General features: G+C 71.1%; 106 protein-coding genes (1 of these 106 only partly in view). 46 read left to right on the top strand and 60 right to left on the bottom strand.

Going from position 1 to position 112,333, the window contains the following annotated elements; genetic code table 11:
* From AB0C46_RS16350 to AB0C46_RS16310, 9 genes are all read right to left on the bottom strand, one after another.
* On the bottom strand, positions 1-622 hold the beginning of the coding sequence (locus AB0C46_RS16350; protein ID WP_362828475.1) for an amidase. 911 nt of this gene lie to the left of the window's left edge; 622 of the gene's 1,533 nt are visible here — the first part of the coding sequence; it begins with the start codon at positions 620-622; the stop codon falls past the left edge of the window.
* 73 nt (positions 623-695) lie between these two features.
* The gene (locus tag AB0C46_RS16345) at positions 696-1,706 is read right to left on the bottom strand and encodes an NADP-dependent oxidoreductase (RefSeq protein ID WP_362828474.1); all 1,011 of its coding nucleotides are present in this window, start codon (positions 1,704-1,706) and stop codon (positions 696-698) included.
* A 116-nt stretch (positions 1,707-1,822) separates the two neighbouring features.
* Entirely contained in the window at positions 1,823-3,856 is a 2,034-nt protein-coding gene (locus AB0C46_RS16340; RefSeq protein ID WP_362828473.1) for a thioredoxin domain-containing protein, read from the bottom strand.
* Positions 3,857-3,923: 67 nt separating this feature from the next.
* Complete coding sequence (locus tag AB0C46_RS16335; RefSeq protein ID WP_362828472.1) at positions 3,924-7,382, bottom strand: AAA domain-containing protein; 3,459 nt, start codon at positions 7,380-7,382, stop codon at positions 3,924-3,926.
* Between the two features lie 447 nt (positions 7,383-7,829).
* Positions 7,830-8,261, bottom strand: a complete 432-nt coding sequence (locus AB0C46_RS16330; protein ID WP_362828471.1) for a hypothetical protein — start codon at positions 8,259-8,261, stop codon at positions 7,830-7,832.
* Between the two features lie 143 nt (positions 8,262-8,404).
* Entirely contained in the window at positions 8,405-8,656 is a 252-nt protein-coding gene (locus AB0C46_RS16325) for a hypothetical protein (RefSeq protein ID WP_362828470.1), read from the bottom strand.
* Positions 8,653-9,006 carry a hypothetical protein gene (locus tag AB0C46_RS16320; RefSeq protein WP_362828469.1) on the bottom strand — a complete coding sequence of 118 codons (354 nt, stop codon included), beginning with the start codon at positions 9,004-9,006 and terminating at the stop codon, positions 8,653-8,655. Before AB0C46_RS16320 ends, AB0C46_RS16325 begins: the two co-directional genes overlap by 4 nt.
* Before the next feature lie 140 nt (positions 9,007-9,146).
* Entirely contained in the window at positions 9,147-9,284 is a 138-nt protein-coding gene (locus AB0C46_RS16315) for a hypothetical protein (protein ID WP_362828468.1), read from the bottom strand.
* Between the two features lie 51 nt (positions 9,285-9,335).
* Positions 9,336-9,500 carry a DUF255 domain-containing protein gene (locus AB0C46_RS16310; RefSeq protein WP_362828467.1) on the bottom strand — a complete coding sequence of 55 codons (165 nt, stop codon included), beginning with the start codon at positions 9,498-9,500 and terminating at the stop codon, positions 9,336-9,338.
* A gap of 147 nt (positions 9,501-9,647) precedes the next feature.
* Here AB0C46_RS16310 and AB0C46_RS16305 point away from each other — a divergent pair, with 147 nt between their 5' ends.
* On the top strand, positions 9,648-12,929 hold the full coding sequence (locus tag AB0C46_RS16305) for a tetratricopeptide repeat protein (protein WP_362828466.1): 3,282 nt from the start codon (positions 9,648-9,650) through the stop codon (positions 12,927-12,929).
* Between the two features lie 321 nt (positions 12,930-13,250).
* On the opposite strand, the gene AB0C46_RS16300 is transcribed toward AB0C46_RS16305, so the two are convergent.
* Complete coding sequence (locus tag AB0C46_RS16300; protein WP_362828465.1) at positions 13,251-13,502, bottom strand: hypothetical protein; 252 nt, start codon at positions 13,500-13,502, stop codon at positions 13,251-13,253.
* Positions 13,503-13,506: 4 nt separating this feature from the next.
* The gene (gene mca, locus AB0C46_RS16295) at positions 13,507-14,379 is read right to left on the bottom strand and encodes a mycothiol conjugate amidase Mca (protein ID WP_362828464.1); all 873 of its coding nucleotides are present in this window, start codon (positions 14,377-14,379) and stop codon (positions 13,507-13,509) included.
* A 130-nt stretch (positions 14,380-14,509) separates the two neighbouring features.
* Here mca and AB0C46_RS16290 point away from each other — a divergent pair, with 130 nt between their 5' ends.
* Positions 14,510-14,932 (top strand): DUF4307 domain-containing protein, encoded by a 423-nt coding sequence (locus tag AB0C46_RS16290; RefSeq protein ID WP_362828463.1) that lies wholly within the window; start codon positions 14,510-14,512, stop codon positions 14,930-14,932.
* Between the two features lie 332 nt (positions 14,933-15,264).
* The gene (gene greA / locus AB0C46_RS16285) at positions 15,265-15,762 is read left to right on the top strand and encodes a transcription elongation factor GreA (RefSeq protein WP_362828462.1); all 498 of its coding nucleotides are present in this window, start codon (positions 15,265-15,267) and stop codon (positions 15,760-15,762) included.
* 117 nt (positions 15,763-15,879) lie between these two features.
* Here greA and AB0C46_RS16280 read toward each other — a convergent pair whose 3' ends face one another.
* The 3 genes from AB0C46_RS16280 to ilvA all read right to left on the bottom strand — a co-directional run bounded on the left by AB0C46_RS16280 (position 15,880) and on the right by ilvA (position 19,406).
* Positions 15,880-16,758 carry an ABC transporter permease gene (locus AB0C46_RS16280; RefSeq protein WP_362828461.1) on the bottom strand — a complete coding sequence of 293 codons (879 nt, stop codon included), beginning with the start codon at positions 16,756-16,758 and terminating at the stop codon, positions 15,880-15,882.
* Positions 16,755-17,861: an ATP-binding cassette domain-containing protein gene (locus AB0C46_RS16275; RefSeq protein ID WP_362828460.1), complete on the bottom strand. Its 1,107-nt coding sequence runs from the start codon at positions 17,859-17,861 to the stop codon at positions 16,755-16,757. Before AB0C46_RS16275 ends, AB0C46_RS16280 begins: the two co-directional genes overlap by 4 nt.
* A 273-nt stretch (positions 17,862-18,134) precedes the next feature.
* Positions 18,135-19,406, bottom strand: a complete 1,272-nt coding sequence (gene ilvA, locus AB0C46_RS16270; protein ID WP_362828459.1) for a threonine ammonia-lyase — start codon at positions 19,404-19,406, stop codon at positions 18,135-18,137.
* 209 nt (positions 19,407-19,615) lie between these two features.
* Here ilvA and AB0C46_RS16265 point away from each other — a divergent pair, with 209 nt between their 5' ends.
* Positions 19,616-20,116: a MarR family transcriptional regulator gene (locus tag AB0C46_RS16265; protein WP_362828458.1), complete on the top strand. Its 501-nt coding sequence runs from the start codon at positions 19,616-19,618 to the stop codon at positions 20,114-20,116.
* A 143-nt stretch (positions 20,117-20,259) separates the two neighbouring features.
* Complete coding sequence (locus tag AB0C46_RS16260) at positions 20,260-20,568, top strand: hypothetical protein (protein WP_362828457.1); 309 nt, start codon at positions 20,260-20,262, stop codon at positions 20,566-20,568.
* 24 nt (positions 20,569-20,592) lie between these two features.
* On the opposite strand, the gene AB0C46_RS16255 is transcribed toward AB0C46_RS16260, so the two are convergent.
* Entirely contained in the window at positions 20,593-21,753 is a 1,161-nt protein-coding gene (locus AB0C46_RS16255) for a cystathionine gamma-synthase (protein WP_362828456.1), read from the bottom strand.
* 201 nt (positions 21,754-21,954) lie between these two features.
* Between AB0C46_RS16255 and AB0C46_RS16250 the strand changes: the two genes are divergently transcribed.
* From AB0C46_RS16250 to mgt, 5 genes are all read left to right on the top strand, one after another.
* Positions 21,955-23,115: a hypothetical protein gene (locus AB0C46_RS16250; RefSeq protein WP_362828455.1), complete on the top strand. Its 1,161-nt coding sequence runs from the start codon at positions 21,955-21,957 to the stop codon at positions 23,113-23,115.
* Positions 23,116-23,202: 87 nt separating this feature from the next.
* Positions 23,203-23,916, top strand: coding sequence for a peptide-methionine (S)-S-oxide reductase MsrA (msrA, locus tag AB0C46_RS16245; RefSeq protein WP_362828454.1), 714 nt, complete (start codon positions 23,203-23,205; stop codon positions 23,914-23,916).
* A 130-nt stretch (positions 23,917-24,046) separates the two neighbouring features.
* A complete protein-coding gene (locus AB0C46_RS16240; RefSeq protein WP_362828495.1) occupies positions 24,047-24,400 on the top strand; it encodes a DUF6247 family protein in 354 nt (117 codons plus the stop codon).
* Positions 24,397-24,669 (top strand): hypothetical protein, encoded by a 273-nt coding sequence (locus AB0C46_RS16235; protein ID WP_362828453.1) that lies wholly within the window; start codon positions 24,397-24,399, stop codon positions 24,667-24,669. The genes AB0C46_RS16240 and AB0C46_RS16235 overlap by 4 nt, the downstream gene beginning before the upstream one ends.
* Positions 24,670-24,873: 204 nt before the next feature.
* On the top strand, positions 24,874-26,085 hold the full coding sequence (gene mgt, locus AB0C46_RS16230) for a macrolide-inactivating glycosyltransferase (RefSeq protein WP_362828452.1): 1,212 nt from the start codon (positions 24,874-24,876) through the stop codon (positions 26,083-26,085).
* 277 nt (positions 26,086-26,362) lie between these two features.
* Here mgt and AB0C46_RS16225 read toward each other — a convergent pair whose 3' ends face one another.
* Complete coding sequence (locus tag AB0C46_RS16225; RefSeq protein WP_362828451.1) at positions 26,363-26,587, bottom strand: cold shock domain-containing protein; 225 nt, start codon at positions 26,585-26,587, stop codon at positions 26,363-26,365.
* A 234-nt stretch (positions 26,588-26,821) separates the two neighbouring features.
* On the opposite strand from AB0C46_RS16225, the gene AB0C46_RS16220 reads away from it, so the two are divergent.
* The 4 genes from AB0C46_RS16220 to AB0C46_RS16205 are packed head-to-tail and all read left to right on the top strand — an operon-like array spanning position 26,822 to position 29,983.
* Positions 26,822-27,031 (top strand): hypothetical protein, encoded by a 210-nt coding sequence (locus AB0C46_RS16220; protein WP_362828450.1) that lies wholly within the window; start codon positions 26,822-26,824, stop codon positions 27,029-27,031.
* An 8-nt stretch (positions 27,032-27,039) separates the two neighbouring features.
* Positions 27,040-27,366: a hypothetical protein gene (locus AB0C46_RS16215; protein WP_362828449.1), complete on the top strand. Its 327-nt coding sequence runs from the start codon at positions 27,040-27,042 to the stop codon at positions 27,364-27,366.
* Complete coding sequence (locus tag AB0C46_RS16210) at positions 27,366-28,460, top strand: WXG100 family type VII secretion target (RefSeq protein WP_362828448.1); 1,095 nt, start codon at positions 27,366-27,368, stop codon at positions 28,458-28,460. The genes AB0C46_RS16215 and AB0C46_RS16210 overlap by 1 nt, the downstream gene beginning before the upstream one ends.
* A complete protein-coding gene (locus AB0C46_RS16205) occupies positions 28,457-29,983 on the top strand; it encodes a DUF3592 domain-containing protein (RefSeq protein WP_362828447.1) in 1,527 nt (508 codons plus the stop codon). Before AB0C46_RS16210 ends, AB0C46_RS16205 begins: the two co-directional genes overlap by 4 nt.
* A gap of 159 nt (positions 29,984-30,142) precedes the next feature.
* Here AB0C46_RS16205 and AB0C46_RS16200 read toward each other — a convergent pair whose 3' ends face one another.
* Complete coding sequence (locus AB0C46_RS16200; protein ID WP_362828446.1) at positions 30,143-30,958, bottom strand: helix-turn-helix transcriptional regulator; 816 nt, start codon at positions 30,956-30,958, stop codon at positions 30,143-30,145.
* Between the two features lie 219 nt (positions 30,959-31,177).
* On the opposite strand from AB0C46_RS16200, the gene AB0C46_RS16195 reads away from it, so the two are divergent.
* Positions 31,178-31,915, top strand: a complete 738-nt coding sequence (locus AB0C46_RS16195) for an SDR family oxidoreductase (RefSeq protein ID WP_362828445.1) — start codon at positions 31,178-31,180, stop codon at positions 31,913-31,915.
* A gap of 147 nt (positions 31,916-32,062) precedes the next feature.
* Here AB0C46_RS16195 and AB0C46_RS16190 read toward each other — a convergent pair whose 3' ends face one another.
* From AB0C46_RS16190 to AB0C46_RS16175, 4 genes are all read right to left on the bottom strand, one after another.
* On the bottom strand, positions 32,063-32,485 hold the full coding sequence (locus tag AB0C46_RS16190) for a lasso peptide biosynthesis B2 protein (protein WP_362828444.1): 423 nt from the start codon (positions 32,483-32,485) through the stop codon (positions 32,063-32,065).
* Positions 32,482-32,739 carry a lasso peptide biosynthesis PqqD family chaperone gene (locus AB0C46_RS16185; RefSeq protein ID WP_362828443.1) on the bottom strand — a complete coding sequence of 86 codons (258 nt, stop codon included), beginning with the start codon at positions 32,737-32,739 and terminating at the stop codon, positions 32,482-32,484. The genes AB0C46_RS16190 and AB0C46_RS16185 overlap by 4 nt, the downstream gene beginning before the upstream one ends.
* The gene (locus AB0C46_RS16180) at positions 32,717-34,327 is read right to left on the bottom strand and encodes an asparagine synthase-related protein (RefSeq protein ID WP_362828442.1); all 1,611 of its coding nucleotides are present in this window, start codon (positions 34,325-34,327) and stop codon (positions 32,717-32,719) included. Before AB0C46_RS16180 ends, AB0C46_RS16185 begins: the two co-directional genes overlap by 23 nt.
* A gap of 239 nt (positions 34,328-34,566) precedes the next feature.
* A complete protein-coding gene (locus AB0C46_RS16175; RefSeq protein WP_362828441.1) occupies positions 34,567-34,707 on the bottom strand; it encodes a lasso RiPP family leader peptide-containing protein in 141 nt (46 codons plus the stop codon).
* 590 nt (positions 34,708-35,297) lie between these two features.
* Between AB0C46_RS16175 and AB0C46_RS16170 the strand changes: the two genes are divergently transcribed.
* Entirely contained in the window at positions 35,298-35,453 is a 156-nt protein-coding gene (locus AB0C46_RS16170) for a hypothetical protein (RefSeq protein ID WP_362828440.1), read from the top strand.
* 47 nt (positions 35,454-35,500) lie between these two features.
* Here AB0C46_RS16170 and AB0C46_RS16165 read toward each other — a convergent pair whose 3' ends face one another.
* Together AB0C46_RS16165 and AB0C46_RS16160 are read right to left on the bottom strand one after the other, a co-directional pair.
* Positions 35,501-37,378 carry a sulfatase gene (locus AB0C46_RS16165; RefSeq protein WP_362828439.1) on the bottom strand — a complete coding sequence of 626 codons (1,878 nt, stop codon included), beginning with the start codon at positions 37,376-37,378 and terminating at the stop codon, positions 35,501-35,503.
* Between the two features lie 256 nt (positions 37,379-37,634).
* Positions 37,635-38,189 carry a hypothetical protein gene (locus AB0C46_RS16160; protein WP_362828438.1) on the bottom strand — a complete coding sequence of 185 codons (555 nt, stop codon included), beginning with the start codon at positions 38,187-38,189 and terminating at the stop codon, positions 37,635-37,637.
* A gap of 251 nt (positions 38,190-38,440) precedes the next feature.
* Between AB0C46_RS16160 and AB0C46_RS16155 the strand changes: the two genes are divergently transcribed.
* Both AB0C46_RS16155 and AB0C46_RS16150 read left to right on the top strand, forming a co-directional pair.
* Positions 38,441-39,817, top strand: coding sequence for a sensor histidine kinase (locus AB0C46_RS16155; protein WP_362828437.1), 1,377 nt, complete (start codon positions 38,441-38,443; stop codon positions 39,815-39,817).
* Between the two features lie 12 nt (positions 39,818-39,829).
* Positions 39,830-40,471 (top strand): response regulator transcription factor, encoded by a 642-nt coding sequence (locus AB0C46_RS16150; protein WP_362828436.1) that lies wholly within the window; start codon positions 39,830-39,832, stop codon positions 40,469-40,471.
* A gap of 37 nt (positions 40,472-40,508) precedes the next feature.
* Here AB0C46_RS16150 and AB0C46_RS16145 read toward each other — a convergent pair whose 3' ends face one another.
* A complete protein-coding gene (locus tag AB0C46_RS16145; protein ID WP_362828435.1) occupies positions 40,509-41,078 on the bottom strand; it encodes a class I SAM-dependent methyltransferase in 570 nt (189 codons plus the stop codon).
* A gap of 25 nt (positions 41,079-41,103) precedes the next feature.
* Here AB0C46_RS16145 and AB0C46_RS16140 point away from each other — a divergent pair, with 25 nt between their 5' ends.
* Entirely contained in the window at positions 41,104-41,991 is an 888-nt protein-coding gene (locus AB0C46_RS16140) for a helix-turn-helix transcriptional regulator (protein ID WP_362828434.1), read from the top strand.
* A gap of 174 nt (positions 41,992-42,165) precedes the next feature.
* On the opposite strand, the gene AB0C46_RS16135 is transcribed toward AB0C46_RS16140, so the two are convergent.
* The 3 genes from AB0C46_RS16135 to AB0C46_RS16125 all read right to left on the bottom strand — a co-directional run bounded on the left by AB0C46_RS16135 (position 42,166) and on the right by AB0C46_RS16125 (position 45,522).
* On the bottom strand, positions 42,166-43,473 hold the full coding sequence (locus AB0C46_RS16135; RefSeq protein ID WP_362828433.1) for a DUF2786 domain-containing protein: 1,308 nt from the start codon (positions 43,471-43,473) through the stop codon (positions 42,166-42,168).
* Positions 43,474-43,649: 176 nt separating this feature from the next.
* Entirely contained in the window at positions 43,650-44,915 is a 1,266-nt protein-coding gene (locus AB0C46_RS16130; protein ID WP_362828432.1) for an Ig-like domain-containing protein, read from the bottom strand.
* A 268-nt stretch (positions 44,916-45,183) separates the two neighbouring features.
* Positions 45,184-45,522: a hypothetical protein gene (locus tag AB0C46_RS16125; protein WP_362828431.1), complete on the bottom strand. Its 339-nt coding sequence runs from the start codon at positions 45,520-45,522 to the stop codon at positions 45,184-45,186.
* A gap of 109 nt (positions 45,523-45,631) precedes the next feature.
* On the opposite strand from AB0C46_RS16125, the gene AB0C46_RS16120 reads away from it, so the two are divergent.
* Positions 45,632-46,051: a hypothetical protein gene (locus AB0C46_RS16120; protein ID WP_362828430.1), complete on the top strand. Its 420-nt coding sequence runs from the start codon at positions 45,632-45,634 to the stop codon at positions 46,049-46,051.
* Positions 46,052-46,075: 24 nt separating this feature from the next.
* Here AB0C46_RS16120 and hutH read toward each other — a convergent pair whose 3' ends face one another.
* The 5 genes from hutH to AB0C46_RS16095 all read right to left on the bottom strand — a co-directional run bounded on the left by hutH (position 46,076) and on the right by AB0C46_RS16095 (position 52,439).
* Complete coding sequence (gene hutH, locus AB0C46_RS16115; RefSeq protein ID WP_362828429.1) at positions 46,076-47,620, bottom strand: histidine ammonia-lyase; 1,545 nt, start codon at positions 47,618-47,620, stop codon at positions 46,076-46,078.
* A gap of 106 nt (positions 47,621-47,726) precedes the next feature.
* Positions 47,727-48,854: a GGDEF domain-containing protein gene (locus AB0C46_RS16110; RefSeq protein WP_362828494.1), complete on the bottom strand. Its 1,128-nt coding sequence runs from the start codon at positions 48,852-48,854 to the stop codon at positions 47,727-47,729.
* 282 nt (positions 48,855-49,136) lie between these two features.
* A complete protein-coding gene (locus AB0C46_RS16105) occupies positions 49,137-49,943 on the bottom strand; it encodes an enoyl-CoA hydratase-related protein (RefSeq protein ID WP_362828428.1) in 807 nt (268 codons plus the stop codon).
* Positions 49,944-50,121: 178 nt separating this feature from the next.
* A complete protein-coding gene (locus AB0C46_RS16100) occupies positions 50,122-51,276 on the bottom strand; it encodes an adenylate/guanylate cyclase domain-containing protein (protein WP_362828427.1) in 1,155 nt (384 codons plus the stop codon).
* Between the two features lie 221 nt (positions 51,277-51,497).
* Positions 51,498-52,439, bottom strand: coding sequence for a biotin--[acetyl-CoA-carboxylase] ligase (locus AB0C46_RS16095; protein WP_362828426.1), 942 nt, complete (start codon positions 52,437-52,439; stop codon positions 51,498-51,500).
* 131 nt (positions 52,440-52,570) lie between these two features.
* On the opposite strand from AB0C46_RS16095, the gene AB0C46_RS16090 reads away from it, so the two are divergent.
* From AB0C46_RS16090 to AB0C46_RS16060, 7 genes are all read left to right on the top strand, one after another.
* Positions 52,571-54,160, top strand: a complete 1,590-nt coding sequence (locus tag AB0C46_RS16090; protein WP_362828425.1) for an acyl-CoA carboxylase subunit beta — start codon at positions 52,571-52,573, stop codon at positions 54,158-54,160.
* A 40-nt stretch (positions 54,161-54,200) separates the two neighbouring features.
* On the top strand, positions 54,201-54,413 hold the full coding sequence (locus AB0C46_RS16085) for an acyl-CoA carboxylase epsilon subunit (protein ID WP_362828424.1): 213 nt from the start codon (positions 54,201-54,203) through the stop codon (positions 54,411-54,413).
* Positions 54,414-54,542: 129 nt separating this feature from the next.
* Positions 54,543-54,671, top strand: a complete 129-nt coding sequence (locus AB0C46_RS16080) for a hypothetical protein (RefSeq protein WP_362828423.1) — start codon at positions 54,543-54,545, stop codon at positions 54,669-54,671.
* A gap of 160 nt (positions 54,672-54,831) precedes the next feature.
* Complete coding sequence (locus AB0C46_RS16075) at positions 54,832-56,316, top strand: penicillin-binding protein 2 (RefSeq protein WP_362828422.1); 1,485 nt, start codon at positions 54,832-54,834, stop codon at positions 56,314-56,316.
* 43 nt (positions 56,317-56,359) lie between these two features.
* Positions 56,360-56,971: a nucleoside triphosphate pyrophosphatase gene (locus AB0C46_RS16070; protein WP_362828421.1), complete on the top strand. Its 612-nt coding sequence runs from the start codon at positions 56,360-56,362 to the stop codon at positions 56,969-56,971.
* Between the two features lie 93 nt (positions 56,972-57,064).
* Positions 57,065-57,895 carry an MOSC N-terminal beta barrel domain-containing protein gene (locus AB0C46_RS16065; RefSeq protein WP_362828420.1) on the top strand — a complete coding sequence of 277 codons (831 nt, stop codon included), beginning with the start codon at positions 57,065-57,067 and terminating at the stop codon, positions 57,893-57,895.
* Between the two features lie 51 nt (positions 57,896-57,946).
* Positions 57,947-58,510, top strand: coding sequence for a DJ-1/PfpI family protein (locus AB0C46_RS16060; RefSeq protein ID WP_362828419.1), 564 nt, complete (start codon positions 57,947-57,949; stop codon positions 58,508-58,510).
* A gap of 43 nt (positions 58,511-58,553) precedes the next feature.
* Here AB0C46_RS16060 and AB0C46_RS16055 read toward each other — a convergent pair whose 3' ends face one another.
* From AB0C46_RS16055 to AB0C46_RS16040, 4 genes are all read right to left on the bottom strand, one after another.
* Positions 58,554-60,668 carry a PQQ-binding-like beta-propeller repeat protein gene (locus AB0C46_RS16055; protein WP_362828418.1) on the bottom strand — a complete coding sequence of 705 codons (2,115 nt, stop codon included), beginning with the start codon at positions 60,666-60,668 and terminating at the stop codon, positions 58,554-58,556.
* 81 nt (positions 60,669-60,749) lie between these two features.
* Positions 60,750-62,993 (bottom strand): protein kinase, encoded by a 2,244-nt coding sequence (locus AB0C46_RS16050; RefSeq protein WP_362828417.1) that lies wholly within the window; start codon positions 62,991-62,993, stop codon positions 60,750-60,752.
* 7 nt (positions 62,994-63,000) lie between these two features.
* Positions 63,001-63,975 (bottom strand): serine/threonine protein kinase, encoded by a 975-nt coding sequence (locus AB0C46_RS16045; RefSeq protein WP_362828416.1) that lies wholly within the window; start codon positions 63,973-63,975, stop codon positions 63,001-63,003.
* Between the two features lie 202 nt (positions 63,976-64,177).
* Complete coding sequence (locus AB0C46_RS16040) at positions 64,178-64,642, bottom strand: hypothetical protein (protein WP_362828415.1); 465 nt, start codon at positions 64,640-64,642, stop codon at positions 64,178-64,180.
* Between the two features lie 524 nt (positions 64,643-65,166).
* Here AB0C46_RS16040 and AB0C46_RS16035 point away from each other — a divergent pair.
* The gene (locus tag AB0C46_RS16035) at positions 65,167-66,936 is read left to right on the top strand and encodes a biotin carboxylase N-terminal domain-containing protein (RefSeq protein ID WP_362828414.1); all 1,770 of its coding nucleotides are present in this window, start codon (positions 65,167-65,169) and stop codon (positions 66,934-66,936) included.
* A 74-nt stretch (positions 66,937-67,010) separates the two neighbouring features.
* Here AB0C46_RS16035 and AB0C46_RS16030 read toward each other — a convergent pair whose 3' ends face one another.
* On the bottom strand, positions 67,011-68,195 hold the full coding sequence (locus AB0C46_RS16030) for an alpha/beta hydrolase-fold protein (protein ID WP_362828413.1): 1,185 nt from the start codon (positions 68,193-68,195) through the stop codon (positions 67,011-67,013).
* A 431-nt stretch (positions 68,196-68,626) separates the two neighbouring features.
* Between AB0C46_RS16030 and AB0C46_RS16025 the strand changes: the two genes are divergently transcribed.
* Positions 68,627-69,181 carry a helix-turn-helix domain-containing protein gene (locus AB0C46_RS16025; protein WP_362828493.1) on the top strand — a complete coding sequence of 185 codons (555 nt, stop codon included), beginning with the start codon at positions 68,627-68,629 and terminating at the stop codon, positions 69,179-69,181.
* A 55-nt stretch (positions 69,182-69,236) separates the two neighbouring features.
* Here the strand turns inward: AB0C46_RS16025 and AB0C46_RS16020 are convergent, their stop codons facing one another.
* Positions 69,237-70,223 (bottom strand): DeoR/GlpR family DNA-binding transcription regulator, encoded by a 987-nt coding sequence (locus tag AB0C46_RS16020; RefSeq protein ID WP_362828412.1) that lies wholly within the window; start codon positions 70,221-70,223, stop codon positions 69,237-69,239.
* Positions 70,224-70,515: 292 nt separating this feature from the next.
* Positions 70,516-71,961 (bottom strand): NAD(P)H-quinone dehydrogenase, encoded by a 1,446-nt coding sequence (locus AB0C46_RS16015; protein ID WP_362828411.1) that lies wholly within the window; start codon positions 71,959-71,961, stop codon positions 70,516-70,518.
* 139 nt (positions 71,962-72,100) lie between these two features.
* Here AB0C46_RS16015 and AB0C46_RS16010 point away from each other — a divergent pair, with 139 nt between their 5' ends.
* From AB0C46_RS16010 to AB0C46_RS16000, 3 genes are all read left to right on the top strand, one after another.
* On the top strand, positions 72,101-72,538 hold the full coding sequence (locus AB0C46_RS16010) for a gamma-glutamylcyclotransferase (protein WP_362828410.1): 438 nt from the start codon (positions 72,101-72,103) through the stop codon (positions 72,536-72,538).
* Between the two features lie 155 nt (positions 72,539-72,693).
* On the top strand, positions 72,694-73,515 hold the full coding sequence (locus AB0C46_RS16005) for a purine-nucleoside phosphorylase (RefSeq protein WP_362828409.1): 822 nt from the start codon (positions 72,694-72,696) through the stop codon (positions 73,513-73,515).
* A 298-nt stretch (positions 73,516-73,813) separates the two neighbouring features.
* Positions 73,814-75,508: a phospho-sugar mutase gene (locus tag AB0C46_RS16000; RefSeq protein WP_362828408.1), complete on the top strand. Its 1,695-nt coding sequence runs from the start codon at positions 73,814-73,816 to the stop codon at positions 75,506-75,508.
* 429 nt (positions 75,509-75,937) lie between these two features.
* Here AB0C46_RS16000 and AB0C46_RS15995 read toward each other — a convergent pair whose 3' ends face one another.
* The gene (locus AB0C46_RS15995; protein WP_362828407.1) at positions 75,938-76,564 is read right to left on the bottom strand and encodes a PH domain-containing protein; all 627 of its coding nucleotides are present in this window, start codon (positions 76,562-76,564) and stop codon (positions 75,938-75,940) included.
* 213 nt (positions 76,565-76,777) lie between these two features.
* On the opposite strand from AB0C46_RS15995, the gene deoC reads away from it, so the two are divergent.
* From deoC to AB0C46_RS15980, 3 genes are read left to right on the top strand one after another with little or no spacing between them, the layout of a single operon-like run.
* A complete protein-coding gene (gene deoC / locus AB0C46_RS15990; protein ID WP_362828492.1) occupies positions 76,778-77,773 on the top strand; it encodes a deoxyribose-phosphate aldolase in 996 nt (331 codons plus the stop codon).
* A 7-nt stretch (positions 77,774-77,780) separates the two neighbouring features.
* A complete protein-coding gene (locus tag AB0C46_RS15985; protein ID WP_362828406.1) occupies positions 77,781-79,211 on the top strand; it encodes an aldehyde dehydrogenase family protein in 1,431 nt (476 codons plus the stop codon).
* Positions 79,204-80,073 (top strand): aldehyde dehydrogenase family protein, encoded by an 870-nt coding sequence (locus AB0C46_RS15980; protein WP_362828405.1) that lies wholly within the window; start codon positions 79,204-79,206, stop codon positions 80,071-80,073. Before AB0C46_RS15985 ends, AB0C46_RS15980 begins: the two co-directional genes overlap by 8 nt.
* 251 nt (positions 80,074-80,324) lie before the next feature.
* Here AB0C46_RS15980 and AB0C46_RS15975 read toward each other — a convergent pair whose 3' ends face one another.
* A complete protein-coding gene (locus tag AB0C46_RS15975; protein ID WP_362828404.1) occupies positions 80,325-80,726 on the bottom strand; it encodes a hypothetical protein in 402 nt (133 codons plus the stop codon).
* A 157-nt stretch (positions 80,727-80,883) separates the two neighbouring features.
* Between AB0C46_RS15975 and AB0C46_RS15970 the strand changes: the two genes are divergently transcribed.
* A complete protein-coding gene (locus tag AB0C46_RS15970) occupies positions 80,884-81,528 on the top strand; it encodes an ATP-binding protein (protein ID WP_362828403.1) in 645 nt (214 codons plus the stop codon).
* Between the two features lie 213 nt (positions 81,529-81,741).
* On the opposite strand, the gene AB0C46_RS15965 is transcribed toward AB0C46_RS15970, so the two are convergent.
* Positions 81,742-82,542: a SigE family RNA polymerase sigma factor gene (locus tag AB0C46_RS15965; protein ID WP_362828402.1), complete on the bottom strand. Its 801-nt coding sequence runs from the start codon at positions 82,540-82,542 to the stop codon at positions 81,742-81,744.
* A gap of 226 nt (positions 82,543-82,768) precedes the next feature.
* On the opposite strand from AB0C46_RS15965, the gene afsQ1 reads away from it, so the two are divergent.
* The 5 genes from afsQ1 to AB0C46_RS15940 all read left to right on the top strand — a co-directional run bounded on the left by afsQ1 (position 82,769) and on the right by AB0C46_RS15940 (position 86,801).
* Positions 82,769-83,446, top strand: coding sequence for a two-component system response regulator AfsQ1 (gene afsQ1, locus AB0C46_RS15960; RefSeq protein WP_026169550.1), 678 nt, complete (start codon positions 82,769-82,771; stop codon positions 83,444-83,446).
* An 86-nt stretch (positions 83,447-83,532) separates the two neighbouring features.
* A complete protein-coding gene (locus tag AB0C46_RS15955; RefSeq protein WP_362828491.1) occupies positions 83,533-85,236 on the top strand; it encodes a HAMP domain-containing sensor histidine kinase in 1,704 nt (567 codons plus the stop codon).
* Complete coding sequence (locus tag AB0C46_RS15950; RefSeq protein WP_362828401.1) at positions 85,233-85,859, top strand: hypothetical protein; 627 nt, start codon at positions 85,233-85,235, stop codon at positions 85,857-85,859. The genes AB0C46_RS15955 and AB0C46_RS15950 overlap by 4 nt, the downstream gene beginning before the upstream one ends.
* A gap of 168 nt (positions 85,860-86,027) precedes the next feature.
* Complete coding sequence (locus AB0C46_RS15945) at positions 86,028-86,543, top strand: VanZ family protein (RefSeq protein ID WP_362828400.1); 516 nt, start codon at positions 86,028-86,030, stop codon at positions 86,541-86,543.
* Between the two features lie 45 nt (positions 86,544-86,588).
* Positions 86,589-86,801 carry a PspC domain-containing protein gene (locus AB0C46_RS15940; protein WP_362828399.1) on the top strand — a complete coding sequence of 71 codons (213 nt, stop codon included), beginning with the start codon at positions 86,589-86,591 and terminating at the stop codon, positions 86,799-86,801.
* Between the two features lie 193 nt (positions 86,802-86,994).
* Here the strand turns inward: AB0C46_RS15940 and AB0C46_RS15935 are convergent, their stop codons facing one another.
* Positions 86,995-87,270, bottom strand: a complete 276-nt coding sequence (locus AB0C46_RS15935) for a hypothetical protein (RefSeq protein WP_362828398.1) — start codon at positions 87,268-87,270, stop codon at positions 86,995-86,997.
* A 141-nt stretch (positions 87,271-87,411) separates the two neighbouring features.
* Entirely contained in the window at positions 87,412-88,572 is a 1,161-nt protein-coding gene (locus tag AB0C46_RS15930) for an adenosine deaminase (protein WP_362828397.1), read from the bottom strand.
* 103 nt (positions 88,573-88,675) lie between these two features.
* On the opposite strand from AB0C46_RS15930, the gene AB0C46_RS15925 reads away from it, so the two are divergent.
* Positions 88,676-89,491, top strand: coding sequence for an alpha/beta hydrolase (locus AB0C46_RS15925; RefSeq protein ID WP_362828396.1), 816 nt, complete (start codon positions 88,676-88,678; stop codon positions 89,489-89,491).
* 26 nt (positions 89,492-89,517) lie between these two features.
* Here the strand turns inward: AB0C46_RS15925 and AB0C46_RS15920 are convergent, their stop codons facing one another.
* The gene (locus tag AB0C46_RS15920; protein WP_362828395.1) at positions 89,518-90,501 is read right to left on the bottom strand and encodes a LysR substrate-binding domain-containing protein; all 984 of its coding nucleotides are present in this window, start codon (positions 90,499-90,501) and stop codon (positions 89,518-89,520) included.
* Between the two features lie 95 nt (positions 90,502-90,596).
* Here AB0C46_RS15920 and AB0C46_RS15915 point away from each other — a divergent pair, with 95 nt between their 5' ends.
* A complete protein-coding gene (locus tag AB0C46_RS15915; RefSeq protein WP_362828394.1) occupies positions 90,597-91,910 on the top strand; it encodes an MFS transporter in 1,314 nt (437 codons plus the stop codon).
* Positions 91,911-91,982: 72 nt separating this feature from the next.
* On the opposite strand, the gene AB0C46_RS15910 is transcribed toward AB0C46_RS15915, so the two are convergent.
* The 14 genes from AB0C46_RS15910 to AB0C46_RS15845 all read right to left on the bottom strand — a co-directional run bounded on the left by AB0C46_RS15910 (position 91,983) and on the right by AB0C46_RS15845 (position 107,950).
* Complete coding sequence (locus AB0C46_RS15910; RefSeq protein ID WP_362828393.1) at positions 91,983-92,576, bottom strand: Uma2 family endonuclease; 594 nt, start codon at positions 92,574-92,576, stop codon at positions 91,983-91,985.
* Between the two features lie 98 nt (positions 92,577-92,674).
* Positions 92,675-93,952 (bottom strand): thymidine phosphorylase, encoded by a 1,278-nt coding sequence (locus AB0C46_RS15905; RefSeq protein ID WP_362828392.1) that lies wholly within the window; start codon positions 93,950-93,952, stop codon positions 92,675-92,677.
* 198 nt (positions 93,953-94,150) lie between these two features.
* Positions 94,151-95,014: a hypothetical protein gene (locus AB0C46_RS15900; RefSeq protein WP_362828391.1), complete on the bottom strand. Its 864-nt coding sequence runs from the start codon at positions 95,012-95,014 to the stop codon at positions 94,151-94,153.
* A gap of 12 nt (positions 95,015-95,026) precedes the next feature.
* Positions 95,027-95,149: a hypothetical protein gene (locus AB0C46_RS15895; protein WP_362828390.1), complete on the bottom strand. Its 123-nt coding sequence runs from the start codon at positions 95,147-95,149 to the stop codon at positions 95,027-95,029.
* A 464-nt stretch (positions 95,150-95,613) separates the two neighbouring features.
* Complete coding sequence (locus tag AB0C46_RS15890; RefSeq protein ID WP_362828389.1) at positions 95,614-96,033, bottom strand: cytidine deaminase; 420 nt, start codon at positions 96,031-96,033, stop codon at positions 95,614-95,616.
* The gene (locus AB0C46_RS15885) at positions 96,030-97,310 is read right to left on the bottom strand and encodes an ABC transporter permease (RefSeq protein WP_362828388.1); all 1,281 of its coding nucleotides are present in this window, start codon (positions 97,308-97,310) and stop codon (positions 96,030-96,032) included. The genes AB0C46_RS15890 and AB0C46_RS15885 overlap by 4 nt, the downstream gene beginning before the upstream one ends.
* Entirely contained in the window at positions 97,307-98,449 is a 1,143-nt protein-coding gene (locus tag AB0C46_RS15880; RefSeq protein WP_362828490.1) for an ABC transporter permease, read from the bottom strand. Before AB0C46_RS15880 ends, AB0C46_RS15885 begins: the two co-directional genes overlap by 4 nt.
* 23 nt (positions 98,450-98,472) lie before the next feature.
* Positions 98,473-100,029 (bottom strand): ABC transporter ATP-binding protein, encoded by a 1,557-nt coding sequence (locus tag AB0C46_RS15875; RefSeq protein WP_362828387.1) that lies wholly within the window; start codon positions 100,027-100,029, stop codon positions 98,473-98,475.
* A gap of 217 nt (positions 100,030-100,246) precedes the next feature.
* Positions 100,247-101,278 (bottom strand): BMP family ABC transporter substrate-binding protein, encoded by a 1,032-nt coding sequence (locus AB0C46_RS15870; RefSeq protein ID WP_362828386.1) that lies wholly within the window; start codon positions 101,276-101,278, stop codon positions 100,247-100,249.
* A 349-nt stretch (positions 101,279-101,627) separates the two neighbouring features.
* Positions 101,628-102,902: an amidohydrolase gene (locus AB0C46_RS15865; protein ID WP_362828489.1), complete on the bottom strand. Its 1,275-nt coding sequence runs from the start codon at positions 102,900-102,902 to the stop codon at positions 101,628-101,630.
* 151 nt (positions 102,903-103,053) lie between these two features.
* Positions 103,054-104,262, bottom strand: a complete 1,209-nt coding sequence (locus tag AB0C46_RS15860; protein ID WP_362828385.1) for a hypothetical protein — start codon at positions 104,260-104,262, stop codon at positions 103,054-103,056.
* Positions 104,263-104,293: 31 nt separating this feature from the next.
* The gene (locus AB0C46_RS15855) at positions 104,294-105,220 is read right to left on the bottom strand and encodes an N-acetylneuraminate synthase family protein (RefSeq protein ID WP_362828384.1); all 927 of its coding nucleotides are present in this window, start codon (positions 105,218-105,220) and stop codon (positions 104,294-104,296) included.
* A gap of 55 nt (positions 105,221-105,275) precedes the next feature.
* Positions 105,276-106,577, bottom strand: coding sequence for an acylneuraminate cytidylyltransferase (locus tag AB0C46_RS15850; RefSeq protein WP_362828383.1), 1,302 nt, complete (start codon positions 106,575-106,577; stop codon positions 105,276-105,278).
* 32 nt (positions 106,578-106,609) lie between these two features.
* Positions 106,610-107,950, bottom strand: a complete 1,341-nt coding sequence (locus AB0C46_RS15845) for a DUF6716 putative glycosyltransferase (RefSeq protein ID WP_362828382.1) — start codon at positions 107,948-107,950, stop codon at positions 106,610-106,612.
* A gap of 187 nt (positions 107,951-108,137) precedes the next feature.
* Here AB0C46_RS15845 and AB0C46_RS15840 point away from each other — a divergent pair, with 187 nt between their 5' ends.
* From AB0C46_RS15840 to AB0C46_RS15830, 3 genes are read left to right on the top strand one after another with little or no spacing between them, the layout of a single operon-like run.
* A complete protein-coding gene (locus AB0C46_RS15840) occupies positions 108,138-109,115 on the top strand; it encodes a glycosyltransferase family 2 protein (RefSeq protein WP_362828381.1) in 978 nt (325 codons plus the stop codon).
* Entirely contained in the window at positions 109,115-110,470 is a 1,356-nt protein-coding gene (locus AB0C46_RS15835; RefSeq protein WP_362828380.1) for an alpha-2,8-polysialyltransferase family protein, read from the top strand. The genes AB0C46_RS15840 and AB0C46_RS15835 overlap by 1 nt, the downstream gene beginning before the upstream one ends.
* On the top strand, positions 110,467-111,624 hold the full coding sequence (locus AB0C46_RS15830; protein ID WP_362828379.1) for an acyltransferase: 1,158 nt from the start codon (positions 110,467-110,469) through the stop codon (positions 111,622-111,624). The genes AB0C46_RS15835 and AB0C46_RS15830 overlap by 4 nt, the downstream gene beginning before the upstream one ends.
* 12 nt (positions 111,625-111,636) lie before the next feature.
* On the opposite strand, the gene AB0C46_RS15825 is transcribed toward AB0C46_RS15830, so the two are convergent.
* Positions 111,637-112,320 carry a TetR/AcrR family transcriptional regulator C-terminal domain-containing protein gene (locus AB0C46_RS15825; RefSeq protein ID WP_362828378.1) on the bottom strand — a complete coding sequence of 228 codons (684 nt, stop codon included), beginning with the start codon at positions 112,318-112,320 and terminating at the stop codon, positions 111,637-111,639.
* Positions 112,321-112,333: the final 13 nt, after the last annotated feature.

The following is a 112,333-nucleotide window of genomic DNA, read 5'->3' as shown; positions in this document are numbered from 1 at the left end:
AACTCGCGGCGTTGGGGATCACCCCGTCGACCGGAATCCGCCCGTAGCTCGGCTTGAAGCCGACCACTCCGCAGTACGCGGCGGGCCGGATCATCGAGCCGACGGTCTGCGTCCCGATGGCCAGGGGCACCATCCCGGCGGCGACCGCGGCCGCCGAACCGCTGCTCGAACCGCCGGGCGTATGCGCCGGGTTGTGCGGATTGCGGGTCGGGCCCGGGGCCGTGACCGCGAACTCCGCGGTCACGGTCTTGCCCGCGATCAGCGCACCGGCGGCGCACAGCCGGTCGACGACGGTGGCCTGCAGGCCGCCGAGTACCTCGGGCGGCAGCGCCGAGCCCGCGCGGGTGGGCAGCCCGTCGACCCGCACGATGTCCTTGATGCCCACGGGGACGCCATGGAGGACGGGCCGGCCGGCGGGGTCCCGCACACCGGCGGCCGCCCGTCGCGCCGCCGCCAGGAGCCGCCCCCGCCGCCCGTCCTCGGGAACGAAGGCCCGCAGCCGCGGATCGACGGCGTCGATCCGGTCGCACGAACGGCTGACCGCGTCGACGGGGTCGTCCGTACCGGCCCGTAGCGCCGCGGCTTCCTGGACAAGGGATCGCTTCCCGAGCAAGGTCGTCACGCCGGGAGGCTACAACCGGCCTCTGACAGTGACGGGTTGCCTCAGCTGCCCCACGACGTCCCGGTGTCGCGCCTCACAACTCCACGAGTACGGCGCCCAGATGGCGCCCCTCGGTCAGCTCGCGCAGCGCCCGCGGCGCCTCCTCGATGCCGTTCAGCCGGGCGTGCGGGAAGGTGAGGCTGCCGTCACGCAGCCCCTCGCCGAACCGCTGGTTCCACTCGGGGATCAGATCCATGTGGTCGTACAGGGCGACGCCGCGCAGGGTGATGCTGCGGGCGAGCAGCGCGAGGGTGTCGATCTCGACCGTGTGGGCCGTGCCGTCTGCGGACAGCTGGCTGGACAGCGCGCCTACAAGGGCGAGCCGGGCGCCCCGGTTGGCGACGGCGAGGGCGGCCAGCAGCTGTTCACCGCCCACATTGTCGAAGAGCGCGTCGATGCCTTCCGGAGCCGCCGTCCGCAGCTGCTCCTCGATGGGGCCGGCGCCGCGGATCACCACCGCGTCATAGCCGAATTCCTTGATCAGCCGGTCCGCCTTCTCCTCCGATCCCGTGCTGCCGATCACCCGGGCGGCGCCGCGCAGCCGGGCGATCTGGCCCGCCAGGGAGCCCACGCCGCCGGCCGCCCCGGTGACGAAGACCGTGTCCCCGGGGCGTACTTCGGCGCCGCGCACGATGCCCATCCAGGCGGTGGGCCCCTGGGAGAGGTAGGCGGCCGGGTCGGGCATCAGGCCGGGGTCGTGCCGCTGTACCCGGTCGGCGTCCAGCAGGGCGTATTCGCGCCAGCCGAGATGGTGTTCCACCAGGTCGCCGGGCGTGAGGTCGGTCCCCGGGGCGGCGACGACCTCGCCGACGGCGGGTCCGTTCAGCGGCTCGCCGATCTCATAGGAGGGCATCGGCACGACATGGGTCTCGTCCATCAGCGTGCGCATCACGGCGGCGACGCCCATCACGGTGTTGCGTACCAGCACCTGGCCGGGTCCGGGTTCCGGGACCGGCACCTCCACGATCTCGAAGAGGTCATCGGTGACCGGCCCCTGCTGGGGGCGGGCGGTCAGGCGGACTTCGCGGTGAGTGCGGTGTGTCATGCGCCGAGGCTAGAACTTGACGCGCACGTCAGGGGCAATTCCGTCGCTGGTCCTAGGACCGGCGGCGGGCCCCCTGGGACGGCCGCCGTGCCGGGCGTCCCAGGGGGTCTGCGGACTCATCCCCGGAGTCGCTCCGTCAGCTCCTCCGGGGCGGTCGTCGGCCGCTCGCAGGTGAAGTGGCGGCAGACGTAGGCGGCCGGCTGGCCGTCGACCAGGGGGCGGTCCTGGAGGAGCGGCACCTCGTCGGCCCCGGGGGCGCCCAGCGCGACGACCGCCCCCGGGGCGGTGCCGAGCAGCGCGGCGCGGTGCAGCGCGACGGTGGCCGGATCGCCCTGCGGGCCGACGACCGCGACCTCACGCGGCCCGTCCAGTGCGGCCTCGGCGACGGCCAGGCCCCATCCGATGAAGCGCGGGGCCCGGCTGCCGAGCGCGGTGACGATGCCCAGGGCCCGCTCCGCGGCGTCCCGGTGGAGGTCGCTGCCGGTGAGCGCCGCATACGAGAGCAGGGCACCGGCCGCCGCGGTCCACCCGGAGGGCGTCGCGTTGTCGGTCGGGTCCTGGGGGCGGCGGATCAGCGCCTCGGCGTCGGCCGCGGTGTCGTAGAGCGCGCCGTCCTCGGTGGTGAACTGGAGCAGCACGGTGTCCAGGAAGAAGCCCGCGAACTCCACCCAGACGCCTTCCCCGGTGACCGAGGCCAGGGTGAGGAAGCCCTCCGCGACATCGGCGTAGTCCTCCAGGACACCGGAGTTGGCGCCGGGGGTGCCGTCGCGGGAGGTGCGGTGCAGCCGGGCCTGCCAGTCCATGTGGACGCGGACCAGCAGGTCGGCGGCGTCGGTGGCGGCCTGGATCAGATCCGGCCGGTCAAAGTAGGCACCGGTTTCGGCAAGCGCGGCGATGGCCAGCCCGTTCCAGGAGGCGACGACCTTGTCGTCACGGCCGGGGCGCGGCCGCTCGTCCCGCGCCGCGAGCAGCCGCTGCTTGACGGAGGCCACCCGTTCGGCGTCCACCAGCCCTTCGGTGCCCGGGAGTTGGAGGACCGAGGCGCCCTCCTCGAAAGTGCCCTCCTCGGTGACGCCGAAGTACGTGGCGGCGAACTCCGCGTCCTCGTCGCCCAGTACGGCGCGCAGCTGCTCGGGGGTCCAGACGTAATAGGCGCCCTCGACGTGCTTGCCGGTGCCGTCATCACTGTCCGCGTCCAGTGCGGAGGCGAAGCCGCCCTGGTCGGTACGGAGTTCGCGGACCATGAAGTCGGCGGTCTCGACGGCGATCCGGCGCGCCAGGTCCGAGCCGGTGGACCGCCACAGATGGGCGTAGGTCCGGCACAGCAGGGCGTTGTCGTAGAGCATCTTCTCGAAGTGCGGCACGGTCCAGGTGGCGTCCACCGCGTAGCGCGCGAAACCGCCGCCGAGCTGGTCGTAGATGCCGCCGCGGGCCATCACCGCGCAGGTCGCCTGCACCATTTCCAGGGCCGCGTCGGAGCCGGTGCGCGCGTGGTGGCGGAGCAGGAATTCCAGCACCATGGACGGCGGGAACTTGGGCGCGCCGCCGAATCCGCCATGCACCGCGTCGAATTCGCGGGTCAGCCCCATCAGGGCGCCGTGCAGCTCCTCGGGGCGCGGCGGCCGCCGGTCCGCGGGCAGCGACTCGGTCAGGGAACGTCCGGCGAGGTCCGCGACGATCCGGCCGGCAACCTCGCCGACCTCGTCGCGGCGGTCGGCCCAGGCGTTGCGCACCCCGTCGAGGATCTGCCCGAAGGACGGCATGCCGTGGCGGGGCTCGGGCGGGAAGTACGTACCGAAGTAGAAGGGCTCGGCCTCGGGGGTGAGAAAGACGGTCATGGGCCAGCCGCCCTGGCCGGTGGCGGCCTGCACGGCCTCCATGTAGACGGCGTCGACGTCCGGGCGCTCCTCGCGGTCGACCTTGACGGCCACGAAGTGCTCGTTGAGCTGCGCGGCGGTGGCCGGGTCCTCGAAGCTTTCGTGCGCCATCACATGGCACCAGTGGCACGCAGAGTAGCCAACTGATAGCAGAACGGGTACATCGCGCCGCCGCGCTTCCTCGAACGCCTCCGCCGACCAGGGCCACCAGTCGACCGGATTGTCAGCGTGCTGAAGCAAATAAGGCGAGGTCACACCAGCCAACCGGTTCATGCGATCCAGCCTCTCACAGCACCCCACCCCCGACCGTGGAACCTGGAGGTAGGAGCGAGCTGGTTCGCTACAGCGGCGGCTGGTGTCCCAGGTATCCGGCTTCGTCAGGGCGCAGAGCCTTCCGTCGGTTGCAACCGGCGGTGCTGGTCGTGCCGTCGGGTCCGACCGCGGTTGTGCGCGCGGGACAAGCCCAGACGAAGTAGCGCTGGGCCGGGTGGCTGGTTGTCTGCCGGGACCTTGCAGGGCGCTGCTTGGACGGGATGGTGTACTTGCGCAGTTCGGCCTGGGCTCCGTGGTCGGGGCAGACGGGCGGGTGGAGCAGCAGGTCGGCGTTCTCGTGGTCAAGGATGTGACGGGCGAAGCGACGTCCCCGGAACGGAACCATGATCTCCCGCCGGCCCTGACCGCCGGGTGCGTGGGACAAGGTGTTCAGGCTGCCGAGGAAGCAAAGCTGCTCGTCGATCACCAGGATCTTCTGGTGCATGTCCTTGATCTCCACCACGGTGTCGGCCACCTCCTTGAGCTCAGGCAGCCGACGCACGGCGTCGGCTGCGGTGGCCGGGTTCGCCAGCTGGCTCTGCAGCAGGCTGTCGCTCTCGTTGGTGACGAAGAGGTGGATCCGCACACCGCGACGGCGCGCGTCGTGAAGCCGCGGGAGAACCTCCCACATACGCTTGGTGTACCAGGGGGACCAGAGCCAGATGCTGTGGCGGGCCTGGTCGATGGCATCGAGGGCGTCAGGAAAGTAGGTGTCCTCGTCGTGGATGGCGGTGTACCGGACATGGCCGTCGAATGCCTGCCAAATCTCCTGCTGCAACGGGTTCAGCCCTGGCGACTCTCCTGCGGGCAGCCCGAGGAGTTGATCGGAACGGACGCCGCGCACCAGTGCTTCGGGTTCGGCCTTAGCCATATCTCGCAACTGGGCCAGTACCGTTCCGTTCGCCGCTCTGGCCAAGGCGTCCCAGGCGGCGAGCACGTAGACACGTTGGCGGGCCCGCGTCGCACCCACGTTGAAGAGTCGGGCGCCGTCCTTGGGGAAGGGCAGCGCTTCCTTGAAGTCGCCGGCAGCAGCCCATCCTGGGAGCACACCGTCCTCCACCAGGTCCAGGATGACGACGTCGAACTCCCGGCCCTGGAAGCGGTGCGCCGTACCCACCTCCACCACGGGGGTACGGAAGAGGCGGCCTTGGTCTTGGAGCCAGTCGTGCGTCACCTGGGCCTGCACCTTGTACGGCGTGACGATGCCGACGCTCTCGCCCTCGTCGTGGTGGCGCTCTGCCAACGCGGTCGCCAGCAGGCTGCCGGCCACCCACCAGCGGCCAGTTCCGCCCGGTACCCGTCGCGCGGCGGCGATTCCGCCGTCTCCCTCACCGAGCCCGTCGGTGGTGACCAAGATGATCTCCGGGTCGAGGGCACGGTCCCTCACCGGACGGGCCGACCGGAGTGTGCCGCCGTAGGCGATCCGGTTGACCAGATCGGTGGTGTCGGGTCCGAACCGGTGTGTGGTGAGCAGCGCCGCGCAGCCAGGGTGCGACAGGGCGTCGGCGGGTGTGCGGATGCCCACCAGCTCGAAGCAGTCCATGCGGATCCACCGCTCTAGCTCCGGCTGCTTCGGCACACGCTTGGGCATGACCGGGCCGAGCTGGCAGAAGTCGCCGAACAGGACGACGGTCTCCTTGGCCTTGGCGACCGCGACGATCAGTTCGGGCAGCAAGGCAGCCCCGGCCTCGTCAACCAGTACGACGTCATAAGGCCCTTCGGCAACGGCCCGGTTGAGCCGCAGCCGGGCGAGCGTAGTGGCCACCACGCTCGCCCCGCGGATCAGTTCGGGCTCGGCCTGGGAGCGCCGACGCGCCAGCTCCCGCACGAGCCGCTCGTGTTCGCGCTCCAACCCGCCCTGTCTGGAGAGCAGTCCGGCACAGGAGGTCTGCAGTTCGCGGCGCCGGACAGCCAGCTGGGGGAGGCCGGCGCGATCGGAGGTCGCGACCAGATCGGCGTCCCCAGACTGGAGACGGTGGTCCTGCTGGGCCGTCCGCAGGCGGTGTCTGGCGGCCTGCGCCGTCTGCTGAGTGAGCGTGAGGTCTTGGTCCACCTTGGCCTGGGCCACGGCGGTCGAATCGATCAGGGCCCGTTGCAGGCGCAGCGCGGTCTCATCGACCGGGTGGGCCTCAGCTTGCGCCTGAGCGATGCGCCGACGGAGTACGTCATGGTGGGCGGAGTAAGCTTTGGCGGCTTGGGCGACCTGCTGTTGGAGGGCAGCTCTGCGTTGGGTCTGCTCAGCTCGTTCGCGCTGGATCTCGCCACGCCGCCGTCTGGTCCGCAGGCGGCCCCGCCCGTCGAGTTCGCGTTCCTCCGTATCGAGAGCGGCCAGCGCGGCCTCGGCATCGAACAGCGCGGCCCGCAACTGCTGCTGACTCTGCTCCCCCTTCTCGATCTCGGTCCGCCACTGCGCCACCTGCTCCAGCAGGGCTCGCTGAGGCGCCCAGCTCTCCCAGCGCCCCCGAGCCCTCTGATGCTCGCCGGAGGCATGCTCGCTCCGGCTCCGAGCGTCCGCCTCGCCTGCTTCGGCTGCCTCCCGCTCAGCCGCGAGGCGCTCCACCAGGACGCCGTGGGCAAGACGTGTCTTGGCCTGCTCGTACGTGTCGGGATCGAAGCCAGCGAGTCGGGTCTCCGTCTCACGCAGTTCGGTCAGCGCCGGTTCGCTTGCCAGGGCCGCGAGTTGCTCGGCGATCCCTTCTACTGCCTGCTCGGCCTCCGCCACCCTTGCCCGCACCAGTAGGGGCAGCGAAACCCGCGGGTCCTCGGCTACGTGGCGGAGCGCGGGAGAGCCAACCCGGACCATCAGGCCGGGCAGGAGCGAAGAGCGTTCCTTGAGGACGCCCTCCAACGCGTTGTCCACCGCCACGTTGGTGCCGGAGACCAGCAGGACCCGCTTGCCCCGTAGGGCCAGGTCACTCAACGCCCGGGTCAGCACGGTCGTTTTCCCGGTACCGGGCGGCCCCCAGACCAGCCGCAGACCCGGCGAGGTACAGGCCAGGTACGCCTGTGCCTGACCGCCCTTCAGAACACCACTACAGGCCGAGGTATCCGCGGGCGCAACCGCGTCGATCCGACCGCCGACCAGCCGCTCGGCGAGTCCGGCGTCCGGCAGGGCCGCCAGCGCTTCGCGCAGCGAGCGAAGCAGGAAATCGGGCGGGCGCCGCACCGCCCACAGCGCCAATCCGCTCCGCGGCGCGTGGGCCGCCACCTGAAGGCGGACCCTCTCCGACTCGACCCGCCAGCCAAGGACGGTGAACGATCGACCCCGCCGATCGTCGGGCCCAGCCCCGGTCGCCAGCCGCATGTCCTGAAGGTCGTCCGGGTCGATCCGGCTCGCGTAGGTGGGCAGCCCGTACCAGCCGTCCTCCAGGTAGTGCACGTCCCCAACTCGCGTGTGCCTCGGAGATTCCGCGCGACCGCCGGTACGGCCCTCACCGGCCAGCACCTCGTCCACTGCCTGGAGCAGCTGCTCCATCCACTGCGCCAACGTTCCCCCACCTGGCCCACCTGGACACAACAACGCCACTTCCGACAACTATCCCACGGTGATCACTCCCTGTGTGCGCTCGTTATACAACTCACCTCGCGCCACTACGGCGACCGGGTAGCCGATTCCCGACGGGAGGACAATCTCGGCGTACCGCTCCAGGGTGGCGATACGGTCCGGATGGCGTCGGCGAACGGTGCTGACGGCGGGCCCTCTGTCGCGGGGCGGCTGCGTTCGGGGGCGGAGCGATGCAATGCGGCCGCCCGTATGCGCGGCCAGCCGGCCTCGTGCGGCTCGGCAGCGTTGAGTGAAGCGAGGGACATCCTGCTCAGCACCGGGGTGCCCCGAAGGAGATAAGGCCCATCATGCAGCCGCCTCGCAGGCACACCCGACGACGTCCGCTTGAGGACTCCACCGTGAACGAGGGGCGAGGGTGTGCGGGCGCAGTCAGCAATGCGGCCAGTGGACGCCCTGCCCGCCGCCTCTGATCGCTCGCCACTGAACCACGGGCACGCGGCCTTCAGCAGCGTGAATCCAGCCTCCGTACATGGCCTGGTCGAGGACTTCCTCGAAGGCGTGCCAGTCGGCCTGATGCCCGCAAGCATCACAGCGGTTCGGATTGAAGCTGCGTCCGCGCTGCCACACCGGCCGGTCACTCAACTGCTCACGGAGACCGATCTCGCTGTCCGGCTCTGCGAGGATATTGCGGGCCATCTCAACCGCTTCGGGAAAGTCCGTGGTGGTGAACTCGTCGCCGCGTGGCCGGTGGGAGGGCAGCAACGCGAATACCCACCAAAAGGAGAAGGAGCACCGCTCACACGGCGCCTCGTAGGCCAATACATCTACCCTCAGCGAGTTCACCGCCACCTCCGCGTCCACCCTCGTACAGCCCCTCTGCAGTCCGTTGGCAGAGCACGGCCGCCCACCTCCACGGGCACCTTGTTGACCACCACCGTGCCGGGTTCGCCCTCGTCGCAGCAGGCAGCAACGAAGAACCCCGGGCGTACGATCTTCATCACGGCCTACAGGTACGTGACCTGGACGATGTAGATCTGCTCGTGTCGTACGACGGTCAGGTACTCGAACATGCCCCCCGTGACGTCGGCGGTCCTACTCTTGGGGTTCTCGCCCCGATACGAGGTCCCGTCGAGGTAGACGGCTTCCGCAGCTCGGACCAGCTCGTCAGCCTTCTTCTCGACTTCGGCGGCGAAGGTCGGCGGAGCTCCGCCAATCACCTGTTCCTCGCTGGGGAGATACTCCCAGGACCACGTCATGCTCCCAGCACCCGGTAGGCGGCCCGGACGATCTCGGCGGCGATGAGGGCATGACGCCGGGAGTCATCGGGATCCTCCGCGACCTGCATGAGGTACTCGGCCCGGCGCAGCTTCAAGGCTGTCTCCGGGTGCCGCTCGATCTCGACCACGACCGCCCACCGCAGGAGGAACCCCCGGAGAGGATCAAGGGTGTCGGAGTCGATGGCCTTGGTGATCGCTTCAGCCTGCTCGGTCTGCATCTCCAGCAGACGGTCCGAAGCTACGACGGCAAGAGCGGCCTTGAGGGCGGTGATGGTCCGCTCAGGGCGCGGGATCAGCTCTTCAGCGTGGTGTTCCGGCTGTGCGGTCACGTCTCCTCCGTGCAGTTGGACCAGTACCACGCTACAGGGCGCTGGTCCCACCATTCCCCTGCTGCAGGCAACATAGCGCCGCCCTCACGGTCTTCTCCTGCACCAGCGGCGCAAACGCTTGCGGAGGGACTGGGTGACGCTTACCCCTCCTGGTCGACGGCGGGCAAGTCGCCCTCCAGGTGCTGGCGAATGCTGGCGTACCGCTCGGGCGAGGCGGCCGGCTGGTCTTCGACCCAGGCGTCTATGTCCCTGCCAAGCTGCTCATCGTACGTGTCCATGTCGACACCCATTGGGGACATTCCAGTTCAGAAATACCCGGTTGTGCTCATCTACTGGCACCCGTGGCACGAGCTGTAGCCGACGCTGAGCAGCACCGGCACCCCGCGCCGCCGGGCCTCCTCGAAGGCGGCGGCGGACCACAGCCACCAGTCGACCGGGTTGTCGGCGTGCTGGAGCAGATACGGGGAAGCCTCATGAGCCAGGCGGTTCGGCATGGGTCCCTCCTCTCCCAACGGGGGCCGGTGATCCGGGAGCGGAGGGAGTTGTCCACAGCCCTGCCGGAATTCGTGCGGACGCGGAACACTGTGCGTGCGGCGACGATCACCGCCGGAGACTGCTGGAACTGCTGGAGGGGGATGGGCATGCCGGGCTCACTGGCTGTGCTGCGCGACGGCCACCGGACGGAAGCGGAAGCGCTGTTGACCAGGGCGATCGAGGAAGAGGTGCGGCGCTCGGGCGGGCGGCTCGACGGGGACACGCTGCTCAGCAGGGCGCGCTCGGCGCTGGAGGAGCTGGCGGGCAGCTCCGCCGAGGAGTACACCGCGTATGTCCGGGCGCTGGACGAGGCGGCCGCCGGTCAGCCCTCGCTGGGCCGGCGGCTCTCCCGCAAGGAGCTGGGAACCCCCGCGGTGGCGACGGCCGCGGCGGCGGTGGCGGCCTGCGGTACGGACCTCGCGTACGGCACGGGCGCGGGCGCGGCGCTGGGCGTGGGCGCCGCCGTGGTGGTCGCGGGGGCGGCGGCCACGGTCCTGAAGCTGACCGCGGGCCACTGGCCGGCGGCGCACCAGGAGGCCGGGAAGCGCGGCCAGCCGGGCGGCGCCGAGCAGCTGCGGCTGCAGTGGCTGACGGCACTGGAGGTGCGGGGTATCCGGCCGTTCCTGGACCAGCAGCGGATGCTGACGGCGGCGGCCCGCGGCAGCGGCACGGCGTCCCAGCCGGTCGCCTCGACGACCACCCGTGGGCCGCAGTTGCGCGGCGCGGACCGCAGCGCGGCGGCCCGCCAGCGATCCGTACTGGAGCATTCGTTCGCCCAACTTCCGTGCCCGGAGGGCCCGTTCGCCGGTCGCCGGGCGGAGCTGACCCAGATCGCACAGTGGGTGCACGCGGCCCGTGCGAGCACGGAAACCAAGCCGACGGTGGTGGTGCTGCACGGCGAGCCGGGATCGGGCCGGACGGCGCTGGCCGTGCGGGCCACCCATCAGCTGCGCGATCAGTTCCGTGGCGCATGTGTGGTGGATCTGCGCAGTGACACCCCCGGTGAGGTGCCGCTGCCGACCCGGGACGCGCTGCTGCATCTGCTCAACCGGCTGGGCGCGCCGCGCGAGCAGCTGCTGTTCCGTGAGCGGCCGTCCCAGGAGCAGCACGTCAAGCGGCTCACCGAGCTGTATCACCAGCATCTGACCGGCCTTCCGGTGACGGTGCTGCTGGATGACGCCACGGATCCGGAGCAGGTGCGCACGCTGGTTCCGGAGCGGTCCGACAGCCTGGTGCTGGTCACCTCCCGTACACCGCTGGAGCTGCCCGGGGACCTCCAGGCGTGGGTGCATCAGCTGCCGGTGGGGCCGCTGGACGCCGCGGGCACCGAAGAGCTGCTGCGGGCCACCGCCGCGGGCGGCAACGAGTCCCCGGACGCGGCGGGCCCCTACGACTCACGGACGATCGACGAGATCTCCGAGCTGTGCGCGGGGCTGCCGCTGGCGCTGCGGGTGGCGGGCTCCTCGCTCGGTGCGCGCACCGCCACCGCGCTGGCCACGGACCTGGCGGCCCATGAGCAGCGGTCGCCGGTGGAGCGTGCGCTGTGGCTGCGCTACTCCGACCAGTCGGAGACGGCCCGGCGGCTGCTGCGCCGGCTGGCGCTGGTGGGCCGGGCCAGCCTGGGGGCGGCGGCCTCGGCGGCGCTGCTGGGCGTCGAACAGGCCGAGGCGGAACGGCAGCTGACGACGCTGGCCCGTGCGGGGCTGATCGAGCATGTCCGCGGCGAGCGCTACCGCCTGCATGCCCTGGTGCACCGCTTCGCGCATGACCGGCTGGTGGACGAGGAGGAGCCCGGCGAGCGCGGCGCGGCCCAGGAGCGGCTGATCCGCGGCTATGCGGAGCTGGCCGACTCGGTGATCCGGCTGGTCGACGGCCGTACGTCCACCCGTGCCGACCGCTTCGGATCGCACGGCTTCACCTCCCTGGACGCGGCCCTGCAGTGGCTGGACGACGAGACAAGTTTCATCACCGCCGCGCTGCGCCATGCCGATCAGGGCGTGGACCAGGCGGCGGTCTCGCATCTGCTGGGGGCGCTGGCCGACTACTGCCTGCTGCGCGGCGATCTCTACCGGCTGGGCGAGCTGAGCGAGCTGACCCGGGCCGTCGGGCAGGGGCTGCTGGTCCGCTCGGTGCAGTGGCGCACGGGTGTCGCGGCCCGGCAGCTCGGCGAGCTGGACAAGGCGCGGACGACCCTGTCGTCGGTGGTCGATCTGTATTTCGAGGCCCAGCATCCGGCGGGCGCCGCCCGTGCGCTGCGCGATCTGGGCATCACACTCCAGCAGCAGGGCAATCTCACCGAGGCCTCGGCCAAGCTCCGGGAGGCGCTGGAGCTGCAGTCCGGCGCGGATATGCACGGCGACCGGGCGTGGACGCTGCACGCCCTGGCGGCGGTGGAGCGGGACCGCGCGCAGATCGCCGGGGCCATCACCATGCTGCGTGAGGCGCTGGAGCTCCACGAGGAGAGCGAGAGCCTGCACGGCCAGGCCTGGGCGCACTTCCAGCTCGGCCAGGTGCATCTGCGGAGGGGCGATGTGCCGGGCGCGGAGCGTGCCCTGCAGGCGGCGATGGAGCTCTACGGCCGTACGCACGACGAGCGTGGTGAGGCCTGGGCGATGACGCAGCTGGCGCGCGCCCGGCTGGTGGACGGCGATCCGGGACCCGCGGTGGACCAGCTGCGGCAGGCGCTGCCGCTGCACCACCAGCACGAGGACGCCCGCGGTGAGGCCTGGACGATGTACTACCTGGGCCAGGCGCTGGAGGAGCGCGGCGAACACGATGCGGCGCTGCGGCAGCTGGAGCGGTCACGGACGATGTTCAGCCGGATGCAGGACGCCTACGGTCTCGCCTGCGCCCGGCACCATTCGGGGCGGGTCACCCGTGATCTGCGGGCCGAGCAGACCGGGTCGCTGCGCAACAGCGGCTTCGCCCGGCAGCTGCTGCAGGACGCCCGTAAGGACTTCCAGCGGATCGGGGTGCCGCACGGGGAGGCGTGGTCCTGCCTGGAGTTGCTGATCATCGACGCCGGCAACGGCCGGTCGGCGCAGGCGCTGGAGCTGGCCGACGAGGCGGCGCGGATCTTCGCCGGCTACGGCGACCGGCGCGGCGAGGACTGGGCGCGGTTCCTGCGCTGCACGCTGCTGCCGCTCGCCTCGCCGGGCGGTTCCGTGGTGGGCGCGGCCGTCGCCCAGGAGGAGCTGGCGCAGCTGGTCCGGGAGAGGCATGCGACCCGCGATTCCAAGCTGGAGGACTGCGCGGAGGCGTTCGCGCTGCTGCTGGACCGCGGGGTGGAGCCGGAGTCGGGGTGGCAGGCATGGCGGCTGGGCATGGTGCCGAACCGCCATGCGCGCGAGGTCATGGGGGTGCTGATCGCACCGACCGTCACGGAGTGACGGCAGGGCAGGCCGGAAGCGACACCGGGCACGCCGGGGCTCACCGCCGCGGTGTGCGCCGGTGATGCCCAGGGCGATCGGGCCCGGCTCGCCGGCCGCTCGGACCGACGAGCCGCCGGGCCGGTCAGCCGGCCTTGGCCATCGGCCGGCCGTCGACCGCCACCCGGTCTCCACGGACCGCCTCGTCCGCACGGACGGCCTGGTCTCCACGGACCACCCGGTCCGCACGGACCACCCCGCCTCGTGGGCGAGCGGCCCTCGCGGCGGGGGCGGCCCTCGCGGCGGGGGCAGCCCTCACGGCGGGGCGGTCGGCCCCCGCCCTCAGCTGGTCTTCGGCTCGGGGGCCGGCGCCGCGGCGGAGGCGGTGGTGCCTGCCTCGCCGCCCTCCGGCTGCTCCTCGAAGTCCACCTTCTTCATGTGCTTGTTCATGGACTTCATCAGCAGCCACACGGCGCCGCCGATGACCGCGAAGACGATGAAGCCGAGGACGCCGGGGGTCACCTTGTTCTTGTCGAAGCTGTCGGCAAGGGTGACGAAGTGCGTCAGGGCGAGGGTGCTGGTCGCGCTCATCATGGGGTCAATTGTTGCGGATGCCCGCGAAGAGGTCGTCCTCGGGGAGGGAAGTGTCCACAAGCGACTTCGCGAGCTCGTACTCCTCCGTCGGCCAGACCTCACGCTGAATGTCCATCGGCACCCGGAACCACCCGCCGTCGGGGTCGATCTGGGTGGCGTGGGCGATCAGCGCCTTGTCACGGATCTCGAAGTATTCATCGCACGGGACATAGGTGGTCAGCGTGCGCTCACGCTGCTCGAACTGCTTCCAGCGCTCCAGCCACTCGCCGTAGGGCGAGTCCATCCCGCGCTCCAGCAGCGCCTCGTGCAGCGCGACCGTACGGGGGCGGTTGAAGCCCTGGTTGTAGTAGAGCTTCTGGGGCTGCCAGGGCTCACCGGCCTCCGGGTACTTCTCCGGGTCGCCGGCCGCCTCGAAGGCCACCATCGTGATCTTGTGGGTCATGATGTGGTCCGGGTGCGGATAGCCGCCGTTCTCGTCATAGGTCGTGATGACCTGCGGCTTGAACGTCCGGATCAGACGGACGAGGGGCTCGGCCGCCGCCTCGGCATCCTGCAACGCGAAGCAGCCGTCGGGCAGCGGCGGCAGCGGGTCGCCCTCGGGCAGCCCGGAGTCGACAAAGCCCAGCCACTCCTGCTTGACGCCCAGGATCTCCCGGGCCTCGTCCATTTCCTTCTTCCGTACCTCGTGGATGTTCTCCTCGATGTACGGGTCGCCCTGGAGCTTGGGGTTGAGGATGGATCCTCGCTCACCGCCTGTGCAGGTGGCGACCAGCACGTCCACCCCCTCGGACACGTACTTGGCCATGGTGGCCGCACCCTTGCTCGACTCGTCGTCGGGGTGGGCGTGAACCGCCATCAATCGCAGCTGCTCAGTCAAGACTCGATCCTCAATGAAGGGCCGGAGAAGATGCCTCCTATAGTGACCGAAGCGAGGGGCGCTGTATTCCCAGGGGCGGGGACCCCCTGGGGGGTTCATGGATCAGGTCCCCGTACCAGGAGGACTGATCATGACCACGGTGCGCGAAGGGCTCCCCGACGGACGCTACGGCCGCTCCGCGGATGAGCGCGCGGACCGCAAGCTCAAGATCATCGGCGCGGTGCTCGGCGCCGCGCTGCTGGGCGTGATCGGCTGGTCCGGGATCTCGTACATCGCGGGCCAGGACCTCAGCGGCCGCGTGATCGCCTGGGACGCGGTCTCCGACCACGCCGTCAAGGTCCATCTTGAGGTCGTCAAGGACACCGACACCACGGGTGTGTGCACGCTTCGCTCCCAGGCCGCGGACGGCTCCGAGGTCGGCCGCAAGGACATCACCGTCGACCAGCGCTCGGGCCAGGTGGACACCGAGATCACGGTGCGGACGACGAAGCGGGCGACGAACGCCGTGCTCGTCGGCTGTACGGCGTCCGGCACCGGCACCGGCACCGGCTGACCTCACCGTCACCACCGACCCACCGTCACCACCGCCACCGCCGACCGCCTGGCCCCACCAACCACAGCTCGCGCCCCCGGCCCACACGCCCGCAGGCCCACAGGTCACGTCAACCGCACGCCCCGCCCCACCCGCATCACCGGCCACGGCCGGCACGGGGCGTGTCGTGACCGCCTCTGATCAGGGATGATGCGCTCCTGTGTGGTCGCTGTGAATTTCCTCTTCCCCGTTTTGTGCCGGAATTGTTAGGCTCGTGGTTTCGCCCACCTGTGAAGGCGCAAACCTTCCTGGTAGGGCGTTTGATTTATCCCCAGTACCGACGAGGAGCACCTGTGACCCAGACCAGCGAGAACGTCACCTGGCTGACCCAGGAGGCGTATGACCAGCTCAGGGCCGAGCTGGAGCACCTGTCTGGTCCCGCACGCGCCGAGATCACCGAGAAGATCGCGGCGGCCCGCGAGGAAGGTGACCTGAAGGAGAACGCCGGGTACCACGCGGCCAAGGAAGAGCAGGGCAAGCAGGAGCTGCGCGTCCGCCAGCTCACCCAGCTGCTGCAGACCGCGAAGGTCGGCGAGGCCCCTGCCGCGACCGGCGTCGTCGCTCCCGGCATGGTCGTCACCATCGCGTTCGACGGGGACCCGGACGACACGCTGTCGTTCCTTCTGGCCTCCCGGGAGTACGCGAGCTCGGACATCGAGACCTACTCCCCCCAGTCGCCGCTGGGCACCGGCGTGAACGGCAAGAAGGTCGGCGCCGAGGCGGAGTACGAGCTCCCCAACGGCAAGACGGCGACCGTGAAGATCCTCGACGCCAAGCCGTACACCGGCTGAGTCCGAGACACCGCAGACGTCGAAGCGGCCCGGAGCGTGATGCTCCGGGCCGCTTCGCCGTGTCGTACGCCGCTGGGGCGCTGTGGGCCGTGGGCGGAGAGGGTGTCCCAGGGCCGCTCAGGCCGCGGCCGAGCGGTACTTGCGGACGGCCAGCGTCCGGAAGACCGCGATGATCAGCAGGGACCAGATCACCGAGGCCACCACCGGGTGCTCCATCGGCCAGGCGCCGGTCACCGACTTCGGCACCCGGTCGATGGTGTTGCCGAACAGCTCCCGGGCGGCGGCCACCGTCGCGCTGAACGGGTTCCACTCCGCGACATGCTGCAGAAACGTGGGCATCCCGTTGACCGGCACGAACGCGTTCGAGATGAAGGTCAGCGGGAAGAGCCAGATCAGGCCGCCCGAGGTGGCCGCCTCGGGCGTACGCACCGAGAGGCCGATGAGCGCGCCGATCCAGGAGAAGGCGTAGCCGAGCAGGAGCAGCAGCGCGAAGCCGGCCAGCACCTCGGCGAGGCTCTCGTGGGTGCGCCAGCCGATCAGCAGCGCGACGACGGCCAGCACCACCAGGGTCAGCGCGGTCTGCACGAGGTCGGCGAGGGTCCGGCCGGTGAGCACCGCGCCGCGGGACATCGGCAGCGACCGGAACCGGTCGATGAGGCCCTTGTGCATGTCATCGGCGATACCCGCACCGGCCCCCGCCGTGGCGAAGGTGACCGTCTGCGCGAAGATCCCGGCCATCAGGAACTCGCGATATGCCTGGGCGTCGCCCACCGGGGCGCCGGGGATGTTGATGGAACCGCCGAAGACGTACGTGAACAGCACCACGAACATGATCGGCTGGATGAGTCCGAAGATCACCACTTCGGGGATGCGCATCATCCGGATCAGATTGCGCTTGGCGACCACCAGGGAGTCGCGTACGGAGCGGCTGAATCCGCCGCGCGGCTGCGGGGTCCTGACGGGGGCGCCGCCGGCCGCTTCGGTCACCGTGGTCACTTCACGCCCTCCTTGTCGGTCGTACCCGCGTCCACGGCATCGGCCGCCGCGCCTGTCCCGTCCGGCCCGGCCCTCCTGCCCTTCTTCTGCCTCCCGACACCGCCCCCGCCGCCCCCGCCGCCCTTGCCGGCGTCCGCGCCGCCCGCGCCGTTGGCGTCCGCGGTCTCGGCGGCGTGGCCGGTCAGCGAGATGAACACATCGTCGAGGGTCGGACGGCGCAGCCCGATGTCATCTATCTCCACACCGCGGTGGTCCAGTTCGCGGATGACCTCGGCGAGCAGCTTGGCGCCGCCCGTCACCGGGATCGTGAGCTTGCGGATGTGCGGTTCGACGGTGCCCTCGCCCTTGCCGAAGCGGCGCAGGACCTCGTCGGCGACGGTGAGGTGCTCGGGGGCGTGCACGACGACCTCGACGCGCTCGCCGCCGGTGCGCGCCTTGAGCTGGTCGGAGGTGCCGCGGGCGATGACCTTGCCGTGGTCGACGACGCAGATGTCGTGGGCCAGGCGGTCGGCCTCCTCCAGATACTGCGTGGTGAGCAGCAGGGTCGTGCCGCCGGCGACCAGTTCCTGTATGACGTCCCACAGACCTTGGCGGTTACGGGGGTCCAGTCCGGTGGTCGGCTCGTCCATGAACATCACGGGCGGGCTGACGACCAGCGCGGCCGCGAGGTCGAGGCGACGGCGCATACCGCCGGAGTAGGTCTTGGCGGTGCGGTCCGCGGCGTCGCCGAGATGGAAGCGTTCCAGCAGTTCAGCGGCTCGCCGCTTGGCGTCGCGCCCGCTCATCTGGTAGAGCTGGCCGACCATCATCAGGTTCTCGCGACCGGTCAAGTACTCGTCGACGGCGGCGAATTGACCGGACAGGCCTATCGAGCGCCGCACTTTGTCGGGGTGGGCCAGTACATCGATCCCGGCGACCACCGCTTTGCCCCGGTCGGGCTGGAGCAGGGTCGTCAGGACCCGTACGGCGGTGGTCTTGCCGGCACCGTTGGGGCCGAGCATTCCGAGGACGGTTCCTTCGGGGACGTCGAGGTCGACGCCGTCCAGTGCCCTCACGTCACCGAAGGTCTTCACCAGACCTTCGGCGTAAATGGCGCCTGGCATAGGGGTACTCCCATGACTTGGGTCAGTTCCAGGTCGAATATACGGTTGGCGGACTATGCCTGCTCTGTGGGCATTTGTCCGCAACGGAACGCCATGACGCACCGGCACCCCGCAGCCGCGACACTACGCCCAAACGCGATACATCGCGATACACATTCTCTTTTTTCGCGCACCAGCAGAGGGGAACAGGCGTTCCCTGACGCGCGTGGGGCGCCACGGTATACCCGTGGCGCCCGATAAACCCATCCCTTTTCTGCATATTCCGCGCACACGTCACTCCGCGACGACGTACCCCGCCTCGCGCAGCGCCGCGCGCAGTTCGTCGCAGTGCGCCGGCCCCTTGGTCTCCAGATGCAGCTCCACCTCGACCTCGGTCAGCCCGAGCCGCGGATCCGTGCGCACATGGCCCACATCGAGGACGTTCGCATCGGCCACCGACAGCACCCCCAGCAGCGTCGCGAGTGCCCCCGGCCGGTCCGTCAGCCGCAGCCGCAGCGAGAGATAGCGTCCGCCGGCGGCCATTCCGTGCCGCAGGATGCGCTGCAGCAGCAGCGGATCGACATTGCCTCCGGACAGCACCGCGACCACCGGCCCCTCGAAGGACTCCGGGTCGGCGAGCAGCGCCGCCACCGGGCTCGCCCCGGCCGGCTCCACCACCAGCTTCGCCCGCTCCAGGCACAGCAGCAGCGCACTGGAGAGCTGGTCCTCGGTGACCGTACGGACCTCGTCCACCAGCTCCTCGACCATCCCGAAGGTCACCTCGCCGGGCCGCCCGACCTTGATGCCGTCCGCCATCGTCGACAGCCCCTCGATCGCCACCGGACGCCCGGCCGCCAGCGACGGCGGATAGCAGGCCGCACCCGCCGCCTGCACCCCGACGACCTTCACATCCGGCCGCAGCGCCTTCACCGCGAGCGCGATCCCGGCCACCAGCCCGCCACCGCCGACCCCGACGACGATGGTCCGTACCTCCGGGCACTGTTCGAGGATCTCCAGGCCGACCGTGCCCTGCCCGGCGATGATGTCGTGGTGGTCGAAGGGGTGGATGAAGACCGCGCCGGTCTCGCGCGCGTAGTCCTGGGCGGCGGCGAGCGTCTCGTCCACCACATGGCCCTGCAGCCGCACCTCCGCCCCGTATTCACGGGTCGCGGCAACCTTCGGCAACGGGGCACCGACCGGCATGAACACCGTCGAGCGCACCCCCAGCAGGGACGCCGCGAGCGCCACCCCCTGTGCGTGGTTGCCCGCGCTCGCGGCCACCACACCGGCCGCCCGCTCCTGCGCCGGGAGCCCGGCGATCCGTACGTACGCGCCGCGGATCTTGAAGGAGCCGGTGCGCTGGAGGTTCTCGCACTTGAGGTGCACGGGCGCGCCGATCAGCCCGGACAGATAGCGGCTGCCCTCCATCGCGGTGGCCCGGGAGACACCGGAGAGCATCTTGTGCGCCGCCCGGATGTCATCGACCGTGATCGCGGCCGTCGGACCCTCGGCGGGGAGCGCGGATGCGGCGTTCTCGGGCCGCGTACGCGGCATGTGATCGGCCATGTCGCCAGTCTTGCAGTTCGCCCACCGGGGGGCCTTTTCTGCCCGAATGGCGATCAGGTCCGTGGCGGGCGGTGCGGCGACCGCGCCCTGTACGGCCGCGCGGGGGCTACGGGGCGTTATCGGAATGGACAGCGCAGGTACGCTCCGCGCCGGGTCCGCGTACTCTGTCCTCCATCCATACGCACATCCATCGAAGCGAGCTCCCGGCCATGCCCACCTCTTCGGACATGACGACCCACACCGACCCCGCTCTCCTCGACGCGCTGCAGCACCAAGTGGCCGTCTTCGCCCGCCGCGCAGAACAGAGCCGGCTCGGCGGCGTCGGGCAGGCGCGCAACTCCATGGACCGCGCCGCGTATCTACTGCTCAACCGCCTGGACCAGGAAGGCCCGATGGGCGTCAAGGCCCTGGCCGCCGGTATGGGCATCGACTCCTCGACGGTCACCCGGCAGGTCGCCCCGCTGGTCGACTCCGGTCTGGTCAGCCGCGCCACCCACCCCGAGGACGGCCGCGCCGTGGTGCTCCAGCTGTCCGAGCGCGGGCGCGCGCGTCTGGACGAGGTGCGCACCTCGCGCCGTGCGCTGATGGCCCTGGTGACGGAGCAGTGGTCCGAGGAGGAGCGCACCGCCTTCACCACGCTCCTGACACGGTTCAACGCCTCCCTCTCCGACATCACCGCGTCCTTGACGCCGGCCGGCCCGACGTCCTGACGCCCGCACACCTCGCGTCCTGCCGGGGCCGGCCGAGGCCGCCCCGGCAGGGCTGCTGTGCCCGGCCCGCCTCTTGACCGGCCGGCCGCACTGCCGTGCCAGAGGAGCCCGGGAAGTCGGGTGTCCGTCATCCGGGAGGCGCGGTGCGAGAGCGGCGGTCGGCGCAGGAGCGCCGCCACGCCCGGGAGTTTGCGCGGTTCGCGGCGGGCGCGGCGGCCCGGCTGCTGCCTGCCACCACCCAACTCGGCCTGCCCGCCGAGCAGGTGCACACCCTGTGCCGGCACGCCCTCGGGGAGAGGCGCAGCCGCAGCCTGGTGACCCATCACCGGCGAGCACGGCGCCTCGGCCGACTGCTCGTGCTCCTCGCGCCCGGCGGCCCTGGCCCGGGCCGTCGCGGCCCTGCCATGGATACCGCCCCGGCCCACACCACCCCTCGCGTGGAGGGGTGGTGAACGGCGGGGCCGGCGCCCGTTCTGTCAGCCCAACGCCTGCGTGAGGTCGGCCAGCAGGTCGTCGACGGACTCGATGCCGACCGAGAGGCGCACGAGGTCGGCGGGGACCTCCAGCAGCGAACCGGCCGTCGAGGCGTGCGTCATCAGCCCCGGGTGCTCGATCAGCGACTCGACGCCGCCCAGCGACTCACCGAGGGTGAACAGCTTGGCCCGGTTGCAGACCTCCACGGCCGCCTGCTCGCCGCCCGCGACGCGGAACGACACCATGCCGCCGTAGGACCGCATCTGCTTGGTGGCCACCTCGTGGCCCGGGTGCTCGGCCAGCCCCGGGTAGTAGACGCGGGTCACCTTGTTGTGGGAGCTCAGCAGCTCCGCGATCCGCTCCGCGTTGGCGCTGTGCCGGTCCATACGGACGGCGAGCGTCTTGATACCGCGCATCACCAGCCAGGCGTCGAACGGGCCGGCGACCGCGCCCATCGCGTTCTGGTGGTAGGCGAGTTCCTCACCGAGGGTGTCGTCGTTGACGACCAGGGCGCCGCCGACCACGTCCGAGTGGCCGCCCATGTACTTGGTCGTGGAGTAGACCACCACGTCCGCGCCGAGGGCGAGCGGCTGCTGCAGGTAGGGGCTGGCGAAGGTGTTGTCGACGACGAGCTTGACCCCGGCGTCCCGGGCGACACCGGCGAGCGCCGCGATGTCGCTGATGCCGAGCAGCGGGTTGCTGGGCGTCTCCACCCAGATCGCCTTCGTACGGGGCCGCAGTGCGGCGCGTACGGCCTGCGGGTCGGAGGTGTCGGCAACCGACCACTCCACGCCCCAGCGCTCGACGACCTTCGAGATGAGACGGAACGTGCCGCCGTAGGCGTCATTGGGGATGACGACATGGTCGCCCGGGGTCAGCAGGGTACGCAGCAGGCAGTCCTCGGCGGCGAGGCCGGAGGCGAAGGCGAGACCGCGGCGGCCGCCGTCCAGGGCTGCGAGATTCTCTTCCAGGGCGGTACGGGTCGGGTTGGCGCTGCGGCTGTACTCGTAGCCGCCGCGGAGCCCGCCCACGCCGTCCTGCTTGTACGTGGATACCTGGTAGATGGGAGGTACCACCGCACCGGTCGCCTCATCAGGCTCCTGACCTGCGTGGATGGCAAGGGTTTCGAAATGCTGGTGGCGCTCTTCGCGCTGTTCGCTCATGCCTGCCGAGGGTAGTCGTCCGCGCAACCGAACTTTCCGGAACTTTCTGGTTGGCTGGATAGTGGATACATACGAGGAACCGCACACCGGTTCCCGTCCGCCGCCCGCAGCACACCGCCCACCGACCCCTCCGCCCGCGTCTCCGCCCCGCTCCGGCCCCCAGGCAGCCGTTACAAGAATTTCAGGTACAGGACACCTCTCATGGACGCTCTGCTGCTTCTCTTCGCCGCGCTCGCGCTCGGCGGCCTCGTCTTCCTGCCCTGGATGCGACGTCGCCGGGCCGTGCAGCACACCCGGCAGGGCCTGGTGGTGGCCTCCGACCCGATGGCCGGCTACGGCTTCGTGCCGCTGGAGGAGCTCGACGTACGCCTGCCCGGTCCGGACCAGGAACTGGCCGACGCGCTCGCCGAGATGCGCCGGACGCACGACTGGCGCCCGGCCGCCGAACTGCTGAAGTCCACCGGCGACGACGGGGAGCGCCGCTGGCAGCGGGTGCAGACACTGGCCGGTGCCGCCGCCTTCGAGCTGGCCGCGGAGGAGGCGTCGGAGCAGCAGCGGCGCGGTACGGCCCCCGGGTACGGCGACGGCGGGCGGACCGGCGGGATCTGGCTGCGCACCTGGCGTTCGGAGGCCCCCAAGGACCCCGGCGGCGCCCAGACACACGCCCAGTTCCTCGTCGTCCAGGCACTGCGCGACCCGGGCTCCCAGGACTTCCGCATGATTTTGGAAGAGGCCCGTACGGTCTGCCGGGAAGCGGCGCTGCTGGCCCCCGGCAGCCCCGTCCCGTACATCACCGAGCTGGCGATCGCCCGCGGCCTGCACGACCGCCCCGCCGACTACGAGGAACTCTGGTCCAAGGCCGCCCAGCGCGCCCCGCAGCACATGGGCGCGCATCTCGCCGCCCTCCCCTACTGGTCCCAGAAGTGGCACGGCTCCCGTGAGCAGGCCGAGGCCTTCGCCGAGCGCGCGGCGGCCGCCGCCCCCAAGGGGACCCTGCTCCCGGCCCTCCCCCTCTTCGCGGTCTACGAGCACCTCCCCGAGGCCAACATGGTCCGCAGCCTCTACCAGAGCGCGGTCGTCGAGCGCGCGATCGAGGGCGCCCACTTCGCGCTCCGCGAGGCGCCCGCCGACCACCCCATGGCACCGCACGTCCGCCATCTCCTGGTCTGGTTCCTGGTACGCGCCGAGCGCTACGCCGAGGCCATGGAACAGCTCCGCCTCGTCGACGGCCACGTGGGCGCCGTCCCCTGGTCCTACGGCCGCAGCCCCGCCGCCGAGTACGCCGCCTACCGCGCCCTGGCCATCGCCGGCTGGGAACAGCTCGGCGGGACGTCCGCGGGCTTTCCGCCCCCCGGGAGCTGATCCCGCGGCCGGAATGCCTCCCGGCTCCCCGACGTTGCCGACAGTGCACCCTCAGGTCCGCTCGCCCTCCCCAGGAGACTGATCCGCATGCTGTTCTCCCGCTTCAAGAACCACCTCCCCACCCCGGAGGAGGCGCTCGAAGGCCGCCCCGAGCGGGCTTTCGCCGTCCCCGACCGCCACACCGTCCTCGGCAACCCGCTGCTCGGCCCGTACCCCGAAGGCCTGGAGACCGCCGACTTCGGCCTGGGCTGCTTCTGGGGCGCCGAGCGGAAGTTCTGGCAGACCGAGGGCGTCTGGACCACCCTCGTCGGCTACCAGGGCGGCCACACCCCCAACCCCACCTACGAAGAGGTCTGCAGCGGCCACACCGGCCACACCGAGGCCGTCCGCGTCGTCTACGACCCCGCAGTCGTCCCCTACACATCCCTCCTGAAGCTCTTCTGGGAGTCCCACGACCCCACCCAGGGCTTCCGCCAGGGCAACGACGCCGGCACCCAGTACCGCTCCGCGATCTACACCCACTCCCCCGCCCAGCAACAGGCCGCCGAAGCCTCCCGCGACGCCTACCGCACCGTCCTGCACAACGCCGGCCACAACGACATCACCACCGAAATCCTCCCCGCCACCGGCCGGCCCTTCTACCCGGCGGAGGCCTATCACCAGCAGTACTTGGACAAGAACCCGGCGGGGTACTGCGGGATCGGGGGGACGGGGGTCAAGCTGAGCGCCCCGTCGGAGACGAACTGGGGCAGGTCTTGCCCGACGGGGATCGCGCCGGCGCCGGACGTCACGGAGCGGTAGAACGCTCCCACCAAGCCGGTCCAGGCGCGGGTAGCCACACTGCCTCTCCCTCACTCGTTCGAGCGGAGGGAGAGCACTCGTGCCGGATACGCTGACGCACGGGATCAGAATCACGCCCATGGGAGTAGCCATGACCACCTCCGCCGCTGGGCAGCCACTCATTCCTCAGCCCCCTGCCACAGTTGCCGCACTGCGGCAGGCGATCAGTCAGATCGCGCCCGCAGCGCTGCCGGCCTTCACACGGGAGTTGGACCAAGCGGCCGACCAGTCGCGGCAGGGCTCCGACCTGGCACCGCTCCAGCGGTTCATCGCTCAGTGGGCTGCCTATGTCCACATCCAGCGTCAGCCCGACGCGGCAGCAGACCTCCGCCGATGGGAGAACGCCGCCGAATCGGGCGACGCGGCCGAGGCACGGCAGGCCGCCTCCGAGATCGGCCGGATCCTGGACGAAGCCCACGCCGCCATCGGCCTCTCGGCCCGGTGAGCGCTGACTGGCGCTGGGAGTACGACCCCGACCACCACCATGTGGCGGGCGGCATCCCCGGTCACGTGGTGGCGGAAGTGGAACGTCTGGCCGGCCAGCTCGTAGACCTTGCAAGGACGGGCATCGACGTCAGCGATTTCGGCAATGGCCCCCGGCCGGGAGGCCTGCGCCGCATGGACGCCGCCGGCGGCTGGTTCTACTTCCTCGTGGCACCGCGTGCCCCGCTGATCATCATCGTCCGCATCGTGCCACCGTTCGACGCGCTGTAGCCGTCAGCACTGAAGCACCTTGCGTGCCTGGGATTACTTGGCACGCAAGACCCGTAGGGACAGGGGCAAGCTAAGTGCCCGCAGCACCCGCAGCGAGTCTCCCCCAACAGGCAGCCTGCGCGCCCCGCCAGTGGCTGACGCTCCACCGAGTAGTGGCCCAAAAAGAAGTTGAACGATACGTTTCGTCTCGCTTAGCGTGGAGGCATGACGAACCAAAGGCACGACAAGCGTGCCCATATCGCCATGTTCTCCATCGCCGCCCATGGGCACGTGAACCCGAGCATCGAAGTGATCCGGGAGCTCGTCGCCCGAGGGCACCGTGTCACGTACGCGATTCCTCCCCGCCTGGAGGAGGAGATCGCCGAGACCGGTGCCGAGCCGGTCCTGTACCGCACGACGCTGCCGTCACCCGACAGCGACCCGTCGGCGTGGGGGACCACACTCCTCGACGACGTCGAGCCGTTCCTGGACGACGCGATCCAGGCACTGCCGCAGCTCATCGAGGCGTATCAAGGCGACGAGCCGGACCTCGTGCTGCACGACATCACCTCGTACCCGGCACGCGTCCTCGCTCACCGCTGGGGCGTGCCCGCGATCTCCCTCTCGCCGAACCTCGTCGCCTGGGAGGGATACGAGGAGGAGGTCGCCGAGCCGATGTGGGCGGAGCCCAGGGCGACCGAGCGCGGCAGGGCATACTACGAGAAGTTCACCAACTGGCTTGCGGAGAACGGGATCACGCAGCACCCCGACCCGTTCGTCGGCCGCCCCGGCCGGTCGATTGCGCTCATCCCCAAGGCGCTGCAGCCGCATGCCGACCGGGTCGACGAGAACGTCCACACTTTCGTCGGCGCCTGCCAGGGCGACCGCGCGGCGCAGGGCGAGTGGGAGCGGCCCGCGGACGCCGAACGGGTGCTGCTCGTCTCACTCGGCTCGTCCTTCACCAAGCAGCCCGGTTTCTACCGCGAGTGCATCAAGGCGTTCGGCGACCTGCCGGGCTGGCACGTCGTGCTCCAGGTGGGCAAGCACGTCACCGCCGACGAGCTCGGGGCGGTCCCTGGGAACGTCGAAGTCCGCCACTGGGTACCGCAGTTGGCGATCCTGAGCAAGGCCGATGCCTTCATTACGCACGCCGGCGCAGGAGGCAGCCAGGAGGGCCTGGCCACCGCCACTCCCATGGTGGCCGTCCCGCAGGCCGTCGACCAGTTCGGCAACGCGGACATGCTCCAGGGACTCGGCGTGGCCCGCCACCTCCCGATGGACCAGGCGGACGCCGACACCCTCCGCGCAGCGGTGCTCGCGCTCGTCGCCGACCCGGAAGTGGGACGCCGCCTCACGGCCATCCAGCGCGAGATGGCCACCGAGGGCGGCACCCGGCGCGCGGCCGACCTCATCGAGGCCGAATTGCCCGCTCAATAAGGCACCAGCAGTAAGCAGTACCTCGCCAAGAAACCGGCGGGGTGCTGCGGGATGCGTACCAACCTGGAGACATGCGAGAACTGGCTATGTGGTCGCTGGGCAGTTCGAGCTCGTCACGCCCACTTCAGGAGTTCGATCAACCGGGCGCCGCTGCATGCGACGGTAGAGGCCCGAGGGCACTGCGGGCTGCGGGCTGCGGGCTGCGGGCTGCGGGCTGCGGGCGACCGTGGGCGTGCGCGCTGCCGTTGATGTCAGGTGTTGACGTCAGGCGTTGATGTCAGGCGGAGCGAGGCACGATGGTCACTGCGCGGTAGTCGTACCCATCCTGCTTGAAGCCGGGAGCCTCCCACGTGAGGTCGACTTGCTGGCCGGGCGACAGGGTGCGGAAGTCAGTCATCTGGATGTCGGAGAAGTGGCCGAAGCAGCCCCCGGGTGTCTCCGGGGAGTCGAGCACACCCCACCCTTCCTCGTCGCGCCATTCGCGGACAGTCGCAGTCACCATGGGCGAAACCCTACGGGCCCTGCCTGCCCCTGTCTTCCCCTTTCCGCGCCTGTCCGCGCCTACGTCAGCACCTTCTTCGGCCAGCATTCACTGCGTCACCTACCAGCAAAGTAGTGGGAGTTGGCCGGGCATCGCCGTATTCGGGACATCGACTGCGGCTGCCGGATTTCATGGGTCAGCCGCCATGGCATTCCCCTTCGGGCGCGGTAATGATCAAGAAAGGAGGGACGCTGGGTGATCAATACTCAGCAGTATGTGCCGAGCAGCCCGCCGCGCGGCAGATCAAGCCGACAATTCGCCCAGACGTTGAATTCTCCGCATAATGCGAAGCATTCGATCCGGGGAATGATTCCAGCCTTGCGGCGCCTGAGCCTTGCCTCTACTCTTAGCGCCTGTTATGGGCCAGAAAACCGGCCGGCCGGAGATTTCATCAACGAAGCGTGAGGCATAGCGTGTCCGACGAGGTATTTGTCGACTCCGCGGCACTGCGGAAGCTGGCAAAAAGTTTCGAAACGCATGCCTACGACCTGCAAAGCCATTTGAAAACTTTCTCTCAGAAAACCGGAGAGGAAGCAATCAGCGACGGATTCGGTGTGCTCACCGAATCCGAGGAGGTCACGTCTTCATACGTCGACTATTCGAAAGACGTGACCTCGGCAATGGAGAAGGTCCATCGCCATTTGGATGAAATAGGCGCCGCGCTGGGGCAGGTCACGCGCAACACGGAGACCAACGATGCGGACGTCTCGGCTCTCTTCGGCCATAAGGGAGGCCACTGATGAGTGACGACGAGTCGGTGGCCGAAAAGGTCTTCGAGGTCGGCATCGAGGCGATCAATCCCGGCGGCAGGCCTGATGTGCTGAGGGCGGCGGCTGCGGGGTGGCGGTCGCTGGCGCACGAAGCGGAGGAGATGTTCTCCAAGCTCGACCGCGAGGTGAAGGGGACCGTCGGGGAGACCTGGCGCGGGCCGGCGGCCGAGGCATTCCAGAACCACTGGAAGCAGCTCAAGTCGGCGATCGACGATACGACTGGCGAGTTCGAGGAGTGCGCAAAGGGGCTGGATGAGGCCGCGAAGAGCATCGAAGAGATCAACGATGAGATCCATGGCATCTATGCGGAAATCGGCATTTCGGTAGCCGTGTCCGCCGCGACGTCCCTCTTCAGCTTCGGCCTCTCCACGGCAGCCGGCGCCGCCCGGGTCGCACAGCTGGCATCGAGGGCGGTTGCCGCTGCCGGCCGTTTGGGCGTGCTGCTCCAGCGGGTGGCCTCGGTCTTCCGTACGCTCTACGCGGGCCGAAAAGGGAAGATCGTTCTCGACGCGCTCGCCAACTGGGCCGGAGGCACGGCAGGCGGTGTGGCGACCAGCGTGCTGAGCGGCAAGGGTCCCGAATGGCGGACGAACGCCCTGGGTGGACTCGGCGGCGCCACATTGGGCACCGGCGCCGGCAAGGTCGCGGAAAACCTGATGGGAAATCGCGTGGGCAAGACGTTTGTGACCGGCGCCGCGGGGGGCGCCGCGGGCGGCGTCACCGGTGATGCTCTGGATGCCGCTTTCGACAAGGAGAAGGAATTCGATCCGGCGTCTTCCGCGATCACTGCCGTCACCGGCGCGGCCGCCGGTGGTGGAGCCGCCGAAGGCGTCAGTTTCCAGCGGGCCTTCGATATCCGGCCGACCCATGCCGGGCGCGATCTCGCGCAGGATGTCGCCATGAATTCAGCCGTACCGGTTTTCGGTGGTCCGGCGGGGAACGACGCCAAGGACGGCGTCGAAAACGTTTCCGGGTCCTCGGATAAGGCCCAGGCCGAGGCGAAGAAGCGCACGGACGGCCTGGGAACGTCGGGTACGGACCGGATCGAGGATGTCTTCGGATGACGGCGGACGAAGGGACGGCGAGCACGGGGACGCCGGTGGAAGGCATGGTGCGCGCGGGACGGGCAACCCGCCGGGCGGCCGCGGTGATCGCGGCAGTGGGGTGCCCGGCGATCGTGGCCGTACCGGCGATCTGGATGTTCTGCGCCGATGAGCAGGCGCGGCAGTGGAGCATCGTGGCATGCCTGGCCGTGGTGCTCGGCGCTCTGGCCGCGGTGGCGCTCCGGCAGCGCGGCACCGGACGCCGGGGCGGCGCGGACACCTTTGCCGAGCTGCGGCCGGTGCCCGGCGACGCACCGCACGCCTCCGGTCCGCCTGCCCTCCCCGCCCGGCTCCCCACCCGGCGGCCCGCGCAACTGCGGGGCGCCGCTGCGGTGTTCTGCTGCACGACCGCGCTTCTGGGGTTCGTGGCACTGGCCGCGGGGGATGCCGAGCGGCCGGCTCCGGTCGATGGGATCGCCGCGGCGGGCGGAGTCATCCAGGACGTACGGGTGACGAGCGTACGGAACAGCGAGCGGCACAACCCGAGCCGTGGACACGACTATTACACCGCCACCTCGGTGGTCGCCCTCCCCGATGCGAGGACGGGCGACACTGTCCCGGCCACGGTGTCCACGCATACGCCGGAACCGCTGCGCCCCGGCTCCCGGGTGACGGTCCTGTACGCACCGTCGAAGCCCGGCCTGGGCGCCGTCCAGGGACGGTCTGAACCCCTGCGGTCGGCGCTGGACGGAGCAGCGCTCGCCCCGGGAGCGAGGGCGGCCCTGCTCGTCATCTGGCTCCTGGGCGCCGGGTTCCTGAGCGGACTGCAGATCCGGTACTCCGGTGGGTTCGGCACGCTCACGCGCTGGAGGGAGCGCGACCGTGCGGTACGCGGACGGTGCACGGGAGATGGGGTCTCCCAGCTCGCTCCCCGTACGGAGAAGTCCGGCCGTAAGGAAGCATCGACGAAGCTGGATCAGCTGGTGATCGCGACGGACGACGGGGAAATGCGCTTCGTCCTGTACGGGGACACCGACGGATACGCCGAGCAGCTGGGCGCGGAACCGCTGTGGCTGTGCTGGCGGGCGCGGCGGAAGGCCGGTCAGCAGCTGGGGCCTGCCGTACTGGTCGGCGATTCCGGCTGGGTGCTGCACGGCCAGGTGGTACTCGCGGAGGCCGAGCAGCCGGCCGTGGAGAACGCAGCCAGGACTCCCGGTGGGGCCGGGGCTCCCGGTGGGTCGGGGACTCCCGGTGAGGCCGGCGCTCCGGTCGACGTTCAGCGGGACGTACGGGTCTGGGACCCCCGGGCCGGCTGGCCGCTGCGCGTCGGGCGCGGCGCGATGATCGCCGCAGCCGTCGCCCTTGTCCTGGCGGGGTTGCTGGCCACGACCTCGCTGGGCGGCGGGCGTTGGTGGGCAGCGGCCGCCGGCGTGCTGTGCCTGCTCGGCGCGGTGGCGGCGGATGAGCTGTCGACGGCCTGGCGGGCGACAGCGCCCAACAGCTCAGGCGGAGACGGCTCGTCCTCCTCGGCGAAGGCGCGATAGACGGGATAGGCGGGACAGACGGGATAGGCGGGACAGGCGGGACGGACGGGGGCGCGGCGCGAGGCATCAAGCGCCCCCGGCGTATCCCCGCGTGACGGCCTCTCCTCCCCTGGCCCGTTCGTACACGGTCGTTGCGCCCGAGCGCTCAACGCTCAGCGCTCAGCGCTCGGGCGAGGGCTGCCCGGCTGCCGTTGCGACGTAGACCACCAGCGTCTGGTCCGGCTGTTCGGCCAGGTGGAATGCGGTGTAGGCGTACTCGACCGGTCCGCGTCCCGGGTGCCGTAGCCGTTTGCGTCCGCTGTGCCGGGCCTGCACCTCGTACTGGCGCCACCAGGCCCGCGCTTCCGGGCTGCCCTCGTTCAACTCGTCGATCAGCCGGGTGTAGCGCGGGTCATCGGGATGGCGTCCGGCCTGTGTCCGGAGGCGCGCGAGCAGGCCGCGTGCCTCGGGTTCCCAGTCGACCACGACGTCGCGGGCCACCGGTTCGAGAAACACCCAGCGGACGAAGTTGGCCGACCGCTCCGCCGCGTGGTCGATGAGCCGCGGGAACAGTTCGTCGGCCGCCCGGTTGTGACTGAGCACGTCGTAGTTGCCGCCGATGATGTACGCCGGGTTCGGCTGGAGCAGCGACGGCACGACTGCCACCGCGTCCTTGAGCGGCTCGTGTTCCTCGGGGTCGGCCGCGGCCGGGTGACCGGCGAGCTGGAGCAGATGGGCGCGCTCGTGCCGGTCGAGCCGCAGCGCCTCGGCCAGCGCGGTCAGCACCTGTTCGGAGGCGCGGATCTCCCGCCCCTGCTCCAGATACGTGTACCAGGTGGCACTGATCCCGGCCAGCAGTGCCAGTTCCTCCCGGCGGAGCCCCGGCGTCCGGCGGCGGCCGGTCTGCGGCAGGCCGACCTCGTCCGGAGTGAGGCGCTCCCGCCGGCTGCGCAGGAACGCACCCAGCTGACGGCGTTGGTCCGGCTGCCGTGGCATAGCACTCCCAGTTCCAGAATAAATGCATTCTGGATACCAGGTTAATACTCCTGGAGACTGGAGACTTGTCAGCGAGCACAGGCCGAGACCGTGCCGACGGCCTCAAGGGGTCAGGTCGGCACCCGGGCGCCCGGTGGGCAACGGCTCCGGCACTCGCTCGTCCACGAGCCGCTCCCCCCGGCCCCAGGTCCCGGTGCGGAGAAGAGAAAGGAAATCCTCATGTCCGGAATCAAGGGCAAAGTGGTGGCGATCACGGGAGCCGGCAGCGGAATCGGCGAGGCGACCGCGCTGCTGCTCGCCGAGCGCGGTGCGCGACTCGTTCTCGGCGCGCGCCGGTCCGAGCGGCTGGCGGAGCTGGTGGCCCGGATCGAGAAGGCGGGGGGCACGGCCGTGCAGATCCGCACCGATGTGACCCGGCGGGACGATCTGCAGGCCCTGGTCGCGCTGGCCGCAGAGCGCTTCGGCCGGCTCGACGTCATGGTCAGCAACGCCGGGGTCGGCACGATCTCGCCGCTCGATGATCTGCGCGTCGAGGAGTGGGACCACATGGTCGACGTCAATGTGAAGGGCGTGTTGCACGGCATCGCCGCCGCTCTGCCGGTCTTCCGCGCACAGGGCAGCGGGCACTTCGTCACCACCGCCTCCACGGCCGCCTTCCGCGTCGTCCCCACCTTGGCGGTCTATGCCGCCACCAAGTTCGCGGTCCGGGCGCTGTGCGAAGGGCTGCGTCAGGAGGCCGGGGACTCCCTGCGGGTGACCACCGTCTCGCCCGGTGCGACTGCCACCGGCTTCGCCGAGGCGTCCACCAACAGCCGGGTCAGAGCGGAGATGACGAGGATGCGGGATGACCTCGCCATTCCGCCCGACGCGATCGCCCGCGCCATCGCGTTCGCCATCGAACAGCCCGCCACGGTCGACGTGAGCGAGATCGTTGTCCGTCCCACCGCTCAGAGCTGAGCTGCGGGCCCGGGTCGCGTCCGCTTCGTCAGCGTCTCGTCTTCGTCAGCGTCGCGTCATCGTCAGCGCCGCGCCTTCGTCAACGTCGCGTCATCGTCAGCGCCGCGCCTTCGTCAACGTCGCGTCATTGTCAGCGCCGCGCCTTCGTCAGCGTCCACGTCGCGTCATCGGCCGAACCGCAAGAATGGCGCGGTACGTCGAGCTTTCCACCGGCTCTCCTACCGGGTGTCCGTCGACTTCCACCCAGGCGTGGGCGGCGAAGGGCGGGGTGCGCACGCCGACAATCCATGCGGGCCAAGTGCCTCTGGCGCGGCACAACAGGGTGGTGGCCAGGGACCGTTGCAGGCAATAGCTTCCGGCGCAGCGCGCATTGACCGCCACCACGTCACTGCGGGCGGCCAGCGCTTGGTCATAGGTGGTCGGTTTCGCGCGCCACCGGACGAGGCGCAATACGGCACGGATGCGGCGGGGTGGCAATGTCGCCAGCAGGAATGCCGTCATCACGGCAGCGCGGGCCAGGAGCCGGCGTCTCAGCTCCGGCCGGCCGCCCTTTTCCAGGACTTGGCTCACGAGACCACCAAAGACGCGGCGGTGAGCTCGTCGAGGAGACGCTCGACGTCGTGGGACGCCTCCTCCAGCGTCACCGGACAGGTTCGCGCCAGGTTCCTTGCGACCTGCTCGACGTCGGCCCCGGCGATCAGTTCTTTGAGGATGATCGCGCCGGTGCGATTGAGCTGGAAGTAGCGCCCGGTGCGCTCGTCCAGCAGGACCAGGGCGTCGTCCGTCTCGCAGAGGGCGACATCAGCGCGCATCCGCAGGCTCATCCGCGTGCTCCCTCAGATAGGTGGGGGTGGGACAGGATTCGAGATCACACAACCAGGCTTCCGCTGCCAGGGTGGCTTCCAGCGCGTGCGCTCCCCGGTCCAGCGTGCGAGGACTGAGGAAGGCACGCCTGAGCTCCGGCTCGTCGGCCAGACCGCAGGCGACGAGGCGGGAGTCGGCGGCCCAGCGCGCCAGGTCGGCCTGGTGGAGCGCGAGGCCCGCATACCACTCCGTGGCGGAATGGTCCTTGGAGGTGCGCGCCAGGATGGGTTCGGGTACCAGGCCGCGCATGGCCTCGGCCAGCAACGGCTTATATCTCCACGGGCTCTTGGTGGCGGACGCGGAGACGGCGAGGCAGGCGTTGATGACCGCGTCGTCGCAGAAGGGCGAGGCGGCCCGAAGCCCTCCAGGCGCCGAGGAAAAGAGGTGTCCGGCCAGCCGCCCCGCTGTCTGCGCCTGGTGGATCCAGGCATGCTGCCCGCGCTCGTGGGCAAGGGGCTCTGCGGTGCGGGCTTCCTGCCGCAGCAGGTCGGCGGCCTGTTCGACGGCGAGCGCACCGGCCCATGGCGGGAGCGCCATCGGCGCACCCCAGCCGGTGGGTGCCGACGCCGGGGCGACGGGCCGCTTCAGTGCGTCGGCAGTGCCGGTGAGCCAGGTCCGGTACGAGCCGGTGTCCATCACTGTGCGCGCAGCGGACCGCAAGTCCCAGTGGTGCCTGGCTCGCTGGCCGGCGGCGTGCCGTAGTCCGTGCAGGGGGTGCCGGCGCAGCAGGCGGTGAAGGTACTGGTCCGGCGCCTCCACCACGTGGTCTCCGCCGTGTCCGGTAAGGCGCAGCTCGGCGCCGGCGGCCCGCATGGCGTCGGCGATGTGCTGCTGTTGCGCGCGGTCGCGGAGCAACGCCGTGGGCTCATCGCCCGGTTCGTGCGGATGGGCGAGGCCGGTGAAGCAGGCGGGGAGGTCCGCAGGGCCGTACACCAGCCGCTGGATGCCGGGCAGTTGGGCGGCTGCCCGGTCCGCGTACGCAGCGTCCTCGTTGCCCGTCGCTGCCCACTCCAAGGTGGCCGTGACCAACGAGGCCCCGGCGCGGGCGGCAAGGAAACAGAGCGAGGTGGAGTCCATGCCGCCGGACAGGTCGGCCCCGAGCACCTGTCCGGGGCGTGCCCGCACGCCGACGGCGTTCACGAGGGCCTGCCGCACCGCCGGTGCGCCGACGGCCAGGGGGAGTTCGCCGGGTGGTTCGTCCCACCAGCGTCTGGTGCGGAGCTGCCCGCGGCCGTCGAACAGCACTGCTTCGGCGCCCGGGACTCCGTGGACTCCTCGCCAGAGGGCTCCGCTTGCCAGGGGGTGGGGCACATCAGGGTGGGCCAGGCGGAGCGCGAGATGTTCCAGGTCGATACTGCTTCCGGTCAGCCAGGCCAGTGTTCGCGCACGGTCCGCAGCCACCGTCGCCCCGTCGGCAGAAGCCCAGAACAGGCGTCTGGCTTCGGAGAAACTACCGCGCGCGTATACCTCGTCACCCAAGGACGCCATCAGGTGGAAGCTGCCCGGAACGCCGGACATCGCCGCCTCGATGTCCGCAGTCGAGCGCACTGCCCTCAGGCGTCGGACGAGGTCGTCTTCCGTCAGGGAGAACGTGCCGGCCATCGCGAGCCGCGCCGGCCCGCAAGAGGCTGCGACAAGGGCACTTGGCGGCCAGCATCCGATGATCCACGGCCACCCGGAGTCATGCCGGACCATTCGGCAGGCGCGCCCCCTCAACCGCGCGGCCACTTCCGATGCTGGCTCGCAGTCCGGGAAGACCACGAACCAGCACTCATGGCAGGCGCTCATCACGGCCGGTAGGTGCCGTAGCCTTCCGTGCTTTCACCACCGTGGCCTTGCGTCTTCTCGGCGAAGTCGCCGGCCTCCACCAACACCGGTGGTTCGTAAACCGCAGGGACATCCGTTTCCTGCGGAATCTCATACGTCATGAGACCATCTCCTAGGGTTTGGGGCATATTGCGCCCTAATAGCAGTAGATCAGCGATAAGCCGCATACGCACCCTGAGCCGGGACGGCCATGACGATGCCGGTCAGGCGCCGCTCTCAGCCTTTCAGCGCAACGCCGAGCCTCTCCTTCCCACCTGCGTGCCGACGGGCGAGGGGGGCCGGGGGGGGCGGGGCGATCGGCGATCGGCTACCTGCTACCTGCTACCTGCTACCTGCGGCCGGCGGCCGGCGGCCGCCGGCCTGACAGGAGCGGAGGGCGGCGGGCTCGCTGCCTTCCCTTCCAGGGCGGCTTGCCCAGTCCGGAAAAAGGGCCCCGGCCCCGGCATGGGACGCTCTCGTCCATGTGTATCTCGATGGACCGGGCCGAATTCTCGGGCACGACTCTGTATGGCGGGCGGTTGCACCATCCCGTGCACGGCTTGATTCATGTCCTCGGGTATCAGAACACCTCCGTCAATCTCGCTGACGGGCCGAACGCGATGCTGCTGCATCTGCCCGCCGCGCGCATGTGCTGCTCTCCACCGATCAGGCTCCGGAGGGCTGGGGCGAACCCGTTGAGTATCCGCGGGGCATGCGCCACCAGTTGCGTGCGTTTCTCCCCGGGACGGTCGTGGGCGAGCACTACGGCGGCACGATGGTCAACGGCGACTTCAGCATCACGCACGACGCTCTGATCGCCGATGACCTGGATCGCATGCAGCGCCTTCAGCCGGTCCGGGGCAGGTAGCGGCCCTCCTTCGCGCCCGTGGTCCGGTCAGTGGGCCGCCCCGGCGGTCAGTGGTCCGGCCGGGGCGGGGTCGCGCCCGGCCGGGGGCCGTAGGCGGTCAGAAAGCGGTCGCGGAAGGTGTCCATACGCCAGACCGGGGTCTTCGGGCCGGGCTTCAGGCCCTTCTGCCAGCCCCAGCCGGAGATCCGGTCCAGCACGTCGGGGTCGTGGGCGACGAGTGCGACCGGCACGTCCCGGCTCGCGTTCTCGCCGGTGACGGTCGGGACGGGCTGGTGGTCGCCGAGGAAGACGAGCACGGTGTTCTTGTTGCCGTACTTCTCCATGTACGAGATGAGGCTGTGCAGCGAGTACTCGATGGCGCGGCGGTACTCGGTCCGCACCTGCGCGGGGTCCTTCCACACCTCCTTGGGGTCCTTACCCGCCTTCTTGATGCCGTGGTAGACCGAGCCGTCGCCCAGTTCGTCCCAGCCGATCATCTTGGGGATGGGCGCCCAGGGGTTGTGGCTGGAGACGAGGATGATCTCCGACATCAGCGGCTTGGGGTGCGGCTTGCCGTGCTCCAGGCGTTCAAAGGCCGACAGACTGTATTGGTCGGGCACCCGCGACCAGCTGAACTGCGGTCCCTTGTAGCCGAGATGATGGGTGTCGTAGACGTGGTCGAGGCCGTAGAACTTGCCCTCCGGCCAGGAGCGGGTGACGCCCGGCATGATGCCGGCCGTCCGCCAGGCCTGAGAGCGCTTGAACGCGTCGGTGAGGGTCATCCGGTCGCTGGAGGTGACGGTGCGGTAGCGCTGCTGGTTCTTGATCCACAGGCCGGACATGAAGGTGGAGTGGGCCAGCCAGCTGCCACCGCCCGCCGTCGGTGAGGTGAGCCAGGCGCTCCGGGAGGCGAACCCGGCCTTGCGCAGCCGCTTGGTCCCGTCCTTGAGCACCGCGTCGACCTGCGACGCCATCGCCGGATCCGCGATCGCGCTGCGGCCGTAGCTCTCGATGAAGGTGAAGATGACGTCCTTGCCGCGCAGCCCGGTCAGCAGCTGGTCGGGCGGGGTGTCGCGGAAGGCGTCGACGCCCGCCTCCTTGGCGAACACCTGCTGGTCGGCCAGGCTCACCCGCAGTCGCTGCGCGCTGTCCTGGACGAGGTCGGCCGTGTTCGTGGAAGCGACCGGCACACCGGCGAGCTGCACGCCGAGCGCCGCGCAGGTGATCCAGACGGTCCCGAGCACGAGGGTGGTACGGGTCGCCACGGCGCTGTGGCGGACCATGAGGCGGCTGAGCCGGACGACCGCCAGCGTCATCAGGACGAGCAGGGCGAGGACGAGGACCACGACGCCGATCACGGCAGCGGTCGCGCCCGCCTGGCCTATCGAGTCCTTGAGGAACGACTCGGCGTCGTCGAACAGGATCCAGTCGAGCACCGGGTCGAAGGGCCGGGCGAGCACCGAGTAGAAGCCCATGTCGAGGCAGTTGAGGAGGGTCCGCAGGCCGAGGCCCACCCCGGCGACCACGGCCGCCACCCGCCGCCCCTTCGGCGGCAGGAGCAGCAGCAGGGCCGCACCGAAGATCCCCTCCACCGGGATGCGCAGGAACTCACCGGGTGTGAGGCGGGTGAGCTGGTTCGGCAGCAGCAGCGCGCAGAGCACTAGCACGGCGGCCAGGACCGTGACCGCCGATGCCACGGTCCGCGCCACGGCCGGGTGCCGGTCCCGCCAGCCGCCGCCCGCGACGGGGTCGGCCGGGGGGTCGGAGGCGGGGTCGGCCGGGGGGTCGGAGGCGGCATCGTCCGGCGTCTCCTCCGGCGTCTCCTCCGGAGGGCCGTCCGGAGGGCCGTCCGGAGGGCCGTCCGGAGGGCCGTCCGGCGGCGGGGCCTCCGTCGTGGTTGCCTTCTTCGTGTTCGGCGGCTGGCGAAAGCGCGTGGAGTGCGGCAACCCGAAGGTCCTTCCGTGCGAGGCGCGGTGGTGGCACGGCGGACCGGAATCGGGGATTCGGCCGCCGTCATCTATACGGCCGCACGGCGGCTCCCGTTCAATCGTCACCGCATCAGGCTCGCCCGCGAACCGGCGGAGCCGGCACCGCGCAACCGCCGCCCGGCGATCGAGCGGCGGCGCGCAGCCGAGCCGCGCGGACAGGTACGGCGGACAGGTACGGCGGACAGGTGCGGGTGGCCCGCGGTGCGGGCGGCCGTCAGACCGCGGCCGGCTGCTCGTCCGTCCGGGCCGGTTCGGCGGGCGAAAGGCGAATACGGCGACGCTTGGCCACCAGCACCGCAGTGCGGGTGATCACCATGGCAAGTGACATGAAGACAAAGGCATTTGCATAGACGTCCGGACCACTGAGTTCATTTTCGATGCTGAAGCGGATCAGGCCCTCGGCAAACCAGTGCTCGGCACCGTAGGCGAAAAGAACGCGGGCGCTGGAGAGGACGATCCAGACGAGGGCGTATCCGAATCCGCCGGTGGTGTAGATCTGCCCGTCGGTGCCGCGGTGGGCGGGGAGCAGGGCGCCGGCGATCAGACCGCAGATCACGCCCACTCCGACGCCGATGAGCTGGAACGACGGGGCGTTGCCCGAGGTCGGGAAGGAATGCACGAAGAGCGCGATAATGACGGCGACCGCGATCACGGAGCGCAGCATGCGCATATTGGTGACCCGGCGGCGGCCCAGGTCGGTCGCCAGAATGATGGTGAGAATGGAGGCGCTGGCAATCAGCGCAATGACGAACTGACTCAGGTGATTCATGGAAATCCGGGGCCTTTCCGCAATGCTGCGAGGTCTGTTGCTCCGGCGGTTTCTGCGCTGTCCGTTCACCGCCGTCAACGACGTTATGGCGGCGCACTGTTACGGGGGTACGACCGGCCGGTGGATTCGGCTGTCCACCGGTCGGTGGACAGCGCGGCGGAAGGCGTAAGGGGAAGGTGATAGGACTGTGCCGCGGTGGCACGGCGGCACCTGCGCCCCGGTGCGGGGCCGTTCGGATTCAGGGGGACACGGTGACGCGTGAGGCGCGGCGCGCACCCGAGGCACGGGTGCGTTGGTTCGGGCTGTGGGACAGCTACTTCGTGATCTGCTACCTGGTCACCACGGGGCTGGTCTTCACCTCCGCCGTGCCGCAGACCGGGCGGCTGATCGCCATCGGCGCGCTGACGCTGATCGTGCCCTGGTACGCGGGCATCGGACGGCCGTTGATGCTCCGTCATGAGAGTGACCGGCGCAACGGGGTCTTCGCCAGCGGGCTGTTCGGGCTGTTCGGGCTCGCCACCGCGGTCGATCTGACCAGCGCGTTCGCGCTGTTCGCGATCGTCCCGATGCTGATGATGAGCCTGGCGACCCGGCCGGCCGTCGTGGCCGGTGTACTCGGCAATCTCGTCCCCGTGACGATGCTGTGGCTGCGGGGCGGCGCCACGGCCCCGCTGATGCTGTTCGTGCTGCTGTCGTCGCTGCTGGGGATCGCCCTGTCCGTGCTCCTCGGGCTGTGGATCAAGCGGGTGGTACGGCAGAACAAGGAGCACGCCGAACTGATCGAGGAGCTGCGGCGGAACCGCGAGCAGGTGGCCCGGCTGTCGCACCAGGCCGGGATCTCCGCCGAGCGCGAGCGGCTCGCGCGGGAGATCCACGACACCCTGGCGCAGAGCCTGACCGGCATCATCAGCCTGGTGCAGGTCGCCGATGCGGAGGTGGAGAGCGCCCCCGCCGTCGCCCGGAAGCACCTCGCGCTGGTCGGGCGGATGGCCAAGGAGAGCCTGGCGGAGGCCCGTGCCTTTGTCGCCGACCGGACGCCCGCCTCGCTGCAGGAGAGTTCCCTGGCGCAGGCGCTGCGGCGGCAGGCGGACGGCCTGGCCGCGCAGACCGGGCTGCTGGCGCGGTTCGCCGTCGAGGGGGACGAGCGTCCGCTGCCGATGGCCGTCAATGTCGTACTGCTGCGGGCCGCGCAGGAAGCCGGCGCCAATGTGCGCAAGCACGCCGACGCCCGCACGGTGGACCTGGTGCTGCGCTACGGCGAGGGGCAGGTCGGGCTCCGGGTCACCGATGACGGCAAGGGGTTCGACACGGCGGAGGCGGAGCGCGGCAGGACGGAGGGCGGCAGAGCGGAGGGCGGCAGGACGGAGGGCGGCAGGACGGAGAGCGGTCAGGACGGGCCGCCCGGCAGCGGGGACGAGGACGGCGGTTTCGGGCTGCGGGGGATGGCGGCCCGGGTGGCGGAGATCGGTGGGGCGATGCGCGTGGTGAGCGAGCCGGGAACGGGCACCGCCTTCGAGGTGAAGGTGCCCTTGGACGGGGCGGCGGGACGGCCGGACGGGCCGTCGGCACCGCGGCCCGAAGCGGCGGGACGGTTGACGGAGGCGGCGGATGACGGAGGCAGCGGATGACGGAGGCGGCGGATGACGGACGTTGAGGGCACGGCGGCGGTGCGGGTGCTGCTCGCGGACGATCATCCCGTCGTCCGCGAGGGCCTGTGCGCCATGCTCGAATCCGACCCGGGCATCGCGGTCGTGGGGCAGGCGGGCTCCGGCGAGGAAGCCGTGACCCTGGCGGAACGGCTGACACCGGACCTCGTGCTGCTCGATCTGCGGATGGGGGCGATGGACGGGGTCGCCGCCACCGGGCACATCCTGCGGCGGTCGCCGCGCACCAAGGTCGTCATCGTCACCACCTACGAGGACGACTCCGACATCCTGCGCGCCGTGGAGGCGGGCGCGGCCGGCTATCTCCTCAAGGGCAGTTCGCGGGCCGAGCTGATCGACGCCGTGCACGGTGCGGCGCGGGGCGCGACCGTGCTGACGCCGTCGCTGGCCCCCAAGCTGTTCCGGGCGCGGGCGGTGGAGGCGCCGCTGCTGTCCGGCCGGGAGTGCGAGGTGCTGCGGCTGGTCAGCCAGGGCCTGACCAATGCCGAGATCGGCCGGCAGCTGTTCATCGGTGAGGCGACGGTCAAGACCCATCTCCTGCGTGCGTTCAAGAAGCTGGAGGTGTCGGACCGGACCGCGGCCGTGATCACGGCGCTGGAGCGCGGCTTGCTGGCGTAACCCCGGCGTCGGGGGCGCCGGATGGCGCGCCGTGCGCTCACGGACGGACGGCGCGGAAGCGGAAGTAGTCGTGTCTGAGGCCGATGTCGGGGGTGCGGAAACCGGCCGCGCGCAGCCGGTCCGGGAGCGTCCCGGGCGGCACCGGGACGTAGGTGTCCCGCAGATGGATGAGGCGGAATCCACGGCTGGCCCGGCCGTCGCAGCCCGCGAAGATGCCGCCCGGCCGCAGCACCCGGAACGCCTCCGCGAAGAGCTGGTCCTGCTGCTGCGGCGACGGCACATGGTGCAGCATCGTGAAGCAGACGACGGCGTCGAAGCGGCCGTCCGGCAACGGCATCGCGCAGCCGTCGCCGTGCACCACGTCGACCCGGTCGCCGTACTCCGCGCGCAGTCGCTCCGCCGACCCCGCGTCGACTTCGAGGACGCTCAGCCGGCCGGCGGCCCGGCGCTCCAGCACCCGCGTCGTGGCACCGTAACCGGGCCCGATCTCCAGTGTTTCGGCGCCCAGTTGTACGTCTTCGAGGGCCCATGGCAGCAGGTCCCGCTCCACCGCGCGGGCCCACATGCGGGAGTTGCACAACCACTGGTGATAGCGATTCATGGTCATGCGACGAGCGTAGGAAGCGGCCGCGGTGACCACCACGCAACAGGGGGACATGTTGTATCGCAGGACGGACAACGGTGAGCGGCCGGCCGGACATGCGGGGCCGGACGGGCACCAGCAGCCGGACGGGCATGCGGGGCCGAGCGGGCATGCGGAGCCGGCCAAGCAGGTGGCGCCGCCCGGGCCCCCCGCCGGGGCGGCCGTCGTTGTCGGGAGCTTCGCGATGGGACGGGGGCAGTGGTTCGCCCGCCATCGTCATGAGCACCATCAACTGGCCTGGGCGCGGCGGGGAGTTCTGGCCGTACGGGCCGCCGGGACCACCTGGGTGCTGCCCCCGTCCATGGCACTGTGGATCCCGGCCGGAGTCCCGCACGCCACCGGCGCCGCGGGCCCGGCCCTCTTCCGGAGCCTGTACTTCCTCCCGGACCGCTGCCCGGTCGGCTGGTCGGCGCCCACCGTCGTCGGTGTCTCCGCACTGCTGCGCGAGCTGATTTCGTATCTGTCGGACGGCACGCTGGCCCCGGCGCCGCGCGAACGCGCCGAGGCCGTGGTCCTCGATCAGCTGCGGCCGGTGTCGGTGGCCACGGTGCAGGCGCCGATGCCGCACGACCCGCGGGCGCGCCGGGTCGCGGAGGCGCTGCGCGCCGACCCTTCGGACGGGCGGACGCTGGCGGAGTGGGGCACCCGGGTGGGCGCGAGCGGCCGGACGCTGGCCCGGGCGTTCGTGACGGACACCGGTATGCCGTACGGGCAGTGGCGCACCCGGATCCGGCTGCAGGCGGCAATGCCGCTGCTGGCCGGCGGCGCGACGGTGGCGGCGGTGGCGGCGCGGGTGGGCTATGCCTCCCCGAGTGCCTTCGTCGCGGCCTTCCGGCGGGCGGTCGGGGTGCCGCCGGGCGCGTACTTCGCCCCTTAGCCGGCGGGCTCCGGCCTCCAGGGCGGCGCGGCCCTCCACGGCTCCGCGCCCCGGCCTTCGGTGCCTCCGGCCTCCGGACCGGCCCGTTCCCGCCTCAGGCCCCGCCCGTCCCCCTGCCGTTCCCGCGTCAGGCCCCGCCCGTCCCCCCTGCCGTCCCCACCGTCGCCCGCGCGGTCACCCGTCCCCCAGCCGGGCCCGGTCCGCTGCCGCTCTGCCCTGGTGCCAGCCGTCGGCGTCGCGGACGCCGCGGAGGCGGACCGGGGCGGTGTCGGGGAAGAGGGCGCCGGTGGTCTGCTCGACGGCGAGGGCGCGGGCGGCGAGGACCGGGAGGAGGTCGGGGGCCGTGGGGGCGGACTCGGCGGTGGCGGCAGCCGTGGCGGCGGCGGTGGCCGCTGCCAGCCGGTCGCGGATGCGGTCGGCGTACCCGACGAGGAAGGTCTGGCGGAAGTCCCGGGTGCGGCGGGAGCGGCCGCGGGCGACGGGGGCGCCGCCCTGCTCCTTGAGAGTGTGGTGGTGGGCGTCGCCCGCGCGGCTCATGGCGGCGGTGGCCTGGAGCAGCAGCGAGGTGTAGAGCATCTCGGCCGACTCCAGGTCGGGTGCGAAGCCGACGAGGGTGGAGAAGCCCACGTCGGCGGCCCAGACAGCCTGGCAGCGGTTGGCGGCCGCGACCGCGTCGAGGAGCAGCGCCTTGGCCTGTTCGTAGGGGCCCTCGATGCCGATACGGACCGCTGACGGGCCGTCGGTCCGGCCGCCCGGGGAGCCGTCCGCGCGGTCGAGGAGCGCCTCGTCGATGCTGTGCCGGGCCATCAGCTCCTGTGCCTTGGCGGACAGCGCCTCGGCCTCCTCGGCGTAGTCGGTCGCCTCGGCCTTGGCGAGCAGACCGCGGATCCGCCCGAGGGCCCGTACCGCGGCGGCGTCGGCGGGTCCGCTCCTGCCGCCGGCCTGCGGCGGGGCCGGCAGCGGGGTGATGCGGGGCAGCCGGGCGAGCACGCGCAGCGCCGCCAGCACCTCGTACACGGTCTCGAAGCGGGAGGCGCGGCGGCGCCGGGCCAGGGCGTCGAGGTAGCCGGTGTCGGCGGGCCACCAGACCTCGGCGCCGAGGTGCCGCAGCTGCTCGGCCCAGCGTGGGTCCGGAGCCGGGCGCGTGGCCGGCGGCCGGGCCGCCTCGGCCGCGATGGCGTCGACGACCAGCGCCACGAGGGCGGCATCGGAGGTCTCGCGCCGTACGATCCGCGCCAGGTCGGCGGGCTGCCAGCCGCCCGTCCAGCACTGCCGCACGCCCGCCACGGCGGCCTCGACCACCGCGGCGCTCACCGCCTCCCGGCTGGCCTCGGCCGCGGCCAGCATCGAGGCGCCCGCCTCCAGGGCGTCCTCGGCCTGCTCGCCGTCCGGCGCGTAGCGGACGCTGCCGAGCACCTGCCCGACCAGTTCACCGGCCGACGGCGACGGCCCGCCGCGCCCTTTTCCTCCGCGCTCACTCACCCGTTCACTGTACGGAGGGCCCGGCCGCACCCTTCCGGGAGGCGGCCGGGGAGGAGCAGCGGCGGGAGGAGCAGCGGCGGGAGGAGCAGCGGCGGGAGGAGCAGCGGCGGGAGGAGCAGCGGCGGGAGGGGCGGCGGTGGGAGGGGCCCCGCTTCAGAGCCCCACGTTCCGGGCGGTCACTGCACCGCGCTGCCGGCCACCCACTGCGACCAGTCCATGTTCCAGCCGTTCAGGCCGTTGTCCGGCTTGACGTTCTGGTCGGGGGAGTTGACGACGTCGACCACGTCACCGGTCTGCGAGTGGTCGAAGAACCAGGCGCCATCCGTCTTGGGGTCCTTGGCGCCCTTGGCGTCCTCCAGGCCGATGCAGCCATGGCTGGTGTTGGCCTTGCCGAAGATGCCCTTGCCCCAGTAGTTGCCGTGGATGAAGGTGCCGGAGCCCGTCAGGCGCATGGCGTGCGGCACGTCGGGGATGTCGTACTCGCCCTTGCCGTTGTGCTTCTTGAAGCCGACCGTCGAGCCGTTCATCCGGGTCTGCTTGAACCGCTCGGAGATGACCATCTTGCCGTTGTAGGTGGCGTGCTCTTCGCTGCCGGCCGAGATCGGAATGGTCTTGATGGTCCGGCCGTCGCGCACCACGGTCATCTCGTGCGCCTTGGTGTCGACGGTGCTGATCTGCGAGTGACCGACCTGGAAGCTGACGGTCTTGTTCTGGATGCCCTTGACGCCCGGCGAGGCCTCGACGCCGTCCAGGCCGAGCTCCATGGTGACCGTGGAGTTCGCCTTCCAGTACTTCTGGGGGCGGAAGTCCAGCCGCTTGTCGTTGAACCAGTGGCCGACGACCTTCTGGTTGCTGCTCGACGCGACCTTGATCGCGGACTCGACGTCCGCCTTGTTCTTGACCGGCTTGTCGAAGTTGATCGACACCGGCATGCCGACGCCGACGGTCGAACCGTCCTCCGGCGTGAAGTTTCCGATGAAGCTGTTCGCCGGGGCGACGGTGGTGAAGCTGGAGTTCTCCACCGCCTTACGCCCCTGGGAGTCCACCGCATGCGCGGTGACCTTGTACTTCGTCGAGCGGTCCAGCGGCTGGTCCGGCTTCCAGGAGCTGCCGTCGGCGGAGAGCGTGCCGTCCACCGTCTGCTTGGACTCGGCCGAGGTCATGGTGACGTCGGTGAGTTTTCCGTCGCTGACCGTGACACCCGCGTCACTGTTGAGGCCCGTGTCGGTGGCGCCGTCCTCCGGGAGGATCGTGATCTTGGCGTCGGAGGCGTCCTTGGCCGCCGCCTCGTCCACCTGCCGGCTGTTCTCGTGCCAGGCGGCGTCAGCACCGTCATGACCTCGGTCAGCCGCACTGCTGCCACCACACGCCGCAAGCGTGAGTACGCCCCCGAGCAGCGCGGCGCTGGCTATGAGGCCCTTCCGGCGCTTGCTGTCCGTCATCACACGCATCTCCATTACTGCCGATTTCGCACGTTCCCCGAGCGAGCAGCCAACTGAACGCTGGCTCATATGGACGCTGGCATTCCGGCCGACGCCATAGGAACGCCTTTTCCGTTTCACCCGTTCCATGCCTCCACAAAGTGTGGGGAAGGCCACTTGTTGCCCACATCGGTCAAACGGTGATCACATGGCGCAGATGCACCGACCACGTAGTCGGCCCCCGCACGGCGGGCAGCCGTGCGGGGGCCGTGGCCATCGGGGGTGCCGGTCAGCCCTCCCCGTCCGCGTCATCCGCCAGATCCCACTCCGCCGCATCCCACTCGGCATCGGGGTCGTAGTCGGTCAGCTCCTCGCTGCTCCAGGAGGCCTGCGCGAGTTCGGTGCCCGGCACCTTGGTGACGAGGTCGAACGGGTCGATCAGATGGGCCAGCGCCTCCGCCGGGTCCTCCCGGACCGTCTCCAGTGACTGTCTGCGCTCCTCGTCGGGCAGCGAGGAGTCCCCTTCGATGTGACCGACGGCGGCGCCGGTCAGCCGGCGGGCGTCGGTGACCTCCATGATCAATTCGACATGAAGGCGCACAAAACGTGATGTCTCACCATTGCTCATAGCACGGAGGTTAGGCATGGACGGGTCCCGACTTCCCCGCGACCCGCGGCGGTCACTAACATCTGCGATCAACGGCCAAATTGCCGAACCCACAAGGGGGATCGCTTCCGTGACCGCACGACGACCACTACTGACCGCCGCAGCCGCGGGATCGGTGCTGTTCGCCCTGTGGTTCGTGCCTTCCGCCAATGCGACCGCCGGGCATGACGGTGCGACAGATTCCGCGCTGCGGGTGGCGCCCGCACCGGCCGGACCGGGCCCGGCCGACCGCACGGTCGGAGCGCAGGACACCGGCGGCCGGTCCACGACGGCCACCCCGGACGACGGCCGCCCCGCCGGCACGGGCACCGGCACGGGCACGGGCAGCGGCCCCGGCGCCGACGGCCGCCCCGCCGGCACCCCGCGCTTCCTCGCCGACACCGGCAGCCCGGACACCACGCCCTACGTGATCGGCGGCGCCGCCTGTCTCGCGCTCGGCGCCGGCCTGGTCAGCTACTCCGTCCGCCACACCCGCGACGAGGCCGTCTGAGACCGGACGGCGCCCCGGCAGCCGTTACGCCAGTGCGCCGGTGACCGGCTCCACGGCCGCCACCAGCTTCCCGGCCCGTACGAACGCATACGCGCTCTCCAGGTCCGGCGCCAGGAAGCGGTCCTCGCCCGGCCCCTGGATGCCCGCACCGCGCACCGCGTCCAGTACGGCGCGGGTGGCGGGGGCCGGCGTCAGGCCCTCGCGCATCTCGATGGCCCGGGTCGCCGCATAGAGCTCGACGGCGATGATCCGGGTCAGGTTGTCGACCGCGGTGCGCAGCTTGCGCGCCGCCGACCAGCCCATCGAGACATGGTCCTCCTGCATCGCGGAGGACGGGATGGAGTCCACCGAAGCGGGCGCGGCCAGCCGCTTCAGCTCGCTGACCAGCGCGGCCTGGGTGTACTGGGCGATCATCAGGCCGGAGTCGACGCCCGGGTCACCGGCCAGGAAGGCGGGCAGCCCGTGCGAACGGTTCTTGTCCAGCAGCCGGTCCGTACGGCGCTCCGCGATCGAGCCGAGGTCGGCCGCGGCGATGGCCAGGAAGTCCAGGACGTAGGCGACCGGGGCGCCATGGAAGTTGCCGTTGGACTCGACCCGGCCGTCCGGCAGCACCACCGGGTTGTCGACCGCGGCGGCCAGTTCACGGTCCGCGACGAGCCGGGCGTGGTCGAGGGTGTCCCGGCCGGCGCCGGCGACCTGCGGGGCGCAGCGGATGGAGTAGGCGTCCTGGACGCGCGGGGCGTCGTCCTGGTGGTGACCGGTGAAGCCCGAACCCGCGAGCACCTTGGCCATGTTGGCGGCCGAGGCGGCCTGCCCGGGGTGCGGGCGGATGGCATGCAGCTCGGGCGCGAGGACCTTGTCCGTGCCGAGCAGCGCCTCCAGGGAGAGGGCCGCGGTGATGTCCGCCGAGGTGAACAGCCGGGCGAGGTCCGCGCAGGCCATCACGAGCATGCCGAGCATGCCGTCGGTGCCGTTGAGGAGGGCCAGGCCCTCCTTCTCGCGCAGTTCGACGGGCTCGATACCGTGCGCGGCCAGCAGCTCAGCGGCCGGCCGGACGACGCCGTCGGGGCCTTCCGCGTCGCCCTCGCCCATCAGTGCCAGCGCACAGTGCGAGAGCGGCGCGAGGTCGCCGGAGCAGCCGAGCGAACCGTATTCGTGGACGACGGGCGTGATGCCGGCGTTGAGGAGGGCGGCCATCGTCTCGACGACGAGCGGGCGGACGCCGGTGCGCCCGGAGGCGAGCGTCTTCAGCCGCAGGAACATCAGCGCACGGACGACCTCCCGCTCGACCCGCGGGCCCATACCGGCCGCGTGCGAGCGGACGATGTTGCGCTGGAGCTGTACGCGCAGCTCGGGGCTGATGTGGCGGACGGCGAGGGCACCGAAGCCGGTGGAGACGCCGTAGACGGGGTCGGGCTTGGCGGCGAGTTCGTCGATGAAGGCGCGGGAGGTGGCGACGGCCGCGAGGGCTTCCTCGGACAGCTCGATCCGGGCCGCGCCGCGAGCCACCGCGATGACGTCCTGTGCGGTGGTGCCGGACGTCCCCAGCACCACAGTGTGCATATCCATATTCAGGCACCCTAGAGACTGAATCGCCGGATGTCACCACCGGATTTCGGGATCACCCCTTACCGATCTCCGCAACGGACCCGCATCTCCGTACGGGCAGACCCCCTCACCTCCGGAAGCGCCGGCGCTCCGGCCCCGACCGCCGGTCCGGTGCGTCCGCGAGCCGGACGACCGGATCGTCCTTGCCACCGTGCCGCCCGGCGATCACCGGCTCGCCCGACCGGGCCGCCTTGGCCTTGTACTGCGCGGCGTCCGCGAGCCGGAAGAGCCGGCGGGCGCTGCGCACCGGGCCGATCGGATCGCCGGTCGAGGCGACCCCGACCGCGACCCCCTCGCCGAGGTCCAACTCCCCCGCCCGGTCGCACAGTTCACCGGCCACCTTGACCACCTCGTCGGCCGGCGGCCCCACCGCCAGCAGACAGAACTCATCGCCGCCGAGCCGGGCGGCGAGGGTGCCCGGCAGCATCGCGCCGCACAGCGACAGCACCGAACCGAAGCGCTCCAGCAGACGGTCGCCGACCGCATGGCCGCGCGAGTCGTTCACCCGCTTCAGCCCGTTGAGGTCGCAGACCACCAGGCTGACCACCACCTCGTCCCTGCGGTGCAGCTCCAGCGCCTCGTCCAGCCGCATATCGACGGCACGGCGGTTGGCGAGGCCGGTCAGGGCGTCGGTGAAGGCCAGCCGGCGGGCCTCCGCCAGCCGCTCGGTCTGCGCGATCCCGGCGGCCGTCACGGCGGCGAGCACACTCGCGAAGTCGGCGTCCGTCCGGCCGAAGACCGGCTCCCCCGTACGCCGCGCCACATACAGCTCACCCCAGGCCCGGCCGTGCAGCACGATCGGCGCGACCACACAGCAGCCCCGGCCGCGGCGGCGCAGCGCGGCCATCCGCTGGCGGTTGCCGCCGCCACCGCCGGCCGGCCCCTCCTCCGCCGCCCCGGACACCGGGCTGCCGTGCGGCCCTTCGGCGGTCTCCACCCAGGCACTGGGCTCGCCGCCGCCCGCCCACTGCTCGTGCAGAAAGCCGACGATCTCCGGGAATTCATGGACGGGGTAGCTCTCGTCGTCCGGGAACTCCTCCTCACCCTCGGCGAGTTCGCCCGTATTGACCAGCACCCGCAGTTTCCCCAGCTCGCGCTCCCATTTGGAGATCGCCGCGAAGGAGCCGCCCAGGGCCTGGCGCACCCCCTGCGCCGCGGCGTGCGCCGATTCGCGCGGCGTGTGCGCGGCCGCCATCGCCTGCGCCAGCTCCACGACTGCCCGCAGCCTCGCATCGCCCTCGCCCGTCACCGGATCCTCGCATTCCGTCACCGTGAGCACGCTCTGTACTACAGCGTAGGAATGTTTAACCCCTTTCGCCCCTTTCCGTGCGCGATCGACACCCGGGCGTTATGCGCGTCGTTCCTGGTCGGGAGGTCAGGGAGGGGATGCGGGCGAGGCCTTACGGTGAGTGACCACGGCGGGGTCCGCCGGCACGCACGGTGCACAGGCGGGCGCCCTGCCCCGGCCCCTCCCGGTTCACTCCCCGGGCCACTCCGGATCCCGCTTCTCGTTGAAGGCCGCCACACCCTCCGCCCGGTCCCCGGAGAAGGCCACACTGCGCCAGGCACCGTCCTCCACCTCCAGGCCGGCCCGCAGGTCCAGCCCGTGCCCCAGCCGCATGGCGCGCTTGGCGGCCCGCAGGCCGACCGGCGAGTGACGGGCGATCCGGGCCGCCAGCTCCAGCGCCTCGACCCGGTCCTGTCCGTCCGCCGCCAGCTGGTCCACCAGGCCCAGCTCCGCGGCCTCGGGCGCCGGCACCCGCCGCGCGGTGAACACCAGCTCGGCCGCCCGCGCCGCACCCACCCGGCGCGGCAGCAGCTGCGTGCCCCCACCGCCCGGGATGACCCCCACCGACACCTCCGGCAGGCCGACCACGGCCGTACCGTCGGCGACGATCAGATCGCAGGCCAGCGCCAGTTCGAAGCCGCCGCCGAGCGCGAAGCCGTGCACCGCGGCGATGGTGGGCACCGGCAGTTCCAGTACGCCCGTGTAGGCGGCGCGGGTGTGCGGGCGCTGGCGCATCAGGTCCGCGTCCGTGAAGGAGTTGCGCTCCTTGAGGTCGGCGCCCACACAGAACGCCCGCTCATGGGTGGAGCTGAGGACCACCGCCCGTACGGAGCGGTCCGCGGCCAGCTCGGCGCAGGCCTGCGCCAGGCTGTCGGCCATGGCCGTCGAGACGGCGTTCATGGCCTTGGGGCGGTCCATGATCAGCTCCGCCACGAAACCGTGCCGCTCGATGGCGACCCAGCCGTCCGCACCGAACCGTTGCCGTTGCCGTTGCATACAGCCCTCCCTGTTAACGGTCGTTGACCTGACGGGGGGATCATGTCAGGTGGGGGCCCGGAGGGACAGGACGGGTTTTCGGCTGTGGACGGGCGGGGGCGGCGCGGCACCGGCCCGGGGACTGCTGCCCCGTTCAGGGCCGGTGGTCACCCGCCGGAGGTAGGCGACCGCTGCCCCGTCAGTCGCGTCGGCTCAGCAGCCACGGCTCGACGACACCCAGACCGCGCACCGGCCGCTGCCACATCGGCTGCAGGGCGAACCGGTACGCCGGGGGCGGGGCGCCGGTGCCCTCCTCGGCCGCCTTCTCCGCCGCCGCGGCGTCGGCCTCGGAGACCGGCGCTTCGCCGATCCGGCCCAGCTCCTCGGCGAACGCCTGGTCCACCAGCACGGTGTCCTTCGGCGCTATCGACGTGAGGCGGCTGGCGAGGTTGACGGTCGTACCGAACACATCGCCCATCCGGGTCGTGACCGTGCCGAAGGCGATACCGACCCGCAGCTCCGGCATCGTCTCGTCGTGCGCCATGGTCTCGATCAGCCGCAGCCCGATCTCGGCGGCGATGCCGGCGTCGTCGGCGGCGAAGAGGACCTCGTCGCCGAGGGTCTTGATGAGCCGGCCGCCGTGCGCGGCCACCAGGTCCGAGCAGGTGGTCTCGAACGCCTCCACCAGCTCGCCCAGCTCCTCCTCCTCCAGGCGGCGGGTCAGCCGGGTGAAGCCCACCAGGTCGGCGAAGCCGACGGCGAGGCGGCGGTCGACCATTTCGGCGTCGTCCTGGGCCCGGACGACCCGGCCGGTGGCGGCGGCGAGCTGACGCCGCCAGACGTAGACGAGGAACTCCTCCAGCTCGGGGAGCAGCAGCTCGACCAGCGGATAGGTGATCTCCGTACGGGTCAGGCCGGAGTCCTGGGGCTCGGTGAGGCCCTCCAGGAAGGAGTCGATCTGCCAGTCGGCCAGACGGGCGGTGGTCTGGCCCGTGGACCGGGCGACCTGGATGGCCATGGCCTCGCTCAGCAGACCCGCCTCGACGAGACCGGCGAGGCGGCGCAGGGCCAGCACATCGGCCTCGGTGAGGGCCTTGACCTGGCCGATGTCGGCGAAGCCCATGGCCCGCCAGAAGCGGGCCGCGAGGTCCATGGAGACACCGGCGCCGCGGGCCGCCTGGAACGGCGTGTAGCGGCGGTCGGCGCCGAGGATGAGTTGTTCGAGGCGGACGGCGATGTTGTTCTCGTCGCCCTCGTCCCCGGCCCCTGGGGGGTCGCTGACGGGGACGTCGCTCACGGCATCATCCTCGGTGTCCATGTCGCGCGGGGCGGCGCCCGAGTCGTCGGCGGTCACCGGCCGCTCCCTGTCCGATCCCTGCGCACTGCCCTTCCGATCACTGCTCGCCGGTGGTCCGCTCCCTGGCGGACCGCCTCAACGATACGGCAGGTGTGCTCTGGCTCACTCTCACATGTCGGCTCTGACCAAGGAAGAGGCGGGTATACGTCGGCGCGGCGGGTGCCGTGGTACAGGGGCGGTCCGGGCGTCCGGACCCGGTGTGCGTGGCGCGTCCGGCCTCACGGTTCCGGGGAGTCGTCGCCCTCGGGGCCCTGGGGCGCCGCGGGCCGCAGGTGGACGATGTCGCCCGCGCCCACCGGCTGCTGTACGCCGTTCGCGGTGGCCAGGACCAGGCGGCCGTCGCCGTCGATGGCCACGGCCTCGCCGGTGAGGGCGGTGTCGCCGGGGAGTTCGGCGCGTACGGAGCGGCCCAGGGTGGCGCAGCCTGCCGCGTAGGTCTCCTGGAGGCGGCTGGCCTCGGGGTCACCGTCGGCGGACTGCCAGGTGGTGTACCAGCGCTCCAGGGAGCGGAGGACGGCGCGCAGCAGCGGGTCACGGTCGGTGGTGCGGGCGCCGGCCAGGGCCAGGGAGCCGGCGGTGGGCACGGGGAGTTCGTCGGCGGTGAGGGAGACATTGAGGCCGATGCCGACGACGACGCCCGGCCCGGCCCGCTCGGCGAGGATGCCGCCCACCTTGCGTTCGGTGGCGCCGGCGGTCCCCTCCGGGCCGGCGTCACCGGACTCCTCGGGGAAGGTGACCAGGATGTCGTTGGGCCACTTGAGGGCCGTGTCGATACCGGCGGTCTGGGAGAGGGCGGTGGCGGTGGCGACTCCGGCGAGCAGCGGGAGCCAGCCCCAGCGTTCCACGGGGACGCGGGGCGTGAGGTAGACGGAGAAGAAGAGGCCGGAGCGCGGGGGCGCCGCCCAGGTGCGGTCGAGGCGGCCGCGGCCGGCGGACTGTTCCTCGGCCACCAGGATGGCTCCCTCGGCCTCCCCTTCGGCCGCCCGGGCCGCCAGGTCGGTGTTGGTGGAGCCGGTGGCAGGGACGACGTCCAGGGCGGTCCAGAGCGCGCCGGGGCGCACCAGGGCGCGGCGCAGTGCCGCGGCGTTCAGCGGGGGGCGGCCCAGGTCGCTCCATCGGCCGGCATCTTTGTCCCGGTTTCCCGGTGGTTGAGGCGTCATGGGACCAGCCTAGGTGTGGTCAACGACGCAGTGCCGCTGAGCAGTCCCGCCGATACGCTACGAATCGGTAGCCAAACCCGTACCACCCTCAGTACGAGCACCAGTCCAGGACGAGCAGGAGCCGCATCCCGATGTCCGAGCCGGAAGCAAACATCCACACCACCGCGGGCAAATTGGCGGATCTGCAGCGACGGGTCGAAGAAGCCACGCATGCCGGTTCCGCCCGTGCAGTGGAAAAGCAGCATGCGAAGGGGAAGTTGACGGCGCGTGAGCGCATCGATCTGCTGCTGGACGAGGGCTCGTTCGTCGAGCTGGACGAGTTCGCGCGGCACCGGTCGACCAACTTCGGAATCGAGAAGAACCGTCCGTACGGGGACGGCGTCGTCACCGGTTACGGCACCGTCGACGGGCGGCCGGTGTGCGTCTATTCGCAGGACTTCACGATCTTCGGCGGGTCGCTGGGTGAGGTCTACGGCGAGAAGATCGTCAAGGTGATGGACTTCGCGCTGAAGAACGGGTGCCCGGTCGTCGGGATCAATGACGGCGGCGGGGCCCGGATCCAGGAGGGCGTGGCCGCGCTCGGTCTGTTCGCGGAGATCTTCCGGCGCAATGTGCATGCGTCGGGTGTGGTGCCGCAGATCTCGCTGATCGTCGGGCCCTGTGCGGGTGGCGCGGTGTACTCCCCCGCCATCACCGACTTCACGGTCATGGTCGACCAGACCTCGCACATGTTCATCACCGGTCCTGACGTCATCAAGACGGTCACGGGTGAGGACGTCGGCTTCGAGGAGCTGGGCGGCGCCCGGACGCACAACACCACCTCGGGTGTGGCGCACCACATGGCGGGCGACGAGAAGGACGCCATCGAGTACGTCAAGGGGCTGCTGTCCTACCTGCCGTCCAACAACCTCTCCGAGCCGCCGGCCTTCCCGGAGGAGGCGGACCTGGAGACCTCGGACACCGACCGCGAGCTGGATGTCCTGATCCCGGATTCGGCCAACCAGCCGTACGACATGCATACCGCGATCGAGCACGTCCTGGACGACCACGAATTCCTGGAGACCCAGCCGCTGTTCGCGCCGAACATCCTGACCGGCTTCGGGCGGGTCGAGGGGCATCCGGTGGGCATCGTCGCGAACCAGCCGATGCAGTTCGCCGGCTGCCTCAACATCGACGCGTCGGAGAAGGGCGCCCGCTTCGTGCGGACCTGCGATGCGTTCAACATCCCGGTGATCACCTTCGTGGACGTGCCGGGCTTCCTGCCGGGCACGGACCAGGAGTACGACGGGATCATCCGGCGCGGCGCCAAGCTGATCTACGCCTACGCCGAGGCGACGGTCCCGCTGATCACGGTCATCACGCGTAAGGCGTTCGGCGGCGCGTACGACGTCATGGGCTCCAAGCACCTGGGGGCGGACCTCAACCTGGCCTGGCCGACCGCGCAGATCGCCGTCATGGGCGCGCAGGGCGCGGTCAACATCCTGCACCGCCGCACGCTGGCCGCGATCGAGGACCCGGCCGCGCAGGACGAGCGGCGCCAGGAGCTGATCCAGGAGTACGAGGACACCCTGCTCAACCCGTACGTCGCGGCCGAGCGCGGCTATGTCGACGCGGTGATCATGCCGTCCGAGACGCGCCGGCACATCGTCCGCGGGCTGCGCACGCTGCGCAACAAGCGCGAGGCGCTGCCGCCGAAGAAGCACGGCAACATCCCGCTCTGACCGGCAGAACCAGCGGAACCAGCGAAGGGAGCCGTTCTCCATGATCAAGGTCGTACGGGGCAATCCCACCCCTGAGGAGCTGGCCGCCGCACTGGCGGTGGTACAGGCCCGCGCGGCGGCCGCCGCTGCCGTCGCGCCCGGAAAAGCGGATCACGGCACCGAGTGGTCGGACCCCGCGTCCACGGTTCCGGCGCGGTCCCGTATGCCGCATCCGGGGCCGCGGGCCTGGCGGACGAGTTACTGGCCGCACTGACGGGCTGACGTCGCGTGGCCACCGGGCCCCGCCGGGTCGGTGCATAGTGCATTGACTAGTCCTTTGCGCCCGTGGCGCCTGAGTACGCGTACTCAGGCGCCACGGGCGCGACGGGCTCAGGATCGATACATGCTGTGGTCAGATCCGCCCGATGAGCCTCCTGAGGAGCTGCGCGATGTGCAGGCCAAGCTCCACCGGATGGGCATTGTGCTGGCCGTGGCCGTGGTGGTGCTGATGGTCCTGCTCGCGGGGAGATAGCCGTCCCGCAGGCGGCGGAATCACCGTTCCCGCACACGGAGAGGCGACGCTCACAGTTCCCGGCTGCAACCGCTCGCGCCGAATTTGCCTCTTTCCCTCTCGACAGCTCAATTCGGGCGGTCGGCCGCCAAGGCGGCAGCCGGACGGGAGTGGGAGAGCCATGAACAGGCCGCTGAGGCATATAGCCGTCTTCTGCGGGGTGCTGGTGCTGGCACTGCTGGCCCGCGCGACATGGGTCCAGTTCGTCCAGGGTGAAGAGCTCGCCAACGACCCGAACAACCGCCGCGTCAAGATCGAGGCGTTCTCCTACCCGCGCGGCAACATCATCGTCGGCGGCCAGCCGGTCACCGGCTCGGTGGCGACCTCCGGTGACTTCAAGTACAAGCGGACGTACAAGGACGGTCCGATGTACGCGCCGATCACCGGGTTCGCCTCCCAGGCCCAGGGGACGTCCTTCCTGGAGGGCATCTACAACAAGGTGCTCAGCGGCAAGGACGACCGGCTCGCCCTCAAGAACGCCAAGGACATCCTGACCGGCGAAAAGCCGCGCGGCGGCGATGTGATCACCACCATCGACCCCAAGGCGCAGAAGGCCGCGTACAAGGCCCTGACCGACCTCAACGCCAAGGGTGCGGTGGTCGCGCTCGACCCGCGCGACGGCAAGGTCCTCGCGCTCGCCTCCACCCCCTCCTACGACCCGTCGGCCTTCACCGGCATCTCCAACGCCGAAGGCCGGAAGTTCAAGGCGCTGGACGCCGACAAGAGCAAGCCGCTGAGCAACCGGGCACTGCGCGAGACCTTCGCCCCCGGCTCCACCTTCAAGATCCTCACCGCGGCGGCGGCCCTGGAGCACGGCGTGGTCTCCGACATCAACGCGTCGTCGGGTGCGGCCGCCCCGTACCAGCTGCCGCAGAGCACCACGAAGATCGGGAACGATGTCGCGGGTGCGCCCTGTGACAAGGCCTCGCTGAAGACCGGTATGCAGTGGTCGTGCAACAACGTCTTCCTCGACACCGCGCTGAAGGTCGGCAAGGACAAGATGCGCGAGACCGCCGAGAAGTTCGGCTTCAACGCCAATGTCTACGACGAGGACTTCGGGGACCTGCTGGCCACCAAGAGCCTCTACCCGAAGGAGCTCGACAAGCCGCAGACCGCGCTGACCGGTATGGGCCAGGGCAGCCTCACCAGCACGCCGATGCAGATGGCGATGGTGGCCGCCGGCCTGGCGAACGACGGCAAGGTGATGATGCCGCACCTCGTCGACGAGGTGCGCGGCTCCGACCTGTCGACGATCGAGAAGATCGAGCCGAAGATGATGTCCCAGGCCGTCTCCGCCGACACCGCGAAGAAGGTGCAGGAGATGATGGAGTACACCGTCAACGAGGGCACCGCCAAGAAGGCCGCGATCGACGGGGTGACCGTCGGCGGCAAGACCGGCACCGCCCAGCACGGCGCGAACGTCAACGACGAGCGCCCCTACGCCTGGTTCGTCTCCTACGCCAAGCAGAGCGACGGCAGCTCCCCGGTGGCGGTCGCCGTCTTCGTCGACCCCAAGGACATGGACATCCCCCGGTCGGAGATCGCCGGCGGCAAGCTGGGCGGGCCGATCGCGAAGGCGGTCATGGAGGCCGTGCTCAAGAAGTAGCCGGGCGCCGCGCCGGCGCCGGGGGCTCCGTACGATGGCGGGCATGACCGAAGAGTCCCGCCCCCGCCGTCTCGTCCTCGCCTCCCAGTCCCCCGCCCGGCTGGCCCTGCTGCGCCAGGCCGGGCTGGCCCCCGAGGTGATCGTCAGCGGCGTCGATGAGGATGCGCTCACCGCTGCCACGCCCGGTGAGCTGGCCCGGGTGCTGGCCGAGGCGAAGGCCGACGCGGTCGCCGCCCGCCCGGGGGCCGCCGGTGCCCTGATCGTCGGCTGTGACTCGGTCCTGGAGCTGGACGGGCGGGCGCTCGGCAAGCCCGCCGACGCCGAGGACGCCACCGCCCGCTGGAAGTCCATGCGCGGCCGCTCCGGCGTCCTGCAGACCGGCCACTGCGTCATCGACACCGCGACCGGCCGCCGGGTGGCCGCCACCGCCTCGACCACGGTCCGCTTCGGCGAACCGTCCGACGCGGAGATCGCCGCCTACGTCGAGAGCGGCGAACCGCTCTTCGTCGCGGGTGCCTTCACCCTCGACGGCCGCTCCGCCCCCTTCATCGACGGCATCGACGGCGACCCCGGCAATGTCATCGGCCTCTCCCTGCCGCTGCTGCGCCGGCTGCTCGCCGACCTGGACGTGGCGATCACCGAGCTGTGGACCTGAGCGTCGCCCCCGGCGCCGGGCGGCCCGCGGCGGGATGCAGCCACCGGCGGTAAAGGCCGGAAAGGGCGCACGTCCGGCCTCTACGCTGCCCCCATGCCCACAGTTGTCGAACTGATCAGCTACCCCGTCAAGGGCTGCGCCGGCGTCCCGGCGGCCGAGGCGGAACTCACCCCGGCCGGCCTCCGCCACGACCGCACTTTCCTGGTCGTCGGCCCCGGAGGCGTCTTCCGGAGCCAGCGCAAGGATCCCCGGCTGGCGGTGGTCCGGCCGGAGGTCAGCGCCGACGGGGCGCGCCTCACCCTGCACGCGCCGGGCAGCGCCCCCCTCCGTCTGGACATCGACTTCGGCACCGGCTCGGCGGCCCGGTCCGAGGTCGGGATGTTCGGAGCGCCGTACCGCGCGGTCGACCAGGGGGACGGGGCGGCCGGCTGGCTGTCCGAAGTCCTGGGCGCGGAGAGCCGGCTGGTGCGCGTACCGCCGGAGCACGACCGGGTGACGGACGGGCTGACCCCCGGCACCTCCGGCTTCGCCGACAGCAGCCCGCTGCACGTCCTCTCCCTGGCCACCCTCGACGACCTCAACCGCCGGATCGCCGCCGCCGGCCGCCCACCGGTCCCGATGGACCGTTTCCGGCCCAATCTCGTGGTGGACGGGTGGGACGCACCGGCGACCGAGGACCGGGCGCGACGCGTCACCGTCGGCGGCGGTGTGCTGGGCTTCGCCAAGCTCGCCATCCGCTGCGCGGTCACCCTCGTCGACCAGCGGACAGGCGGCAAGGCGGGGCCCGAGCCGCTGCGCACGCTCGCCTCGTACCGGCGGGTGCCCGAGGGCGGGGTGGCGTTCGGGTCGAAGTTCTCGGTGCTGGAGACCGGAAAGCTCGCGGTGGGCGACGCATTCGAGGTCACCGAGTGGGGAACCGATTGATCCGAAACGACTCGATCGCCCTGATCGACACCATCGTGAGGAGTCCGCACCATGCCGAAGATCCTGCTGATCGCCGGTGACGCCACCGAGGACCTGGAGTTCTTCTACCCCTACCAGCGGCTGCTGGAAGAGGGGTACGAGCCCCGGATCGCGGCCCTCTCGCGAAAGAAACTCCAGTTCGTCGTCCATGACTTCGTCGACAACTTCGACACCTACGTGGAGCGCGAGGGCCACTCCTGGCCGTCCGACCTCGCGCTGTCCGAGGTCGATCCGGCCGACTACGCGGCCCTGGTGCTCCCCGGCGGCCGGGCACCCGAATACCTCCGCAACGACGCCGACTACCGACGCGTCGTCACCCACTTCTTCGACGCCGACAAGCCCGTCGCCCACATCTGCCACGCGGCCATCTCGCTGGCCCCGCTGGGTGTCCTCAAGGGCCGCCGCACCTCCGCCTACCCGGCCTGCGCACCGGACGTGGAGATGGGCGGCGGCATCTACGTCGACGGCGCGGCAGTGGTCGACGGCAAGGTCGTCTCGGCCCGCGCCTGGAACGACCACCCCGAGTGGATGCGGGCGTTCGTGGAGGTGCTGCGGGAGCATGCGCCGGTGAAGTAGCGGCCGGGGCGGGGAGGGCGGCGACGCCCCCGGACGGCGGAGGTCAGAACACCGGCAGGGCGTAGAGCGAGTCGTCGCTCATGGCGAAGACGCGGTTGCCGTCGGCCACCAGGCTCTGGCGGTCGCCCTTACCCACCTTGTACGACCAGACCAGATCGCCGTCCTCCGGGTCCACCGCGTCGACCCCGCCCGACTCGTCGCCCGCGATCATCCACAGCCCGTTCCCCTGACGGACCACGGGGCTGTAGAGGTTGGAACTGCCGTGGAGCATGAACTCGTAACTGCCGTCGCCGGGACGCCACTTGTCCGGTCCTGAGGTATCGACGCCGAGATAGCCCTGGTGCGCGGCGTACAAGGCGTCCGCCGTGGCGGTCACCGGACCCCATTCGGCGTAGGGCGGCGTGTCCAAGGAGGGTGCCAGGGCGCGCCTGCGGACCGTCCAGAGCTCCTTGCCGTCGGTGATCCTGCGGGCCGTCATCGACTTGCCGTGGAGGTAGACGGTGCTGCCGTGGCAGGCCGGGCGGATGATCGTGTCGGACTGGCCGCGCAGGTCCCACGCCCGGCGGCCGTTCGCGGTGTGCACGGCGAGGACATTGCCCTGGTAGGTGCCCAGAACCAAGCGGCCATGGGCAATGACACCGGGCAGGTTGGCCTTGCGGAAGGGCTTGTCGAGGGGCACGGTCCAGCGGATCGTGGCATCGGAACGGCTGACGGCGCGCAGCCGGTCGTCCTTGGTCAGCACGTAGACGGCCGTGTCGTCGGCGGCCAGCACGGCCTCGGCGCCGGCTTCGGCGGTCCACCGCGGCTCCCCCGTGGACGGGACAAAGGTGCGCAGCGTCCCGTCGGCGTCGACGGCCGCGATCAGACGGTCCGAGAGGGACACATAGCGGCCGCTGGCCTTGATGCCGGGGGCGGCCCAACGGCGTTTGCCGTCCACGACGTTGTGGGCGGCGATCCCGCCACCGGTGGGGCCGAAGACTATGACGTCCCGTACGGGCAGTGGCGCCGGGGTGTTGCCGGCGAGGAGGTGCAGGGCCCACAGTTCCTTCGGCGACCCGCCGACGATCATGTCGCCGTCGTCCAGGTTCAGCGCATGCGCCTTGGGCGTCTTGACGGCGGGCGGGAAGGAGAAGAGATCGACCTTTTTCCTGGGCGATTGCGGCCACCAGGCGGCCGCCGCTCCGCCGCCCGCGGCGAGGACCACTCCGCCCGCGGCCAGGCCGGTGAGCAGCCGGCGGCGGGAGACCTGCCCTGGGCCCGTCGCCCCGTTGACCGCAGTGGTCAGCTCATGGATTCCGCTCTCCCGCTCCTTGATCGCCTGGCTCACCGGGCCGCGCCGCCAGGCCCGTTCGGCGCCGCGCGGCGGTGCGAAGGCAGCGGTGATCTGAGCGGGGGTGGGACGGACGGCCGGGTCTTTGGCCAGGAGGGGGGCGATGAGCGGGCGCAGCGCTTCCGGGACGCCGGTCAGGTCGGGCTCGTCGTGGACCACCTTGTACTGGAGCGCGGCGATGTGACCGCCGTCGAAGGCCCGTCGGCCGCTGGCCGCGTGGACGAGGACGGCGCCCAGCGAGAAGACGTCGGCGGGGGACGCGACCCGGCGGCCCAGGACCTGTTCGGGCGCGCCGTAGCCGGGGGTGACCGGGACCTGTCCGGTGGTGGTCAGGGTCAGCCCGTGCTCGGGGCGGGCGATACCGAAGTCGATGACACGCGGACCGCTCGATGTCAGGACGATGTTCGGGGGCTTGAGGTCGCGGTGGATCAGGCCGGTGGCGTGGATGTCCGCGAGGGTGTGCGCGATCGACGCGGCGAGGGCGCGTACGGCGGGTTCGTCGAAGGGGCCGTATGCCTCGACGGCCTCGTCGAGGGTCGGGCCGGCCAGGAACTCGGTGGCGATCCACGGGCGGCCGCCCTCCGTGTCCGTGCCCAGCACGCGGGCCACGCCCTTGCTCGTCACGGCCGTCGCCGCCTGCGCCTCGCGGACGAAGCGGCGGGCGAGGTTCGCCTCGCCGGTGAGCTCGGGCCGCAGGACCTTGACCGCGGCGACGGTGCCTCCGGTGTCCTGGCCGACGTAGACCTTGCCCATACCGCCCTCCCCGAGCACGCCGAGCAGGCGGTACGGGCCGAGGCGCAGCGGGTCGCCGGTGCCGAGCGGTTTCATGGGCGGTGTCCTTCAGGCGAGTTCAGGCGAGTTCAGGGAGTGCTGACGTGTTCTGACGTGTGGTGACGTGTTCCGGCGAGTTCAGCGGAGGGGGAAGCCGGCGAGGAAGTGGGGGCCGGACGCGATGACCAACCGGCTCTTCTCATGGGCGCTGAACCTGTTCCCGCTGGTCTTGTACTGCTGCTCGGTGGTGTGCGAGGTGAGGCCGACGGCCCGGAGGGTCTTGTCGGTCTTGCTGTACGTATAGGCGTACTCGGAGCCGATCACCGGGCGTACGACGTGGTCCGCCCGCGGGCCCTCCGCGCTCTTCTCCGCCCACCGCGGCTTCCCGCTGCCGGTGCCGAACGCGACCAGGCCGAGGCCCTTCTCCACCGCGTACAGCCCACCGTCCTTCAGGATCGGCGGTCCGTACGTCTTCCCGGGCCGGGTGGCGGCCGTGTCCCACGCCGGTCCTCCGTCGCTCAGCCGCAGCGCCCGCAACAGGCCGTACCCCAGGTAGAGGTGCTTGTCATCGGCCGCGAGCGGGTCCCGTACGAACCGCTGGTCGGCGCCCTTCCACGGCTTGTCCCAGACCACCTTCCCGGTACGGGTGTCGCGTGCGACGATCCGGACCTTGCCGTCGTTCATCATCTGCAGGAGCACCAGGAGGTTGCCGACGACCTTGGCGGACAGGAAGTGGTTCTCGTCGCTCTTGGCGGAATGGAACGGCAGCGGGTCCGTCCACCTCCGGCTTCCCGTGCTGAGGTTCACGGCTATCACGGACCAGGGCAGCAGGCGTTCGTACCGCTTGATCTTCCCGTGTGAGATCGCCAGGTAGGCCGTGTCGCCGGCGACGGCCAGCAACCGGCTGATGAGGCCGTTGAATTGGTCGTCCGACACCGGGGCGAGCTGCTTGCCGGCCTTGCCCGTGGCGAGGTCGACACGGGCAAGGAAGTCCTCAACGGACTTCAGCCTGCCGTCCGCATCGTGTTCCTCGCCCCTCGCGATCCGGTAGACGCGGGCGCCGTCCGAGGCGACCTGCCAGGCGGAATCCACATACAGCGAGAACGTCCACCGGGACTCACCGGACTTCGCGTCCATACCGCGCGCCTCGGCATGGGCCACCATGACGACCTGGTCGCCGACCGACAGGGGCACTTCGGGGTTCTGGGAGCTGTCGGGGCCGCCGACCTGCTTCTGCCACACCGAGTCCAGCTTTTTCTTCTTCAGCGCGCTGACGCTCGGCCCCGGCTTCGGCTTGGTGTACCCCGGCCCGGTGCCGGAACCCGGGTCCGGCTCGTCCCGTCCCAGCCAGGCCCACACGCCCGCCCCGGCCCCCGCGACGCCGAGTACCGAGCCCGCGCCCGCCCTCAGCAGCCCCCGGCGGGACAGGCCGCGGGCGGCGGGGACGCCGGCGGACGGCACGGTCGCCGGCTGGTCCGACGGTGCGGGCAGCCGCTGCGGCACGACCTGCCAGACCTCGCTCGCCCGCCGCCCGATCTCGGCGAGCACCGCATCCGGCAGCAGCTCGGCGAACTCACCACTGCCGTCATGGAGTTGGGCGGCCAGTTCGGCGGTGGTCGGGCGCTCGGCGGGGTCCTTGGCCAGAGCGCGGGACAGGACCGGGACGAGGGCCGCGGGGGTGCCGGTGAGGTCGGGCTCGCTGTAGCGCACGCGGTAGAGGAGGTCGGCGGGCCGGCCGTCGCCGAACGGGCCGCGGCCGGTGGCGGCGAAGACCAGGACCCCGGCGAGCGCGAAGACATCTCCGGCCGGGGTGTGCTCCTGCCCGGTGGCCTGCTCCGGCGACATGAACGCGGGGGTGCCGACCGCGGCACCGGTGTGCGTCAGCCGGTCGTCGCCGAGGGCGCGGGCGATACCGAAGTCGATGACCTTCGGGCCGTGCGCCGTGACCATGATGTTCGACGGCTTGAGGTCACGGTGCACGACATCCGACCGATGGAGCTGGCCGAGCGCCGCGCACAGCGCCGCCCCCAGGGCGCGTACCGACACCTCGGGCAGCGGCCCGGCGAGTTCCGCCGCGTCGTCGAGGGGCGGGCCGAGCACGTACTCGGTGGCCATCCAGGGGGTCTCGGCGAGCGGATCGGCCTCGACGACCTGTGCGCCGTAGCGGCCGCCGATGACCCGGGCGGCATCCGCCTCCAGCCGGAACCGGGTACGGAATTCGGTGGTGGTGGCGATCCGGGCGTGCATCGTCTTGAGCGCCAGGGTCCGGCCGCCCGGGGAGCGGGCCAGATAGACGGTGCCCATACCGCCGCTGCCCAGCCGGGCGATGAGGCGGTAGGTGCCCAGGCCGGGCGGGTCGTCATGGGCGAGAGGGAAGGGCATGGGGGTGTCAGTCCTGTGGGGCGGGCGGAACCGGGAGGGTGACGGCGAGCAGCTCGGCCGACTGGCGGGCGAGGGCCGCGATGATCCGGCCGGGCAGCCAGCCGGGACCGAGCAGGGCGGCGGCGCGGCCGACCGGGTCTCCGGCGGCGTCGGGCGCCGTGGCGGGGGGCGGCGGTCCGGCGGCGCTCCCGGCTCCCGGCGCGGGCGGCCCGGCGAGCGGGCTGAGCACATCGAGCAGTTCGGCGGGGCGCGGGCGGGCCGCCGGGTCCCGGGACAGACAGGCCGTGACGACGGTCCGCAGGGCGGCCGGGAGCTCTTCCCGCTCCGGCACGGTGTACCCGGTCGCGGCATAGGCGAGCGTCGCGCCGAGTGCGTAGATGTCGCCCGTCGGATGCGGTCGCCCGCCGTTCGCCTGTTCCGGCGGCAGGCTGCCCGACTCCAGGCCCGGCAGCCCGGAGCGCGGGGTGCCGTCCTCGGCGGCGGCCCGTACCGCCCCGAAGCACGTCAGCCGGGGCCCGTCGGCCGCCAGCAGCACGGCCGCGGGCGACACACCGGCATGGGCCAGGCCCTGCCCGTGCCCGATGGCCAGGGTTTCGGCGAGGGCCGCGCCGAGGGCCCGTACGGTGCGCTCGGGCAGCGGGCCGCCGTGCACGGTGAGCGCGGCGGGCAGCGGGAGCGCGGGCACGTACGGGCGGGCGTGCCAGGGAGCGTCACCGGCTGCGGCGACCTCGCCGGCCGGCGAGGACCAGGGTCCGAGCAGATAGCGCGAGGTCTCCCCCTCGGCCAGGAACCGCCCGGGGTCGGCGCCCGGCAACGGCACCCCGATCAGGACCGTACGGTCGCCGTCCGCGCTCCGTCCGATGAACCGCCGTTCCGGTACGGGTATGCCGGACGCTTCGTCATCCAGCCCCCTCAAAACCGCGTAGGGACCTATCGCGCTCCTTCGCGCCCGGCCCTCCGCACCCGTAACCGATGCAGACATGCGCATCATCCCCCCGTCCTATGACATCGCGCGAAGAGCCTACCCGGGCGTGTCACACGGCCCCGGGGGAGTCGATACGCCCTGGGGTACGGGGAGTTCGGGCCTGGTCGGGGAGGGGCGGACCCGGCCGCCGGGCGGGGAGCGGGAAGCGGGGAGCGGGAAGCGGGGAGCGGGAAGCGGGGAGCGGGAAGCGGGAAGGGCGTCAGGCGGACGTGGGGGCCACCGGCGGTGCGCCGTTCGGGGGGTTTTCCGCGTTTCCTTGCGCGTCTCCGGTCAGGCCTTCGCCGTACGCCATCAGCGTCAGCACCAGCAGCCCCAGCACGACCATCATCGCGAGGAAGGCGACCCAGCCGACCAGACCGACGGCGAAGGCGCCCAGGAGGCCGTGTACCACCGCGCAGCTGATGAGGGCGATACGGGTGAAGCCGCCGGGGGCGCGGTCGCGCAGGGCGCAGCGGAGCAGAACGACAGCGCAGAAGAGCAGGTAGAGGCCGAAGACAATGCCGCCGATCCAGGAGCCGGTGGACATCGCGCGGGGCTGCAGACCGGCCAGGGACATCTGCTGCCGGTCCACGACGATGCTCAGAATCCAGTTGAGCAGCACGATCCCGAACGCCTCCAGGATCAGTACCACCGCCGCGGCCAAGGCCACCGGCCGTCGTGCCACCCTCACCCCGTCCACCCACTTCCGCCGTTGCCGAGCCCGATGCGCCCTTGTGGACGCCTGATGCCGCTGGTGCCCCTGTTACCGCGGGGTACAGGACATCGCGCACGCTACATGGGGGTCCCCCCTGCTCGGGAAGACCTTGGCGGAAGGTAAAAGCGGAAGGTAAAAGCTGGGCAAGGGTGGTGCACGGGTGGGTGTGGACGACTGCGGGCACGAGACCGTCGGCGCGCCGACGGACGGAGCGGACCGCAAAGTTTCCTTCGCCCATTCGTAGGGACTCCACAAAGAATTGACGATTCGCTGGACGTCCAAAGTTCGAGACCTAGGCCACACCAGGACGCGGGCCGGAGCCCAGGAATCCGGGCCTACCCTGGGATACCAGGGGACTTAGGTTCCTCACTGGCGCCCCGAGCACACTCCGTGTGGGCAAGCTCACCCCAGGGAACGGGTCGGCACGCGGTGTCGCCAGTCCCTAAAATCGCGGCATCCAATAGATGCGGCGAAGCGCCAAGGAAGGACCCATCGTGCGCAAGGTGCTCATCGCCAACCGTGGCGAAATCGCTGTTCGCGTTGCCCGTGCATGCCGGGACGCGGGGATCGGCAGCGTAGCCGTCTACGCCGACCCCGACCGGGACGCACTGCACGTACGCGCGGCAGACGAGGCGTACGCCTTGGGCGGTGACACTCCTGCCACCAGTTACCTGGACATCGCCAAGGTCCTGGCTGCCGCCGCCGATTCGGGCGCGGACGCCATCCACCCCGGGTACGGCTTCCTGTCGGAGAACGCCGAGTTCGCGCAGGCCGTCCTGGATGCCGGGCTGACGTGGATCGGCCCGCCCCCGCAGGCCATCCGTGACCTCGGCGACAAGGTCGCCGCGCGGCACATCGCCCAGCGTGCCGGTGCGCCGCTGGTCGCCGGCACGCCCGACCCGGTCTCCGGCTCGGAGGAGGTCGTGGCCTTCGCCAAGGAGCACGGCCTGCCCATCGCGATCAAGGCGGCCTTCGGTGGCGGCGGCCGCGGTCTGAAGGTGGCCCGTACGCTCGAAGAGGTTCCGGAGCTGTATGACTCCGCGGTGCGCGAGGCGGTCGCCGCGTTCGGCCGTGGCGAGTGCTTCGTCGAGCGTTACCTGGACCGTCCGCGGCATGTCGAGACCCAGTGCCTGGCCGACAAGCACGGCAATGTGGTCGTGGTCTCGACCCGTGACTGCTCCCTGCAGCGCCGCCACCAGAAGCTGGTGGAGGAGGCTCCCGCCCCGTTCCTGACGGAGGAGCAGAACGCGGAGCTGTACCGCGCGTCCAAGGCCATCCTCAAGGAGGCCGGCTACGAGGGCGCCGGCACCTGCGAATTCCTCGTCGGGCAGGACGGCACGATCTCCTTCCTGGAGGTCAACACCCGTCTGCAGGTCGAGCACCCGGTCACCGAGGAGGTCACCGGCCTCGACCTGGTCCGTGAGATGTTCCGGATCGCCGACGGCGAGAAGCTCGGCTACGACGACCCGGCGGTCCGCGGCCACTCCTTCGAGTTCCGGATCAACGGTGAGGACCCGGGCCGCAACTTCCTCCCGGCCCCCGGCACGGTCACCCGGTTCGACGCCCCGTCCGGCCCCGGTGTCCGCCTGGACGCGGGCGTGGAGTCCGGTTCGGTCATCGGCCCGGCCTGGGACTCCCTGCTGGCCAAGCTGATCGTCACCGGCGCCACCCGTCAGCAGGCCCTGCAGCGTGCCGCCCGCGCGCTCGCGGAGTTCACCGTCGAGGGCATGGCCACCGCCATCCCCTTCCACCGCACGGTCGTCCAGGACCCGGCTTTCGCCCCCGAACTCACCGGCTCCGCCGACCCGTTCACGGTCCACACCCGCTGGATCGAGACCGAGTTCGTCAACGAGATCCCCCCGTTCGCCGCACCCGGCGCGGACGAGGCCGAGACCGACAGCCGTGAGACGGTCGTCGTCGAGGTCGGCGGCAAGCGCCTGGAGGTCTCGCTGCCGTCCTCGCTGGGCATGCCGCTGGCCCGGGCCGCGGTCGCCGGCGGCGCCAAGCCGAAGCGCAAGGCCGCCAAGAAGTCCGGCGGCGCCGCCTCCGGCGACGCGCTCGCCTCCCCGATGCAGGGCACCATCGTCAAGGTCGCCGTCGAGGAGGGCCAGCAGGTCACCGAGGGCGAGCTGGTCGTCGTCCTGGAGGCCATGAAGATGGAGCAGCCGCTCAACGCCCACCGCTCCGGCACCGTCAAGGGCCTGACCGCCGAGGTCGGCGCCGCCCTCACGTCCGGCGCGGTGATCTGCGAGATCAAGGACTGACGCGGCGGCATCCCGCCAGACGGACGAGGGGCTCCCGGCACTGCCGCCGGGAGCCCCTCGTCCGTTCCGCGCCGCTACGAGTTCCCCACCACGTCCTCCGGAAAGGTCAGCGTCCTGTTCATCCACTGGAGCGCGGCGGGCAGCTCGCGTCGCCAGGTGGCGAAGTTGTGGCTGCCGTGGTCGAGGACGATGGAGTCCGCCTTCATCGGTGGTTTGACGGCGGCGAGGAAGGCCTTGGCCGCCGGATAGTTCTTCTCGCCGGTCTTGCTGGTGCCCACCAGGACGTTCACCCGGGGTGCGGGCAGATGCTGCAGACGCCACATCAGGTCGAGTTCCTGGCGGCGGCGCACCCGGTCGCGGCCCTCACCGAAGAGGTTGCCGGTCGTGGCGTCGTTGCGGACCTTGTAGTCGGGCGAGAGGGCGGCCGCCGCGGTGTACGTACGGTCGTGCCGCATGGTGAGCTGGAGGGCGCAGCTGCCGCCCGAGGAGTAGCCCAGGAGGCCCCAGCCGCCGGGGTCGTGGCCGACGCGGTAGTGCGACTTGAGCGCGTCCGGCACATCGCGGGCGAAGAACGTCTCGGCCTGCGGGCCGCCCGGCACATCGACGCACTGGGTGTCGCGGGGCGGGGCGATGGTGGGGCGCAGCATCACGATGACGGTCGGCTGCATCTGGCCGGCCCGGATCAGCCGGCCGGCGGTCTGCGGCAGCCGCAGATGCTGGCCGAGCAGGAAGGTGCCGCCGGGGTAGCCGCTGAGCGCGACGATGACGGGGAACCGCTGGCGGGCGTACTGGGGCTGGAAGTACTGCGGCGGCAGATAGACGTACGCCGGGTTCACGGCCCGGGTCCGCTTGCCGACGATCCGTACGGTCTCGACCCTGCCCGTCTGCTCCGGCGCCCCCTTCGGCAGACCGTGCACCTTCTCCAGGCCCTCCGGCCCCGAGGTCTGTACGAGGCCCTTCGACGGGTCGCCGACGGGCCCCGCCGCACCCTGGTCGCCCCATTTGCCGACGGCGGCCGGTGCGTCGTCGTACAGCCCGAGCAGCTCGTGCCACGAGGCGTAGAACTGGAAGTTGGTGTTCACCACCAGGCCGAGCGCCGCCACGATGGTCAGCTGGGTCGCGACGATCGAGCCGAGCCGCCCCAGCAGTGCCCGCGGCCCGCGCCCGGCGAACCGTGGCCACAGCCAGAGCGTGAGGCCCACACAGACCACGGCGACCGCGGCCACGGCGTACAACAGCGATCGACTGGTCAGTCCCATGACGTTTTCCCCAGATGTCCCGCGCCGCGCCCGCTTCCCCGGCGGTCCGTCACGGCGTCCTCCCGCGCCTCCCGAAGACCCCGGAAGACCTCATTGCGCCTGGTTTGATGGCGCGTGGCGGCGCGGCGTTGCGGGTCCGCCGAGGTGTTCGGCCGGGCGACCACCGGGGGATGCCGGGACTTCATCGCGGGTCTGCCGGACGGCCACCGGGCGGGCGCGGCGGGACCGCTCCCGGACATTCGGAGGTTTCCTCCGATAAGCCCTGCCGACGGCACCGGGGCAGCCGCCGATTACGCAATGGCATCCTGGAGCCACCGGGCCGCAACCGGCCGGGTCGAGGGAGGACGGCGATGGCGACCGAGACGGCAGGGCAGCCGCAGACGACGGGCCCGGCGGCGACCGCACCGGCGCGGACGCCGGACGTGCGCCCCATGCGGGCCGATGCCCGCCGCAATTACGAGCGGCTGCTGACCGAGGCCCGTACGGCCTTCACCGAACACGGCACGGACACCTCACTGGAGGACATCGCGCGCCGCGCCGGCGTCGGCATCGGCACCCTCTACCGGCACTTCCCCAACCGGACCGCCCTGATGGGCGCGGTCTTCCAGGGGGAGGTGGACGCCCTGCAGACGCACGCCAGGGAGCTGGCCGACGCACCGCAGCCGTGCGCCGCGCTGGTCGAGTGGCTGCGCGCGATCATCACCCACGCCACCACCTACCGCGGGCTGTCGCGGGCGCTGATGACGGCATCGGCGGACGACAGCTCGGGGATGGCGCGGTGCTGCGTGCCGATGCGGGAGGCCGGCGGTGCACTGCTGACCCGTGCCCAGCGGGCCGGGGCCGTACGCCCGGATGTGAGCATCAGCGATCTGATGCAGCTGACCAACGGCATCGCGCTGGCCGCCGAGGAATCCCCGGACGACCCCCAGCTCGCCGACCGGCTGCTGACGCTCACACTGCGCGGGCTGAAAGCGGAGAGCCGGTAGGGCCTCCCCTGTGCCGGGCCGGCGCGCCCCTGTGGCGCGCCCCCGACTTCTGCCCTCAGCGCCGCCGTGGCGCCAGATCGGCGACCCGGCCGCCGGAGGCCTCGCTCAGGGACGGGGCCGAGCGGAGCTGTGGCCCACCGGCCCCGCCGCCCGGCGCATGGCTGCGCCGCTGGCCCGGGAGCGGGACGTCCCGCCGGGGACCTCTGCGGTCCCCCGGGCCACCGTCCCTCCCCGGCTGCCCCGGCCCGTGGGTCACGCCCGAGCCGTTGGCGACGGCGATCTGGACGCCCTGATCGGCCAGCGCCTGCAGCTCTGTGGCGGCGCGGTCGTCATGGCCCGGTGGCTCGTCCGTGACCAGCCTCGTGATCACGTCCGTCGGCACGGTCTGGAACATCGTGTCGGAGCCGAGCTTGGTGTGGTCGGCGAGCACCACCACCTCCCCCGCCGCCTGCACCAGCGCCCGGTCGACGCTGGCGGAGAGCATGTTGGAGGTGGACAGACCGCGCTCGGCGGTCAGACCACTGCCCGACAGGAAGGCGCGGGACACCCGCAGGCCCTGGAGGGACTGCTCGGCACCGCTGCCGACCAGCGCATAGTTGGAGCCGCGCAGGGTGCCGCCGGTCATCACGACCTCGACGCGGTTGGCATGGGCCAACGCCTGGGCGACAAGAAGGGAGTTGGTGACGACGGTCAGACCGGGGACCCGGGCGAGCCGGCGGGCCAGCTCCTGCGTGGTCGTTCCCGCGCCGACGACGATGGCCTCGCCCTCTTCGACGAAGCCGGCCGCGAGATCGGCGATGGCCGTCTTCTCCGCGGTCGCTAGATGGGACTTCTGTGGGAATCCTGATTCGCGGGTAAAGCCTCCCGGCAGGACCGCACCGCCGTGCCGGCGGTCGAGCAGTCCTTCTGCCTCCAGCGCCCGCACGTCCCGCCGTACGGTTACTTCGGAGGTCTGGACGACGCGGGCGAGCTCCCGGAGCGATACGGCTCCATTGGCGCGCACCATTTCAAGGATCAATTGGCGACGTTCTGCAGCGAACACGAAACTGACAGTAACGCCAACGACCGTCTGTTTTCAGCAGGTTGCACCAATTAACGGAAGTTGTTCACACCGCGGAGCGTGACGTGGTATGCGGTGTGCATATGTCGTGCGGATGTCGAACTGCCGGGCGGGACGACCGGCTTGGCGCCTGGTCAGGCGCCCCGCCGGCCCGTACGACAGCCACCCTGCGACAGCGGGCCGGTACCTGCCCGCTGCAGGCACGTTTCATCCCAAGTGCTCACCGGTGGCACAAAGAATCGACCGCGGCCGTCCGCCGGTTGCCGCACACCCGTTACTCGCTGGCGGCCTTGCGCGTGTGCAGCTGGCGGGCAACCTCGGCGATCGAGCCGGACAGCGACGGGTAGACCGTGAAGGCATTGGCGATCTGCTCGACGGTCAGATTGTTGTCGATCGCGATCGAGATGGGGTGGATCAGCTCACTGGCGCGCGGGGAGACGACCACACCGCCGACGACGATGCCGGTGCCGGGGCGGCAGAACAGCTTCACGAAGCCGTCGCGGATGCCCTGCATCTTGGCGCGCGGATTGCGCAGCAGCGGGAGCTTCACGGCCAGGGCGTCGATCCGGCCGCTGTCGACATCGGCCTGGGAGTAACCGACAGTGGCGATCTCCGGGTCGGTGAAGACGTTCGCCGAGACCGTCTTGAGGTTCAGCGGGGTGACCGCGTCACCGAGGAAGTGGTACATCGCGATCCGGCCCTGCATGGCGGCGACGGACGCCAGCGCGAAGATGCCGGTGCAGTCGCCGGCCGCGTACACGCCCTGGGCAGAGGTGCGGGAGACCTTGTCGGTCCAGATGTGGCCGGAGTCCTTGAGCTTGACCCCGGCTGCTTCCAGGCCGATGCCCTCGGTGTTGGGGATCGAGCCGACCGCCATCAGGCAGTGCGTACCGGAGATCGTGCGGCCGTCGGCCAGGGTGACCTCGACGCGGTCGCCGACCCGTTTGGCGGACTGGGCCCGGGAGCGCGACATGACGTTCATGCCGCGGCGGCGGAAGACGTCCTCCAGGACGGCGGCGGCGTCCGGGTCCTCACCCGGCAGCACGCGGTCGCGGGAGGAGACGAGGGTGACGCGGGAGCCGAGCGCCTGGTAGGCACCGGCGAACTCGGCGCCGGTGACACCGGAACCGACCACGATCAGCTCTTCGGGCAGCTCGTCGAGGTCGTAGACCTGCGTCCAGTTCAGGATCCGCTCGCCGTCGGGGAGCGCGTCCGGGATCTCGCGGGGGTGCGCGCCGGTGGCGATCAGCACCGCGTCCGCGATCAGCCCCTCCGAGGTGCCGTCGGCGGCGGTGACCGTGACCTTGCGGGAGCCGTCCGGCGCCTGGCCGGGCTCCAGCCGCCCGCGACCGCGCATGACCCGGCCGCCGGCGCGGGTCACGGACGCGGTGATGTCATGCGACTGGGCGAGCGCGAGGCGCTTGACCCGTCGGTTGACCTTGCCGAGGTCGACGCCGACGACCCGGGCGGGCCGGTCCACGTGCGGCGTGTCGTCCTCGACGATGATGCCGAGCTCTTCGTACGAGGAGTCGAAGGTCGTCATCACCTCGGCCGTGGCGATAAGAGTCTTCGACGGCACGCAGTCGGTCAGCACCGACGCCCCGCCCAGACCGTCGCAGTCGACGACGGTCACCTCCGCGCCGAGAGAAGCCGCCACCAGGGCCGCTTCGTAGCCGCCGGGTCCACCACCGATGATCACGATCCGAGTCACGTACTCCATTGTCCCGCACGCCCGTACGTCGCTCTCGCCCGGGGGCGTACTCCGCCCCTGACAGGCACCGGAGCGCGCTCGACCGGGCCTCCCGTCCGAACCTCCGGTACCACGGGCCCGGCGGGCAACCTCCCGTACCCTCGGAACCATGTCGCTCTACGCCGCGTACGCCGGCAACCTCGACGCGCGGCTGATGTCCCGCCGCGCACCGCACTCGCCGCTGCGCGGCACCGGCTGGCTCAACGGCTGGCGGCTCACCTTCGGCGGCGAGCAGATGGGCTGGGAAGGCGCGCTGGCGACGGTCGTCGAATCGCCGGGCTCCCAGCTCTTCGTCGCGCTCTACGACATCGCGTCCATGGACGAGGAGTCCATGGACCGCTGGGAGGGCGTCGGCATGGACATCTACCGCCGGATGCGGGTGCGGGTGCACACCCTCGACGGCGACGAGGCGGCTTGGATCTATGTCCTCAACGGCTACGAGGGCGGTCTGCCGTCGGCCCGCTATCTGGGCGAGATCGCGGATGCCGCGGAGTCGGCGGGCGCACCGCACGACTATGTGATGGAGCTGCGCAAGCGGCCCTGCTGACGGGCGGCACGGGCCGGCCGCAGCGGGCGCGCCGCCGTACGGGTGCCGCGACGCGCCCGGGCACATGCTTTTGGCAGATGCCACAACCGTCCGGTCCCCGGACCGTGAGCAGCGACATCTACGCGCGTAGGGGAATACCGGCTACCCTCGTCCGCGTGAACGCATCAGTTACTCCGGACATCGCGCGCGACCCGCAGGGTGCCGCCGCCGACGCCGCCGCCCGTCTGCGCGAGCTGACCGGCGCCGAGACCCATGACGTCGCCCTGGTGATGGGCTCCGGCTGGGCGCCGGCCGCCGAGGCCCTGGGCGCGCCCGAGCACGAATTCCCCGTCACCGAGCTGCCCGGCTTCCCGGCGCCGGCCGTCGCCGGACACGGCGGCACGATCCGCTCGTACCAGGTCGGCGCGAAGCGGGCGCTGGTCTTCCTGGGCCGTACCCACTACTACGAAGGCCGCGGGGTCGCCGCGGTCGCGCACGGTGTCCGCACCGCCGTCGCGGCCGGCTGCAAGACCGTCGTGCTCACCAACGGGTGCGGCGGTCTGCGCGAGGGCATGCGCCCCGGCCAGCCGGTCCTCATCAGCGACCACCTCAACCTGACCGCCACCTCCCCGATCGTCGGCGCGAACTTCGTCGACCTGACGGATCTGTACTCGCCGCGGCTGCGCGCGCTGTGCAAGGAGGTCGACGCGAGCCTGGAGGAGGGCGTCTACGCCCAGTTCCCCGGCCCGCACTACGAGACCCCGGCCGAGATCAAGATGATCCGGACCCTGGGCGCCGACCTGGTCGGGATGTCCACGGTCCTGGAGGCCATCGCGGCGCGCGAGGCCGGCGCCGAGGTCCTCGGTCTGTCGCTGGTGACGAACCTCGCCGCCGGCATGACGGGCGAGCCGCTCAACCACGAAGAGGTACTGCAGGCCGGCCGCGACTCCGCGACCCGGATGGGCAGCCTGCTCGCCCAGGTGCTCGGCAAGCTCTGAGGCACCGCGGCGCCACGGCGCCGCGCCCGGACGACGACGGCCGACGGCCACGGCGGGTGCACCACACCCGCCGGGCCGCCCCGCCGCCGTCACCGCCGCACCGGTCCCGCCGCCTGCCCGCCGGTCCACCCCACCGCGCGGCGCGGCCTCCCCCGCGCGCTGCCATCCAGTGGCATTGGCCGGTTCTGCGGCTCCCCGTACGCGCGTACTGGGTATGCGTGACGAGCCGAGAGGGCCCTCCCTCCTCAGCTGTCGTCAGCGCGCCCCCCCCACCCGCATCCACCGTCAGGAGCATCACGTGGCTACCGATCCCGCGGAGCTGATCAACCGGGCCCAGTCATGGCTGGCCGAGGACCCCAACCCGGAGACCCGGGACGAGCTGTCCAAGCTCATCGAAGCCGCCGCCGACGCCGACATCGTGGCCGAGCTGGCCGCCCGGTTCGCCGGCACCCTCCAGTTCGGCACGGCCGGGCTGCGCGGTGAACTGGGCGCGGGCCCGATGCGGATGAACCGCTCCGTGGTTATCCGGGCCGCGGCCGGCCTCGCCGCGTACCTGAAGGCACAGGGCGACGGCTCGGGCCTCGTCGTCATCGGCTACGACGCCCGCCACAAGAGCGCCGACTTCGCCCGCGACACGGCGGCCGTGATGGTCGGCGCGGGCCTGCGCGCCGCGGTGCTGCCGCGCCCGCTGCCCACCCCGGTCCTGGCCTTCGCCATACGGCACCTGGGCGCGGTGGCCGGCGTCGAGGTCACCGCCAGCCACAACCCGCCGCGCGACAACGGCTACAAGGTCTACCTGGGCGACGGCTCCCAGATCGTGCCGCCCGCGGACGGCGAGATCGCCGCCGAGATCGCCGCGGTCCGCTCGCTGGCCGACGTACCGCGACCGGAGAGCGGCTGGGAAACCCTCGACGAGACGGTCCTGGACGCCTATCTGGCGCGTACGGACGCGGTGCTGACCCCCGGCTCCCCCCGGGACACCAAGGTCGTCTACACGCCCCTGCACGGCGTCGGCCGGGACACCCTCGTCGCCGCCTTCGCGCGGGCCGGGTTCCCGGCGCCGACGGTCGTGGCGGAACAGGCCGAGCCGGACCCCGACTTCCCGACGGTCGCCTTCCCCAACCCGGAGGAGCCGGGCGCGATGGACCTCGCGTTCGCCACCGCCCGCGACCTGGGCGCTTCCGGCGTCGACATCGTGATCGCCAACGACCCCGACGCGGACCGCTGCGCCGTCGCCGTCCCCGCCCCCGGCACTCCGGACGGCTGGCGGATGCTGCGCGGCGACGAGGTCGGCGCGCTGCTCGCCGCCCACCTGGTGCGCAAGCGGGCCGCCGGCACGTTCGCGACCACCATCGTCTCCTCCCAGCTGATGTCCCGTATCGCGGCCGCCGCCTCGCTCCGGTACGAGGAGACACTGACCGGCTTCAAGTGGCTGGCCCGGGTGGACGGTCTGCGGTACGCCTTCGAGGAGGCGCTGGGCTACTGCGTCGATCCGGCGGGCGTCCGCGACAAGGACGGCATCACCGCGGCCCTGCTGATCACCGAGCTGGCCGCGGAACTCAAGCAGTCCGGGCGCACCCTCACGGATCTGCTCGACGATCTCGCCCTGGAATTCGGGCTGCACGCCACCGACCAGCTCTCGGTCCGCGTCGAGGACCTGTCGCTGATCGCCGACGCCATGCGCCGGCTCCGCGAGCAGCCGCCGACCGTGCTGGCGGGCCTGAGCGTGACCCGGGCCGACGATCTGAACCAGGGCACGGAGACGCTGCCGCCGACCGACGGGCTGCGCTACTACCTGTCCGGTGCGCCGGACGCCGGGATCGAGGCCGCCCGTGTGGTGGTCCGCCCCAGCGGCACCGAGCCCAAGCTCAAGTGCTACCTGGAGGTCGTGGTCCCGGTGGCCGCGGCCGAGGCCCTGCCCGAGGCCCGTACGAAGGCCGCCACGGCGCTGGCGTCGATCAAGCGGGATCTGTCGGAGGCGGCCGGGATCTGACGGGGGCGCCTGGATGGGCCGGTCCTTGCCGTTCTGCCGTTCCTGCCTGTCCTGCCTGTCCTGCCTGTCCGGCCTTTTCTGCCGTTCCTGTCGTTCCTGCCTCTTCGGGCCGCGCCTTTCCCGCCCGGCCTAACCTCCCCTCCCCTACCCGCCCACCCCCCCCGAAGGGGGGTGGGCGGCGGGGAAACAGCAACACCACGGGGGCGGCGGGGAAACAGCAACACCAAGGCGACGGCCGGGAAGCAGCCCCCGCCAAGAGGAAGGCCGGGGAACAGCCCCACCTAGTAGAGGACGGCCGGCCGAAGCAGCCCCACCAAGGGGACAGCCGGGAAACAGCCCCCACCAAGAGGACGGCCCACCGAAGCAGCCCCACCAAGAAGACTGCCGGGAAAAGCCCTGGGGAGCACTCCCCCCAGCCCCAAGAGCCAGCTACAGCGCCACCATCACGGCCAGCCCCACCGCGCCCACCACGGCCGGCGCGATGATCGGGTACGACCAGCGCACCACCGGCTCGCCCTGGGCGCTCTCGCGGTGGGCGGCGCGCTCCTTGAGCTCGCGCAGCTCGTCGAGGGCCTGGTCGGCCATGGCGCGCGGCACCGGGCCGGCGTCGGCGTTCAGCCCGAAACGGGACCGGGGCGCGGCGCCCCGCGCCGCCTGACGGCTGACCTTCTTGCGCTGCCGCAGCGAGACCGGGATGGCCCACAGCTGGTACTTGCCGCCGCTGGTGAACACCTCGGTGGAGAACGCCGCCCGCAGGTCCTCCACCGCGCCCCACGGCAGGGTGATCGTACGGAACGGGTTACGCACCGTCAGCCGGTCCTCGCCCGCCCTGACCAGCGGCCGCAGGGTGTAGGCGATCACCAGCGGCGCCCCGAGGAGCAGCGCGAACAGCGCCGTGAGCTTGGTGTGCGCGACGCCCCGCAGCAGTGCGTCGCCGCCGAGCCAGAGTCCGAGCAGGAGGAGCAGTGCGCCGCCGACGAGGGCCGCGGGCGAGCGGTAGCTGCGGTCCGCGTACTGCTGTTGAGGCGGGGTGGTCCGGTCCTGGGGGCTCGTCATGACGCCGATTCTGCCTGACCGTCCGGATGCCGGACATTGCGTTACGGCATCATTCGGGGGCGGGGTGCGGGCGCGTCCGGGCCCCGGCTGCGGCCTCGTCCCGGCGCCCGCCACCGGGCACGTTGCCGAAATCGGCCCCGCCGCCCGGCCGGATTCGGACGGCCGAGGGGGATGACATGGCGCTACGCGCGTAGATATGCTCCCCTCGTGACCATGCCCATCACTGTTCCCGCATACGGCAAGGAAGCCGCGGGGCGTCTGGCGTCAATGGCGGACGTGACCGCCGACGACGGTGCGCTGCGCCGCTTCCTCCACGGCCTCCCCGGCGTCGACGCGGTCGGCCTCGAGGCCCGCGCCGCCACCCTCGGCACCCGCTCGATCAAGACGACGGCGAAGGCGTACGCCATCGACCTCGCCATCTCGATGATCGACCTGACGACCCTCGAAGGCGCGGACACCCCGGGCAAGGTCCGGGCGCTGTGCGCCAAGGGCATCCACCCGGACCCCACCGACCGCACCAGCCCCAAGGTCGCGGCGATCTGCGTCTACCCGGACATGGTCGCGACGGCCAAGGAGGCGCTCGGCGACTCCGGTATCCATGTCGCGTCCGTCGCCACCGCCTTCCCCGCGGGCCGCGCCGCGCTGCCGGTCAAGCTGGCGGACACCCGTGACGCGGTCGCGGCCGGCGCCGACGAGATCGACATGGTGATCGACCGGGGTGCCTTCCTCTCCGGCCGCTACATGGACGTCTTCGAGGAGATCAAGGCCGTCAAGGAGGCGTGTGCCCGTCCCGATGGCAGCGCCGCCCACCTCAAGGTCATCTTCGAGACCGGTGAGCTCCAGACGTACGACAACGTCCGCCGGGTCTCCTGGCTGGCGATGCTCGCGGGCGCCGACTTCATCAAGACCTCGACCGGCAAGGTCGCCGTCAACGCCACCCCGCCGGTCACCCTCCTGATGCTGGAGGCGGTCCGCGACTTCCACGCCACGACCGGCGTCCAGGTCGGGGTGAAGCCGGCCGGCGGTATCCGTACGACCAAGGACGCGATCAAGTACCTGGTCATGGTCAACGAGACGCTCGGCGAGCCCTGGCTGACCGCCGACTGGTTCCGCTTCGGCGCCTCCAGCCTCCTGAACGACCTGCTGATGCAGCGCCAGAAGCTCAGCACCGGCCGCTACTCCGGCCCCGACTACGTCACGGTGGACTGAGGCTCCCATGACCTTCGATTACGCACCCGCACCCGAGTCCCGCGCGGTCGTCGACATCGCGCCGTCCTACGGCCTGTTCATCGACGGCGAGTTCGCCCCGGCCTCCGACGGGAAGGTCTTCAAGACCGTCTCCCCGTCGACCGAGGAGGTCCTCTCCGAGGTCGCCCAGGCGAGCGCCGACGATGTCGACCGTGCCGTGAAGGCCGCCCGTAAGGCCTTCGAGAAGTGGTCCGCGCTGCCCGGCGCCGAGCGCGCCAAGTACCTCTTCCGGATCGCCCGGCTCCTCCAGGAGCGCTCGCGCGAGCTGGCCGTGCTGGAGTCGCTGGACAACGGCAAGCCGATCCGCGAGTCCCGGGACGCCGATCTGCCGCTGGTCGCCGCACACTTCTTCTACTACGCGGGCTGGGCCGACAAGCTCGACCACGCCGGGTACGGCGCGAACCCCCGCCCCCTGGGCGTCGCCGGCCAGGTCATCCCCTGGAACTTCCCCCTCCTCATGCTGGCGTGGAAGATCGCCCCGGCGCTGGCGACCGGCAACACGGTCGTCCTCAAGCCCGCCGAGACGACCCCGCTGTCCGCCCTGTTCTTCGCGGACATCTGCCGCCAGGCTGGCCTGCCCAAGGGCGTCGTCAACATCCTGACGGGCGAGGGCGCCACGGGCGCGGCGCTGGTCGCGCACCCCGACGTCAACAAGGTCGCCTTCACCGGCTCCACCGAGGTCGGCAAGGCCATCGCCCGTACGGTCGCCGGCACGGACAAGAAGGTCACTCTGGAGCTCGGCGGCAAGGCGGCGAACATCGTCTTCGACGACGCGCCGATCGACCAGGCCGTCGAGGGCATCGTCAACGGCATCTTCTTCAACCAGGGCCACGTCTGCTGCGCGGGCTCCCGCCTGCTGGTCCAGGAGTCCGTCCAGGACGAGCTGCTGGACGCGCTCAAGCGCCGGATGCAGACCCTGCGCGTGGGCGACCCGCTCGACAAGAACACCGACATCGGCGCCATCAACTCCGCCGAGCAGCTGGCCCGGATCACCGCGCTGGCCGACGCGGGCGAGGCCGAGGGCGCCGAGCGCTGGTCGCCGTCCTGCGAACTCCCCACCGCCGGCTACTGGTTCGCCCCGACGCTGTTCACCGGCGTCACCCAGGCGCACCGCATCGCCCGCGAGGAGATCTTCGGCCCGGTGCTGTCCGTGCTGACCTTCCGCACCCCCGCGGAGGCCGTGGAGAAGGCCAACAACACCCCCTACGGCCTCTCCGCCGGTATCTGGACGGAGAAGGGCTCGCGGATGCTGTGGATGGCGAACAAGCTCCGCGCGGGCGTCATCTGGTCCAACACGTTCAACAAGTTCGACCCGGCCTCGCCCTTCGGCGGCTACCAGGAGTCGGGCTACGGCCGCGAGGGCGGCCGGCACGGTCTGGAGGCGTACCTCAATGTCTGAGCTGACTGGCCGACTCTCCGTCTTCAAGACCTACAAGCTGTACGTCGGGGGCAAGTTCCCCCGGTCCGAGAGCGGGCGGGTGTACGAGGTGACCGACTCCAAGGGCACATGGCTCGCCAACGCGCCGCTGGCCTCCCGCAAGGACGCCCGGGACGCGGTGGTCGCCGCCCGTAAGGCCTTTGGCGGCTGGTCCGGCGCCACGGCCTACAACCGCGGCCAGATCCTCTACCGCATTGCCGAGATGCTGGAGGGCCGCCGCGACCAGTTCGTCGCCGAGGTCGCCGCCGCCGAGGGGCTGTCGAAGGCGAAGGCCACGGCCCAGGTGGACGCGGCGATCGACCGCTGGGTCTGGTACGCGGGCTGGTCCGACAAGGCCGCCCAGATCGCCGGCAGCGCCAACCCTGTGGCCGGGCCGTACTTCAACCTCTCCGCCCCCGAGCCGACCGGCGTGGTCGCGGTCCTGGCCCCCCAGGACTCGTCGTTCCTCGGCCTGGTCTCGGTGCTCGCCCCGGCGATCGTCACCGGCAACACGGTGGTCGTGGCGGCGGCGGAGAACACCCCGCTGCCCGCCCTCTCCCTGGCCGAGGTGCTCGCCACGTCCGACCTTCCCGGCGGCGTGGTCAACATCCTCTCGGGCCGCACGGCGGAGCTCGCCGCTCCCCTCGCCGCCCACCAGGACGTCAACGCCATCGATCTCGCCGGCGCCGACGACGCGTTGGCGAAGGACCTGGAGACGGCCGCGGCCGACAACCTCAAGCGGGTGCTCCGCCCGTCGGCACCCAACTGGACCGCCGACCCCGGCACCGGCCGTCTGCTGACGTTCCTGGAGACGAAGACGGTCTGGCATCCGATGGGTGTCTAGGACCGCACCGACGTCCTGACGGCGTCGCGGAACGACAGTGCGGGGCCTCTCCTTCATGGCGGGGCCCCGCACTGTCGTTCCCTGCCGGGCAGGGAACGACAGCTCGTGGCTGGCGCTGAGCTGTTCGTTCCAGGAGGACATGGAGGCGATGGTCGCGGCGTTCCACGGGCGCTGAGTGCGGACCGGCACGGCGGCGGGCGCCACCGGTCCGGGCGGCTGAGGCCGCCCGGGCAGCGCCCGCCGGGCCGGCCTCAGCCCGGCAGCACCCTCGTCAGCGTCCCCACCAGCGGCAGGTCCTTGAGCGCGGCACCTTTCGAGAGGGTGCCGGTCAGCAGCGTGGTGCCCACCGGCTTGAAGTCGGCGATCTGGGTGCTCACGGCGTTGGCGAGCGGGTCGACGGAGGTGTTGGCCAGCGGGTCCAGCTGGAGGTTCTTGACCGGGCCGAGGCCGCCGGCCGCGGAGTGCAGCAGTGCGCCGGTCAGTCCCGAGGCCGCGGCACCGGTGTCGGTGGCGACGTCCGAGGCGGCCGGGGCCGCGCTCGCCGTCGCCGCACCGCCCGCCGCGAGCGCGGCACCGGCCGCGGAGATCACCAGTCCCGCCCGCAGCACGGTGCGCGGAAAACGGCTGGGCTTGGGACGCGCATGGGAGGGCATGTGCCACCTGCCTGTGGATCGAAGGGGGTCGAAGTGCTGTGCGAGCCAGAGCATTCGGGTAATCGATTGACTGCGTAGCGTAGTTGACGTGCGGGAGTCGATCCACCTCGCGCGCCAGGGGTACCCCACACGGCCCAATCCGCGACAATGGGTGCCCGTGACCTCCCACACCGCCACCCGGCCGCCCACCGCTCAGGTCGTTCTGCTGACCGGCCCGTCGGGCTCCGGCAAGACATCCCTGGCCACCCGCAGCGGCCTCCCCGTCCTCAACCTCGACGACTTCTACAAGGAGGGGACGGACCCGACGCTGCCCCAACTGCCCGACGGCGGCGGCGCCGACTGGGACGCGCCGCTGTCCTGGGACGCCGGCGCCGCCCTCACGGCCATCGACGCACTGTGCCGTACGGGGCGTGCCGACGTCCCGGTGTACGACATTTCGGCCAGCGCCCGGGTCGGCGCGACCACGCTCGGCCTCGGCGGCGCCCCGCTCTTCATCGCAGAGGGCATCTTCGCGGCCGAGATCATCGCGGACTGCCGGGCCGCGGGGCTGCTGGCCGACGCGCTGTGTCTGCGCGGCCGTCCCACCACCACCTTCCGCCGGCGGCTGACCCGGGATCTGCGCGAGGGCCGCAAGTCCGCCCCGTATCTCGTACGCCGCGGGCTGCGGCTGCTGCGCGATGAGCGGTCGGTCGTCGCCCGGCACACCGCGCTGGGCGCGCACGCCTGCGCCAAGCCGGAGGCGCTGGCCCGGATATCGGCCGCCGGAGCACCGGACTCGGTGGGCGCGGCCGTACGTTCCTGACGCGCGGCCCCGCAGCGGCACCGGCGCACAGACGAAGAAGCGGGCTCGGACAGACCCCCCGGCCGTCCGAACCCGCGCTCTTCTCCCCCGTGCTTCCCCCGTATCCCCCGATACGTCCGGCCTCTGTGGATCACTCCGCTTCGGCCGGTTCCCCCGTATCCCCGTTCCCCTCTCGGGCGTTCCCCCTGATCCCCCTCGGGCTCCCCCAGGTCCTCAGGCCACCAGCTCGCCGAAGGACTCCTCCTCGTCACGGCCGAAGCTGAGGACCTCGTCCTCACGCAGCCGGCGCAGGGCGCGCCAGATGCTCGACTTCACCGTGCCGACACTGATGTTGAGAATGTCCGCGATCTCCGGGTCCGTGCGGCCCTCGTAGTAGCGCAGCACCAGCATCGTGCGCTGCGTCTCGGGCAGCCGGACCAGCGCCTGCCACAGCACGGCGCGCAGCTCGGTGCCGCGCATCGCGTCCACGTCGCCGGCCGTCTCCGGCAGCTCCTCGGTCGGGTACTCGTTGAGCTTGCGCCGGCGCCAGGCACTGATGTGCAGGTTGGTCATGGTCCGCCGCAGATAGCCGCCGAGCGCCGCCTTGTCACTGATCCGGTCCCACGCCCGGAAGGTCGAGAACAGCGCGCTCTGCAGCAGGTCCTCGGCCTCGTAGCGGTCGCCGGTCAGGTGGTAGGCGGTGGCGTACAGGGAGGCCCGGCGCTCCTGGACGTAGGCGGTGAAGGCCGCTTCGGCCTCCGCCGTCTCCGCCGGGGAACGCCGTTCCCCCGTGGCCTCCCTGTACTCCGCTCCCCCGGTGTTTCCCCCGTTTTCTCCCCCGTGGGCGGCATTGCCCCCGTGCCCCGGGTTGAGTTCCACCGTCTTTGCGTCGATGGCCACCATGAAGGGCGGCCGCTGACGCCCGGCGCTGCGCGTGGTGCATCCTCGCCCGGCACCGGACTTCTCGCCGGTCCGGACGACGTCGTGGAGTCGCGTGATAACTGCGCTGGAAGTGGTGCCGTGCAGTGTGTTCATCTCGCGCCCCCCGTCGTAGAGCCAGCTCGTTCGGTGTGTCCCGGGTTGTTGATCTCTCCCGGTGCCCAAAAGACTGCCAAGCCAGTTTCATCGCGTTGTCCGTCGACTGTCACAGGCCTGTCACAGGGCCCGGTGCGGCGCGTCGCGGGGCCCTCCGTGCGTGGGCCTTGTGTACGAGAGCGCCACTGGTCGATGTCCCGGCGTCCCATGGGCCAGAATGGCTGACGTGCCTTTCCTGTTGCTGATCGAGGACGACGACGCCATCCGCACGGCCCTCGAACTCTCGCTGTCCCGCCAGGGTCACCGTGTGGTGACCGCGGCGACGGGCGAGGACGGCCTGAAGCTGCTGCGTGAGCAGCGCCCGGACCTGATCGTGCTGGATGTGATGCTGCCGGGCATCGACGGTTTCGAGGTGTGCCGGCGGATCAGGCGTACGGACCAGCTGCCCATCATCCTGCTCACCGCGCGTAACGACGACATCGACGTCGTGGTGGGACTGGAGTCCGGCGCCGACGACTATGTCGTCAAACCGGTCCAGGGGCGGGTGCTGGACGCCCGGATCCGGGCCGTGCTGCGCCGGGGCGAGCGGGAGTCCAGTGATTCGGCGACGTTCGGCTCGCTGGTGATCGACCGGTCGGCGATGACGGTCACCAAGAACGGCGAGGATCTGCAACTGACACCGACCGAACTGCGCTTGCTGCTGGAGCTGAGCCGCCGGCCCGGTCAGGCGCTGTCCCGCCAGCAGCTGCTGCGGCTGGTGTGGGAACACGACTACCTCGGCGACTCGCGCCTGGTGGACGCGTGTGTGCAGCGGCTGCGGGCGAAGGTGGAGGACGTGCCGTCCTCGCCGACCCTGATCCGTACGGTCCGCGGCGTCGGCTACCGGCTGGATTCGCCGCAGTGAGGGAACGTTCCGCGAGCGGCGGTGCTACGGACGACAGCGCGGGCGGCGGAGCCGGGAGCACGGCCGGGCCCGCGGCCGGCCAAGGGGTGCAGCGGGTGCTGCGCGGGCTGCGCCGGGCATCGGGGCTGCTGCGCTGGACCAGTCTGCGGCTGCGGCTGGTGGTGGTCTTCGCGCTGGTGGCGCTGACGGCCGCGGTCTCGGCGTCGGGCATCGCATACTGGCTCAACCGCAACACCGTCCTGGAGCGCACCCAGAACGCCGTCCTCAAGGACTTCCGTAAGTCGCTGGAGGACAGTACGCGGTCGCTGCCGCTGCACCCGCGATGTGCCGAACTCCAGGACGCGGCGCGCCAGATGGCGGCCGGGCCGCAGAACTACGCGGTGCTGTTGATAGGGGTCGACCGCGAGGGCAAGGACTGCGCGGCCACCACCAACAAGAATCTGCTGACGCTGAACAGCGTGCCCCAGTCGCTGCGTACCGCGGTCGACGAGGTGCGCCCGGTCGACGAGTCCAACCGCTATCTGCACCATCTGTACTGGCAGCGCAAGGAGGTCGGGGACGCCCCCTACCTCGTCGCCGGGGCGAAGGTGATCGGCGGCGGGCCCACCGGTTACATGATGAAGTCGCTGGACACCGAGCGGCAGGACCTCAACTCGCTGGCCTGGTCGCTGGGGATCGCGACCGCGCTCGCGCTGGTCGGCTCGGCGCTGCTGGCGCAGGCCGCGGCGACGACCGTGCTGCGGCCCGTACAGCGGCTGGGGTATGCGGCGCGGCAGCTGGGCGAGGGGCGTCTGGACACCCGGCTGCGGGTGACCGGCACGGACGAACTGGCCGATCTGTCCCGGACGTTCAACCGTACGGCGGAGCGTCTGGAGCAGCGGGTCGAGGAGCTGAGCGGGCGCGAGGCGGCGTCCCGGCGGTTTGTCGCCGACATGTCGCACGAGCTGCGGACGCCGCTGACCGCGATCACCGCGGTCTCCGAGGTGCTGGAGGAGGAGGCGGACTCGCTCGACCCGATGATCGCACCGGCGGTGCAGCTGGTGGTCAGCGAGACCCGGCGGCTGAACGACCTCGTGGAGAACCTGATGGAGGTCACCCGCTTCGACGCGGGAACGGCCCGGCTGGTGCTGGACGAGGTCGATGTCGCGGACCAGGTGACCGCCTGTATCGACGCACGGGCCTGGCTGGACGCGGTCGAGCTGGACGCGGACCGCGGCATCGTGGCCCGCCTGGACCCGCGGCGGCTCGATGTGATCCTGGCGAATCTGATCGGCAACGCCCTCAAGCACGGCGGCTCACCGGTGCGGGTCTCGGTGCACACCGAGGAGGCGGCCGGTGACGGTGCGGGCGGCCGGACGGGCAGCACCGCCGTCTCCGGCGGCCCGGCCGCGCCCGACACGTCCGAGGGACCGGAAGCCGGTACGGAGGACGTGGGGCCGGAGCGGTCCGAGCAGGCGGCGGACGCCGGGCGGCCCTTGGGCGGCACGCTGGTGATCCGCGTACGGGATCACGGCCCCGGCATCCCGGAAGAAGTACTTCCGCATGTCTTCGACCGCTTCTACAAGGCGAGCGCCTCCCGGCCGCGGTCGGAGGGCAGCGGTCTGGGCCTGTCGATCGCGCTGGAGAACGCACATATCCACGGCGGGGAGATCACCGCGGCCAATCTCCCCGAAGGCGGCGCGGTCTTCACCCTGCGGCTGCCGATGGACGCCGCGCCGCTGACGGACGGCGCACAGAGGGACGGCGGCCCGGCCCGCGCGGCCGACGAGGGCACGGAGGACGGGCGATGACGCCGATCAGGCGGACGGGGCGGCGCACCGCCGCCGTGGCGGCGCTTGCGCTCGCCGCCGTGGGCTGCGGGATCCGGGGCACCTCGGTACCGGTCGATGCGGGCGGTGCGCCCTCGCGGGTGAGCTGCAAGGCCCCGGCGAGCGAGCCGGCGGCCAACCCGCCCGGAAGGGCCCAGGCCACCGTCTATCTGGTGTGCGGCTCGGCGCTGGCCCAGGTGGAGCGGACGGTGTCGCTGCCCAAGGGCACGGCGACCACCGATCCGCGGCTGCCGACCGCCCGTGCGCTGCTCAAAGAGCTGCAGCGGCAGCCGTCGTCCGACGAGGAGCGGGCCGGCTTCAGCAGCGCGCTGCCCCAGGACCTGAAGGTCACGGCGCCGCGCGCGGGCGACCCCTCGGATGCGCTGCGACTGAGCATCCGGCCGGACGATCTGCCGTCGTTCGCACTGGCCCAGCTGGTATGCACCTACGGCACCAGCCCGGCACTGGGCCGGACCCATGCGGCGGTGCTGGGCGGACCGGGCGACGATACGGCGCACCGCTACGACTGCTCGGCGGATGTACTGACCAACCCGGACATTGCGGAGAACTCCGGCTGGGGCGACCCGCTGTCGGATGAGGGTTAGGGGCTGTCTCCCCGATCTCCGTGGGCCTGTCCGGCGCGTCAGGCCCTTAAGGACAGGCCGTGGACCGGTGGGCCAAGACGGGCGCAATTGGGCGGAACCGCAGCCCCCGCAGGTCGCGTCCTGGCCAATGTGCAGCGTCATGGCCCCGGCACCACTGCCGTCCCCCGTATGCGCGTCACCGGACTTCTCCTCCTTGTGGCGCATCTGCTGATCGTCGGCTGGCTGACATTGCGCCCTCGCACGGTGCCCTGGGTGTCCGCCACGAATCTCGAACCGCTGGCGACGATCCAGGCCGAGCTGGCGACCGGGCCTTCGTGGGAGGCCATACAGCATCTGGGCGGCTCGGTGCTGCTGCTGGCGCCGCTGGGGGTGCTGCTGCCCCTCTCGGCGGGCCGGCTGAACGTTTCACCACTGGTGTCCCTGACCCGTACCGCGTTCGCCGGGGCAATGATCGCGCTGGCCATCGAGCTGCTGCAGTCAGGGGTGCCCGGCCGGGTCCCGGACATCGACTCGGTGCTGCTCGGCTCTCTCGGGGTGGCCCTGGCACATCTGGCGGTCGTCCCCGGGGCCCGGCGCCGGCTGCGCCGCCGCTACGGGGATCTCGGGGAGGTAACCCCGAGAATCCCCAGGGTCGAACTGACCCCGCAGGCTGATGCCCTTTCCGGCAGCCGGACCTACCTTTGAGACATCGGGGCAAACGCCCCACCGAGTCGCAAAGGAGCCGCCATCATGGCCGCCGCACTGGTCCGCCCCCGCAACAACCGAATGATCGCCGGAGTGTGCGCGGGTCTGGCCCGTCGCTTCGGTACGACGCCGGCGACGATGCGCGTGCTCTTCGTGGTGTCGTGTCTGCTGCCCGGCCCGCAGTTCCTGGTCTACCTGGCGCTGTGGATATTCCTCCCCTCGGAGGAGAAGGCCGCCACCGGCGCCACCGCCTGGTGACCGGCCCGCCCGGCAGCCCGCCCGACCACCCGGCGCGACTGCCGAACCGGCACCGCGCCGCCCGGGTTCCCGACCGCACATGACGATGCCCCGGCCGTACGCACGAAAGCGTTCGGCCGGGGCACGGCGCATGACGCGTCCCTAAAGGACGGGCCGTTGACGCGTCCCCTGGAGGACGGGCCGTGTGGCGGGATCAGCCACCCAGGGGAAGGGTCTTGGCGACGGCGTTGGTCGGCAGGCCGCCCAGCAGCTTGTTGCCCTGGGAGTTGAGCTTGGTCTTGACGTCGTTGCCGGCCGGCTTGGCCTTGGTGAGGCCGGAGACGGTCTTGGTGGCGTCCTTCACCGGCAGGCTCTTCAGCACCCCGGTGGTGTCGAGCGACGGGGCCGCGCTGGCGACGCCCGCGGCGGTGACGGCGAAAGCGGCACCGAGCGCGACGGTACCGAGAGTCTTGATGGTTCCCTGCTTCATCGAATTACGTCCTCATGATGGGGGCTTGACCGGCAAATCAACCTACTGAGGCGGCAACCGGCGCCGCAAACAGCCACGACGAAAGAAAAAACGGCCGGTGGACATTCCACCGGCCGTTGCGCTATAGGCTCGCGCTACCCCTTACGCAGGGTCAGAAGCACTGCTCACAGGGGAGGTTGTGACCGCCGGACGGAACAGCCATTCGGCCCGCAGTTCCGCGTAACCGGGCTTGATGACGTCATTGATCATGGCCAGACGTTCATCGAAAGGAATGAACGCTGATTTCATCGCATTGACTGTAAACCACTGCATGTCATCGAGCGTGTATCGGAATGTCTTGACCAGGTGCTCGAATTCCTCGGACATGCTCGTGTGGCTCATCAGCCGGTTGTCGGTGTTGACCGTGAGCCGGAACTGCAGCCGGCGCAGCAGGCCGATGGGGTGCTCGGCGTACGAGGGGGCGGCGCCGGTCTGGAGGTTGGAGGTCGGGCACATCTCCAGCGGGATGCGCTTGTCCCGGACGTACGAGGCGAGCCGGCCGAGCTTGACCGAGCCGTCGTCGGCGACCTCGATGTCGTCGATGATCCGGACCCCGTGGCCGAGGCGGTCGGCGCCGCACCACTGGAGGGCCTGCCAGATCGACGGCAGGCCGAAGGCCTCACCGGCGTGGATGGTGAAGTGGTTGTTCTCCCGCTTGAGGTACTCGAACGCGTCGAGGTGACGGGTGGGCGGGTAGCCGGCTTCGGCGCCCGCGATGTCGAAGCCGACGACGCCGGTGTCCCGGTAGCGGTTGGCGAGTTCGGCGATCTCCAGGGCGCGGGCGGCGTGCCGCATCGCGGTGAGCAGCGCGCCGACGCGGATGCGGTGACCGTTCTCGCGGGCCCGGCGCTCGCCCTCGCGGAAGCCCTCGTTGACCGCCTCGACGACCTCTTCGAGGGTCAGGCCCTGCTCCAGGTGCTGCTCGGGCGCGTACCTGACCTCGGCGTAGACCACACCGTCGGCGGCCAGGTCCTCGGCGCATTCGGCGGCCACCCGGGCCAGTGCGTCGCGGGTCTGCATGACGGCGCAGGTGTGGGCGAACGTCTCCAGGTAGCGCTCAAGCGAACCGGAGTCACAGGCCTCACGGAACCAGATCCCGAGCTTTTCCGGGTCGGTCTCGGGCAGTCCCTCATAGCCGTTCTCACGGGCCAGCTCGACGACGGTGGCCGGGCGCAGGCCGCCGTCGAGGTGATCGTGGAGCAGCACCTTGGGGGCGCGGCGGATCTGTTCACTGGTCGGCTGGGTGGTGGTCTCGCTCGTCATCTCGGCACTCTAGCGCCTACGCGCGTAGATCACACCGAACGATACGTAACAGTGACCCGTCCACGGGGTGGCGCGCACGCCTCCGTCTGCCATCGTTCTGGACATGGCTCAGCAAGCACTGCCGGTGCGTGAGGCCCGGCTGGGAAAACCGCTGGGAACGGCCGGCAAGGAAGCGGCGCGCGAAGCGCTCCGGTGGAGGGGCGGCGGGCGAGGCACCGGCCGGGAGGTCAGCGGGGTCGCGCTTTTACTGCCCGGTGGCGGACCGACCGGGGTGCGGCGCCCGTCGCCGGTGGCGGCGCTGGCGGTGCGCCCGCTGGCGGTCCGGCTGGCGAAGGCGGGACGCGCTGAGGGCCTGACGGCTCATGTCGTGCGCTACCGCTGCAGCGGCTGGAACGGGGCCGCGGCCCATCCGGCGCGGGACGCGGACTGGGCCCTGGAGGAGGTGATCCGCCGCTACGGCGATGTCCCGGTCTGCCTCGTGGGTACGGGCATGGGCGCCCGCGCCGCCCTGCATGCCGCGGGTCATCCCGCCGTCAACTCCGTACTGGCGATCGCCCCTTGGCTGCCCGACCCGCACCAGGACAGTGCGCAGCCCGATCCGGTGAAACAGCTCATCGGCCGGCAGGTCCTGCTCATCCACGGCACCAACGACGAGCGCACCGACCCCGATCTCTCCTACCGCTACGCCGAGCGCGCCAAGAAGGTCAACCGGGACATCTGCCGCTTCGAGGTGCACTCCGACGGCCATTCGCTGCATCAGCACCGTACCGAAGTCCTGGCCCTGGCCGCCGACTTCATGCTCGGCTCGCTGTTCGCCCGGGACTTCGCCAGACCGGTGAAGGACGCGCTGGCCGCGCCCCCGCCGCTGGGCCTGCGGATGCCGCTGGCGGCGGGCTTCGGGACGTCGCTGCGGCACTGAACGCCGCAGCCCGGCCGGCACAGCCGTCACCTGGGCAGCAGCCGCCCCCGCCGGCTCAGCAGGAACTTCTTGAAGGCGGCCACCGGCGGGGTGTCCGGATGGCCGTCCAGCCAGGCGACGCCGATCTCGCGGACCGCCCGCGGCGCCGTCACGGTCAGCTCGGCCACGCCGGGGCGGGGGACGGCCGGCGGGGGGAGCAGGGCCACGCCCAGCCCGGCCGCGACCAGCCCGCGCAGCGTCTCGGCCTCCTCCCCCTCGAACGCGACCCGCGGGGTGAAGCCCGCCTCCGCGCACAGCGCGTCGGTGATCCGGCGCAGCCCGTAGCCCGGTTCGAGGGTCACGAACAGCTCGCCGGCGGCCTCCGCGAGCCGGATCCGCTTACGGGCGGCCAGCGGATGGTCGTCCGGGACGACCAGGCGCAGCTTCTGCTCGTCGAGCCGGCGGGCGACCAGGTCCGGATAGTCGGGCACCGGCGAGGTCAGACACAGATCGAGGTCGCCGGCGCGCAGCCGCTCGATCATGGCCTCACCGTAGTTCTGGACGAGCTGGAAGCGGACGCGCGGATGGTCGGCGCGGAAGGTGCGGATCAGGCCGGGCACGGTCTCCGAACCGAGGGTGTGCAGAAAGCCGAACGCCACCTTCCCGGCCGCGGGATCGACATCGGCCCGTACGGACTCCGTCGCCCGCTCCAGATCCGTCAGCGCCCGCTCGGTGGAGGCGAGAAAGGCGCGGCCCGCCGGGGTCAGGGAGAGGGTGCGGCCGTGCCGGGCGAAGAGGGCGACGCCGAGGTCCTCCTCCAGGCGGACGATGGCCCGGCTGAGCGTCGGCTGCGGCATCCCGAGCTCCTGCGCGGCGCGGGTGACGTGTTCGTGCCGGGCGACGGCGGTGAACTGGGCGAGCCGCGGGGCGAGAACCACCGCCCAGGAGTCGGCGCCGAGTTCGGCCACCTCCCCCGTGTCCACGCCGGCCCGGCCCGAACCGGCGGTGTCTATTCTGTTGCGACCTTGCAACAGCGGCCCTTGCGACCTGCGATCATGTGCCACAGCATCGATTATGCCGTTTCCATGCATTGGACGCATGAAACGCGTGCGCCTACCTTCGAAACATGCCTCCCGCTGATACCGGGGCGTCCGTCACCGACCGTGCGGCCGCCTCTCCCCCGTCGTCCACTGACACCTCCGCCGCCGCGCCCGACCCCGAAGCGGGCAAGCTGCGGCCGGGCGGCCCCGGCTATCGCCGGATGAGCTTCGCCCTCTTCGCCGCCGGAGTGGCCACTTTCGCCCTCCTCTACTCCACGCAGGCCCTGCTGCCCGCGATCTCCGTGGACCTCGGGGTGAGCCCGGACCAGGCGAGCTGGACCGTGTCCGCGGCGACCTTCGGCCTGGCCCTCGGTGTGATCCCGCTGAGCGCGGTCTCCGAGCGCTTCGGCCGGCGCACACTGATGATGTGGTCCCTCGCGGTGGCCGCGCTGCTCGCGATGCTGGTGCCGTTCGCCCCGTCGCTCGGTGCGCTGATCGCGCTGCGCGGCATCCAGGGCGTCGCACTGGCCGGGCTGCCGGCCTCGGCGATGGCCTTCCTGGCCGAGGAGGTACGCGCCAAGGCGCTGGTGGCGGCCATCGGACTGTTCGTGGCGGGCAACAGCATCGGCGGGATGTCCGGCCGGATCGTGACCGGCTGGGTCGCCCAGGCCTGGGGCTGGCGGGCGGCCCTCGCCGCGGTGGGTGTGCTGGCCGTGGTGTGCGCGGTGGCCTTCCGGCTGCTGGTGCCCAAGGCCCGGCATTTCGCGCCCCGTTCGGTGGGCCCGCGGGCGCTGGCCCGTACGCTCGGCGGCCACCTGGCCGACCCGCTGCTGCGCCGCCTCTACGCCATCGGCGGGCTGTTCATGACGGTCTTCGGCGCGGTCTACACGGTCATCGGCTACCGCCTGGTCTCCGAACCGTTCAACCTCCCGCAGGGCATCGTCGGTTCGATCTTCGTGATCTACCTGGTCGGCACGGTCTCCTCGGCCGCGGCCGGCAAGCTGGTCGCCCGGACCGGCCGCCGCGGCGCCCTGTACCTGGCCGTCGGCACCACCTCCACGGGTCTGCTGCTGACGCTCTCCGCTTCGGTGGGCGCGGTGCTGGCGGGCCTGATCCTGATCACCGCCGGCTTCTTCGCGGGCCACGCGGTGGCCTCCTCCTCGGTCAGCCGCACCGCCAAGACGGCGCGCGCCCAGGCGTCGGCGCTGTACCAGTGCGCGTACTACGTCGGCAGCAGCCTGGGCGGCGCGCTCGGCGCCGCCGCCTTCCACGCCGTCGGCTGGGAGGGCACCGTCCTCCTCGGCCTCGCCGCGATGCTCGGCGCCGCCTCGATCACCCTCTACGCCACCCGCAAGGCCGTGGCCGAACGCCGCCTCCTCCACCTGGAGAAGGCCGCGTAACGCCACCCCGCAGTCCGAAGGGCCCGTCCTGCCACCTGTCCTGGTGGGGCGGGCCCTTCGTCGTCAGCTCCCTCAGCCGACGGGGAAGAGTGCCGTGTCGAGGGTGACCTCGAACGGCGCAGGGAGATGCATCTCATCCCCGTACTTCACGGTCTCGAGCACACGGAACAAACCGCCCGCCGGCTCCCCGTACAGCGTTGCGGTCGGCTTTCCGGAGTGCCAGGGATCCAACAGCAGGTACAGGGGGACACCGGCTGCGGCGTAGCCGTTCAACTTCTCGATGCGGTCATGATTCGCGTTGGAACGAGAGGTGATCTCAACGATGAGCTGAGCCACATCAGCTGTCCGGCGCTCACGCGGGCGCGGCAGCAGTTTCTTGGGGATGACGGCCAGATCGGGAACGAACAACCCGTGCCTGCCGGGGACGGTCAGCCCCTGGGTCTGGTAGATCCCCCAGTCCCGCGGGATGACGGTGTACAGCAAGCGCTGCAGCTCGTCCGCGGTGTCGTTGTGGTCGCTCTCCGGCGGTGGTGCCACGGTGACGATCCCCTCGATGATCTCCACCTTGCAGCCCTCCGGAGCGTTCGTCCGCTCCCAGACCCTCAGTGCCTCTTCCCAGCCGGAATCATCGGCAGGGTGGGGGCGCTCAGCGATGACCGCTGCCATGGTGTGCTCCCTCTATCGGTACGTCACCGACCCCAGCATGCCGAACGGGACCGGTGCTGGTCCACCGATCCCGTTCACCCATACGGGAAAACCGCAGGTCAGGAGATACGTTCCAGCACCACCGGAGTGGCGGCGAACGCCGCGTCCTCTGGACCGACGAGGACACCGCCGTCCAGCGCCTCCAGGCCGTAGGCGAACTTCTCCGGGGTGTCGGTGTGCAGGGTCAGCAGGGGCTGGCCTGCGGTGACGGGGTCGCCGGGCTTGGCGTGGAGTTCGACACCCGCGCCCGCCTGGACCGGGTCCTCCTTGCGGGCGCGGCCGGCGCCCAGGCGCCAGGCGGCGAGGCCGACAGCGTAGGCGTCGAGGGTGGTGAGGGTGCCGGAGGAGGCGGCGGTGACGACATGCTGTTCGCGGGCCACGGGGAGGGCCGCGTCGGGGTCGCCGCCCTGGGCCGCGATCATCCGGCGCCAGTGGTCCATGGCGGAGCCGTCGGCCAGCGCCTTGGCCGGGTCGGCGTCCTTGAGGCCGGCCGCGTCGAGCATTTCGCGGGCCAGGGCGAGGGTGAGGTCGATGACGTCCTGGGGGCCGCCGCCGGCCAGCACCTCGACGGATTCGCGGACTTCGAGGGCGTTGCCGGCGGTCCGGCCGAGCGGGGTGGCCATGTCGGTGAGCAGGGCGACCGTCTTCACCCCGTGGTCGGTGCCCAACTCGACCATCGTGGAGGCCAGTTCGCGGGCGTTGTCGAGGTCCTTCATGAAGGCGCCGGAGCCGACCTTGACGTCCAGGACGAGGGAGCCGGTGCCCTCGGCGATCTTCTTGGACATGATGGAGGAGGCGATGAGGGGGGTGGACTCGACGGTGCCGGTGACATCGCGGAGCGCGTAGAGCTTCTTGTCGGCGGGGGCGAGGCCGTCGCCGGCGGCGCAGATGACCGAGCCGACGTCACGCAGGACGTCCAGCATCTCGGCGTTGGAGAGGGCCGCGCGCCAGCCGGGGATCGCTTCGAGCTTGTCGAGGGTGCCGCCGGTGTGACCCAGGCCGCGGCCGGAGAGCTGCGGGACGGCCGCGCCACAGGCGGCGACGAGCGGGGCGAGCGGGAGGGTGATCTTGTCGCCGACGCCACCGGTGGAGTGCTTGTCGGCAGTGGGGCGGGGCAGGGACGAGAAGTCCATGCGCTCACCGGAGTTGATCATCGCGGCCGTCCAGCGGGCGATCTCCGTACGGTTCATGCCGTTGAGGAAGATGGCCATCGCCAGGGACGACATCTGCTCGTGGGCGACCTCGCCGCGGGTGTAGGCGTCGATGACCCAGTCGATCTGAGCGGGGGTCAGCTCGCCGCGGTCGCGCTTGGTACGGATGACGGAGATGACGTCCATGGACGGTTCCTTTCGAACGGGTAGGTACGTTCTACACGCATAGATGCCGGGGTGGCCAGGGGCTCCGGGCGACCACTCCCTGGGGGCGGTCCCAGGGGGCGGTGCGCGGTGTCCGGTCGCGGCGTCCGGACATGAGTGAGGGGTTCCGAGCCATGGGGCTCGGAACCCCTCACCGGGTTCAACGCGTTCGCTTCGTCCCTACTTCGGCTCCAGGTCCTTGCAATCGATCGAACGCTTCTTCAGTTCTTCGTGCGTGCTGTTCTTGTCTCCGCTGGACGCGCCCGCGCACAGGTTGCGGGGAGAATGGGGAGCGGTCAGGCCGACCTCCACCTGGGCGTTCCACTTGGCGTCCTTGTCGCCGTCCGGGTCGTAACCGTTCCCGTTCGCGTTGGCGTTCGGGTTCACCAGGCGGCCGCGCTGCTCGATCGCGCCGCGGCGCCGCTGCCCGGTGGCGTCGGTCGTGACCTCCTGCCGGTAGCGGGTCGCCTGGATGATGTCCTCGGCGTTGATGTGCCGGATCGCGGCCCATTCCTCCTGGCTGCGGAAGTGACCGAGGGGGGAGCCCGGGGTGATCTGGTCCGGAAGGTAGATCATGTTGCCCTGCCCGCGGATGTCATAGACCCAGCCCTCGTAGACCTCGGTTCTCGTCCCGTCCTCGTTGGTGCGGATGTTGCCCGTCGGCTGCAGGGCGAACGTCTGTGCCGGGTCGGGGTTGGCGCTGGTGCTGATGTAGCCGGAGTCCTGGTGCTGGCTGCCCCCGTGCAGGTGACGTGGCAGGTCGTAGTTCGTCCCCCTGGAGGTGAATCCGTCGCGGAACACCTCGTTCGGATCGCGGGTGGATCCCTGGACAATCGGTTCCCCGCGATAGACGACGCCCGGCGGCTTTCTGCTGGCGTCCAGGTCCTTCTGGTGTATCTCGACCTTGCCGTCACTGTTCCTCAGCGCCTGTGCGGGACTCCCGGCCCCCACGAGAGTGACACCCGCGACGGAGATCATCGCAACGAAAGTGATCAGTGCCCGGTAGAGGGAGGTGCGGCCTTCCGGCTTTTTCACAGTGGTCATGACGCGCCTCTCCTACGCGGCCTTCAGCCGCTTGAACCAAGCGGCCGGGCTGGTGGTATCGCCGGTCACCGAGGCGCCGGCGAGCAGCGTGGCGGCGAGCGCCAAGCGTCTGCCCGTGCGCCCACCTCGTGTCATATCCGTACTCGGTCTCGTCATTGGCGTGCTTTCTGTCCAGCGTCGGCCAATAGCCGATCGCACTGTCGTGAATATGCTCGGCGCCGATTCTCAAATCGGCTGTGCGGCAATTCAACGAAGCGACGCAACGACGTGTCCACGAATTCCCCGAAAGACTGCGGTGCATTGAATTTTCTGTTGCGGGAACCGTGGTTCAGAAACTTTCTCCGCCACGAACTTCGCGGACATCGGCCACGAGCCTGAAGGCGTACGACCACAGACTTTTCGTCCCGGAACCGGCCGGCGTTCTCCTGGCGGCGGTCGACGCGCCGGAGTCACGAGGGGCCGGGGCGGCGCCGGCAGACCCGGCGAGTCGGTCCGGGCTGTCGGAGGCCGTCATGGCGCAACCGCGGTGCGCCCGCCTGCCGATGACACGCTGACGGCCACAGTGATCGCCCGAGGGGGGCAGCGGCCCACCGCCCCCGTCACCCCCTCAAATGCCCCGGCCCGAAAGCGTCCGGCAGCAACTCCGACAGGGGGCGGACGCCGGCCGCCGTGTCGACCAGCAGCTCGGGCCCCCCGTGCTCGTACAGCAGTTGGCGGCAGCGGCCGCAGGGGACGAGCAGGTCGCCCGCCCCGTCCACGCAGGTGAAGGCGGTCAGCCGGGGGGCGGGGCCGCCGCTGTCGGACCGGCCTGCGAACAGGGCCGAGATCAGGCCGCATTCGGCGCAGAGGGAGAGGCCGTACGAGGCGTTCTCCACGTTGCAGCCGGTGATGGTGCGGCCGTCGTCCACAAGGGCGGCGGCGCCTACGGGGTAGCCGGAATACGGGGCGTAGGCCCGGGACATGGCGTCCCGGGCCTGCGCGCGCAGTGCGGTCCAGTCGACCGGCACCGGTGGTGTCATGTGCCTTGTCCTCGGCGGTAGGGCTTGCCGTTCGCCTTCGGCGGCCGCAGCCGCTGGGAGAAGAGGGCAAGCACCAGCAGGGTGGCGATGTAGGGGCTCGCCTCGACCAGTTCGAGCGGAACGGTGTCGGCCAGGGCGTACCAGATGACCAGGACGGCGGCGGCTATGCCGGCGACCACGGCCTGGGTGCGCTTGGCGGCACGCAGACGGAACAGGGCGAGCACCGCGAGCAGCGCCGCCAGGCCCAGGAGCAGCGCATGGACGGTCGGGCCGCCGCTGCGCAGCTGCATGGCGTCCATGAAGCCGAACAGGCCCGCGCCCATCGCGACGCCGCCCGGCCGCCAGTTGCCGAAGATCATCGTGGCGAGACCGATGTAGCCGCGCCCGCCCGTCTGGCCGTCCTGGTAGAAGTGCACCCCGATGGAGAGGAAGGCACCGCCGAGGCCGGCCAGGGCTCCGGAGACCAGCACCGCCGCGTACTTGTAGGAGTAGACGTTGACGCCCAGGGACTCGGCCGAGATGGGGGCCTCGCCGCAGGAGCGCAGCCGCAGTCCGAACGAGGAGCGCCAGAGTACGTAGAAGGTGCCGATGAACAGGCCGATGGTGAGCAGGGTCAGCCAGGAGACATTGGTGACCGCCGCGCCGAGGATGCCGGCGACGTCGGAGACCAGGAACCAGTGGTGGCCCTCCAGGGTGTTCAGCGCGTCCGACAGGCCGGGGACGGTGAACGTCGGCATGTCGGGCATCGGCGGCGACTGCTTGTCGTTGCCGCCGGCCAGCATGGCCGCGCTGCCCTCCTGGCCGAACCACAGCGTGGCGAGGTACTGGGTGGCGCCCAGGGCCAGGATGTTGACCGCGACACCGGAGACGATGTGGTCGACGCCGAAGGTCACGGTGGCGATGGCGTGGATCAGTCCGCCGAGCGCGCCGCCGATGATGCCGGCCGCGGCCGCCGCCCAGGGGCCGTGCTGCCAGCCGACCCAGCCGGCCGCGAACGAGCCGAGCATCATCATGCCTTCGAGGCCGATGTTGACCACGCCGGCCCGCTCGGACCACAGTCCGCCCAGTCCCGCCAGGCCGATCGGCACGGCGGCGCTCAGCGCGGCGCCGAACTGTCCGGTGGAGGTGAGGTCCGCGGTGCCGGTGATGGCCCGGAGGACGGCGACGGCGACCAGGCCGATGGCGATGATCAGCAGGATCCAGGGGTAGGTCAGCTTGCGCCGGCCCCCCTTCCCGGGGACCGCGAGCTTCGTCGCGGTCTTGAGGTCCGTACTCACGCCGACACCTCCGGCTTGTCGCTCTTGTCAGACTTGTCGGCGTTGTTCGTGCGTGACAGGGCGGCCAGCTCCTCGCCGACCTTGCGCTGCTGCAGGCTCAGCCCGTAACGGCGCACGATCTCGTAGGCGATGACCACGCACAGGACGATGACGCCCTGGATGACGCCGACGATTTCCTGGGCGTACCCCTCGAACTCCAGCCGGGAGCCGGTGCGGTCGAGGAACGCCCACAGCAGGGCGCCGAAGGCCATGCCGATGGGGTGGTTGCGGCCGAGCAGTGCGATGGCGATACCGGTGAAGCCGATACCGGCCGGGAAGTCCGTGCCGTACTGGAAGGACTCACCGAGCAGGGTGGGCATACCGACCAGACCGGCCGCGGCGCCCGACAGCAGCATGCTGCACAGGACCATGCGCTTGACGCTGACGCCGCTGGCCTCGGCGGCCGGCTCGGAGGCGCCCACGGCGCGCAGGTCGAAGCCGAAGCGGGTGCGGTTGATCCCGAACCAGTACAGCGCGCCGGCCAGGATCGCGATCACCACGAAGCCGTAGACCGGCTTGGGGTGGGTCGGGAAGGAGAAGAAGTGGCTGGATTCCGGGAGGAACTTGGTGTGCAGGAGGTTGCCGTCCTTGATGGCGAGGCGGCCGTCCTGCAGGAAGTAGCCGATGATCGAGGCGGCGATCGCGTTGAGCATGATCGTGGTGATCACCTCGCTGACGCCGCGGGTGGTCTTCAGCAGACCCGCGATGCCCGACCAGATGGCACCCACCAGCATCGCGATGACGATGAGCAGGATGATCTGGAGCGCGCCGGGCAGCGCGATGGCGCCGCCGACCGCCGCGGCCGCGAACGCCGCGAGGCGGTACTGGCCGTCGACGCCGATGTTGAAGAGGTTCATGCGGAAGCCGATGGCGACCGCCAGCGCCGAAAGGTAGTACGGCACCGCCTTGTTGATGATCCAGACCTGGCTGTCGCTGTAGTGACCGTAATCGGCCATGATCCCGTAGGCGCGGAAGGGGTTCTCCCCCGACGCCAGGAAGACCAGGGACGAGATCACTATCGCGGCGACGATGGCCAGGACGGGTGCGGCGATCGCCAGGATCACCTTGTCCCGGGTGGCGCTCTTGGCGATGGCGTCCACGGTGGGGTTCTTGGTGGAGGTGCTCACTGCTCGTCCCCCTCCTGCTCACCGGCGTCGTGCGACACACCGTCTTCGGGCGCGCCGTCTTCCGGCGCACCGTCTTCCGACGCACTGAGGTGGCCTCTGGCGGCACCGGTCATGGCGGAGCCCAACTCCTCCGGGGTGATGACGGCGGGGTCCGCGTCCGCGACCAGCCGGCCCCGGTACATCACCCGCAGGGTGTCGGACAGCCCGATCAGCTCGTCCAGGTCGGCAGAGATCAGCAGCACCGCCAGGCCCTCGCGGCGCGCCTCGCGGATCTGTTCCCAGATCTGCGCCTGCGCACCGACGTCGACCCCGCGCGTGGGGTGGGCGGCGATCAGCAGCTTGGGGTGGTGGCTCATCTCGCGGCCGACGATCAGCTTCTGCTGGTTGCCGCCGGAGAGCGAGGACGCGGTGACGTCGATGCCTGGGGTGCGCACGTCGTACTCCTCGACGATGCGCTCGGTGTCCTTGCGGGCGCCGGGGATGTCGAGGAGCTTGCCCTTGCTGTTGGGGCGTTCGGTGACATGGCCGAGGATGCGGTTCTCCCACAGCGGGGCTTCCAGCAGCAGACCGTGGCGGTGGCGGTCCTCGGGGATGTAGCCGATGCCGCCCTCGCGCCGGGCGCGGGTGGAGGCCCCGGACAAGTCCTTGCCGTCCAGGGTGAGGGTGCCGCGGTCGGGACGGCGGGTGCCCATGACGGCCTCGACCAGCTCGGCCTGGCCGTTGCCCTCGACACCGGCGACGCCCAGGACCTCGCCCTTGTGGATGGTGAAGGAGATGCCGTCCAGGACGGTGCGGACCACTCCGTCGGAGTCGGTCGCGGACAGATGCACCTCGCTGACGCGGAGCATCTCCTCGTCCGTGACCGTCGACTCGCGGGTCTCGGGGGACGGCAGTTCGCTGCCGACCATCAGCTCGGCCAGCTGCTTGGGCGTGGTCCCGGACGGTTCGACCGAGGCCACGGTGGTGCCGCGCCGTATGACGGTGATGTCGTCGGCGACCGAGAGCACCTCGCCCAGCTTGTGCGAGATGAAGATGACGGTCAGGCCCTCGGACTTGAGCTCGCGCAGGTTGTCGAAGAGCGCGTCGACCTCCTGCGGGACCAGGACGGCGGTCGGCTCGTCGAGGATGAGGGTGCGGGCGCCGCGGTAGAGGACCTTGAGGATCTCCACCCGCTGGCGGTCGGCGACACCGAGGTCCTCGACCAGGACGTCGGGCCGTATGTGCAGTCCGTACGCGTCCGAGATTTCTTTTATCTTCGCGCGGGCGCCGGCGCCGATGCCGTGCAGCTTCTCCGCGCCGAGAACGGTGTTCTCCAGGACGGTGAGGTTGTCGGCGAGCATGAAGTGCTGGTGCACCATGCCGATGCCGCGGGCGATGGCGTCGGCCGGGGTGTGCAGGGTGACCTGCTCGCCGCCCAGCGCGATGGTGCCCTCGTCCGGCTTCTGCATGCCGTAGAGGATCTTCATCAGGGTGGACTTACCGGCACCGTTCTCGCCGCACAGGGCGTGGACGGTGCCGCGGCGCACGGTGAGATGGATGTCGTGGTTGGCCACGACGCCGGGGAACCTTTTGGTGATTCCGCGGAGTTCTACAGCGGGGGCGTCCGGGACGGCGGGACCGCTGCTCGTGGATGCTGCGTTGATGGCGCACTCCCCTCGGGGATGAAGGAGCGGAAAGGACGGAAAGTCAGGGACCGGAAGGTCTCAAGGGGGACGTGGGCTCGCCCCGGGGTCCGGCGCTGCGGCGCCCCGGGATGGCGGTGGTCCCGGGCTACGGCGTCTCCTTGACCTTCACCTTGCCCTCGATGATCTTCTTCCGGGCCGCATCGATCTGCGACTGGATGTCCTTGATGAACCCGCCCGAGGTGGCGAGCGACACACCGCTGTGCTTGAGGTCGTAGGCGTGGATGCCGGTCAGCGGCTTACCGTCCTCGACGCTCTTGATCAGGTCGAACACGGCCACATCGACGTTCTTCACGACCGAGGTGAGGATCCGGTCCTTGTAGCGGGCCAGGCCCGGCTGCTGGTACTGGTCCGAGTCCACGCCGATCGCCCAGGCGCCCTTGACCTTGCTGACCGCCTCGATGGTCCCCGCGCCCGACTGCCCGGCCGCCGTGTAGATCACATCGACACCGCTGTCGAGCATGCCGCCGGCCTTGGCCTTGGCGGCGGCTGGGTCGTTGAACCCCTTGTCGTTGTTGGGGTACAGGTACTGCGAGGTGATCTTGGCCTTCGGGTCGGTGTCGCGGGCACCCTGTTCGAAGCCGGCCTGGAACTTCTGGATCAGCGCGTTGTTCACGCCACCGATGAAGCCCACCTTGTGGTTCTTGCTCTTCAGCGCAGCCGCGACGCCGGCCAGATACGAGCCCTCGTGCTCGGCGAAGACCATCGCATCGACGTTCTTGCCCTCCGGCACGGCGTCCACGACACCGAAGGTGGTGCCGGGGAAGTCCTTGGCCACGTTCTGCACGGACTGGCTGTAGGCGAAGCCGACGCCGATGACCGGGTTGTAGCCGGCCTCGGCGAAGGAGGTGAGCCGCTGCTCGCGGTCCGCCTCGGTCTCGCCGTTCTTGGCGGTGAGCATCTTGACGTCGACGCCCAGCTTCTTGGTCGCGTTCTCCACACCACGGGCGGCCGCTTCGTTGAACGAGTGGTCGTCCCGGCCGCCGATGTCGAAGGCCAGCCCGACCCCCGCGTGTTTGGCGCGATTGGCCTCGGCAAAGCTCTGACCGCACGCAGTGGCGGTGAGCGCGAGGCCCGCGGTGGCGGTGGCCGCGGCGGCAATCCTGATGACCCGACGCACGGGGCCTTCCCTTCGCTCTAAGCGCCCCCATTGGCGCTGGCTTGTCGGGAGATTAACGCGCGTAGACCTGGCGCAAAACCCTCCACTGCGTGGACGTTATCGATTCGAGGCGTAGGGCACCTGGACGTAACACGGGCGGGCGATATGCGAAGCCCGTCCCGGCAAGCAGCCGGAACGGGGCGATATGCGTGCTTTGCGGTCGGTGGTCTGTTATATGCGGTGGATCTTGAGCACGGCGAGGAGGGCGGCCGAGGAGGCTGTGGGGATCAGTCGGCACCACCGCCAGCGCCCTGCACCGCTTCCTCGCCGGCGGGCCGGAGGTTTTGCTGGACGGCTGGGAACAGCGCTCCTAGAGATCTCCCTCCAGAAGCGCCGCCGCCGTGAAGAGTTCCACGCCTACCTTGATCGCCTGCTCGTCCACGTCGAAGTCGCCGCGGTGCAGGTCCCGGTGCGTGGGGTCGGCGGGTGGGTGGACGCCCAGGCGGGCCATGGCGCCGGGGACGTGTTCGAGGTACCAGGAGAAGTCCTCGCCGCCGAGGGACTGCTCGGTGTCCTCGATGGCGCCCTCGCCGCGGCGGGCGGCCATCGCGGAGTGCAGCAGCTGGACGGTGAGCGGCTCGTTGACCACCGGCGGCACCCCGCGGACGTAGGTGATCTGCGACTTGGCGCCGTGGAGGGCGGCGACCTCGTCGATCGCGGCATGGACCAGGTCGGGGGCCTGCCGCCAGGCGTCGAGATCGAGGCAGCGGACGGTGCCGGAGAGTTCGGCGTGCTGCGGGATGACGTTGCAGGCGTGTCCGGACGCCAGGCGCCCCCAGGTGACGGCCAGACCGGCGCGGGCGTCGACCCGGCGGGCGAGCAGTGCCGGTACGTCCAGGGCGACCCGGGACGCGGCGGTGACCATGTCGGTGGTCAGGTGCGGGCGGGCGGTGTGGCCGCCGGGGCCGTCCAGCTCGACCTCCAGCCGGTCGCAGGCCGAGGTGATCGCTCCCGTACGGAGCCCGATCCGGCCGGCGTCGACGCGCGGGTCGCAGTGGACGGCGAGGATCCGGCCGACGCCCTCCAGGGCGCCGGACTCGATCGCGTCGGAGGCGCCGCCGGGCAGGATCTCCTCGGCAGGCTGGAAGAGCAGGCGTACGGGGCGCGGCAGGGCGCCGGCGCGGGCCAGCTCGGCCAGGACCAGACCGGCGCCGAGGACGACGGCGGTGTGCACGTCGTGGCCGCAGGCGTGCGCGCGGCCGGCGACCGTCGAGGCGTAGTCGGCGGTCTTGGTGTCCGGGATGGGCAGGGCGTCGATGTCCGCCCGCAGCGCCAGCAGGGGGCGGTCGGGGGCGGCCGCGACGGCCCGCCGGTCCGCCTTGGTGTCCCGCCCGTCGGCCGTGGCGTCCCGCGTACCGATGTCACAGATCAGGCCGGTGCCGGTGGCCAGTACCCGGGGCCGCAGACCGGCCCGCTCCAGCCGTTCCTTGATCGCCGCGGTGGTCCGGAACTCCTGGTTGCCGAGTTCGGGATGCCGGTGCAAGTCGCGCCGGAAGGCGCTCAGTTCGGCGCGGAGCGCCTCGGGAAGGGCACCGGGGAGCTGATCCCCGGCGGGGGTACGGGCGGCGCTGACCTCTCGGGACATCACGTGGTTCACCTGTGGAAGGTTACGGGTCCCGATGGGGCAACTGTCCTTCGATCAACAAAAGTTCAGCCCGTTAGGGGAAGAAAATCTAGGCCGCTCGGCGCATGGACGGTTTATGCGACGGGTATGCAGTAGGGCTTCCCGCGCTCCTTCATCCGGTGGCCATCCGCTGGGTGAACGGCAGTCGCTGCACGTCGCGGGCGGTGCCCGTGACCCCGTCGAGGAAACCCTGGGCCCGTGGTGAGGCGTTGGCCGTCAGCCACTCCGGATCGATGTCACAGACCGCGACCTTGACCTCCGTACCGAGCAGCGCCAGCGGCAGGGTGTGCACCACGGTGGAGGGGAAGCTGACGATCAGCCGTCCGACGGGGCCGCGGCGGGCGATCAGTTCGAGCGGCAGATCGGGCCGTACGACCTCCAGGCCGGTCTCGGCCACGAGGCGGCGCAGCTTTTCGGTGCTCTCCTTGCGGTGCGCGAAGTAGCGGGTGGCGCTGTGCGTACGGGCCAGGGTGCCCACCGCCGCCAGATAGCGGTCGGCGTCCACGACGCCGGTCTCCACCAGCGAGGTGCCGACGATGTCGGCGGCGCGGGTGAGCCGGGGCGGGCCGAAGCGGCCGCGGGTCCAGGCGAACTCGTTGGTGGTGACCTCGACGCCCGGCGGTGCCTCGACGGGCATCGAGCTGAACAGGCCGACGGTGCGCCGGCCGCCCTCGGGGGCCGGGGTGAGCCGGCGCCGGGCGGTGGCCGAGAAGGGCGCGAAGACCAGGTCCCGCGCGCCGCGTCCGCTGCCGTTGCGGTGCCAGCGCACCAGCCGTTCCCCGCGGGCGAGTTGGGAGATGAACTCCATGGTGGCGGTGCCGTCGTCGACCACGACCAGATCGCGCGCCCTGGTGAGGGAGAGCAGCAGCTGGACGTAGCGGGAGAACGGGTCGCCGATGACGACGCGGCGGGCGCGGCGCAGCAGCGGCGTGAGGCCGCCGATGGTGCGCATCGGCGCGGTCGGACCACCGCGGGCCTCCTCCCAGCGCACCGTATGGCCTTCGTCGCGGGCGAGTTCGGCCATCCGCCGCAGCTGGCCGCGGGTCATCGGGTCGTGCGGGGAGAGCACGACGACGGTGAGCTCGGCGGCCTGTGCCGTGTGCGCCCATTCCAGGACGTTCAGCAGCTGCACCGGGCTCTCGACGAATGCGAGGGTGCCGCTGTCCCGGGATGCCGCACGCGGCTCACCGGAGCGTGCGGTCCGCTTGCGCTGCCGGGGCACCCCCCGGAGACGACGGGCGGGAGAACCCGTCGTCTCCGGGGGCGGAACCTCGTCGCCGGGCGTACCGGGCACGGCGCGGGTCCCTTCAGGTGAGCTCACCGTGGCTCCCGTCGGTTCGTCGGCCGGGCTGTCAGACGGCGGCCGGCTCGGCGGCCTCGGCCTCGGCCACCACGCCGGTGACACGGCGCAGCTTCTTCATCGGGCCGAGCTCGCTCTCGTAGACCTTCTTGACGCCGTCACCGAGGGACTCCTCGATGGTGCGGATGTCGCGGACCAGGCGGGTCAGGCCACCGGGCTCGACGGAGGCGGCCTGGTCGGAGCCCCACATGGCACGGTCGAGGGTGATGTGGCGCTCGACGAAGGTGGCGCCGAGGGCGACCGCGGCGAGGGTGGTCTGCAGACCGGTCTCGTGGCCGCTGTATCCGATCGGGACGTTCGGGTACTCGTCCTGCAGGGTGTTGATCATGCGGAGGTTGAGCTCCTCGGCCTTGGCCGGGTAGGTGCTCGTGGCGTGGCAGAGCAGGATGTTCTCGCTGCCCAGGACCTCGACGGCGTGCCGGATCTGCTTGGGGGTGGACATGCCCGTCGAGAGGATGACGGTGCGGCCGGTGGCGCGCATGGCGCGCAGCAGGTCGTCGTCGGTGAGCGAGGCGGAGGCGACCTTGTAGCAGGGCACGTCGAACTTCTCCAGGAAGGCGACGGACTCGACGTCCCACGGGGAGGCGAACCAGGCGATGCCGCGCTTCTTGCAGTACTCGTCGATGGCGCGGTAGCCGTCCTCGTCGAACTCCACACGGTGGCGGTAGTCGATGTAGGTCATCCGGCCCCAGGGGGTGTCGCGCTCGATGTCCCACTGGTCGCGCGGGGTGCAGATCTCCGGGGTCCGCTTCTGGAACTTCACCGCGTCACAGCCGGCGTCGGCGGCGGCGTCGATCAGCGCGAACGCGTTCTCCAGGTCGCCGTTGTGGTTGATGCCGATCTCGCCGGTGACGTAGACGGGGCGGCCGGGGCCGGCCTCGCGGGAGCCGAGGGTGCGGAGGCGGGAGTTGTTGCTCATGGGGAGGGTTCCTTCGCGTTGATCAGGGGGTGTGCGGGGGTGGGGTCTGGGTGGGTTACAGGGACGGGCCCAGGAGCCAGCCGGCGATCTCTCGGATCGCGCCGCTGCCTCCGGGCGTCGCGGTGACGGCGCGGGCCGCGCCGCGCACCACGTCGTGCGCCCCGGCGACCGCCACGGGCCAGCCGACGAGGTCGAAGCACGGGAGGTCGTTGACGTCGTTGCCGACGTAGAGCACGCGCTCGGGCGCGATGCCCGCTTCCTCGCACCACTGCTTGAGGGCGAGGTCCTTGCGGTCGATGCCGTGCAGGACGGGCACCTGCAGCTTGCGGGCCCGTGCGGCGACGACCGGGTTGGTCTCCGAGGACAGGATCAGCAGCTTCAGCTCCGCCCTGCGCAGGGCGGCGATGCCGAGGCCGTCGCCGCGGTGGACCGCGACGATCTCCCGTCCGTCGGCGTCGATCAGCACCCGGTCGTCCGTCTGGGTGCCGTCGAAGTCGAGGACGACGGCGTCGATGTCGTCGAGGGCCGGGAGGGACCCGGGGCGCGCGGCGTCCAGCAGCGGTGCCAGCGCGCGGGCGCGGGCCAGGTCGTGCGGATCGTCGATCTCCAGCACCCGGGCCGGGTCGGTGCGGACGAGCTCGGTGCGCCCGAAGAAGCGGTGGCCGCTGGTGCGGAAGCCGGCCGCGTCCATGGCGTAGGCGGCGCCGGTCTCCAGCAGGTCCTGGGGGCGGTCCTGGCGGCGCGGCCGGAAGGACTTGTCGTGGTTGACGCCGTAACCGCCGGCGGTGGTGACGGTGGCCGGGGCGGTGGCGGTGGACTGCGCGGGGAGCGTGGCGGCGGCCCGGCGGCCGGCGTCGCCCGCGCCCATGACCGCGTCGTCGGCGGTGCCGTCGTCGGCTCGCCAGACGAAGCCGTGGAACGGTGCCACGGTCAGCGCGCTGTCGGCGCCGCCCTCGACGACCGCGGCGGCGACCCCGTCGATGTCCTCGCGGACGATGAACGGGCTGGTGCACTGGACCAGCAGCACCGCGTCGACCCGGGCGCCCTGCTCGGCCTCGTAGGCGTCCATGGCGTGCAGGACGGCGGCCTCGCTGGTGGCGGTGTCACCCGCGATGTCGCCGGGGCGCCGTATGACGACCGCGCCGGCGCCGCGGGCCGCGGCCGCGATCCCGGCGTCGTCGGTGGACACCACGACATCGGTGACCAGACGGGCGGCGCGGCATTCCCGGACCGCGCGGGCCACCAGGGGCACTCCCCCGACGGCGGCGAGGTTCTTGGCGGGCACGCCCTTGGATCCGCCGCGGGCGGGGATGACGGCCACCACGGTCGGCGGGCTGCTCTGCGGGTCGGTCGGCATGTCGGGCTCCTTCCGGGAGCTGGCCTGGGTGGTCACAGCTGCCCCCAGCGGCGGATGGCGGGGGCGACGCGCTGGACGCCGTGGCGATAGGCGCCGCGGGCGGCCTCGCGGACTGTCTCGCGGGCGACCCGGCGCAGTCCGCCGGTCTCCTCGGGGGCGTCGGCGTGGCCGGCGATCGGCTCGCCGTGCGGGTCCAGGCCGTGCCGGGCGAGGATGCCGGGGAGGTAGCCGGGGGCGGTGCGGGCTGTGTAGTACGGGGTGAGCGGCGGCAGCCGGTCGGCGGTGCGCAGCGCGGTGACCCGGGCGCGGGCCGCGTCGAAGGCCTGCTCGTAGTTCCCGTCGGCGGCGACGCCCTGGCGGGCGAGCCAGTCGGCGTCGGGCTCCGGGCGGTGTCCGGCGTCCAGCTCGTCCCAGGAGGCGAGGCAGCCGGAGCCGAGGAAGTGGTGGTTGCCGAGGACCTCGCGGACGCCGAGGTCGGTGAGGACGGCGGTGGGGATGCCGCGGTGCAGCGACTCCAGGGCGGCGGTCGAGCTGACCGTCACCATCAGGTCGGTGCGGTCCAGGACCTCGCCCATGTTGCCGTACACCAGGCGGCAGTTGGCGGGGAGTCCGCCGGGGGCCTTGGCGGCGAGCTTCTGGTAGGGCAGTTCCTCGATGTGGGTGGTGTGCTCGCCCGGCTTGCTGCGGAGCTTGATCAGCACCTCCCGGTCCGGGTGCCGGCGGGCGTGCTCGACCGCTCTGCGCAGCAGGTAGGTGCGGTCGGCGCGGCTCTCCGGGACGGAGGGCTGGGCGGCGAACACCACGGTGTAGGGGCTGTTCGGGCCGGTGTAGCGCGCGCCGCCGAGGAACGGCAGGGCGCATTCGACGACGCTGCCGTCGTCGGCGCCGACCCCGCGGTACACCTCGCGGAACCGGTCCGCGTCGTGCCGGGAGTTGGCGAGGACGACATCCGCGCCGTGCCGCAGCAGCAGCCCGTCGGCGAGCTTCTCGTAGACGACCCCGACATAGCCGGTGACGACGACGGGGCGGGTGTCGGCGCCGCGCCAGGCGCGGGCGAGGCCGTGCAGCATCGCCTGCACCGCTCCGCCGACACAGGCCAGCACGATGACGTCGTAGCGCGTACGGTCGGGGGACCGGACGCCTTCCTGCATCCGCGCCAGGAAGTCGACGCCCCTGATTTCGCGCAGCGAGTCCGCACGGGCGCCGACCTCGTCGAGCTGGCGGACCGTGGGAGTGGCGCGGCCGCGGAGAAGGTAGCCGTCGAGCCGGATGTCCGGTTGGATTCGGTACGCTGTCAAAGCGCCCCATTTCCACCGGGTATCCGAGTCGGCGAGTACGGCGACCCGCGGCGAAGAGTTGGTACGTGATGGCACGTCCAAGACGCTAGGAAGCCATTTCGTTGGACGGGCCAACTGGGCCGCAACAAAGGGTTAACAGCGGGTCGACGAATGGCGAACCGGCCCGATAGTCGGCCTGGTTAACCATCCCGCCATTCTTCGTTCACCTTGAGGCCTGCACCCGGTAAAGACGAATGCCGTCTGCGCGCCTAACGTCACCGGGGTGGTTAAGCTCTCCGTCATCGTGCCGTTCTACAACGTGCAGACATACGCGCCCGACACCCTGAAAAGCCTGGCGGCCAATGCCCGCGAGGACTTTGAATTCCTGCTCGTCGACGACTGTTCGCGCGACGAGACCCCGGAGATTCTCGCGCGCGCCGAGCGCGAGCTGCCGGGCGCCAGACTGCTGCGGCACGCACAGAACGGCGGCCTGGCCACCGCCCGCAACACCGGTCTGGACGAGGCTCGCGGCGAGTACGTCACCTTCCTGGACGGTGACGACTGGCTGGCTCCCGGCTACTACCCCGAACTCCTCGCCACGATTGCGGAGTTGGGGTGTGACTTCGTCCGTACCGACCATGTCCAGTGCACCGCCCGCGCGCGCAGCGTCCACCGGGTCCCGCACGGCCGGCGCGGGGTGGTGATGGACCCGCGCGAGGTGATCCTGCCCGCCGACCGCTCCACCTCCGTCGACTACGCCTTCGCCTGGGCCGGGATGTACCACCGCCGGCTGCTGGACGACGGGGTACTGCATTTCAAGGACGGCCTGCGCACCGCTGAGGACCGGCCGTGGATCTGGCGGCTGCACCGCGAGGCACAGTCCATGGCGGTGGTCGGAATGCTCGGCGTTTTCTACCGGCGCGGTGTGGCATCTTCCCTGACGCAGATCGGCGATGTGCGGCAATTGGACTTCATTCGCGCTTTCGATCAGGTGATCGAGGAAACGGCGCAGGACCGCGATGCCGATCTTCTGCTGCCGAAGGCGGTGCGCACTTATTGCGCGATCATTTCCCACCATCTCGGTTCGATCGAACGTTTCGAACCGCAGGTCGCCCGTAAATTGCGAGCGATGAGCGCCGCGGCCATGAAACGCATGCCGCAGGACGTACTGAAGGAAGCCCTGGATTCGATGGATGTGCAGCGCGCGTCCCGGCTGCGGCGACTGCGCCGTCGCCCCGTCCCCGCGGAGGTCGCCGCCTGATGTCCACCCGACCGCGTACCCAGATCTTCATGGCGTCCACGCTCTACGGCGCGGCGACGCTCGCCGCGGCGCTGGACGCCGACTGCTTCGCCCCGGCCGGGCGCCGGCTGCTGCTGCTCAGCAACAACGCGACGACCCCGGAGACCACCGCGTCGCTGGACACCATGCCCGGCTTCGAGCGGCTGCGCGGCCGCTTCGACCGGGTGCTGTCGTGGAACGAGACGATCAGCCCGTTCCACCCCGGCGGCTGGTCGCCGCGCTCGGACGACGTCCCGCTGTGGGAGCGGCATCTGCGGCTGCTGTGGGGCCTGGGCGACGACCGCGTCGAGCTGGTCGTGGAGTCCATCCAGGTCAACCCGGCGCTGGCACTCACGCAGCTGTTCCCCGACGCGCCGATCGATGTCTACGCCGACGGTCTGATGAGCTACGGCCCCACCCGCAACAAGCTCGATCCGCTGATCGGCACCCGGATCAACCGGCTGCTGCATCTGGACCTGGTGCCGGGCCTGACGCCGCTGCTGCTCACCGAGTTCGACGTCGCGCCGCACACCGTGCCGACCGACGCCTTCACCAAGGTACTGTCCGAACTCTCCGACACCAGCGGCGAGGTGGCGGTCCCGGAGGGCGGCGCGCTGCTGCTCGGCCAGTACCTCTCCGCGCTGGGCATCCTCACTCCGGAGGAGGAAGAGGAGCTGCATGTGCGGATGGTGCGCGGCGCCGTCGAGCGCGGCCACCGCGAGATCGTCTTCAAACCGCATCCGTCCGCCCCGGCCCGCTGGTCGCGGCTGCTGGAGCGGGAGGCCGAGAAGCTGGACATCGCACTGACGGTGCTGGACAGCCCGGTGCTGGCCGAGGTGCTCTACCAGCGGATGCGGCCCGCGCTGGTCGTCGGCTGCTTCTCCACCGCGCTGCTGACGGCCGCCACCTTCTACGGGCTGCCGACGGCGCGGACCGGCACCGGACTGCTGCTGGAGCGGCTGGCGCCGTACCAGAACAGCAACCGGATGCCGGTCACGATCGTGGACGCGCTGGTGCCGGACCTGGGTGACCGCAGCGAGCGGCCACGGGCCCATGCCACCGCCGAGAGCGTCGAGGGCCTGGTCACCGCGGTCGGCTATGCGATGCAGCACCAGATCTATCCGGAGCTGCGGCCGGCCGCCGAGCGCTATCTGGCGGCGCATCTCGACCCGGTCACCCGGCGCTACTTCAAGCGCCGCCGGCTGACCGCGCTGGCGCTGCCCGGGGCGATCCCATCGCAGCTGTCGTTCATTCCGCGCAATGCGACCGTCCGCAGGGTGGCGCGCCGGGCGCGTGCGGTGCAGCGGCGGCTGAAGAAGCGGGCCGCGTTCGGATGACCACCACCACCCAGCTGACGACCGCCGCGCCGCCCGCCGCGCCGGATCCCGTCACCACCACACCGCAGCCCGCGATACGGGGGCGCAGCCGCACCGGTGCGTCGCGGCTGCGCGCCCTCGACGGGCTGCGGCTGCTCGCCGCCCTGATGGTCGCCGCGTACCACTTCGGGGGGCGCAGCGGCGAGATTGCGCAGGCCTGGGGCAGTTCGCCGGCCCAGCAATTCCCCACCGCGGCACCGCTGTTCGCCTATGGCTGTCTGGGCGTCCAGATCTTCTTTGTGATCAGCGGCTTCGTCATCTGTCTCAGCGGCTGGGGGCGGACGCTGCGGGCCTTCATCGCCTCGCGGGTCTCCCGCCTCTATCCGGCGTACTGGGTCGCGGTCCTCTTGGTCAGCGCGGTCTTCGCGCTCCCCTGGGTCGCCTACAAGGCGCTGCCGCCCAGCGACGTACTGACCAATCTGACCATGCTGCAGCTGCCGTTGGGTGCGGACCGGGTGCTGGGCGTGTGCTGGACCCTCTGGGCGGAGATGCGTTTCTACGCGCTCTTCGCGCTCTGTGTCGTCCTGCCGGGCGCCACCCGCGGCCGGGTGGTGCTCTTCTGCGCGGGCTGGACGCTGGCCGCCGCGCTCGCCCAGGCCGCCCACGAGCCCTTCCTCGACACCGTCCTGATGCCCGAGCACGCCCCGTTCTTCATCGGCGGCATCGGTCTGTACCTGCTGCACCGCTACGGTGCCCGTGATCCGATCGCCTGGGCGATAGTGCTGGTCAGCTGGCTGATAGGCCAGCATTACGCGGTCGCCGCCCTGTGGCACGCACCGTCGGCCGGCGGTTTCTCCTACCGCTCGACGGCGGGCATCATCGCCGTTGTCACCCTCGGCTTCGCCCTGGTCGCGGCGGTCGCCCTGGGCAAGCTGCGGTGGGCGAACTGGCGCTGGCTGACCGTGGCCGGCGCGCTGACCTACCCCTTCTACCTCGTGCACGAGCATCTGGGCTGGGTCGTGGTGCGGGCGCTGCACCGCGGCGCCGGACTGCCCTCGTACGCCACGCTGATGCTGACCGTGGGGCTGATGCTGCTGCTCGCCTGGGTGCTGCACCGCTTCATAGAGCGCCCGCTCACGCCCGTTCTGAAGCGGTCGATCGACCCGCGTCGCTGACCGGCCGCCGGTTCAGCTGCGCCGCTCCGGGCCGGCCGTGGCCTCAATCCCGGCGACGATGATGCGCAGTCCGGCCTCGAAGGACTGCGCGAGGTCGCCGAACAGCTCCCGGCCGGCCCGGTCCGCGAGCGGATAGCGCGCGCCGATCCTCTCCGTGCGGCGGTCCAGGTCGTAGGCCGGGTCGCGGGTCTTCGGGTCGCGGCTCTCCGGCTCACCGGGGTCCGGGTAGACCGACTGCTCCTCGATCACCAGGCCGACGGTGTAGTTGTAGGCGGTCCACCACGCCTGGGCCGCTTCGCGCACGGTGAAGCCCGCATCGGTGAAGCCGCGGACCATGCCGTCCAGCGGCCCGGCGTAGCTCTCGTCGGTCATCCGGGTACCGCTGAAGACCTTGCCGCCGTCGCGGTAGCCGAGCAACTCGCGGCGCAGTACCCGGCAGGCGCCGAGGAGGGTTTCCTGCCAGGAGGGACCGGGCCCGGCCCCCTCCCCCCGCAGCGACACGGCCATCCGCCGGAACATCTCGGTGGCCATCTCGTCCAGCAGTTCCTGCTTGTTCTTGAAATGCCAGTAGAGCGCGGGTGCCTGGACGTTCAGCTCCTTGGCGATGCGCCGCAGGGTGAGCCCGTCGAGGCCGACCTCGTTCAGCAGCCGCAGAGCGGTGTCGACGACCTGTTTCCGGTCGATGCGCGAAACCATATTGACAACTTAA

Source organism: Streptomyces sp. NPDC048637, assembly GCF_040650675.1.
Taxonomy (GTDB): domain Bacteria; phylum Actinomycetota; class Actinomycetes; order Streptomycetales; family Streptomycetaceae; genus Streptomyces.
The sequence above is the reverse complement of the archived record's forward strand: the minus strand, read 5'-3'. Positions and strand labels throughout refer to the sequence as shown.

Excerpts from the sequence above, each read along its gene's own strand:
- AB0C46_RS16345 (WP_362828474.1), bottom strand. The coding sequence starts at position 1,706 with ATGACACACCGCACTCACCGCGAAGTCCGCCTGACCGCCCGCCCCCAG.
- AB0C46_RS16340 (WP_362828473.1), bottom strand. The coding sequence starts at position 3,856 with ATGAACCGGTTGGCTGGTGTGACCTCGCCTTATTTGCTTCAGCACGCT.
- AB0C46_RS16325 (WP_362828470.1), bottom strand. The coding sequence starts at position 8,656 with ATGACGTGGTCCTGGGAGTATCTCCCCAGCGAGGAACAGGTGATTGGC.
- AB0C46_RS16315 (WP_362828468.1), bottom strand. The coding sequence starts at position 9,284 with ATGGACACGTACGATGAGCAGCTTGGCAGGGACATAGACGCCTGGGTC.
- AB0C46_RS16310 (WP_362828467.1), bottom strand. The coding sequence starts at position 9,500 with ATGCCGAACCGCCTGGCTCATGAGGCTTCCCCGTATCTGCTCCAGCAC.
- AB0C46_RS16305 (WP_362828466.1), top strand. The coding sequence starts at position 9,648 with ATGCCGGGCTCACTGGCTGTGCTGCGCGACGGCCACCGGACGGAAGCG.
- AB0C46_RS16300 (WP_362828465.1), bottom strand. The coding sequence starts at position 13,502 with ATGATGAGCGCGACCAGCACCCTCGCCCTGACGCACTTCGTCACCCTT.
- AB0C46_RS16290 (WP_362828463.1), top strand. The coding sequence starts at position 14,510 with ATGACCACGGTGCGCGAAGGGCTCCCCGACGGACGCTACGGCCGCTCC.
- AB0C46_RS16275 (WP_362828460.1), bottom strand. The coding sequence starts at position 17,861 with ATGCCAGGCGCCATTTACGCCGAAGGTCTGGTGAAGACCTTCGGTGAC.
- ilvA (WP_362828459.1), bottom strand. The coding sequence starts at position 19,406 with ATGGCCGATCACATGCCGCGTACGCGGCCCGAGAACGCCGCATCCGCG.
- AB0C46_RS16265 (WP_362828458.1), top strand. The coding sequence starts at position 19,616 with ATGCCCACCTCTTCGGACATGACGACCCACACCGACCCCGCTCTCCTC.
- AB0C46_RS16255 (WP_362828456.1), bottom strand. The coding sequence starts at position 21,753 with ATGAGCGAACAGCGCGAAGAGCGCCACCAGCATTTCGAAACCCTTGCC.
- AB0C46_RS16250 (WP_362828455.1), top strand. The coding sequence starts at position 21,955 with ATGGACGCTCTGCTGCTTCTCTTCGCCGCGCTCGCGCTCGGCGGCCTC.
- msrA (WP_362828454.1), top strand. The coding sequence starts at position 23,203 with ATGCTGTTCTCCCGCTTCAAGAACCACCTCCCCACCCCGGAGGAGGCG.
- AB0C46_RS16240 (WP_362828495.1), top strand. The coding sequence starts at position 24,047 with ATGACCACCTCCGCCGCTGGGCAGCCACTCATTCCTCAGCCCCCTGCC.
- mgt (WP_362828452.1), top strand. The coding sequence starts at position 24,874 with ATGACGAACCAAAGGCACGACAAGCGTGCCCATATCGCCATGTTCTCC.
- AB0C46_RS16225 (WP_362828451.1), bottom strand. The coding sequence starts at position 26,587 with ATGGTGACTGCGACTGTCCGCGAATGGCGCGACGAGGAAGGGTGGGGT.
- AB0C46_RS16210 (WP_362828448.1), top strand. The coding sequence starts at position 27,366 with ATGAGTGACGACGAGTCGGTGGCCGAAAAGGTCTTCGAGGTCGGCATC.
- AB0C46_RS16205 (WP_362828447.1), top strand. The coding sequence starts at position 28,457 with ATGACGGCGGACGAAGGGACGGCGAGCACGGGGACGCCGGTGGAAGGC.
- AB0C46_RS16200 (WP_362828446.1), bottom strand. The coding sequence starts at position 30,958 with ATGCCACGGCAGCCGGACCAACGCCGTCAGCTGGGTGCGTTCCTGCGC.
- AB0C46_RS16195 (WP_362828445.1), top strand. The coding sequence starts at position 31,178 with ATGTCCGGAATCAAGGGCAAAGTGGTGGCGATCACGGGAGCCGGCAGC.
- AB0C46_RS16185 (WP_362828443.1), bottom strand. The coding sequence starts at position 32,739 with ATGAGCCTGCGGATGCGCGCTGATGTCGCCCTCTGCGAGACGGACGAC.
- AB0C46_RS16175 (WP_362828441.1), bottom strand. The coding sequence starts at position 34,707 with ATGACGTATGAGATTCCGCAGGAAACGGATGTCCCTGCGGTTTACGAA.
- AB0C46_RS16170 (WP_362828440.1), top strand. The coding sequence starts at position 35,298 with ATGCGCCACCAGTTGCGTGCGTTTCTCCCCGGGACGGTCGTGGGCGAG.
- AB0C46_RS16160 (WP_362828438.1), bottom strand. The coding sequence starts at position 38,189 with ATGAATCACCTGAGTCAGTTCGTCATTGCGCTGATTGCCAGCGCCTCC.
- AB0C46_RS16150 (WP_362828436.1), top strand. The coding sequence starts at position 39,830 with ATGACGGACGTTGAGGGCACGGCGGCGGTGCGGGTGCTGCTCGCGGAC.
- AB0C46_RS16145 (WP_362828435.1), bottom strand. The coding sequence starts at position 41,078 with ATGACCATGAATCGCTATCACCAGTGGTTGTGCAACTCCCGCATGTGG.
- AB0C46_RS16130 (WP_362828432.1), bottom strand. The coding sequence starts at position 44,915 with ATGACGGACAGCAAGCGCCGGAAGGGCCTCATAGCCAGCGCCGCGCTG.
- AB0C46_RS16125 (WP_362828431.1), bottom strand. The coding sequence starts at position 45,522 with ATGAGCAATGGTGAGACATCACGTTTTGTGCGCCTTCATGTCGAATTG.
- hutH (WP_362828429.1), bottom strand. The coding sequence starts at position 47,620 with ATGGATATGCACACTGTGGTGCTGGGGACGTCCGGCACCACCGCACAG.
- AB0C46_RS16110 (WP_362828494.1), bottom strand. The coding sequence starts at position 48,854 with ATGGCGGCCGCGCACACGCCGCGCGAATCGGCGCACGCCGCGGCGCAG.
- AB0C46_RS16105 (WP_362828428.1), bottom strand. The coding sequence starts at position 49,943 with ATGCAACGGCAACGGCAACGGTTCGGTGCGGACGGCTGGGTCGCCATC.
- AB0C46_RS16095 (WP_362828426.1), bottom strand. The coding sequence starts at position 52,439 with ATGACGCCTCAACCACCGGGAAACCGGGACAAAGATGCCGGCCGATGG.
- AB0C46_RS16090 (WP_362828425.1), top strand. The coding sequence starts at position 52,571 with ATGTCCGAGCCGGAAGCAAACATCCACACCACCGCGGGCAAATTGGCG.
- AB0C46_RS16085 (WP_362828424.1), top strand. The coding sequence starts at position 54,201 with ATGATCAAGGTCGTACGGGGCAATCCCACCCCTGAGGAGCTGGCCGCC.
- AB0C46_RS16080 (WP_362828423.1), top strand. The coding sequence starts at position 54,543 with ATGCTGTGGTCAGATCCGCCCGATGAGCCTCCTGAGGAGCTGCGCGAT.
- AB0C46_RS16075 (WP_362828422.1), top strand. The coding sequence starts at position 54,832 with ATGAACAGGCCGCTGAGGCATATAGCCGTCTTCTGCGGGGTGCTGGTG.
- AB0C46_RS16070 (WP_362828421.1), top strand. The coding sequence starts at position 56,360 with ATGACCGAAGAGTCCCGCCCCCGCCGTCTCGTCCTCGCCTCCCAGTCC.
- AB0C46_RS16065 (WP_362828420.1), top strand. The coding sequence starts at position 57,065 with ATGCCCACAGTTGTCGAACTGATCAGCTACCCCGTCAAGGGCTGCGCC.
- AB0C46_RS16060 (WP_362828419.1), top strand. The coding sequence starts at position 57,947 with ATGCCGAAGATCCTGCTGATCGCCGGTGACGCCACCGAGGACCTGGAG.
- AB0C46_RS16055 (WP_362828418.1), bottom strand. The coding sequence starts at position 60,668 with ATGAAACCGCTCGGCACCGGCGACCCGCTGCGCCTCGGCCCGTACCGC.
- AB0C46_RS16050 (WP_362828417.1), bottom strand. The coding sequence starts at position 62,993 with ATGCCCTTCCCTCTCGCCCATGACGACCCGCCCGGCCTGGGCACCTAC.
- AB0C46_RS16045 (WP_362828416.1), bottom strand. The coding sequence starts at position 63,975 with ATGTCTGCATCGGTTACGGGTGCGGAGGGCCGGGCGCGAAGGAGCGCG.
- AB0C46_RS16030 (WP_362828413.1), bottom strand. The coding sequence starts at position 68,195 with ATGGGACTGACCAGTCGATCGCTGTTGTACGCCGTGGCCGCGGTCGCC.
- AB0C46_RS16025 (WP_362828493.1), top strand. The coding sequence starts at position 68,627 with ATGCGGGCCGATGCCCGCCGCAATTACGAGCGGCTGCTGACCGAGGCC.
- AB0C46_RS16015 (WP_362828411.1), bottom strand. The coding sequence starts at position 71,961 with ATGGAGTACGTGACTCGGATCGTGATCATCGGTGGTGGACCCGGCGGC.
- AB0C46_RS16010 (WP_362828410.1), top strand. The coding sequence starts at position 72,101 with ATGTCGCTCTACGCCGCGTACGCCGGCAACCTCGACGCGCGGCTGATG.
- AB0C46_RS15995 (WP_362828407.1), bottom strand. The coding sequence starts at position 76,564 with ATGACGAGCCCCCAGGACCGGACCACCCCGCCTCAACAGCAGTACGCG.
- deoC (WP_362828492.1), top strand. The coding sequence starts at position 76,778 with ATGCCCATCACTGTTCCCGCATACGGCAAGGAAGCCGCGGGGCGTCTG.
- AB0C46_RS15985 (WP_362828406.1), top strand. The coding sequence starts at position 77,781 with ATGACCTTCGATTACGCACCCGCACCCGAGTCCCGCGCGGTCGTCGAC.
- AB0C46_RS15980 (WP_362828405.1), top strand. The coding sequence starts at position 79,204 with ATGTCTGAGCTGACTGGCCGACTCTCCGTCTTCAAGACCTACAAGCTG.
- AB0C46_RS15975 (WP_362828404.1), bottom strand. The coding sequence starts at position 80,726 with ATGCCCTCCCATGCGCGTCCCAAGCCCAGCCGTTTTCCGCGCACCGTG.
- AB0C46_RS15965 (WP_362828402.1), bottom strand. The coding sequence starts at position 82,542 with ATGAACACACTGCACGGCACCACTTCCAGCGCAGTTATCACGCGACTC.
- AB0C46_RS15950 (WP_362828401.1), top strand. The coding sequence starts at position 85,233 with ATGACGCCGATCAGGCGGACGGGGCGGCGCACCGCCGCCGTGGCGGCG.
- AB0C46_RS15945 (WP_362828400.1), top strand. The coding sequence starts at position 86,028 with ATGCGCGTCACCGGACTTCTCCTCCTTGTGGCGCATCTGCTGATCGTC.
- AB0C46_RS15940 (WP_362828399.1), top strand. The coding sequence starts at position 86,589 with ATGGCCGCCGCACTGGTCCGCCCCCGCAACAACCGAATGATCGCCGGA.
- AB0C46_RS15935 (WP_362828398.1), bottom strand. The coding sequence starts at position 87,270 with ATGAAGCAGGGAACCATCAAGACTCTCGGTACCGTCGCGCTCGGTGCC.
- AB0C46_RS15930 (WP_362828397.1), bottom strand. The coding sequence starts at position 88,572 with ATGACGAGCGAGACCACCACCCAGCCGACCAGTGAACAGATCCGCCGC.
- AB0C46_RS15925 (WP_362828396.1), top strand. The coding sequence starts at position 88,676 with ATGGCTCAGCAAGCACTGCCGGTGCGTGAGGCCCGGCTGGGAAAACCG.
- AB0C46_RS15915 (WP_362828394.1), top strand. The coding sequence starts at position 90,597 with ATGCCTCCCGCTGATACCGGGGCGTCCGTCACCGACCGTGCGGCCGCC.
- AB0C46_RS15910 (WP_362828393.1), bottom strand. The coding sequence starts at position 92,576 with ATGGCAGCGGTCATCGCTGAGCGCCCCCACCCTGCCGATGATTCCGGC.
- AB0C46_RS15905 (WP_362828392.1), bottom strand. The coding sequence starts at position 93,952 with ATGGACGTCATCTCCGTCATCCGTACCAAGCGCGACCGCGGCGAGCTG.
- AB0C46_RS15900 (WP_362828391.1), bottom strand. The coding sequence starts at position 95,014 with ATGACCACTGTGAAAAAGCCGGAAGGCCGCACCTCCCTCTACCGGGCA.
- AB0C46_RS15895 (WP_362828390.1), bottom strand. The coding sequence starts at position 95,149 with ATGACACGAGGTGGGCGCACGGGCAGACGCTTGGCGCTCGCCGCCACG.
- AB0C46_RS15890 (WP_362828389.1), bottom strand. The coding sequence starts at position 96,033 with ATGACACCACCGGTGCCGGTCGACTGGACCGCACTGCGCGCGCAGGCC.
- AB0C46_RS15865 (WP_362828489.1), bottom strand. The coding sequence starts at position 102,902 with ATGTCCCGAGAGGTCAGCGCCGCCCGTACCCCCGCCGGGGATCAGCTC.
- AB0C46_RS15855 (WP_362828384.1), bottom strand. The coding sequence starts at position 105,220 with ATGAGCAACAACTCCCGCCTCCGCACCCTCGGCTCCCGCGAGGCCGGC.
- AB0C46_RS15850 (WP_362828383.1), bottom strand. The coding sequence starts at position 106,577 with ATGCCGACCGACCCGCAGAGCAGCCCGCCGACCGTGGTGGCCGTCATC.
- AB0C46_RS15835 (WP_362828380.1), top strand. The coding sequence starts at position 109,115 with ATGTCCACCCGACCGCGTACCCAGATCTTCATGGCGTCCACGCTCTAC.
- AB0C46_RS15830 (WP_362828379.1), top strand. The coding sequence starts at position 110,467 with ATGACCACCACCACCCAGCTGACGACCGCCGCGCCGCCCGCCGCGCCG.
- AB0C46_RS15825 (WP_362828378.1), bottom strand. The coding sequence starts at position 112,320 with ATGGTTTCGCGCATCGACCGGAAACAGGTCGTCGACACCGCTCTGCGG.